Origin of the sequence: Papillibacter cinnamivorans DSM 12816 (genome assembly GCF_900176335.1) — a bacterium.
Lineage (GTDB): Bacteria > Bacillota > Clostridia > Oscillospirales > Oscillospiraceae > Papillibacter > Papillibacter cinnamivorans.
This window is the reverse complement of record NZ_FWXW01000004.1, coordinates 1-115343: the sequence shown is the minus strand read 5'-3', so window position 1 is coordinate 115343 and position 115343 is coordinate 1. Positions and strand designations below refer to the sequence as shown.

Here is a 115343-nt window from a genome sequence, read left to right as displayed (position 1 = left end):
TGGGAGAATTGAGTATTTGGTGAAGAGGACAACCATTTTTTTGTATGAGGAGTGTCCAATGTATAACGAGAATTTAAGTGTATGGCGTGGTGATGTTTACTACGCTGACTTAGGCGAGAACAAAGGCTCGGTTCAAAGCGGTATTCGGCCGGTTGTAATTATTCAAAATAATATCGGCAATCATGAAGGACCGACACTTATAGTTGTTCCCATTTCAAGTCAAATCAAAAAGCTGTGGCTGCCGGTTCATGTGTGGTTATCGAAGCATGACGGACTGGCGGAAGACTCTATGGCCTTATGCGAGCAAATTCAGACAATAGACAAGTCCCAGCTTATGTCGTACATCTGCCGGCTCAAGGGGGGCGCTCTGGTAAAAGTAAATGTAGGATCACTGATCAGCTTGGGCTTCATGCCGGCCAAACGCGAAAACAATTATTTGCAGCGCAGCAACGAGATGATACTTTGCTTATGCGGTGAACACTTGAGACCCTATCTTGAAGACAAAGAATACAAGGTCGAACGGCTGAACCATTTCCAAAATAAAGACCAATGTACCTGTTGTGAAAAGATGGGCTATGACTACAGAGTTACACATTTAGCTCTCACGAGGAGAGATTTTTCATCTTCTGTGAAAACCAGAAAAGGGTGAGCAACCTTCAGACAGTCTTAATAGTTCGTGCAGCGCGGGCTGCTTACGATGATACTCGAGCGCCTGCAATGATTTATCACGAAAAGGATGGGGAGAACAGCGGTTCTACCCATCCTTTTGCCATAAAATGAAATGCCAAGAAAAAACGATAGGAAGGAGATCGTGCCAATGACAAAAACAGAGGAAGCGTACCGCCTCATGCTGACGGAATACCCCGATCTGCTCACCGCGGAGCAGGCCGCGAAGATTCTGGGAATCGACCGCCATCAGGTCTACAGGATGGTCGACCGCGGGGAGCTTTTCGGCATAAAGCTTGCCGGGCAATATAAGATCGCCAAACTTCGGCTGGTCGAATTTATACTCGGCCAGGTGGCCTGATCCTTGAAAAAATGTATCGTGCGGCTGATCGGCACATTCGCAAAGCCATGTTTTCTTTGCTACACTGGTTTTATCGGCAGACAGCAAAGAGCTGCAATCCAGGAAACAGGAAAGGAGTATACTAATGAAAGTAATAAAGCCCGTCACCGGCAGTCTGGTGGAGCGCGGCGGCTACTACCATACGCTCATCAACGCCTATGTGAACGGGAAACGAAGAATAATCAGCCGCACCACCGGATTGCCAGTGAAAAACAATTACCGCAGGGCGCTGAAGGTTCTGGAGGAGCGCAAGAAGGAATACGACGAAAGCGGCCTGTCCGGGATGCTGACCATGGAGGAGCGGAGGCTTAATACCTCCTTGCTGCTCAGCGAGTACATGACAAAATTTGTAGAGCGCAAGAAGGACAGAATATCTCCCGTGACTTACGAAGGCTATACCAACATGATTAAAGGCCGCATCCGGCGTTTCTTCGACCCGCTGGGCGTGACCATCGGCTCGCTGACGCCTCAGCTCATAGAGGACTTTCTGGACAGCGTAGCCGACGACGGCTGCAACAGCTCCACGCAGCAGCGCTACTACCAGATCATCGGCTGCTGCCTGAAAAACGCCGTAAGGAAGGACCATATTGACAGGAACCCCATCGAGAAGGTGGACAGGCCCAGACGGGCCAAGTTCACCGCGGCCTATTACTCCAAGGATGAGGCGCTGCAGCTGCTGAGGTGCGCTAAAGACGAGCTGTGCTACATACCCGTCCTGCTGGGCGTCTTCTACGGAATGCGCCGCAGCGAGGCAACCGGCCTGCAGTGGAGCAGTGTGGACTTTGAGAACAATCAGATCCACATCGACCACAAGGCTTATGAGCAGAGCATCAAGGGTAAGACCCAGGTCATTATAACCGATGTGATGAAAACCGACGCCAGCAAACGCACTCTGCCTTTGATCCCACAGGTGCGGGAAGAGCTGCTGAAGCACAAAATCCGGCAGGAGGAGTATCGGCGGTCCTTCGGAAGATCCTACAAAAAGGAATGGACAGACTGTGTTTGCGTGGACCCCACCGGTAACATTCTGTCCCCGGATTTTGTCACCAAGCACTTCGGTCTGCTGCTTGCGGAACACGGACTGCGTCATATCCGGTTTCACGATCTGCGGCATACCTGTGCCAGCTTTCTGGTGGCGCAGGGCGTTCCCATGAAGCAGATACAGCTGTGGCTGGGCCATTCCACGTTCTCGACCACGGCGGATATCTATGCCCATTTGAGTACCGCCGCCATGGGCGAACCGGCGAGCTGCATAGCAGATCTCCTAACCGGGCCGGAAAATGGTTCAGAGGAGCAGCCCGACATAGAAAAAAGCCTCTGAGAGTTGCAGCTCTCAGAGGCGTGTGGCGGAGAGGAAGAGATTCGAACTCTTGCCCGGCGCAAACCGGCTACCGCATTTCGAGTCGTTTGTCTTATGCACACTATGGTGGAAATTAGAAGAAGATAAAAGCACATGGAAGTATCTACAAACCCACTAATTTCAGCGTTTTCTGGACCCGAATACCGAAAGGCCTTGACAAATCAATAGTTCGAATGAACCCCGATTTTGGCGCTTTTTTTGGAAAAAGGAGAGAATTTGGAGAGAACAAGAGAGATTTAGGAGAGAACAAAGGGCTTTTCTAACTGTTTAATATAGAGCTTCAGCATCACCTGCCGTTGACAATCCAATTAAGGAAAAGGTGATTCAATGAAGAAAATAAACAGTAAATACGATTATCTGCTCAAGGAATATCCGGCTGTTATTACCAAGGACCAATTCTACCGGATCTGCAACATCAGTAAAAAGACTGCAAAGCATCTTCTGGATAATGGCTTGGTCCCCTGTGTCAACAACGGAAAGAAAACCAGAAAGTACAAACTCAAGATGACCGACGTAATCGAGTATCTTGAAGGCCGGGATATATCTCCTGAGAGCTATATGGCTCCAATTGGATGGTATAAACGAGGACCTACGTACAAGGGATACAATCGGGAACTAAAAGTGTTAACGGAAGAAGAAAGAGCTAAGTTGGCAACGGTCTATTCTCATAGGATGGCCTATTACCCCGACGTTCTTTCCGTCATCGAAGCATCCGAGATCACTGGCTATCATCGAAATTCGGTTGCTAAATGGTGTACCAAGGATCTGATGCAATGTTTCAATATGGGAAACAGGTATCTGATCCCAAAGCCATCTCTCCTGGAATTTATGTTGAGTCCCTACTTTCAAGGCTTGAAATCTAAAATCGACTAGGAAACAAGGAATTGAATAGCAAACCAAGAAAAGGCCGTCACAAAACGTGGCGGTTTTATTTTGCCAAAATTTAAGGAGGTCGCCATGAAAGAAACCTTTAATCAACGTTACAATCAAGTCTACCAATTGGCTGAGCAGCAAGGTGAAGCTTTTGCCGAGGCGGTATCTGAATCCTTTGATGATCTTGATAGCCTCGGCAAATTCGTCGATACCCTGTTCTACATGCATTCCATCACGGGTGATGAGCAATTTGCTGTGTTTCTCGGGATGATGTACGAAATCATGGGGAGCCAGATGCCTGAAGAAATCGACTGCCATATTGTCATGGAGCAGAGGCCCAGCATTTTTTACAGCTGCTTTCTGACCTCATTCCTGACAGGCGTTTTGAATCGGGTCAGTTTATCTCACTAAATGGTGTATTCATAAGGCACTTTATGATGATAACTAAAAAATCACGAACGCATAAACCAACATATTCCCCCTATTGTTAGAGCAATTATGACGGTCAATGTAATGTAAACGAATGTCACTAAACCTGTTCTATTATTTTTTAGGTATTCCTGGTCTTCGTCCGAAATCATCAACTTGTCTGAATTAATATTTCTTAGCTTCTTTATATAAGAGTTATGACTGATGAACTTGGCAATTGAAGAAATTAAAACGAAGATTTCAGCTACCAACATTAGGATTAAAAGTATTCCAACTGACTTATTGGGGCTGAAAACATCAAAAACTTCTCCCTGCGCAAACAAGACTCCATACATGCCAGCAACTAAAGCCACTATCAAAGCCAAAATTGCATTTATAACGTTGGAGAAGGACTCAAAGTTTTTTGAGTAAATATCAATATACTCAGCCTTAAGAGTCTTTTGTGTCTCGAAATATTCTGTAGTTCTCCCTGAAACAATCAACCTAAGAATATTATCGAAAATTTGAATTAACTCTGATTTGCTTTCTTCGTTAAAAGATTTAACGCTATCCTCGGAATAGTGTTTGGCTATCGCTTCTCTTACAATATTACGCTTTAATTTTGCATCAACGGATTTTTGCCCATCTGATGTGATCCATTTGTAGCACGAATACCAAAAATTATTATTCATAGACTCGACATCTTGCCAAGTAAATCTAAATTTTTTTACATTGTCTTTTGTGAATATTTGAAACTCAAATTTATTTAGGTTTTCGTCTGATGCAATCACTCTGTCTGAAATCGCCATTAAACTTAGAAATTCTGAAAGAAATCTGCAAAAGGGATTACTATTACCATTATGATTTGACAGGTAATAAAAAATATCTGGGGGTGTTGTTACTGCAGTTTTTTTTAAAGACCCAACATCAAGAATCACTGTATCCAATAATTCTTGATAGGTATGCCCTAAATCATCTGAGTATGTCACAGGCTCAATATCAAGAATATCATCCCGCTTGCCTATGGTAATAGGAATTTTCCCATTGCCGATTTTTTTCTCGTAATACTTGAACAGTGCAACTGGATGTGTACAACTTTTAATGAATTGCTCATCACAAATAAATAAATTACTTGCTGATGGATATATCGAAAAAGCATCGCCTCTATCTATATGGGTTCTTAAGGCTGTTATATTTTCCCCATTGCAAAATGGATTGCATCCATTTAAATGCATAATAAGATCATCAGACACTTGCTCATCCAGTTGTAAATTAAGTTCGGAAGTTGACCATGAACATTTCAATTTATCACCTCATTTATTTAAACAGCTGACGAATATTTGCCCTGTATTCTTCAGGCACTTGTATTTGTATGTAACCATCATCAAATGATATCTTTTGAGCCCTGATTGCAACTTCTATATTTATCGCTTCTATTTTTAAATCCGGACTTATCTCTATTACAGTTTTGAATTGTTGTCGGGCGAATTTTTTGTCAATTTCAAAAGATTCATCTAGAAAATCCAAAGCCTCCGTAGAAAATATGTCTTCAATTTTCTTGAAAGATAGATCTTCCGATTTGATCGAATTATTAATCTCCTCCAACCATTCATCTGGCTCGAAACGTGATTCTGTTAAGATTTTCTCACGCATCAAATCGGATATTGTTTTTCGTAAAGTGCTATCAGTGATCTCCCTGGCCACTAACTCATCTGATTTAATTTTAGCAACTAGATATTTTGTATTTTCCTTGTCATCCCTTTCTCTTTCCAAATGCAAGAAGTCATATGCCCAGTAATTTGCTACTTTTCGATTTTTGTCTATAACATTAATCGTTTTGTTTAAAATTATGGCAGCCTTATAGTATCGTCTATCGGTCATAAATGCACTTTTCAGTTCGTATGTGAGCTTATCAATGCTGCTTGTCTCTTCAAGTTTTAGTAAAGTTAGCTTTCCTTTTTCATGTTTTATTATCAGAATCCCTGGAGTGATTCTTTTGTGCCTTCTTTTAGAACCATCTTTCTCTTCAACTAACTCTGCTTTTAATAAGTCATTTGCGAGACCGCTTATAAATGTTTCATATGAGGAGTCCACTTTATGTAAGTCTAAATATTTGTCTCTAAGAAGTTTTATTTTATTGGATTCATCATCGTCAGATATTTTGAAGTGTTGAATTTCTCCTGGAAGCCCGTTTCCGCTGTGACCAAGAATTGAATCAATTATCTTATCCAGGTTTGAGATTTTCTTATCATTAATTGTTGTATCACGTTCACAGCTTTCAGTTATGTTAAATACAAAATAATTCATAAATATCCCTCCCAAAATGTTAAATCCTCATTATTTAATGGACTTACTGATCAGACCTCGTAATAGTAGGCCTAAATCAGGTATTTAACTAAACACAAATAATAAGTTGGTTTACACATAAATCTTACCAAAATATGTAGATAATTCATACATATTTCTGGGAGATATGGATTTTATGTCAAACGTAAATTCGGAAAATTTGAAAAGAAGGAGGTAAAAATATTTGAGTACCAATGTAATAGCCATCGCCAATCAGAAGGGCGGAGTCGGCAAGACCACCACCTGCACCAATCTGGGCATCGGATTGGCCACCGAAGGCAAGAAGGTGGATCGTCTACAGAAAGTTAGACAGTTTTCTTAAGGTCAGACAGTCTGTATTCCACCGGGGTCCGGTATTCCAGAGAGGAATGGATCCGGATATGGTTGTACCAGTGGACGTAGTCCGCCAGTCCCAGTTTCAGTTCTTCCAGGGTTCGAAAGGTGTTCTGGTAAACAAACTCGGTTTTGAATATTTTGAAGGCCGCCTCCGCCACTGCATTATCATAGGGGCAGCCTTTGTGGCTCAGTGACCGCTGGATCCCGAAGGTTTCCAGCAGACCATCCATGGCGTTGTTCTTAAACTCATTTCCCCGGTCTGTATGGAAAATCCGGATCTTTTGAAGTCCCGGCCGGATGCTGGCAAAAGCCTGATACACCAGCCTGGGATCTTTGTTGGGACCAGCACTATAGCCAATGAATTCCCGGTTATGCAGATCTGTAATCAGACAGACGTAGTTCCATCTGCCGGCCACCCGTACGTAAGTCAGGTCACTGACGACGACCTCCAGGTACTCCCGGTTGTTGAATTGCCGGGCCACCTGATTGCTGACCCTCTCTTCATTGGTTGGCTTTTTGGGGACTTTGTATTGAGCCACTGTATAATTGGAAACCAGTCCCAGTTCCTTCATAATCCGGCCGATCCGCCGGCGGGAGATCTGCTTGCCTTCTTTTTTCAGTACCGCTTTGATTTTCCGGGTTCCATAGTTCCGTCTGCTGGCCAGGAAGATCTCTTTGATGGTGTTCCGTAAGGGCGACTCATCTTCCTTACATTTGGCCTCGTAATAAAATGTACTGCGTGGGAATTGCAGGACGCTACACATTGCTGATACCGAGTATTTGTCTTTGTTGGCCAGGATGACATCTACTTTCGTCCTATTATCAGCGCTGCCTGCTTTAAAATGTCATTCTCCATCCGCAGCTGCTGGAGTTCTTTCCGGAGGCAGATCAGTTCCTGTTCCTGTTCAGTGCGGTTATCCTTCTCCCGGAAGGATCCGCTGTTCTGATGCTGCTGGATCCACCGGTTGAGAGTGGAGCGAGTCAGTTCATACTCCCGGACGAGATCCGCTTTGGGTTTCCCGTTCTGGTAGAGTTTTACCATTTGTTCTTTAAATTCATCGGTATATTCTCTTCGTTCTCTTCTGGTCATGTTCGGGCTCCTTTTCATTTGCTCTATTCTATATGACCTTAGAAAACTTGTCCAAATTAGTGTAGCCTATCCAAGGTTTTGCTTGTGGATTGCGATCCCCAGGGCAGCCTGACGATCAGCTTGGGTCATTCTCAGCCGGATCAACTGCCCGTGACACTATCCTCTGTTCTAGGTAAGACCATGAATGAAACCGCGCTTTCTCCCCAGGAAGGCATCCTGCATCATCCTGAAGGTGTGGATCTGATGCCAGCTAACATTGAATTGTCTGGACTTGAGGTCTCGCTGGTCAATGTGATGAGCCGGGAAAAGATCCTAAAAGATTATCTTGACGGTATCAAATCTGGCTACGACTTCATCCTGCTTGACTGTATGCCTTCCCTTGGCATGCTGACGGTCAATACTCTGGCTGCAGCAGACAGTGTCCTGATTCCTGTCCAAGCCCAGTATTTGTCCGCTAAAGGTCTGGAGCAGCTGCTTCAAACCGTCAACAAAGTCCGCAAGCAAATCAATCCCAAATTGAAGATTGATGGCATCCTGCTGACTATGGTAGATAACCGGACGAATGACGCCAGGGAAATAAGTACCCTTTTGCGGGAAACCTATGGAACCAAGCTGAAGGTGTTCGACTCGTCCATCCCCCACTCCGTGAGGGCGGCAGAAACTGCTTCCTATGGGAAAAGCATCTTTGCCCATGATCCCAAGGGTAAAGTAGCAGAAGCCTACAGAAATCTGACGAAGGAGGTGATGAAGCTTGAAACCCAGCGGCAGAAATCTAAATCTGACCTCTTACGATGAGATCTTTCAGACTGAAGAAACAAGGATCGAAGCCTCACAGGAAAAGGTCATCGACATTCCTCTTACACAGCTTCATCCATTCAAGAATCACCCCTTCAAGGTGACAGATGATGAATCAATGCTGGAGACCGCTGAGAGCATCACCAAGCACGGCGTCCTGGTACCGGTCATCGCCCGTCCCCGTGAAGAAGGTGGATATGAGTTGATCTCCGGCCACCGTCGCAAGCGTGCCAGTGAGTTGGCCGGTAAGGAAACTCTTCCTTGCATCGTCCGCAATCTCGACGATGACGCTGCCACCATCATCATGGTTGACAGCAATATTCAGCGTGAGAATATCCTGCCTAGTGAACGCGCCTTCGCTTATAAATTGAAGCTGGAAGCTCTTGAGAGGCAGCTTGGTCGACCGCCAAAAGAAAATGTGGGACAAGTTGTCCCTACTTATTCAGGCAAGCGTTCCACTGAAATTATTGGTGATCAAACCGGCGAAAGCTATAAGCAAGTCCAACGCTTTATCCGCCTGACAGAACTAGTCCCTGAGCTGCTCGATATGGTCGATGCTAAAAAAATCGCCTTCAATCCAGCGGTTGAACTTTCCTATCTCATGCCCCATGAACAGGTCCAGCTGATGGAAGCCATGGACATGGAGCAGGCTACACCTTCCCTGTCACAGGCTCAGCGTTTGAAAAAGTACAGCCAAGACGGCAAGCTGACCTTTGATGTTATGACCGCAATCATGTCGGAGGACAAAAAAGGTGAACTGGACAAGGTGACGCTCACCGGTGAGAAGCTCAAAAAGTATTTTCCAAAATCCTATACACCCCAGCAGATGGAGGAAACCATCATCAAACTGCTGGAAGGCTGGTCGCGGAAGCGTCAGCAATCACAGGAACGGTAATTCCCCTCCGAAGTGCTTCAATACGAAGCGCTTTTTTTATTCAACCGGTCGAAGGGAGGGATGCAGATGGCTGTATTTCGAGTTGAGAAAACAAGGGATTACACCGTTATGGCGAATCATCATCTGAAAAACAAGGATCTGTCGCTTAAGTCCAAAGGTCTTCTATCTCAGATGCTGTCACTCCCGGAAGACTGGGATTACACCCTCAAGGGGCTTTCCATGATCAACCGGGAGAGCATCGATGCCATTCGGGAAGCGGTCCGTGAACTGGAACGAGCAGGATACATCGTTAGGACAAGGGAAAGAAATGAGTTTGGTCACCTTAAGGGTACGGACTACACGATTTATGAAAAGCCTCATCTGGTAGTAGATCCTTCAGAGATCAAAGAACCACTGTTGGGTAATCCTGTATTGGATAAACCTATGTTGGAAAATCCAATCTTGGATAATCCAGTGTTGGAGAAACCTACGTTGGGAAATCCAACGCAATTAAATACTAAGAAAACAAATACAGATTCATTAATGACTAAGGGATTAAGTAAACATCCATCAATCCCTGATCCATCAAGAGAAGCCAAGATCGAGAAGGATGAGATGAGATTGGATGCTCATTCCATCAAGGAGGCCATCCAGGAGAAAATCGAATACAAGTTTATTGTTCAGCGTTATGACAAGGATCGTCTGGATGAAATCGTGGACCTGATGGTGGAGACCCTCTGTTCCAAGCGAGAATACATCACCGTTGCCGGGGATGATTATCCGGCATCACTGGTCAAAGAACGGCTGCAGCGCATCGACAGCACCCACATCGAATATGTCTTTGAGTGCCTCGATAAAAACACCACCTTCATCCGGAACATCAAGAAATATCTGCTCACAACACTTTTCAATGCCCCATCTACCATCGACAGCTATTACACCGCACTGGTGAAACATGATCTTTACGGGGCAGGTTCCCGCTTTTATGAGGATCTTGGGAGCCTTATTAAGCCCAGCAAGTAAGAAGGTTTGATTCCCATGCAAGTTTTGTAAATCAAATTAGCACGATAATCAAATCCCAAAGTTTCATCCGGCCATAAGAACCTGAATCAAATGTTCATCTTTTCTGAAAGGAGTTACTCAAAATGAAAAGACCTCTCGCCTATATCACGGCTTCCTGGGGCGTTGATCCAACTGAAAATATGGAGATCGCCGCCAAATACAGCCGGAAAGTATACGACGCTGGTTACAATCCCATCTGTCCGATTCTAATGCTTTCAACCTTCATTGATGACGGCATCCCCCAGGAGCATAAGGACAGACAGGATATCGAGCTTGATTACCTCAGACGCTCCAACGTCCTCGTAGTTTGCGGCTCTCGGATCGACGAAGCTGTTAAGAATGACATTGCCATTGCTGAACGTTATCGCATCCCGGCAACAACCTTAAGCGGCATCCTGACCGTTAAGAGCCATGGTCAGAAAAACCCTGCCAGATAACAGAAAAATACATTCCTGATTTTGCGCGTAACATTGGGAAAAAGGAATGTTTCGTGCAATTTCAAAAACAGAAAAGGAGAAGAAATCTATGGACGTATTGATTGTTGAACCTGAAAAGGCGCCGCGAATGGCCAATATCACCGGTGACTTGAACTCTCTGCAGCAGGTTGTCGGCGGTTACATCGAAGCCGTCTATCCCTATGATGACCCGGTTGCCATTGTCTGTCATGAAGAAGGCAAGCTCATCGGCCTCCCCCTTAACCGAAAGCTTGAGGACTACGACATCATCGCAGGAACCTTTATCGTCTGCGGTCTGGGCGAAGAGGATTTCGATTCCCTCACACCAGAGCTGGCAGAAAAGTATCGGGAGAAATTTGCAGATCCTGAGATCTTCATGAAGATGGGCAGCCGCATCGTCGCTATCCCCATCAAACCCAAGAACGAGCTGCATATGGCCAAACCGAAACAGAAATCTATCGAGCCTGAGCTTTAAGCTCATTATTCCATTGGTTTATTCCAGATTGTGAAGCTTCAAGGACTGGTTGTAAGGAGGTATAAGTTCTATTTGGACTATCAAGTGTTGAACGTTTATGTAGAAATAGTCACGATATCGTGATACAATTTTACCAGTAAAGTTAGTTGGAGGAATGAAATGCCTGTAATTTACAACAAATTGTTCAAACTGCTTATCGATCGGAGAATGTCTAGTTCTGAGCTAATGAACAAAGCTGGATTCAGCGCAAATATCATCACCAGACTTAAGAAGAACGAGTATGTTTCTATGGAGAGTATCGAAAAAATATGCAATGCACTCCAAGTTGGTGTTGACGAAATTCTTGATTTTGTCTCAGTTGAATCAGGCGGTCCAAATGAACGTCTTTAGATGATATTCGTTTGTTTGGATGTCGAATCATAAATTAATATAAATGAGGTGGCGGTCATCATGGCGGAAAACATTAAGGTTTTTATTTCATATTCTTGGGATAGTGAAGAGCATAAGCAATGGGTAAAATCATTAACTGATAAACTCATTCAGGATGGAGTTGATGCTTCACTAGATCAGTATGACTTGACTTTAGGTGACCGCCTTCCTCACTTTATGGAGCAGCGTATTGCGGAATCCAACCATGTATTAATTATCTGTACGCCAAAATATAAAATAAAATCAGATCAACGAGCTGGTGGCGTAGGCTATGAAGGTCATATTATCTCAGGCGAATTACTCTCATCTAGAAATGAGAGTAAATTTATTCCAGTAATACGTGAAGGTACTCCTTTTACATCTATGCCAAAATGCCTCGAAGGAAAGTTGGCAATTGATTTAACTGGAGATCGAAATTTCAACGATGATCATAATTATAAGGACTTGATTACGACACTTTATGGAAATCGCTCAAAGCCTCCAATGGGAACTAAACCAGCATATATTCCTAATAGTAGCAAACCCGTTTCCCAAGGGTTTGACAGTTCTGAGGATATAAAAATCCTCGGAATCATTACAGATGAGGTTACAGTTCCAAAAAATGATGGAACCAGAGGTTCTGCACTCTATAAAATTCCATTTAAGTTATCAAAGAAACCAAGCGACATATGGAAGAAAATTTTCGTTGCTACTTGGAACATGCCTCCCAGCTTCACTTCGATGCATAGACCCAAAATCGCATCTGTGTTTGGAGATACTGTTTATTTAGATGGCACCACAATTGAAGAGGTAAGAGATTATCATCGAAAAACTCTATTGCTTTGTGTCGAAGAAGCAAATAAAAAGGAAAAACTAATTTTAGCTGAGGAAGAGCGCCGCCGTAAGAGACAAGAAGAATTTGAAAAAACTCAAAGCCAAAAAATAAATGATGTAATTAAAGACATCGAATTTTGATAACATGCAGTTGATTTAAATACTAAATTTCCAAATGCAGTTTTGAAAAGTATTGATTCTTGGACCGATTGAAAAATCGGTCTTTTTTCTTTTTAATCATCGCAACAAAATTTTTTGAAGGAGGAATTTTTCATGCAGGAAGAAGTGGAAAACAGGACCGTCGCCCTGGCCGTCAGTACCACCCGAATGACCGGTCGTGTTCTGAAGGCCGCACTCATCAAGCTCTTGGCTGAAATGAAGAAGAGCCGGGACAGTCCGCCGCAGATCCCCCACGGCAAGCAGTCTGTAAAAGAGCTCATCGGTCAGAATGCCGGAGTCTCAAATATTGAGATCACAGATAAAAACATCAAATCCTTTGAGCAAGTCGCCAGAAAATACGGCGTAGACTATGCCCTCAAAAAGGACACCACCGGGGAGAAGCCCAAGTATCTGGTGTTTTTCAAGGCTCGGGATGCCGATGCCCTAACTGCCGCCTTCACGGAGTATACGGCCAAGGTTCTCAAGAAGGACAAGCAGCCTTCCATCCTGGAGCAACTGGCCAAGTTCAAGGCTCTAGTCCAGGCCAAGGTCATGGACCGGGTGAAAAACAAAGACAAGGAGCTGACGCGATGAATGTAAAAATCAAGCGGATGCTCCTTTTAAATCTCCCCTATGTTCTGATTGCTCTACTTGCCACAAAGCTCGGTGAGGCCTGGCGATATTCTCCAGGACTGGATATCTCCCAAAAAGTGTTGCATCTCATGGACGGCTTTGCTTTAGCTTTCATGTCTCCCTGGCCGAGCCTGCTCCCGCAGGACCTGATTCTGGGCATTGTGATCGCTGTCGGTATCAAGCTGGCAGTTTATGTGAAAGGCAGGAACGCCAAAAAATACCGAAAAAACATAGAATACGGTTCAGCCCGCTGGGGTAGACCTGAGGACATTAAACCCTTTATCGATCCCACCTTTCGCAACAACGTCATCCTCACGGAGACGGAGCGCCTGACCATGAACAACCGGCCCAAGGACCCAAGGCTGGCACGCAACAAAAACGTCATGGTGGTGGGTGGTTCCGGATCTGGTAAAACACGGTTTTGGCTCAAGCCAAATCTCATGCAGTGCCATTCCAGCTATGTGGTGACCGATCCCAAGGGCAGCGTCGTGGTGGAATGCGGACAGCTTCTCCTGAGGGAAGGCTACAAGATCAAGATCCTTAATACCATAAACTTCAACAAATCCATGCACTACAACCCCTTTGCCTACATCAAGAGCGAAAAAGACATCCTCAAGCTGGTGACGGCCCTCATTGCCAACACCAAGGGTGAAGGCAAAGCCGGAGATGATTTCTGGGTCAAGGCGGAGACCCTTCTTTATACCGCGCTCATGGGCTACATCCACTATGAAGCGCCGGAAAGCGAGCGGAATTTTACGACCCTCATCGAGCTCATCAATGCCTCAGAAGTCCGGGAGGACGACGAGGACTTCCAGAACCCGGTGGATCTGATGTTCGCCGCTCTGGAGGAACGAGACTCGGAGCATTTTGCAGTCCGGCAGTACAAGAAATACAAGCTGGCTGCCGGTAAGACCGCCAAATCCATCCTCATCAGCTGCGGAGCCCGTCTGGCACCCTTTGACATCAAAGAGCTCAGAGACCTGACGGCCTACGACGAAATGGAACTGGATGCACTGGGTGACCGGAAAACGGCGCTGTTTATCATCATCAGCGACACCGACGACACCTTCAACTTCCTGGTTTCCATGGCCTACACGCAGCTCTTCAATCTGCTATGCGACAAGGCAGATGACGTCTACGGCGGACGTCTGCCTGTGCATGTGCGCTGTCTCATTGATGAGGCGGCGAATATCGGTCAAATTCCCAAGCTGGAAAAGCTGGTAGCCACCATCCGGAGCCGGGAGATCTCGGCCTGCCTGGTGCTGCAGGCTCAATCCCAGCTGAAGGCTCTTTATAAAGATCACTGCGACACCATCATCGGCAACATGGACAGCACGATCTTTCTGGGCGGTAAGGAGCGCACCACATTAAAGGAGCTTTCAGAAACCCTTGGGAAGGAGACCATCGACACCTTCAACACCGGGGAAAGCCGAGGCCGTGAGGTTTCCCACAGTCTGAATTACCAGAAACTCGGAAAGGAGCTTATGAGCATCGATGAACTGGCCGTGCTGGATGGCGGAAAATGCATTTTGCAGCTGCGCGGGGTACGGCCTTTTCTCTCCAACAAGTACGACATCACCAAACACCCCAACTACAAGTACCTCTCCGATGCGGACCCGCAAAACGCCTTCAACATCGAGAAGTACCTGTCCACCCGTCTCAAGCCCAAGCCGGATGAAATCTATGAGGTCTACCACATGGATCTGTCCGCCGAACCTGAAGCCGCCGAATGAGCGGCTTTTTTCATCTCAAAAATTAAAATAATGGAGGTCAATCAATGGAATTCTTTAACAGTGCAGTAGATGTACTTCAAACCCTCGTCGTCGCTCTCGGTGCAGGCCTTGCCATCTGGGGCGTCATCAACCTTCTCGAAGGCTACGGTAACGACAACCCCGGTGCCAAATCCCAGGGCATGAAGCAGCTCATGGCGGGCGGCGGTGTCGCGCTCATCGGCATCGTACTGGTGCCGCTGCTTTCCGGTCTGTTCGGTTAATCGGGTAGAAAGCGATGGAAAGCATACTCGACAAAATCACCGAATGGCTGAAGACGATGCTTGTAGAAGGCATCATCACAAATTTGTCGGGGATGTTTGATAACGTCAACCAGCAGGTTGGCGAAATCGCAGGTCAAGTGGGATTGACGCCGGCGGCATGGAATGCCGGCGTCTTTTCCATGATCCGCAGCCTCTCCGAAAGCGTCATCATCCCCATCGCGGGTGTGATCCTTGCCTTTGTGATGACCTACGAGCTCATCCAAATGGTCATCGACCGGAATAATCTTCATGACATCGACACCTGGATCTTTTTCAAATGGATCTTTAAGACTTTTGTGGCCGTCCTTCTGGTCACCCATACCTTTGATATCGTCATGGGCATCTTCGATATGGCGCAGTCAGTAGTCAACAGCGCTTCCGGCGTCATATCAGCGGACGCTTCAGTGGATCTTGCCACTACAGTGGCAGACCTTCAGACAAGGCTGAGCGCCATGGAACTGGGTCCGCTCTTCGGACTCTGGTTTCAGAGCCTGTTTATCGGATTTACCATACAAGCCCTGAGTATCTGTATCTTCCTGGTCATCTATGGCCGAATGATCGAGATCTATCTGGTCACGTCGGTAGGGCCCATCCCCATGGCCACCATGGTCAACCGGGAATGGGGCGGTATGGGACAGAATTATCTTCGCTCTCTTTTGGCCCTGGCCTTCCAGGCCTTCCTCATCATGGTCTGCGTCGGCATTTATGCCGTACTGGTGCAGAACATCGCTACGGAAACCGACATCATCAAGGCCGTATGGACCACCCTCGGCTATACTGTTCTACTCTGTTTCACCCTGTTCAAGACCGGAAGTCTTGCCAAATCCATCTTCAATGCCCACTAAACGAAAGGAGGAAAGCCTGTGGCCTATGTCCCTGTACCCAAGGATCTGACCAAGATCAAAACCAAGGTGATGCTCAATCTCACCAAGCGACAACTGATTTCATTTGGCAGCGGAGCTCTTCTGGGCGTCCCGCTGTTTTTTCTTGCTAAGCCCCACATGAGTGTCAGCACAGCAGCGCTGCTCATGGTGCTGTCCATGCTGCCGTTTTTCCTGCTGGCCATGTACGAACGTAATGGTCAGCCCCTGGAAAAAATCCTCTATCAGCTCCTTCAGAGCCGATTCATCCGACCGAAGAAGCGGCCCTACCGGACCGACAACTTCTATGCCGCCGTAGAGCGGCAAACCAATCTGGACAAGGAGGTAAAAGCGATTGTCCAACCAGAAAACCATCCAAAGAAAACTCAGCCGCGAGGAAAGAAATCGCATTGAAAGCGCCATCGCCAGAGCCAAGCGTGACAGCAAGGTTCCGGCAACGGCCCAGCAGACGATCCCTTACCTGCGCATGCATCCCGACGGCATCTGCCAGGCAACAGATGCCTTATATACCAAGACCATTCAGTTTCAGGACATTAACTACCAGCTGGCGCAGAACGAGGACAAGACGGCCATCTTTGACGGCTGGTGTGATTTCCTCAACTACTTTGACAGCTCCATCCGCTTTCAGTTCTCTTTCCTGAATCTGAGCGCCAGCATCGAGGAATTCGAGCAGTCCATCCTGATTCCTAACCAGAACGATGATTTTGATGACATCCGTGAAGAATATGCCAATATGCTCCGAGGCCAGCTGGCCAAGGGCAACAACGGCCTGTCCAAGACCAAGTTCATCACCTTTGGCATCGAAGCGGAGAATCTTCGCACGGCTAAGCCCCGGCTGGAACGTATCGAGAATGATCTCCTGAACAGCTTCAAGCGCCTCGGCGTCGCAGCAGATCCTTTGAGTGGAAAAGATCGACTGAAGCTTTTGCACAGTATTTACCATCTGGACGGTCAGGAGCGCTTTCTCTTTGACTGGGACTGGCTGCCCCTATCGGGCCTTTCCACCAAGGATTACATTGCACCCTCATCCTTTGATTTTTCTGAGAGCAGGAACTTTCGGATGGGCAGAAAGCATTGCTCCGTTTCCTTCCTGCAGATCCTCGCCCCCGAGCTCAACGACCGCATGCTGGCGGATTTTCTGTCCATGGACAACAGCCTGGTGGTGACCCTCCATATCCAGTCCATCGACCAGACCTCGGCCATCAAAACCATCAAGCGCAAGATCACCGATTTGGACCGGATGAAGATCGAAGAGCAGAAGAAGGCCGTCCGTTCCGGCTACGACATGGACATTATCCCGTCGGATCTAGCTACCTACGGCGGCGAAGCCAAGAAGCTGCTACAGGATCTGCAGAGCCACAATGAGCGCATGTTCCTCGTGACCTTTCTAATCATGAATACCGCCGACGGCAAACAGCAGCTGGACAACAATATCTTTCAGGCTCAGGGCATCGCCCAGAAATACAACTGTCAGCTGGTCCGGCTGGACTTCCAGCAGGAATCCGGCCTCAATTCATCCCTTCCCCTCGGCCACAATCAAATCGAGATCCAGCGTGGCCTGACCACCTCCAGCACCGCCATCTTTGTACCTTTCACCACCCAGGAGCTGTTCCAGCGCGAAGGCGAACCGCTCTATTACGGGCTCAATGCACTCTCCAACAACCTGATCATGGTGGACCGGAAGGCCCTGAAGAATCCTAATGGCCTGATCCTGGGCACCCCTGGCAGCGGCAAGTCCTTCTCCGCCAAGCGCGAGATCGCCAATGCCTTTCTCATCACCCAGGACGACATCACCATCTGCGATCCTGAGGGCGAGTATTACCCTCTGGTGGAGCGTCTGCAGGGCCAGGTCATCAAGATCTCGCCTACCAGCGGTCACTACATTAATCCCATGGACATCAATCTGAACTACTCCGAGGACGAAAGTCCGCTGTCCCTGAAATCCGACTTCATTCTCTCCCTGTGTGAGCTCATCGTCGGCGGTAGAGAGGGCCTCCAGCCCATTGAAAAGACCGTCATCGACCGGTGCGTGCGCATGGTTTATCAGGCCTATCTCAATGAGCCCAAGCCGGAGAATGTTCCCATCCTGGGAGATCTGCACCGAATCCTTCTGGAGCAGCCGGAAAAGGAAGCCCGGCTCATCGCGACGGCATTGGAGATTTACGTCAGTGGCTCCCTCAACGTCTTCAACCATCGGACCAACGTGAATATCCAGAACCGCCTGGTCTGCTTTGACATCAAGGAACTGGGCAAACAGCTGAAGAAGCTGGGCATGCTCATCGTCCAGGACCAGGTCTGGGGCCGCGTGACCGCCAACCGGGCGGAAGGCCGAAGCACCCGCTACTACATTGATGAATTCCATCTGCTGCTCAAGGAGGAACAGACCGCCGCCTACTCCGTGGAGATCTGGAAGCGATTCAGGAAGTGGGGCGGCATCCCGACGGGCATCACCCAGAACGTGAAGGATCTGCTATCCTCCCGGGAAATCGAGAACATCTTCGAAAACAGCGACTTCGTCTACATGCTGAACCAGGCAGGCGGAGACCGACAGATCCTGGCCAAGCAGCTCAACATCTCTCCCCACCAGCTGTCCTATGTTACTCATTCCGGTGAAGGTGAAGGCCTGTTGTTCTACGGAAATGTGATCCTGCCCTTTGCAGACCGTTTCCCAAAGGATACCGAGCTCTACCGCATCATGACGACGAAGCCAGCTGAGGTCAAGGGGGTGTGAGATGAGCGCAAAGAAAGCCAAACGCACCGTCACACGGCTTCAGTTCACCGAGGAGGAGCACAGCAGCCCTGAGCTTCAAAAAGCCACGCAGAAGGTGGACAAGGCTGCGAATAAGCTGGAGAAAGCAGCAAAAAAGGGCAAGGCGGAATCGCTGGGAACCCACGAGGCGAGCATTTCCTTTGGTCCCATGAAAAAGCCTGTAAAGCTGCAGTTTGAAGAGCTTCAGGTGAAGAAAACACCCTCAACTTTGAAGTCCGCTGCGGCAGCCTTGCCTGCTGCGGAGGTCCACAGACAGATTGCCAGATCCGAAGATGACAATGTCGGCGTGGAAGCTGCCCACCGCCTGGAAGGAACCGCTGAAGGCACCGTCCGGGCTGCGCAGAATGCGCACCGTTCTCATGCACTGAAAGCGGAGCGAAAATCCCTGAAGGCGGAGAAGAAGCTGGACCAGGCCAACATCAGCCTGCTTCAAAAACAGGCAGCCAGGGAGCAGCCCCTTTTCTCGACCAATCCCATATCCCGCTGGCAGCAAAAACAAGCCATCAAGAAGGAATACGCTGCAGCCAAAGCAGGAAAAGGTGTGGATACTGTTCAGAAGACGGCCCAAACCATCGTGAAGACCGCGAAGAAAGCGAAGGAAGCGCTGGAGAAGGCTGCTGCTTTCGTCGCCAGGCACAGCAAGGTTTTTCTGGGCATTATCGGCATCTTCTTTGTTGTCATGCTGATCCTGAATACCTTTGCCAGCTGCTCCCAGATGGCCGTGGGCGGACTCAACGCCTTTCTCACGACTTCCTACACCGCATCCGACGAGGACATCACTGCCGCTGATCTGGAGTACACCAGGCTGGAGGCAGAGCTGCAGTATGACCTGCTCAACATCGAACGGGATTATCCCGGCTTTGATGAATACCGCTACACCATTGATCCCATCGGCCATGATCCTCATGAGCTGATCGCCTACCTGACGGCAAGATTCGAAGATTTTACCTATGCAGAGGTCGAGGCTGAGCTGCGATCTCTCTTTTCCTCCATGTACAACTTAAGCATCACAGAGACCGTCGAAGTGCGTTACCGCACAGAAACCCGTTACCGGACCTACACTGTGACTGATCCGGAAACCGGTGAGATCCGGACCATTCGCGAAAGCTATGAAGTGGAGGTCCCCTATAACTTTTACATCCTGAACATCAACCTGAGCAGCCAGTCCCTGTACTCCGTGGTCTATCCCCGTATGAACGCCGATCAGCGGGAAATGTATCTCGTGTACATGGATACAAAAGGCAACAAACAGTATTTCGGCAATCCCTTTACCTTCAATTGGCCAAGCCATGTCACCAGCCTTTACGGCTGGCGGGTCCATCCCATCACAGATCGGCTGCAGATCCACCGTGGATTGGATTTGGGCGTAGCATTGGGCACACCGATCCAGTCCATCCATGACGGCGAAGTGGTCCGGGTCGGTTACGATGCCAGCGGCTATGGCAACTATGTGGTCATTGCGGACAAGGACGGCTACCGCAGCACCTATGCCCACTGCTCCAGCATTCTGGTAACAGAAGGACAGAGCGTTCTGCGGGGACAGGCCATCGCCAAGGCCGGAAGCACCGGTGCCAGCACCGGCAGCCATCTGCACCTGGAACTGACGTTAAACGGCCAGTATCTTAATCCCTATTTCTTCATCGAGGGGACTGACCCCTACACCCCGCCAGCCGTCGGCGCCACCAACGGCGCTTATACCGACTACGACATCCCGCCGGAAGCGTTGTCAGATCCCACCTTCGCGGCCCTGATCAAGGAAGCGGAAAAGTATCTGGGTTATCCCTATGTTTGGGGAGGCTCCACGCCATCGACGTCCTTTGACTGCTCAGGCTTTGTCTGCTGGGTCTTCAATAATTCGGGCGTCTATCCTCTATCAAGGACCACTGCCCAGGGGATCTTTGATCAGTGCGCCATCATCCCACCCTCGGAGGCCAAGCCAGGCGACATTGTGTTTTTCACCGGCACTTACGACAGTATCGGTCCGGTTTCCCATGTGGCCATCTACGTGGGCGACGGCATGATGATCCACGCCGGAAACCCCATCCAGTACGCCTCCATGAACACCTCATATTTCCAATCCCATTTTTACGCCTTCGGGCGTTTGCCAAGGAGGTAACCATGAATCCAAAGATCCTAAAACTGACGGAGGAGATCGACAAGATCACCCATCGAATCAAAAGCCTTGAGGCCAGACTCATTGAGCTTAAGGCACAAAAAGACGAGTTGGAGAAGACCGAGATCGTGGAAATGGTCCGCAGTGTCTCAGCAACTCCGGAAGAGCTGGCCGCATTCATCAGGGCGTTTCGCGAAACAGGCGGAGCGCCTGATCATTTCAAAACACAGGAGGATAACGTCAATGAAAATGAGTAAGAAATGGCCTCGTGCTTCAACTCTACTGCTGGTCATGCTGATTTGCCTTTCCGTCTTCTCGGTCCCGGCCTATGCCAAGACCGATGAATCCAAGGCGATCACGGCAAGCTCTGATCCGATAGAGGAAGCTGTGGTGCCGACTGCCGAGCCCGCACCCTCGGAGCCCGTCAAAGAAACTGAACCGGAAGCTGCTGTGCCCCTGACTCCGGAAGGAAATCTGACCATTGTGGATGACCTGGAAGGTCAACAGACCGAGGACAAGCAGTTCATTACGGTTAAAACCAAGGCGGGCAACACCTTCTATCTGATCATCGACCGGGCGGGCAAGGAAAATAACGTCTACTTCCTGAACCTGGTGGATGAAGCAGACCTCAGAGCCCTGATGGAGGAAGACGGCACCCTGGAGCCACTGCCGGGTGAAGGTGCCGTTCCAACCGTTCCCGAGCCGGAACCCGAACCTACACCGGAGCCAGAAACGGAGGTCGAGGAACCCGTACCTGCAAAAATCATGAATCCTGTACCGATCCTCATGGTCCTCCTGGTCATTCTGGGCGGTGGCGGACTGTGGTACTTCAAGCTGAGAAAACCCAAGTCCAGCGTCAAGGGACACACCAATCTGGATGAATACAGCTTTGATGACGATGACGACTATGAAGAAAAACTGATGGTTGAAGAGGACCAGGAAGCTTTCGAATCGGAGTGTGATGACGAATGACGCATTTTACGGACAGTCCCTTTGAACGGCTGATGAAGCAAAAGCCCAGGCAGCGGCAGGAGAAGCTCTCTCCTGTCCTGCCCAAGACCCATCCCTGCCATGGCTGCAGCTATCTTCAAGGCAATTGCTGCACCGGTGTCTGCTACCGTGAGCTGATCCTCCCCCACAAGAAAAAGAAGGTGGACAAATGAGACTAGTGGTCGCAGAAAAACCAAGTGTAGCCCAGTCCATTGCAACAGTGCTGGGGGCAAACAGCCGAAAGGACGGCTATCTGGAAGGAACGGATGTCCTGGTTTCCTGGTGTGTCGGACATCTTGTGGAGCTCTCTCCGGCAGATGTCTACGACGAGCGTTATGGCAAATGGCGCTTCGAGGATCTGCCGATCCTTCCGGAGCCATGGAAATACCAGGTGCCAAAGGACAAACAAAAGCAATTCAAGATCCTGAAAAGCCTGATGGGTGAAACTCGAGTGACGGAGATTGTCTGCGCCACGGATGCCGGACGCGAAGGGGAACTGATCTTCCGTCTGGTCTATCGCCAGGCGGGATGTCAGAAACCGGTGAGGCGCCTATGGATCAGTTCCATGGAGGACCAGGCCATCAGCGAAGGCTTCAGGAAACTAAGGCCCAGCCAGGAATATGATCTGCTCTATCAATCTGCCCTCTGTCGGGCACAGGCGGATTGGCTGATTGGAATCAACGCAACGAGACTATTTTCCGTTTTGTATCGTCAGACCCTCAACGTCGGTCGCGTTATGTCTCCTACGCTGTCCATGATCGTGGATCGCTGGTCCGCGATTCAGGATTTCAGGTCCGAGCCTTTCTACACCGTTGTACTGAAACTCCCCGGCTTTGAAGCAGCCAGTGAAAAGCTGAAGATCAAGGCCGAGGCTGAAAAGCTCCTGATAGAGTGCCAGGGAAAATCCGCCGCAGTCACTGAAGTAAGGACCCAGGAGAAGGCGGAAAAACCGCCGAAGCTTTATGACCTGACCACCCTGCAGCGGGAAGCCAACCGGCTTCTTGGCTACACAGCCCAGCAAACGCTGGATTATGCCCAAAGCCTATATGAAAAAAAGCTCATCACCTATCCCCGAACCGACAGCCGCTACCTGACGGCTGACATGGCGAAGTCCACTGCAGACGTCATTCAGTCAGCACTTTTCCTTTTGCCAGAGAATGTGGCGAAGGGATATTCGACGGATCTTAAGCAGCTGCTGGATGATTCCAAGGTCAGTGACCACCATGCCATCATCCCGACCCATGCTCTGAAGGAAAATATCCTGGAGAGTCTGCCCAAGGGCGAGCAGGAGCTCTTAAAGCTACTGGCCATACGCCTCATCACAGCCGCCGGAGAAGTTCATCGGTATTTGGAAACGACGGTCGCACTGGACTGCTCCGGCCAACGTTACACTGCCAAGGGAAAGACGATCCTGCAGTCCGGCTGGAAGTCTGTGGAGGAGGATTATCGCAGCACACTTGCGACTCGAAAATCGGAGAAGAAGACGGAAGTTCCACTGCCCAGATTGGAAAAAGACCAGCGTTTTGATTCGGTCTCAGTTCGGCTGGATGAGGGTAAAACCACTCCACCCAAGCCATTTACCGAGGATACGCTGCTTTCTGCCATGGAAAATGCTGGCCTGGAGGATCTCCCAGAGGATGCTGAGCGAAAAGGTCTGGGGACTCCGGCCACACGGGCAGGCATCCTGGAAAAACTGATCAAGACTGAGCTGGTGGAACGCCGAGGCGATAAAAAGCTCAAGACCCTGCAGCCCACCCATATGGGAGTTGCTCTGGCCACGATCCTGCCGGAGCAGATCAAATCCCCACAGATGACGGCGGAATGGGAGGAAAAGCTGAAGCGCATTGAAAAGGGTCAGCTCTCACCTGAGATCTTCATGGCGGAGATCTCTCAGCACCTGAAGGATCTGGTCAGAACCTATCGGGCGGTCTCTGAAGCCCCCGGCGAGCTGGCCTTAAATCCGGAAAGCATCGGACTCTGCCCGCGCTGCGGAGATCAGGTGCTGGAAGGGGAACGTCGCTTTTTCTGCCAGAACAAAACCTGTACATTCGCTCTGTGGAAAGAGAATCGTTTCTTCAAGGACAAGAAAAAAGTCCTGACTCGCGAGGTAGCTGCTGCTCTTCTTCAGGAAGGCAGCATCCTGATGAAAAACCTGTATTCGCCCAAGACGCAAAAGACCTATGATGCCCGAATCATCATGGAGGATACCGGCGGCAAGTACGTCAATTTCAGGCTGGAATTCTCGCCCGGTGAAACCAAGGATAAGCACAAAACATCGACAAAATCCAAGGAAAGGATGGAAAAATCATGAATGTCAAAGAACGGATCAGGGCTCTCCTCGGCATTGAGGTGAGCACGGATAATCTGCTGGAGATCTGGGAGAATCCGGAAGAATATGTTTCAACGCCGGAAGATGCTGACAAACTGGGAGATTTGTTTCTTTTAGTTGAGATGATGGCTGAGCTGGAGGTGGAAAGCGATGAATAACACGGATGAACTTCGTTATGTCCAGGCCTTTGCCAGGATCATCGGCGTCAAGGAGAATGACGCGCTGGAATACGCCCAGAGAAAAGGCATCGGCGCTTTGGTGGAGAATGCCACACAGCTTTTAAGCACGCCAGCTCAGCGGGAAAAGCATCAGGCCTTTCTGGATCTTTACCGGATGAGCAGCGGCATTAACAAGAAAAACCCGGTCATCAATTCACCGGATACGGCAGCGGACTTTTTTCGCTCGGTGATGGATCAGGTCCATGACAAGGAAGCCTTTGTTGTGGCCTTCCTCAATACCAAGAACCGTGTCATCGATCATGAGGTCGTATCCCTTGGGACCATCAATAGCTCCATCGTCCACCCCAGGGAAGTCTTCCGAAATGCCATCGTCAATAAGGCTAATGCGGTAATCCTTTGTCATAACCACCCATCCGGTGATCTGACGCCAAGCGCCGAAGACCTCACCGTGACGAAAAGACTGAAGGAAACGGGCAATCTTTTGGGCATCCAGGTGCTGGACCACCTGATCATCAATGGGATCAATCAGCAGGATCACTACTCCTTCCAGGCCCACGGCGTGCTGGAAGCACCCGCAGCTTACGGCCAAAAGGAAGCGGTCAGGGAATCCTCAGCTCAGGCGACATCCGGGAAAAACATCAAGGATGGCCTTAAGGAAATCACGGACAAGCTGGAACAAGGCATCCGTGATTTTTTCAGCGGCGACAAGTACCAGGACTACCTGCGTACCATGTCGAGGTTCCATCATTATTCCCTGAACAACACGATCCTAATCGCCATGCAAAAGCCGGATGCCACACTGGTGGCTGGATACAACCGCTGGCAGCATCAGTTCCAGCGCAATGTACTGAAGGGTGAAAAAGGCATACGCATCATTGCCCCAGCCCCTGTCAAAACAAAAAAGGAAGTTGAAAAACTTGACCCTGTAACGCAGAAACCCCTGCGGGATGTAACTGGCAAGACACTGACGGAGGAAGTGGAGATCAAGATCCCCCGGTTTCGGGTCGTCTCAGTCTTTGATGTCTCCCAGACGGACGGGAAGCCTCTTCCCCAGCTGGCAGGCACACTGACCGGTGACGTCAAGCAATATGATATTTTCATGGAGGCTCTGAAGCGATCCTCCCCGGTTCCCATCTCCTTCGAAGCCATGCCCTCCAACACCGACGGCTATTTCAGCCAGGGTAGACAAAGGATCGCCATTCGGGATGACATGAGCGAAATCCAGACGGTCTCTGCGGCCATCCATGAGATCGTCCACGCCAAGCTTCATAATCTGCAGCCTGACCAGGAAAAGGATCACGGAGAAAATGACAAAGCACCGGAAAACCCCAAGGATCGGAGAACTGAAGAAGTGGAGGCAGAAAGTGTCTCCTTTGCGGTATGTGCCTATTATGGCATTGCAACCGACGAGAACAGCTTTGGTTACATCGCTGCCTGGAGCAAGGACAAGGATCTGCCTGAGCTGAAGGCTTCCCTGGAGACTATCAGCAAGACCTCATCCGAGCTCATCGATGACATCGACCGCCATTACGCGGAAATCGCTAAGGAACGCGGAATCATTGCAGCAGACATCGGTCAGCAGAGCGAAAAAACGGGGACTGATGAGAATCCTTCTCCGCGGCTGCAGGAGATCGAATTTCTCACCGGCCCGGATGACACCTACGCCATCTACCAACTGAAAAACGACGATAATCTGCGCAACCATCAATTCGAGAGCCTGCATCACCTGCATAAGCTCGGTCTGACTGTGGACTATAAGAATTATGATCTGACCTATACCGGTCATTTTGAGGCGGCTGCAAGCACCAATGAGACGCTGAACGGCATCTATGAAAAATTCAATGAGGACAGGCCCACGGACTTCATTGGACATAGCTTATCTATGAGCGATGTCATCGTCCTGAAGCAAAATGGCGAGAATACGGCCCATTATGTGGATGCCATCGGCTTTAAGGAAGTTCCGGAGTTCCTCAAACCCATCAATCCATTGCGGAGCATTGAGGATACGGTGGAGCAGAATGACAATCAATTTGATGGACTGATCAATAATGTTCCTACCAAAGATGTGGATAAGACCAGAGAGACTGTTGAAGATCGTGAAGAGAAAAAGCCACAGAAGGAATCCGTAAAGCAGCGGCTGAAAAAGCCTGCCGGGAAACCAGAGATCAGCAAAACGCTGACTCACAAAACTTCTGAAATGGAGAGATGAAGATGGATAGATTCAGTATTGAAGAGCTTAACCTCATGTGTATTTACGATACCGGCACCAGGTCCGGACTGATGGCAGGACTTGAAAAAATCGCCCTGGAGCTTGCTCCTGAAGAAGCAGAGCTTGCCGAGCTTATCCAAAGTGCTTTGAAGAAGCTGACGGCCATGAGTGATCAGGAATATGGAGAGTTAATCCTGGTTCCCGACTATAAGGAAGAAGTCGACTAAGCGGAGCATCTGTTGCAGAAGGGTGGTGAGCACTTGAGGAGGTGATGATTTGGCAAACAGGAAGCGTCAGATCCCCATTATTATCATGGTCAGCGAGCGTGAAAAAGCGCTGATCGAAGAAAAGATGCGCCAGCTGGGGACAAAAAACATGGGGGCCTACATCAGAAAGATGGCTATTGACGGCTATGTGGTCCGGCTGGACCTCTCCGATATTTCTGAACTGGTATCGCTCCTTCGAAGAAGCAGCAACAACCTGAATCAATATGCCAAGCGGGCTCATGAGACCGGACGCATCTATGAGGCTGATATTGAGGATATCCAGAGCAGCCTAAAGAGTGTATGGGAAAAGGCGGATCAGATCATGACCCGCCTTTCCACCATAGACTAAAATTTTTTATCGACAACATGGACGACATTTGGATTCCTTGCTACGATCAGAGTAGAAGATAATTTGGTTGAATGGAGGTGTGCAGCATGAGATTTCTCATCAAGCTGTTCTTATTCCCGTTAACACTGGCTTTGACGATCCTTGTTGCAGCCTGCCGTTTGCTGTGTCAGCTGTCCACCATGGTGCTGGGGATCGTGGCATTCGTCTGTTTCGGCATTGCGCTGGGAACCATGGTCCTGCTGCAGGATTTCCCGGAAGGTCTGAGATTGATGGGCCTCGCCTGGTTGATCAGTCCCTTCGGACTGCCGCTGATCGCAGCATTCCTGGTAGAACTGCTTGGCGTATTTAATGATTCCCTGAAAGCTATTTAAGAAGATAAAGTATAATCCTGTGAAGGGCGCGGTGGAGCAATCTGCTGCGCCTTTTTCTTTTGGAAGGAGGTGTCCGCTGTGGCAACCACGAGATTAATCCCCATGCACGTTATCAAAGGTCAGACCGTGGCCCATACGGTGCATGAGCGCCTTTCCTATGCCATCAATCCAGAAAAAACCAACAGCGGACAGCTCGTCAAAGCCTATGGCTGTGAACCGGAAACCGCTGCTGGAGAGATGCTGCTTTGCAAAAAAGAATATGAGACCTACATTGGACGCAGTGAAGAGAAGAAGAGCGACATCGTGCTCTATCAGATCCGGCAGTCCTTCAAGCCAGGTGAGATCACCCCAGAGAGGGCACAGGAGATCGGCTATGAGCTGGCCATGAGCTTTACCAAAGGCAAGTATCAATTTATTGTCGCCACACATACCGATCATGCCCATATCCACAATCACATCATTTTCAATTCTACATCCATCGACCATACGCAAAAATTCAGAAATTTCCTTGGCTCCAGTGAAGTGATCCGGAAAATCAGCGACAAACTCTGCCTTGAGAACGGGCTCTCTATCATTGAAGCGCCAAAGCAAGGACCATCCCATTACGGCAAGTGGCTGGGCGATAAGAAACCACTATCCTGGCAGGAGAAGCTGAGACAAACCATCGATGCTGTCATGGTTCAAAAGCCAGCTGATTTTGACACCTTCCTGAAGCTGATGGTGGTGAATGGTTATGAAGTGAAACAGGGGCAGCATCTCGCTTTTAAAGCTATTGGTCAGCAGAAATTCACAAGATTGCGATCCCTCGGAGAAGGATATTCTGAGGAAGAGTTGAGATCAGCGATACTCGGAAAGACCGTCCACACTCCAAAAGTCAAAAGACCTTATCGAAAAAATCCAGACAAGATTAATCTTCTGGTGGATATCCAGGCCAGACTTCAAGCTGGTAAAGGTCCTGGCTACGAGCGCTGGGCAAAAGTTTTCAATCTGAAACAGATGGCTCAGACCATCAATTTTCTGACGGAGAATAACATCACCGACTATGAAAAACTCGTTGAAAAAACAAAAGCTGCGACGGATCGTTATCACGAGCTGTCACAGCAGATCAAGGATCTTGAAAAACGAATGGCGGAGATTACTGAGTTGAAGAAGCATATCATTAACTATGCGAAAACGAAGGAGATATATACAGCATATCGAGAGTCCGGATTTTCAGGAAGGTTTTATGAAGCAAACACAGAGGATATTTTGCTTCATCAATCTGCGAAACAAGCATTCAGTTTGCTCTCAGCAAAGCAAATACCTGCCATGAAAAATCTTCAATTAGAATACCGGAAGTGCTCGAGTGCGAAAAAATCGCTATCAGCAGACTATAGGTCTATGAAGAGCATTATGAAACAATCTGTAATCATAAAAAACAACGTCGATCTTATTATGGGAGCCTCATGCCCAGAAGATAAAAAAATAGAGCGGGTTCTATAGAATATGAATAACCAATAAAATCGATAATATAGCCAACTAGCCAAATCGGGTGTCCAAGCAACTTGTTGATCTGGATAACAATCTAAAAGAATATAGACATGTTTCCATGTTCTGGATGGCTCGAGAGGACAGCATTGATGTCATTTGTACCGTACGTTCGCGGGAATTTATCAATGGCTTTTTTGTTGTTTTTCTCGAAACCGACGTTCAAGGGAAGATATCAACCTGTTGAAGCCCTCTTAAAATGGTTATATTAAGCCAAAGACTGCAATTCCAAGTGATAAACAGTTGGGAATGCAGTCTTTTTGCTATTAGATAATGTTTTATTAGATATAGTTAACTAAATTCTAAAGTCCAAGATACGGTGCTGGATTTACCAAGTTGCCATTTAGCCTGAATTCAAGGTGTAAATGCGGCCCTGTGCTCATACCAGTAGATCCTACATATCCAATAATCTGACCTTGAGATACTTTTGATCCATAACTAGTGTTAAGTGCACTCATATGCGCATATAGGGTTGTGACCCCATTACCATGATCTATGATAACATTATTACCATAAGTGGAGTTATAAGATGCCCGAATGACGGTGCCTGCCCTAGTTGCTTTTATTGGTGTTCCGGAGGTAGCTGCAAAGTCAATACCGGTATGGAGTTTTCTATATCCTAAAATTGGGTGTATTCTGTATCCATACGAGGAAGTAACTCTTCCTGATACAGGCTTAATATAACCTGCATTCGTGTTGTTTTGTTGTGAATTGGTATTCCCCTGAGATATCGTATTCTTATTTGCTTCAGCTCTAATCAAAGCCGATATTTCATCCTGAAGTTCCTTATTCTCTTCAATGATATCCCCTATATCAGAAGCTATTTCCTTCTCTTCTTTTGTTAGGGAATTTATAGCGGAAGACTTTTTTGTCTCCAATTTCTTTATTTCTGCCAATTTTGATGTATAGGCCAGATTTTCAGTTTCAAGCTTTTCCTTTTGCTCAATGAGCTTGGCCCGTTCATCTTGAATAACAGCTTTTGAAGATAATAAATCTTTTTTGGATACTTCAAGTTCAGCTTTTTTTAACGTCAATTCTTCCATGATGGAATTCACTTGCCGAATAATCTCTTTATCCATTTCTACCACTTTATGGATGAGCATCAACTTATCTGTAAAGTCAGCCAGACTCTCAGATTCAATTAATGTGTACAGAATACTGCCTACAGAGTTATTCATGTATGCAGTTCTCACTCTGGAATCGAGTATTGTTTTTTTCTCTTCAAGCTCAACTTCTTTCTGAATAATTTCAATTTGTCTGGTATTGATCTCATTTTCAAGCAAACTGATTTTAGAATTAGTTGCATTTATCAAACTCTCTCTTGCCTGTATTTCTGATTCTTTTTGTGTGATAGCAGTGTTTAAAATTTCTGCTTCCCTTGCAACGGAAGTAAATTGATCAATAACACTTTGCAATTCACTACTGAGTTGTTTTTTTTCAGCATTCAATTCTTGTTTTTCCTTTTCTAAGTTTTGAATGGTTTCTTGATTTTCTTTAATTTGATTTTCTTTATTATTTACCGTACTAGCAAAAACAGTAATATTAGAAGCAATAAGCATTGTAACTGTCATAAATATAATTTTTTTCTTCATTGCACTCTCCTCTCTAACTGGTAATATTTTACTATAAATTTGAATTAAAAAAACAACTACAGATAATTTCACAATTCGCGAGACAGGACTTTCCGAAAGAACGATCCGACGATACATTTCGGATTACAGGACCAAAGGATTCACCGGTTTGATTCCAAGAACCAGATCCAGTGAATCAGTGAGAGCCATCCCACCCCATGTCCTTGAGGAAGCCATAAGGCTCCGTAAGGAGGTACCCAGCAGAAGCGTCGCCGAGATCATCAGGATCCTCGAGTGGGACGGTCTGGTTTCCAAAGGGGCCATCAAGAGAAGCACACTCCAGGAGAACCTGCAGGAAAAGGGGTTCAGCGGAAAACATATGGCCATCTACAGTTCCGGCGGCCTAGCCACCAGACGGTTCCAGAAGCGGAACCGTAACAAGCTCTGGCACTCCGATATCAAATACGGATGCTATCTGCCCATATGTTTCCGCCCACGCCGGCTGGCCGCTGTGAGTTTGGTTGCCTGACCGCCAGCTGCTCAGTATAATTGACCATGCGACAATTAGGAAAGGACAGAAAAATCCCCCAGTGCCTCTTTGTTTGAGATTGGCGTCCGAACAAAGCACCGAGGGACCTGCATTAAGCATGGTTAGTATATCAAATTTTACACTCATAAGACAGTCCGATATTTTTCGTCAGGAGCAGGGAGAACGTCTCCTGCCCGATTTGTGGTGGCCAACTGCTGCATAGGGACCGGGTCATCCGGACCTTCCGGGAGTCGGATGGCGAGCGCAAACGCCTGAGTATCAGACGTTTGGTGTGTGCCGAGTGTCGACGCCTGCATCGGGAACTGCCGGATTTCATCGTTCCTTTCAAGCATTACGTCTGTGACGTTATCGAGGCGGCCATCGAGGCAATTGTGTCAGATATTTCAGCTGACGACTGCACTATTCAACGCTGGCGACACTGGTTTCGGCGATCACAGGTCCATTTCTGGGGTGTACTTTGCGCCGCTGCTGCGACGGTCGGCAAGCCGCCCCCTCAGCCGCCAGACAGATCGGGATCCCTGCTCCGCAGTATCCAGGGGCATTTGCAAGTAACGCGCAACTGGCTTCACCGGCTGGTCCGCATCACCGTCAACTCCCAGAACTGGGTTTGCACCGAGTTTGCGTGGGTGACCGGCGAATAGAGGAATAAGATCATGGCATCCACTCACGACAAGGAGGAATTGCCATGAAACAATCATTACCTGCGACCAGCATGCAGGCCGCCAAGCGCATGCAGATCATCGCGCCGCTGCTCGCCGAGGGCCTGGACGAAGGCCAGCGATCTTTGCTGCGCCAGCAGATCTGCCGTCAGCACCAGATCTCGGAACGGACGCTGCGGCGATATGTCGCCGCGTATCGGGACAGCGGCTATGAGGGGCTGTCTCCCAAACCGTCGGTACCGCAAGTCAGCAGCCGGATCGACCCCGAGCTGCTGGAGCAGGCGATCATCCTGCGCCGCGAGGCCCCGACCCGCAGCATCCGGCAGATCATTCGCATCCTGGAGATGGAAGACCTGGTGCGTGTCGGCGAGATCAAACGCAGCACCCTGCAGCGGGCTTTGGCCGATCGCGGATTCAGCAGTGCCCAGATGCGGATCTATACGGGCAAAGGCCTGGCCGCCAGACGGTTTGAGAAGCGCCACCGCTGCGAGCTCTGGCAGGCAGACATCAAATTTGGCCCTTATCTGCCGATTGGTCGGGGTGGCAAAAAACAGCAGGTGTTTCTCGTCGCCATCATCGACGACGCGACCCGATTCATTGTCCACGCCCGTTTCTACCCGGACCAGAAGCTGCCCATTCTCGAAGACAGCCTGCGCCAGGCGGTCACCCGGTGGGGCAAAGCGGATGCGCTCTATGTCGACAACGGCAAGCAGTTCCGGTCCGACTGGCTTCAGAACGCCTGTGAACGGCTGAATATCAAACTCAAGTTCACCAGACCCTATTCGCCAGAGTCAAAAGGCAAAATCGAGCGGTTCAACCGCACCGTCGACGAATTCCTGACCGAGGCGGCCCTGAAACGGCCGGAAACGCTGAATCAGCTCAATGACCAGCTTCAGGTGTGGGTCGAGGAATGGTACCACAAGCGCCCGCATGACAGCCTCAAAGGATTGACTCCAGAAACCGCGTTCAAGAGCGACAAGCGGCCCCTGCAATATGCCGATCCCAAGCTCATCAAGGACGCTTTCCGGTATTCCAAATCGGCCAAGGTCGACAAGGTCGGCTGCCTGAAGTTTAGTGGCCAGGTCTACGAAGCGGGTACCGCTTTCATTGGCCGGACCGTGGAAATCCTTTACAGCCCGGAGTCACTGGACGAGATCGAGGTGCTCTGCAAAGGGATCGCTCCGGTCTGGGCGAAGAAACTGGAGATCGGGACATCCTGTCAGCCACGGCAGACCATGCCGGACAAGATGGCGCTTCCTGCCCAATCATCCCGCTTGCTGGACGCCGCCGCCCGAAAGCACCGGGACCGGGTCCAAGCCCGACATACGGCGATCTCGTTCAAGAATCTGGTGGTAGGAGGTCAGGACGATGTACCATGAGTTTTTCGAGTTCAAGCATGTCCCGTTCACCCGCGACATCCCGACAAAATCCCTCTTCCGCTCCCGCGATATCGACGAAGTTGTTGGCCGGCTGACCTTTGCCGCTGAGCAGCAGTTGTTTGCCGTCGTCACCGGCAATCCCGGTTCCGGCAAGACGACCCTCATCCGCAAATTCACCAACGAACTGTCGCCCGCTAAGTTCCTGACCTTGTACCTTTCCGACTCCAAGCTGACACCGCGCCATTTCTACAAGGGTTTGCTGGAGCAGCTTGGCAGTGATTCCAAATTCTACCGCGGTGACGCCAAGCGTCAGCTGCACAAGGAGATTGAACTGCTGCGGCTGGTGCACAAGAAACTGGCGGTCGTCATCGTTGACGAAGCACACCTGCTCGACCGGGAAATGCTGGAAGAGGTGCGGTTTCTGCTCAATTACCGCATGGATTCCTTCAGCCCGATGGCCCTGATTCTGGCTGGACAATCTGAACTTTGGGATCGGCTCAAGCTCAACGCGTTCGCCGCCATCCGCCAGCGTATTGACATCAAGTGTGAACTTCAGGCCTACGACCGGGCGGCTGCCGAGCAGTATATCCGAACACACCTGGCTTACGCCGGTACCGTCAATGACATTTTTACCGAGAAGGCATACGATGAAATCTACAGTTATTCATTCGGTTCGGCCAGGCTGATCAACAAGGCGTGCACGCATTGCCTGATGCTCGCCGCCCAGCAAGGCCGAAAGATCGTGGATGACTATCTGGTCCGGGACGTGATCGAAGGGGAGCTGCCATAGCTTCCCTTTTTTTACGATCAGGCGGTCAAGAGTGCTTGGCAATCGACGGACAGAAGGGTGGTCAGACGGCGGTCAGAAAGCGTGAGCAGGTACACCCATAGGACCCGGCAAGAAGCTGCAGCAGGTCTATCTAGTGGACATCATCTATGATCCGAGCAATACTGAGATTCTCACCGTTGAATATCAGGAAGATCATCCCATCAGCGCAAAGAAGCTCAACATCGGTGAGAAAGTCGGAGAAAAGCCTGTTCTTCCGGAATACCTGACTGCCCTAAAGCCTACGGCTTCAAGACTGCTGGATGCTGCAGAAAAAGAGAATGAGAAGAGAAAAGAGAAGACCTCTGCCACAGCCATATCCTTCCGACACATGAGAAAGGAGGGTGGCGGCAATGTATGAAGAGTTCTACGGGTTCGCAAGAACCCCGTTTTCACGGGATATCCCGCCGAAGGACCTCTATCAGTCCAGCACACTCTCGGAGACGCTGGGCAGGCTCTTCTATGTTGCCGAGCGGCAACTGTTCTGTGTCCTCACAGGGGAATGCGGTACGGGTAAGACCACCGCTGTCAGGCGGTTCAAAGAGGAACTTGATGGTAGCAAGTATACACTGATGTATATTGCAGACTCGAAACTCACTCCCAGAAACTTCTACAAGGGAATCCTGGATCAGCTGGGTGCAGAGTCGAAGTTCTACCGTGGTGATGCCAAGAGGCAGCTGCATAAGGAAGTCGAACTTATGAAGGGACTCCACAAGAAGCAACCTGTAGTTGTTGTCGATGAAGCGCATCTGCTGGATCGGGAAATGCTGGAGGAAGTCCGCTTCCTGCTGAACTTCAAGATGGATGCCGTGAGTCCCCTCGCTCTGATTCTGGTGGGTCAGACAGAGCTCTGGGACAAGCTGCAGATGCAGTCCTACACGGCCATACGACAGAGAATCGATATCCAGTGCAAGATTCATCCCATGGATCATTCCCAAGTACGTGAGTACTTGAGCAGCCACCTGAGCTATGCCGGGACAGACCGCGACATCTTCACGGACGAAGCAATCGAAATGATCTACAGATTCTCCGGCGGATCTGCGAGGCTGGTCAATAAAGTCTGTACCAGCTCTCTGATCTATGGATCCCAGAATGGGAAGAGAATTATTGATGACCACATGATCAAGCTGGTCATTAATGGAGAATTGACTTAATGAAAATGGCAAGCCTAAAAAGCTTGCCATTCTCTCCAGCAGTTTGCGGACACTGGACACCGTCAGTTTTCAGACATTTAAATTCAGCATTAACAATAAGTGTTTGCATAATTTTCTCCTTATACTATAGATTTTTAACATTCAGTTGAAATTATTCCATTTTTAAGCCTTTATCGATTGCCTCCTGAATAATTTTATGGCAACAAGTCCCTAGAGGGTTTTTTTCCTTGCAGTTGGAATTTTTCATAGCACCAGTTATGGCATTCACTTCTTTTACACTTTTCGCTCCATGTTTTAATACTGCATCAATAACCTGATCCTCTGTAACTTTGCTACAATAGCATGCGTACTTTGGATTTGCATCTTTCTTAAACCAGATAGGTACCCTAACCTGGTCTTTTAAGAATTTCTTTTCGTTATCAACACTATAGTAGACTACATTACAGTACTCATTCATGCAAATCTTATATTGCTCTCCTTCGACTGACTTGTGATAATCGTCTGTTACTAAGTGCTCAACGGTCACTTTACTAACAGAAATTCCTCCTTTATTGCATACCGGGCAATTATCCTTAGTTTGATCTATTTTCTGTGTATTGCACTCATGGCAACATTCATTAACATTGTTCATTATATATCCTCCTCGTCTTTGCTTCGCATTAAAAGAAGATGCACACTGCCTGCTATCAAAATTCGCCGATTAAGATGAATTCAACTCCCAATCGGCGATAAAAAAACTATATTTTCGTAATACTACAGATTTTTAACATTCAAGGCTCTAAAAGCATTTAAAACTGCAATGATAGTTACACCTACATCTGCAAATATAGCTGCCCACATAGTAGTTATTCCAAAAGCACTTAAAATAAGAACAATTATTTTTATTCCAATAGCAAATACTGTGTTTTGAGATGCAATTTTTAGTGTTTTTTTAGAAATTTTAATTGCGGTAGCTATTTTTGATGGTTCATCGGTCATAATTACAATATCAGCAGCTTCAATGGCAGCGTCAGAACCTAAACCACCCATTGCTATTCCGATATCTGCACGGGCTAATACAGGTGCATCATTGATTCCGTCACCAACGAAAGCAAGTTTACCCTTTTTAGATTTTTGCAAAAATAATTCTTCTAGTTTCTCAACTTTGTCTGCTGGCAATAGTTCTGCGTAAACTTTATCAAGACCAAGTTCTTTTGCAACTTTTGAACCAACATTTTTATTATCACCTGTCAACATAACAGTTTGTTTAATATTTGCTGCCTTAAGTTCCATTATTGCCTGTGCTGAATCTGGCTTTACTTCATCAGCAATAACAATGTAACCAGCATATTGGTTATCAACTGCAACATGTACGACAGTTCCAATCAACTCTCCATCGAAGTATGCAATGTTCTTCTTTTTCATGAGTTTAATATTGCCTGCCATAACCTTTTTTCCATCCACTGTTGCAATAACTCCATGCCCTGATATCTCTTCTACATCTGAAATACGTCCATTGTCAATTTCCTTACCATAGGCTTGTTTTAAAGAACTGGAAATTGGATGGTTTGAGTAACTTTCTGCGTATGCAGTTAACTCTAATAACTCTTCTCTAGAAACTCCTTTTGGATGAACCTCCTGTACATTAAATACACCTTTCGTTAATGTTCCAGTTTTATCAAAAACAATAATTTCAGTTTCTGCTAATGCCTCTAAATAATTACTACCTTTGACTAAAATACCCTTTCTAGATGCTCCACCTATTCCACCGAAGAAACTTAAAGGAATAGAGACTACAAGAGCGCATGGGCAAGAAACTACTAAGAATGCTAATGCTCTATATATCCAGTCGCTAAAGGTTGCTCCCTCTATAACAAGAGGTGGAATAATAGCAATGAAAACTGCAAGAATTACAACAATTGGAGTATAGTATCTTGCAAATTTCGTAATGAATTGTTCTGATTGGGACTTTTTACTACTTGCATTTTCAACTAAATCAAGAATCTTACTTACAGTAGATTCTCCATATTCTTTAGTAACTTCTGCAGTAATAACTCCATTAATATTAATGCATCCACTTAAAATTTCATGTCCCACTTCTACCTCACGTGGAACAGACTCACCTGTAAGTGCTGATGTATCAACCATTGAATTTCCCTCAATTACCTTACCATCAAGCGGAACTCTCTCCCCTGGTTTAATTACAATAATATCACCAATTTGTACTTCATCAGGGTCAATTTTTATAACTTCATCGCCCCTTTTAACATTTGCATAATCTGGTCGTATGTCCATAGCATCTGCAATTGACCTTCTTGACTTATCAACTGCGTAACTTTGGAATAGCTCTCCAACTTGATAAAACAGCATAACTGCAATACCTTCTGGATACTCACCTATTAAAAATGCTCCAATTGTGGCGACGCTCATTAAAAAATTCTCATCAAAAACTTTACCTCTAAGAATATTTGTAACAGCTCTTTTTACAATATCTCCACCTGCAATAATATAACTGATTACAAACATAGCAATCTGCAACCATTCAATATTATTAATTAGCAGTGCTACAATAAATACTAATGCAGCAATAATTATTCTCCATAAACGTTTTTTCATGCTACTTCAACTCCTTTAAGCCTTTTTCATAGTTGTATCAGGTTCAATTTTTTAACTATTCTTTCTGCTTCTTGTATAATTGTAGGCATTCTTTCATCTTTGCCTTCAATAACAAGCTTTTGCGTCATATTAATTTATTGGAAGACGCTCCTTCGTTTGACGGTTATCTTAACCCTGTCTACTGGAAAAATTATGGTTCCTTCTTAAACAAGAAATAATAAGGCTCTCTATCTTCTTATGTTGGGCTTAGGTAGAACGCAGCAAACGGAGTCCGTTTAATATTACAACGAGTGTACTTCCTTCATGTATAATGACACTGATTGCAATATCCGACAGTCCCAAGAAACTAACGACTACTAAAAAGGCAACAACAGCCATGGAAAAAATTATATTCTGCCAAATGACACGATCCATTTTAGATGAAATCTTATGTGCTTGGATTAGAGTTGATAAGTTGTTCTGCATTAATACTAAATCAGATACCTCTACCGCAACATCAGTGCCATCTCCCATAGCGATTCCTACATCAGCATTCACAAGAGCCGGTGCATCGTTTACACCATCTCCTACCATTGCTGTTAAACCGTATTTTCTTTTTTGCTCATCTATAATTCGAGACTTGTCTTCTGGCATGACATTCGCAATTACTTCATCTATTCCTAGCTGTTCAGCAACCGCTTTTCCCGTCATTTCTGAGTCACCAGTGATTAAAGTAGTGTGTATACCTAGTTTCTTAAAATAATCAATAGTCTCTCTCGCATGTTCACTTGGAATATCCATTAACCCAATCAGACCAATGACTTCTTCATCTTCTGCTACATATACGACTGTCTTGCCTTCTGATGCCCATTCATTATTTAGACGAATATATTTATCTGAAACGCCGTCAAAAGAAGTTGGCTTTCCTATTCGATAATTTTTACCTTTATAATCTCCTGTCAACCCTCTACCAATTTGATTTTCTACTTCAATAGTTAGTTTGTTTTTTGGTGCAAATTTTCTTAGAATGGCATCTGCGAGGGGGTGGTTGGATTCTTTTTCAAGAGCTACAACGATATCAATAATATTCTCTTCATCGACAGAATCAGCAATATAATAATTTGTCACTTCAGGTTTTCCTTTTGTTAAGGTTCCTGTTTTATCAAAAGCAATGGCTTGAATATTGGCCAATTGAGATAAATAGGAACTTCCTTTTGAAATCATGCCTCTTTTGGCTAGATTCGAAGTGGCTGACAAAGTTACAGATACGGTAGCAGCAGCCAGAGCACACGGAGAAGCTGCTACTAAAAGAACTATTCCTCTATAAATACTTTGGGACCAAGACCAATCTAAAATCATGGGTGCGAGTAAAATGAAAAGTGGAATTGCAATTAAAACAACTGTCACATATTTCGGTTCAAACTTTTGGATAATACTTGCCGCTTTGGTTTGATTATTTTGATTTTGATTGACTAATTGCAAAATCTTAGAAAAGACAGTATCTTTATTTTCTTTTGTGACTTCCATTGTGAAAGTACCAGTTCCATTAATCGTACTACCAAAAACCACGTCTCCTTGAGATTTTTCTTTAGGGATACTTTCTCCATTGATAGATGATTCATCAATGGAGGTATTTCCTGATAAAATGACCCCGTCAATAGGTACTTGATCTCCATTCAATACTTGGAGACGGTCTCCCACTTTTAATTCATTAACATCAACAATTTTTGTATTGCCATCAGACATGATTAATCTGGCAGTCGATGGATTCATTTCAAGTAGTTTTGTGATTTCTCTTTTGCTTCTACCTTCAGCGTACTCTTCTAAAAAATGTGCACCACAGAAAATGAGAATCAGCAGCGTTCCTTCCCAGAAATTCCCTATTAGTGAGGCGCCAAGCGCAGCTAGACCCATTAAAATGTGGGAATTAGGTGTAAATTTCTTTTTGGCTTTTGTATTCTCAACTGTTTCCCCAACTCCTTCGAGAAGAATAACATGATAACCCGCGCTAATTGATGCAATTGAAAATAAAATATTCTTAATGACTACATACTCTTCATTTAGAAATAATGCAATGAGCGCTAATACTAAACCAATAATATACAAAATTATGGGCATCTTTCCGTGATCATGGTCGTGGTTGTGGTTGTGATTATGATTATGTGTTTCATGAGATTGTTGCTCTTTTACAGTATTCATTTCTATCACCTTTCAAAATATTTCTTCTCCATAATCGTTTTGTCATATTAAATTATCTACTTTAAGCCTTTTTCATAATTGTATCAGGTTCAATATTTTTAACTATTTTTTCTGCTTCTTGTATAATTGTAGGCATTTTTTCATCTTCGCCTTCAATAACAAGTTTTTGCGTCATAAAGTTTACAGTGGCTTCTTTCACTCCATCAAGATCATTAATAGCCTTTTCTATTTTTGCAGCACAATTAGCACAATCTAAACCTTCAAGTATAAATTTCTTTTTCATTTTAAGTCCTCCCAAATATTATTTGTAATTTTATTTTATATACTCCAAGTCTTTTTCAAATTACTTTGAAGTAATTATTCACTCAACATGAATACTTGAATACTTGAATATGTATTCAAGTATTTTACGAAATTTTTTTCATTATATACATTACTACTTCTCATTGATGTGAATAAAACCTTGATCAAATATATGCTTTATGTGATCATCATCTAAAGAATAATATACTACTTTGCCTTCTTTCCTATTTTTCACTAGAGTAGCTTGCCTTAAGACTCTCAATTGATGCGAAATTGCTGATTGTGTCATGTTCAATAAGACAGCAATATCACAAACACACATTTCAGCTTCATTTAAAGCCCATAGTATTTTAACACGAGTTGAATCTCCAAATACCTTAAATAATTCTGCTAAATCACAAAGGTTTTCTTCTTGAGGCATTTTTTCTCTAACTTGATTTACAACATCCTCATGAATTACATTGCAATCACATCCTTCAATTGAATTAATTTTTTTAGCCATAATGTCACCTCTTTTCAAAGTATTTCATTTGAACATCTGAGCAATCATTCATATATTATATAATAATTATAATATCATTTTTCTCGTATGTCAATAGTTATATGAGCATTTATTCAAGTGTTTTTTATAAGCAAGAGAAAAGCCCACAACTCTACTCCTGAGTCATGGGCCATCTAAGTTCCTTTTTTCATACTTCAACTTCAATGCCAGATTTAAAGCATATTACAAAGTGGTCATCGTAAACAGTAACATTCTGTATTAACTTTCTTACAAGTGCACCATCATATCTTTGGGTACGGTATTTATTGTTGCGGATAAATTCTATCAGCTCGTTGATCCTCTCATTCTCACCACTTAATGATGCATCTTCCACAAGAAGGGTCTGACGTTTTCCACGCAGGTTATCAATCTCATCTGCAAGAGGTTCATAGTCTTTCCCTTTATTCGCAAGGTTAATTAATTCTTTCTGCTTTTCTTCAAGCAAGGTGTTTATCTCTGAGATCTTGTACTCTGTGGTGTCCCCAATTACTGCATGGATGTTTTCTTCCAAGGTTCTTATCATGTTGTCCCCACCGGCAAGGAGCTTATTTATTGTCGTCATAACGGCATTATATAAATCTCCTTCTTTTACCGTGCGGTTCTTACACGTTTCTGGACCTTGCTCTATTCTCGTAACGCATCGCCATACAAACTCTTTTCTACCGCGTATATTCCAATACACCCGTCTGTAAATGTCCCCGCAATCCCCGCAGAAGGTTATGGTGCTCAAAGCGTATTTACTGCTATAGAGTCTTTTGTTTTTATCTGCCCCTGTGTAAATATTATTCCTGCGATGAAGTTCTTCCTGAGCCTGTAAAAAAAGTTCCTTTGGTATGATTGCCTCATGGCTGTTTTCAACATAGTATTGCGGTACATGGCCTTCATTCTTAACCCTTTTCTTTGTAAGAAAATCCACCGTAAAGGTCTTCTGTAAAAGGGCATCCCCGATATACTTTTCATTCAAGAGAATCTTCTTTATGGTCTCAGGTCGCCATCTTGGTTTTCCTGCAGCTGTTAAAATATCGTCCTTCTCAAGATCCCTACCAATGCCTGCTAGGCTTTTACCCTCAAGGTACTCTCTGTAAATACGCTTAATGATTTCAGCCTCCTCAGGAACAATTATTAGGTTTCCGTCTTCATCTTTTGAGTACCCCATAAATCGATTGTGGTTGACCTGGACTTTCCCCTGTTGGTATCGGTATTGAAGTCCAAGTTTAACATTCTGAGAAAGGCTCTGACTTTCTTGCTGCGCGAGGGATGCCATAATGGTCAGAAGCACCTCCCCCTTGGCATCCATTGTATTGATGTTCTCTTTCTCGAAAAATACGGCTATGTTCTTATCCTTGAGTTGCCTAATATATTTTAGGCAATCCAGAGTGTTACGGGCAAATCGACTGATGGACTTTGTAATAACTAGATCGATGTTCCCCTCCATGCACTCATCAATCATGCGGTTGAACTCTTCTCGTTTTTTCGTGTTCGTGCCTGAAATGCCGTCATCTGCAAATATGCCTGCGAACTCCCATTCAGCATTTTTCTTTATAAACTCGGTGTAATGAGCTACCTGCACCTCATAGCTGGAGTTCTGCTCTTCAGTTTCTGTAGAAACACGGCAATAAGCAGCAACACGCAGTTTCTTTACTTTTTCTTTTGCGGCTGTACTTCCGACCCTTTTTCGTGCTGGAATTACAGTTATGTTTTTCTCTGCCACTTTACACCTCGCTTTCTATCAGACTATACAGGTACTCCGCTCGCGCTACTGGATCATCTGGAAGCTTACCTTCTGATTTTCTCATCTTGAATCGTTCTATAGGTGAAGGAGATGTGAATGCTGCAAGCTCTGCAATCCTTCCTAAGTCCTTTGCACGTTTATTTCTGACTTCTTCAGCTTTATCGAATGTTTCTCTATCGATGATTGCAGGATACACATCATTACCAAGATAGCTGATATTTTTCAAAATAAGCCCCATGGATGAATGTGTCTTCTGAATACCAGCTTGTTCACCGGCCACAGCAAGGGAAAGTCCTGAAATGTATTTTTCAAAGAACATCCTCACCTGCTCTGCTTCCTTCTCATCGACAGCAACAAGACCTTCCGTAATTGTATATCCGTATGGAACATAGGCCATTTACCTCACCACCCTCTCTTTAAGGGAAAGCCCACATTTTAATTTAAATATCAGTTCATCCCTTGAATTTACAATGATGTTTTCTACATACTTTTCAAATGCAACATAATTACCATCATTCATTTCCTGTAAGAACTCTCAAAACAGGGTTGCCGCCTATACTGGATTATGGTGTTCCGGGTAAGTAATAATCCAATTGTGGTTCCTCCCGTCATGCACCAGACAAATCAATTTTATCCGTATTAATAACTAATAGCAGCTCAATTGACCCTTCCATGAATAATTATACTGGTTTGTCTTTAATTATCTTCGTTAGGCTTTTTCAAAAATCCAATTCAACCTTTGCTCGACTTACTGATGAAAATTGGTTTGTTGAGCAAGCCCTAAATACTGTGTTATCTGACAAAGTGCCAGCGTTGCCACCAAGTATTTCCCTTTTAAAATCATTTGTGTCAGATGTTTCAAGTATTTTAATCGTGCAAAAACAAAGTCACATTAACTGTATCTCCGCCGCTTTTACCGATTGCCTCTCTAATCTTTCTATTGATCGAGATTATCTTGTCTTCATTTTTCCTTGGAGCCAAATTAATGCTTTTTACTTCATAACCGTCAATTGTCCCGGATACCTTTAGAAAACCCCAATTCCCCTCAATATCTGCAGTCCCTGGAATTCTAAGGTGGTATGTCCACGCTCCAAATCCTCTCTTATATTCCAATTTGAGTTCTTGATTATCAACAATCTTTATCATTACGAGTTCAGCTCCTTTCTTTAAAATTTTTCAAATAGATATATAATTTTACTAAAAGCCACGAAATTGTTACTTGATGAATGATTCATTCAACTTGTAGTAATGGGTCTGGGATTCTCCCAGGATAAAAAATCAAATGTGATTTTGGCAAGTGTATAAACACTTGCATTGCTTGCCAACAATTGTAAACTCAATTTTGCTCAACACAAATTCGTGCGGCATCTGACAATAAGGTACAGTTTTCGACCCTGACAATTCCTTGTTTTAGTTTCCACACAGAATAACCTTTAGGATCAATAAGGTGTCCACGGTCGTCATACTTTCCTTCAGTTATAAATTTAACAGAAATATTTACACCTTCATCCCCAAGGTTTTCAATGAAAAATAATTTTCTCCGACTTTCGTCCATTACCAAGTGTTTTCCTTTTGTATCCAGTGCGAAAATAGTCTTTGTATCCCATACAATAAAATCTGGATTAAAATTTTCTGTGCCTTTGCCGTCAAGTAGTGGTATTTTTAAAAACCCATTTGCTGGATTTCTCATCCACATCAACCCTAACGCATCTAACTCTGTAGCAAATCTCAATTCGAAGTCATTAAATCCTGAATATTTATGATGTAATCCATTTGTGAAGTCCTTTGAGTCCTTACCGTCAAAGACACTCCCAACCGGCTGTGTATCCCAAGGTACCTGCACTATTTTTGAACGATTTCTATAAATTCCTACAATTTGATCTGCTAAATTTCGAACATAATTTGCTGCATTACTGTTGTATTCTATCAACGCATCAAATTTAGGATCTGCTAAATCACAAAGGGTTATCGCTTTTTTAGCATGTTTGTCTATCTGTCGTTTAAATATCCATCGTGCTGTTACTTTATTGCTGTGAGAGGATGCTACTGTATGGGAATCTAAATTAGAATCACTGCCGATTGATGCTTTTACTGTAATTTTTTCACCTTCTCCTATCGTATTTACTGCATCATTTCTATAGTCATTCATTTGATTAATGATTGTATCGATTTCCTTTTTTGCGTCACTTGAATCAATAGAAATAGCTGGCAAATCCATAACATTTTTCGGATATATTGCAATTTTTCTGGATGTATTACTTTTTGATAGATGATATGAAAAATTAACAGCTGGCATTTCCGCCACCAAAGTTTTTTGAATGTCATCAATGATTTCTCTGAATAATTCTCTTTCATCTGTCTTTATATAAAAGTTTGCAGTGTTTAATAACTCATCTGGAAAATGCTGCGCGTTCGGTTGTCTTAGAACTCGACCGATTATCTGGGTTACTTGAGTTGTCGATCCCATATCTTTATCAATATAGGCAAAACAGCAACTGGGATCATCCCATCCTTCTTGTAGTGTTTGATTAAATATAATATGTCGATATTGACCTTGAGAAAATAATTCGTAGTCGTTATCTCCACCAGAGAACAAGTGGAAATTATTAGGGGCTGGATAACTGGAATCGAATTTCAGATTACAATATACAGCTATTTCTTCCGGATCGATACCTGATTTCACAAGTTGTTTCCATATTTGGATTGGGCGCGCTTGTCTTTGATCAAAAGGCAAATTAACATCATCTACCATTGAACGATTCATTATCATATTTGTATCACTTACATAGATGGCTTTAGGCAAAAAAGGTGTGCCGATTTTTACTGAGACATCTTCGCTTTCTTTGAAGTCATCTAGCAGTGATTTGATGGCATCTTCCATCGGTGTAAGATACCCAGAAATTGATATATTCTTTTTAATTAAGCCACTCTCAACAACATCTTTGTTATTTATTACTGTAACTAAATCTTCTTTTTTTAAGGCTTTATCATATTCTAATCTCGTAACAATATACTCAAGAGCATTTGGTACTTTTGTAGTCGCACTCGCAGCTACAATTGCCAATGGATTTAGCTCCAATAAGAGTTCAACTTGCTGATCTGATAAATTGTGCCCTTCATCGTATACTATTATTAATTCTCTTTTGTTTTCACCGGCAGACCTTTGTTTGAGTAAATCCCACAATGATGAATCAGCTTTATCCAGATTTGTTTGGAAAATTCTTCTATCTCCTTGATCTTTATCCTTTTGATTAAACTTTCCAACGGTAGCTATTAACAATAAAGATTCATTAGATTTAATATCAGATTCTGTACAATCTAGAAGCGGAATCACTTTATAATTTGGTATATTTTGTGAATACTTGCCACCATCACTGAAATTTTCCAATGTTTGGCCGACTACAACCTTACCTTTAGAAACCCATAATATTATTGGCTGATGGTCACTTTGTGCTCGAAATTGCTCTAGCATTTCTGCTAAAATGATTGTTTTTCCAGAACCAGTAATTGATTGAAGAACCGTATATAGCGGAATGCTCTTTTCTTTGCTGACTAACAACGGGTCCATTTGATAAGAAATCATTCTATTAGATAATACTTCAGCTGCTTCTTGCTGAAATTGAAAAAGTTCTATCATGTTATTCCTCCTCTTCGTTGTTGTACCTATCGCTATTTTCATTTAATCCAAGGTGTGCAAGTATCTTATCAGGAATTTGATAAAACATTACATTTGGACTTTGATATAGTTGATATCGTGCGTAAACATGATATGGTGGCTTAACACTACCTAATTTTGCTTCATTAGCGATCGTTTTTAGAACATTAATATCAAGTTGTCCGACTGATTTTTCGCCATCCCAGATGATAAAAAACCCTTCATTTCTTAAATTCTTGCCCACGAGATATTTAAAATCATTGTCTTGGAATCGCTCTAAATTATAGGCGCTTTTCTTAGTATCCTCTTCCCAATGAGACGTTAAAATTACGTCAATAATTTCTTCTCTTCGCATTTTCAATATAGTACTTGCATCAACCTCACGTTTTAAAAACCAATAATCAAACCCTTCACTCATAGGCGACTCAAGTACTCTTATTTTTCCATCTTTATCTACACGTTCTCCAGATATTGCTCTAGCTAGCCTAACTTGTGTTAATGATCTAGTGTAATCATCCGATTCTTCACCCTTTTCAATCAATATAAAAGCTCGCTCTGAACCAGTTAGTGCATTAAGTTCCATTACGGCATGACCCGTTGTCCCTGAACCTGCAAACGGATCCAATACGATCCCATCATTAGGACACCAAAGTTGGATAATTTTCTCAAATAGCTTTAAGGGCTTCACAGTCGTAAACCCGTGACCTTTACCAACGACGTAATCTAATTCTCTTATCCCAGTTTGGCTGTGACCACTTTCCTCATACGGCCATGATTGACAACCTAATATAAATTCTTCTTCATAATCTTCATCCGCCCAATATGTTAAAGGAACTCTTCCCTTCTTAACTTGGCTTAAGTAACGCTTATAACGTGGCCTTCCTTTTCCCTCTTTTAGAAAGAATATTTTAGGATAAACTCCATTTATACGTATTTTTTCTGCTACTGCAAACCCTTTTTTCATTATGCTGTTTGCTTCACCATGAAATTCGATGGTAGTTTGATCGTCTAGATTTTGATTTACAGGAATTTCTGGGATGATCCCATTTTTAATTACAAGTGCCTTTGCCCTTCCATCATTTAATGATTTTTCAACATACTTTATTCCCCAGGATTCTAATTCTGCCTTTATATCAGTTTTCTTGAAGCGCCAGGATCCTGTGCCTGGATAATGTAAATCTCCTGTGAATGGGGATTGAATTGCATATCTATCTTTGGAATTTGGTGTTCTTGCACATGGATCGCCACTCGTCCAATCTCCATTTGGATCTTTATCTGGATTTGTGTATATGCTATTCATTTTATCTGTTCTTGATAAAAGAGAAGTGTTTGCATACTCAAGATTTTTTGCGTAAACAAGAACATATTCCGTTGCTGTTGAAATATGAGTATTATCATTTCTTGGTGAATAAGATTTTTGCCAGTTAATAATCCCAATCCTATTGTCTTCACCAAATATTTCATCAAGTAGCATCCCTAAATGATACAATTCTCTGTCATCAATACATATTGCCAGTACTCCGGATTTTTTAAGCATAGCTTTCATCATTTGAAGCCTTGGCAACATGAATTTCATCCACTTCGTATGACGTGATCCATCTTCCAATTTTACAAGTTCACCTAAATAAGGATCATTAGGATCCTCATCCCATTTATCGTTATACCTAAAATCTTTTCCTGTGTTGTAAGGAGGATCGGTTAGAATCAAATCCACTGAATTTCTGTATTTATAAAGTGTCACCATAGCTTGGAGGTTTTCACCTTCAATTAATTTATTACGGTTTGCGGTTTTTGAACAAGACAAATCTTGAATTACTTCAACTTGTCGTGGTTTAACTTTCTTTTCAATATATTGAGCATTCTTTTTTCCAAAAAAGCTGAGTGAAACACCTCGTTCAACCATCTTATTTATTATTGCAATTAATTCCTGATTGGATAATATTTCTAAGTTCGTAATGTTATCTTTGTTTATCATTATCTAACCTCCGTTTGTCGTCGATGTATTCTATAATCTGTCCAAAATCACATTGAAGTACATGGCAAATTCTTTCAAGCACCTCAAGACTCACACGCTGATTTTTCCCCATTTTGGCCAATGTAGAACGATTTATTTGTGCCTCATCTCTTAACTCAACTCGACTCATATTTTTATCAATCAATAGTTTCCATAGTCTATTATAAGTAATAGCCATATACACCATCCTTTGGTTGGAGTTTATAAGCATAATGCTTTTAAAAGCATACCATATTGATTAGATTTAAGCCATAAAAAACTACTTATCCAGTACTGCACATCCTGCAAAGTTGATTTATCAACAGTGACCAATTTTTACTTTCTCTCTACGAACCATCTCCCCAAGTTTGTTCCGCTGATATTTGGACTCCGTTCAAAGAATAAATAGCTCGGGTGACCGTTGATCTGGACTGTATAGCGATCACCTTGCCCACCGGCCTTCAGGGCGGCAGCCGGACGGACATCCAGCACCTTATCAATCAAATATTCCCGGCCATCTTCCCAACGGAGCTTCCTCGGGAAAAGATTTCCTTCTTCAGTAAAGGAAGCAATGACGGCTACATAGACTTTTGCCTCCGAATTCATGTGTCCTCACCTCGGTCCGATATATGCTTCAAAAAATCGCTATTGGAATGAATGGGTGACTCAATCAGCCAACCCTTTCGCTTGAGGATTCGAAATTTGAAGTCCAGAAGTTCGGGCGGCACTTCCAGTTCCTTGGCAACGGAAAAGAAGAAGGTATCCTCACTGAGGCGATCCGCAACCACATCATCATCCAGCAGATATTCTGCAGCAAAAAGATTGGCTTCGTACTCCATCTGGGATGACGTATCATAAAGCGCAAAATCATGGAAAGTCTTCATCTTAGCTGCTTTATGGTGCAGAACAGCATGGCCGATTTCATGAGCCAAGATAATGCGTTGAACTGTCTCGGGCAGATCGCTGTTGATGGTTATATGCTTTTTTCTTGATTGATACAGGAAGAAACCCTTGCAGGAGTTTTGCGTCTTCCCGAGGGGCAGCACGTCAATGATGATCCCCATGGCATTAGCCAGCCTCCAGGGATCAGGCTCATCATATTTTTGCATTAACCGGGAGACTTCCCGACAAATAATTTCAATCGACATGTAATCACCTTCAAATGAACTGAATTCATATCCTCACCCAGGAAAGATTCCTTTAAGACTATTAAAGCAAATTGTCCGTCCAAAAATACGGACAGCAACTCCATAGATCGAAATGGTATAGCTGTCTGAGTGAATCAGTATGAAGTTCTAATCTTCTTTTTTCTTTCTGCCATAGGTTTTTCTGGCATCATCCTTACATTTCAGGTATGCCTTCATGACGGCTTCGAAAAACGCGTCTTTCGCCTCTTGGTCAAGTTCGCCACCAGCAAATAATGCAACGTTCTGCTCCAGCAGGGTATCCATCTCCCGGGCTGCCTTCGGCCCTAATCGCTCCCGCGCTTCTTCGACGTAGGGAGCTTTTTCTATGCCGTATTTTGGATCAGTGATCTCATCATTCAATAGATAGTCCACTGATACCTGGAGTGCGCCAGCCAGCTTGCTGGCAATATTACCACGGGGCTTGGTGTCTGTTGTCTCATAAGCCGCAATGGAGCGCTTAGAAACACCGACGAGCTCACCCAGTTGCTGCTGATTGAGCTTCAATCCCTCTCGAGCTTCCTTAATCTTCTCTGAGAAAGTTTTCATTCTTGTTGCCTCCCGTATGAATATAACTTCAACAACTTCATTTTTGTATTGACTATTCTTCATTAGCCTGTTAATATTGAGCTTAGAGATGAAGTTATCTTCATTATAACCGCCTGAACTTCATCTGTCAACGAAGAAGTTATAAAAACACGGGAAGGAGAGGGTTTTATGGCACATGATCGAGCAATCCTCCATAGCGATTTGAACAGCTTTTATGCCTCTGTAGAAACCATGCTGAATCCAACACTGCGAGATAAAGCCATTGCAGTCTGCGGATCAACAGAGGACCGCCATGGCATCGTCCTGGCCAAATCCGAAAAAGCCAAGAAAGCAGGCATCAAGACAGGCATGGTCAACTGGGAAGCCAGACAGAAATGCCCTGGTCTCATCATGGTTCCACCGCAATATGAGCAGTATCTGAAATACTCAAAGCTTACCCGGGAGATCTATCAACGCTATACGGATCAGGTTGAGCCCTATGGCATGGATGAGTGCTGGCTGGACGTGACCGGCAGTCTAGGCGTCTGTGGAAGTGCTCTCTCTATTGCGGAGGAGATCCGGCGCACAACCCGAGAGGAGTTAGGTCTTACCGTCAGTATCGGCGTGTCCTACAACAAGATTTTCGCTAAGCTTGGCAGCGACATGAAAAAACCGGACGCCATCACCGTCATTAATCGAGATGACTTTCAAGAGAAAGTATGGCCGCTTCCGGTCTCAGATCTCTTCTATGTAGGACGTGCGACCGACAAGAAGCTTAGTCGCTACGGCATCAAGACCATTGGAGAGCTGGCCAGGGCTCAGCGAGACTTTTTGAAAAGCACCTTGGGCAAGAACGGAGAGATGCTCTGGTTCTTTGCCAACGGCGATGATCAGTCGCGTGTGATGAAAAACGACTTCCATTCACCGGTGAAATCCATTGGACATGGCACGACCTGCATCTCAGACCTGGAAACCAATGATGAGGTTTGGAAAGTAATGCTCCACCTGACCCAGGACATCAGCCATCGGCTGCGAGTCCATGACATGAAAACCAATGGCGTCCAAATCACAGTGAAGGACAATACCCTATCCTATCGTCAATATCAGATGCAGCTGCCCATGGCGACCCAAAGCCCCATGGAGATTGCCTCAGCAGCACGGTATCTGTTTGAAAATAACTACGACTGGCATACATTTGTACGGGCAGTAACTGTTCGCGCCATCAACCTCGAACCCAAATTCATGCCACAGCAGCTGATGCTCTTTGATGATGCTGCCAGACGGGCAAGGCTGGAAAAACTGGATGATACCATCGAGATCATACGAGGTCGCTTTGGGAAATGGTCGATCTATTCAGCCTCCCTGTTAGGCAGTATGAAAGCATCTGGAGACAGCAGTCATGAGGTCATCATGCCCGGCATCATGTACGCCTAGTACAGGAGGGATACCCAATGAGAACCGTCAAGATCAAATGTAATCGAGAAAGAAGACTCTTTGACACCATAGAAGGCTCAAAACTGAAGATTCTGATCAAGTGCAGCAATAAAAAGGTCTGCCCCTACAAGTCAGACTGTCTGAGGACCACCGAGATCGTCCTTGGAGCAGAGAAAGAAGCCTTTGACGAACTCTACAAAGCCATCAATTGTCCCCACTGCGGGAAACGGCTTTTCGACGTCACCACCGACAGCGTAAGCATTGTCACCATTAAATGTGAGATGTGCGGAAAAGTCGCAACCATTCCAGTCGTCGCAGACCAGGGATGAACTCATTATCTGATTATGGAGCACCGGCGCACTTATTGAAGTAGCGACCACCGCACAAACAGGCAATGAACAACTGAATATCAATCGATACCGAGCACCGGAGCCGATTCACTGAGCTACCACCGCCGGATGATTACTCAATTGAGAGGATCATCCGGCCTTTTTTATTCAGTAATCAGCTTTTTTGGCAGTGTTTCACCAATGACAAGCTCCCTGCCAAAAGGAGCCTGTCATGTTTATTTACAGCCAAGTGAATAGAGCTGGCTGTCTTGCCTCACCGAGATGCCGCAGCCCGCCGCCTCCTTCTTGTTCGCCGCTAACAAGCCAACAACGAGAAGGAGAATGAAAATGAAAAAGATTAATCTGCGGGACGTATACCCGTTTTATGAGAATGACTGTTTTGTCATGGTCGATGATGAGATCGCTGAGATCTTCGAAGAATCCAAACGCAAAGAGCTGAATTATCAGAGAAAAGTTTATTGGAACAAGTCCCAATATTCACTGGATCGGGATGACGGGATCGAGCATGAAGCAATTTTTGTCTCCCTGTCACCCTATGAGATCTATGAGCGGAAGATGACGAAGCAGGAGCTGCATTCTGCCATCGCAAAGCTGCCGGATATCCAAGCCAAACGAATCTATGCTTACTACTTTCTGGAGATGAGCAAGACTGAGATTGCCCAAGCAGAAGGCGTCAGTGTTATGGCTGTCTGTAAGTCCATTAGCCAAGGATTGAAGTCTTTAGAAAAAGAATTGAAAAATTTTGAGGAATAGGGTTTAAAAATGACCTTCAAATCTCATGGCTTATGAGAGGGACTTTTATCTTCTCATAAAATCGATCTTTGACAACTTCATATAAGAGAACCGGATACCTTTGGTGCATGAGCCGCAAGGACAAGCCAGGCAGCAGGTACGCTATGACCTTCGTTTCACGAAGAGAGCGACAAATACCCTTGCTGCTGGTCGATCTTGGCAGATCGGCTGGCCATGACCTTGTGCATCAGATAATGATACTTCCGTATAGTCACAGTCCGAGCGTGATCAAACCGTCGCAGGCAATGAGTACGGCCCGCCATCAGAATGGAGGGAGGTGAAAGTCCTATGAGAGCGTATGCCAGCGCTTGTCCGGTCCATCCAAAGAACAAGAATCAAATACAGCAGCCGCACCCTGAAAGATCCCGCATAAAATTAGCGGAAAGATTGATTCAGGTGCGGCTGTTCTCTATTAAGTGAAGGGAGGTTTTTGCATGAGCACCACTTTATCCAGTAAGGACGCCTACAGCCTCATGCTCAAAGATTATCCCGACGTGATGAATATTGATCAAATGTGTGAAATTCTTGGTGTCAGCACCAAGACAGGTTATAAGCTCCTGAAAAACGGTGACGTGACCTATATCAAAATTGGGCGGACCTATCGCATCCCCAAAGCGCACATCATATCGTATCTCAGAGTCGGAAATGAACAGCCATCCATTTGAACCTCCACAACATTGCATGGAGCAACTTGCCCATGATACGCTCAAAGTGTCAACGGCAGGTAATCGGAGCTACAAACAAAGGAGGTTTTTATAATGGTAGCAGGACACCTGCAAGAAAAGAAAGGCTATTTCTACATGGTGCTTACTTACAAGGACCATGAAGGAAAGCGCAAGAACAAATGGATTTCTACGAAGTTGCCCGTAAAAGGGAATAAGAAACGGGCTCAGGAATTACTGCGGGAAGCGAGAAAGACCTTCGAACCGGACATCCCAGTTCCGACGGAAGATATGCTCTTCAGTGACTTTCTCAAACAATGGCTGGAGATAGCCAAAAGCACAATCCAATTAACCACCTATTCAAGCTATATAGGTATGTCAAATTCAGCCATATTACCATATTTCGAAGAGAAAAAAATCAAGCTAACTGACTTGAAGCCTAAGGATATCCAGGACTTCTATACATTGCAACTAAAGCGAGTGAAGGCTAGCACAGTCATACACTATCATGCAATCATTCACAAAGCGCTGAAGTATGCAGTTAAGATTGAGCTGATCCCAACGAATCCAGCCAGTAAAATTGAACGACCCAGGCAGGAACGGTTTGTGGGGAGCTTCTACGATACCAAAGAAGTCAATCAGCTATTTGAAGCAGCTAAAGGAACGAACCTGGAGATCCCGATCCTACTTGGTGCCTTCTACGGACTTAGAAGAAGCGAAGTGGTCGGTCTAAAATGGAGCGCAATTGACTTTGAAAATAACTCATTAGTAATCAAACACACTGTTACAGCTTTTAATCTTGATGGCAAACATATCATTCAAGCAAAAGATTCAACCAAGAATAAATCCAGCATGAGAACTTTGCCTCTAGTCCCAGCTTTCAAAGAAAAACTTTTAGCTATGAAGGAAAAACAGGAATTTAACAGAAAGTTATGCGGAAGATCCTATAGCAAAGACTACCTGGATTACGTGTGTGTCAATGAGCTAGGTGTTAGACTTCGTCCTGGGTATATCACCACAGCCTTTCCTAAGCTGCTAGAAGATCATGGCTTAAGAAGAATTCGCTTCCATGATTTGAGACACAGCTGCGCTAGCTTGCTGCTTGCAAACAATGTTCCGATGAAGCAGATACAAGATTGGCTTGGACACAGTGATTTCTCGACAACGGCCAATATCTATGCACATCTGGACTATAACTCAAAAATCTCATCAGCTCAGGCTATGGTCGATGGATTGAATTTCGTCATTGAAACACCGAAGGAGGTTGAACAGAATAATGGCTCTATCCAACCAAAATAATGACAAAAAACAAGTCTTCTCTGAAAGCAAAGAAAAAAGCGGCTTCCCTCAAACTGAGGAAAACCGCGGGTTTTTGGCGGAGGGTTAGGGATTCGAACCCTAGGTCCCTTTCGGAACACGACTTTTCGAGAGTCGCACCATCGACCACTCGGACAACCCTCCAATATATCTCCAAACATCAGGTCTCAGAAATCCCTCGGAAAAAGGAGAGAACTGATGGAGAGAACAATGGGTATTCAATTGTCAAACCGACTCATAAAAACGAGTCATATCAACGCTTTCGGAGTTTAGGTTACCACATATCGCTTTCGGTTTCGAGTGCGGACCCTTCGACCACTTGGGTACCTCTCCATATTGAGTTTTTTCAGCCCTGAAAATGCTTCGAAAAACAGGGCATTGCTAGCAATTGAATGCAGTATTTTCGGAATAGCGGTTTAAAAAAAGCCCGGAAAGCCTTGAAAACAAAGGATTTCTGATTTCACAGCTCACCAACGCGGCGGACATTTTCGAGTCAGGGCCGTTATGACCACTTCGATACCGCTCCATGTAATTTCCATCTGTGGTGCCGGAAGGTTTCACCGATACTCTGCCCGGCCGAAAACCGCGCTGCTGGCCGCGGACTGATTCGGTTTTCCTGCTGGGCGTTTTAATCATGGCGCATTACTTAAAATACATCATTCCGAACTTTTTGTCAATTGTCATTCGTTTTTATTGTGATTGCCTGCCCAATCTGCTATAATAAGTAAATAAACTGCTCATGCGGTCCGGACGGCTCCGATTTCTTTTCCGCATTACACATACGGGGCCGAAAACGGCATATTTATGTAGTGGACAGTCTGCACGGCATGCTGAGCATACATCGCTTATCATATTTCTGCCGCAGGCGGCAATACATTCCGATCGAGTGTGAGGTTTTTATGGCTGACGGCTATCTGCGGGAAGTGAATCTGGAGCTGGGAATGCCCCAGGCGGATGCGGCCATCAAACGCCTCACCTTTGAGCTCAGAAACAGCGTCTCCCTGGGAGCCGCAGCGGTCAAGATTATACATGGATACGGTTCCTCCGGTACGGGCGGGAAAATCCGGATCGAGACACGGCGTTATCTGGAATCGCTCAAACAAAGACGGCATATCAAGAACTATATTACCGGAGAGCAGTTTTCCATCTTTGACGAAAACACCCGGGCAGCTTTTCTCCTCTGTCAGGATTTAAGGCGCGACCGGGATCTGGAGCGCCACAACAACGGGATCACGATAGTCATTTTATAGCCGGGTACAGGAAAGGAATGTAAAATGAGCGATATCATAAAGCGGATTCTGAGCGACGCCGTTGTCGGAGAAGACGGCATCATCCATGTGGATACTTTTCTCAACCATCAGCTGGACACCGTTTTTTTGGAGGATGCAGGCGAGGAACTGGCGAAGCGCTTCAAGGGGGCCGGGATCACCAAGGTGCTGACGGTGGAGAGCTCCGGCATAGCGATTGCGTGTTTTACGGCGCGGGCTCTCGGCGTTCCCGCTTTGTACGCCAAAAAGTTTCAGACCGGATATATGAGCCCCCAGGTTTATGAATCCGAGATCCATTCTTTTTCCCTCAGCAAGGGGTATACCCTTCGGGTCTCCAAGCAGTGCCTGGACGAAAACGACGTGGTACTGATTGCGGACGATATCCTGGCCAATGGGCAGGCTATTCTGGGGCTTCTGGAAATTGTGGCGAAGGCCAAGGCGGAGGTTGCCGGCGTGGGCGTTGTAATCGAGAAGGGCGGCAAGGACGGCGGAAGGATCCTTCGGCAGATCGGGATCCGGCTGGAGTCCCTGGCCGTTGTCGACAAGGTGGAAAACGGCAAACTTGTTCTAAGAGATTGATTAACATTTAGCGAACCGGATATTTCCGGTTCGCTTTTTCATGCTGCTCTGAGCCTGCGGCTGCCGAAAAACAGGGGTCATCCCCTTGCCCCCTTTGGGACTTTGTGCTAAAATATATGGAAGCGTATACACAGGGAGGTACTTCTATGGGAATCAGGCATTTGATTGACTTTTGCGACATGTCCCTGGAAGAATGGAACGATCTCTATACCGATTGCTGCAGCATTATCGACCGTCCGGAAAAATTCATCGACGCTTGCCGCGGAAAGGTGATGGCCAACCTTTTTTACGAGCCCAGTACACGGACAAGTTTTTCTTTTCAAACCGCCATGCTTCGTCTCGGCGGTAGTATTTTTGGCTTTTCCGATCCCAAGCAGTCCTCCATCGCCAAGGGAGAAACCCTCAAGGACACCGTCAAGATGTGCTCCGGCTATGCGGATGTACTGGTGATGCGGCATCCCCGCGAAGGCGCGGCCCGGGCGGCCTCTTTATACTCGGACGTACCGGTCATCAACGCCGGAGACGGCGGGCATCTGCATCCCACTCAGACCATGACGGATCTTACCACCATCACCCGCCTGCGGGGCGAGGTGGGCGGAATGAACATCGGCCTGTGCGGTGATCTGAAAAACGGACGGACGGTGCACTCCCTCATCAAAGCCCTTTCCCAGTTCCGGAACATCCGCTTTTTCCTGATCTCCCCGCGGGAGCTTTCGATTCCGGATTACATCCGGGCCTACATGCAGGAGCACAACCAGTGGTGGATCGAGGTCACGGGCCTGGACGCCACCATGCCTCAGCTGGACGTTCTCTATATGACAAGGGTACAGCGGGAGCGATTCACCGATCCCCTGGAATACGAGCGGAACAAGGGCGTATATGTGCTCAACCGGCGCAAGCTCAGAAACGCCAAACCGAATCTTCTTATCATGCATCCCCTCCCCCGGGTGGATGAAATCGACATTGAGGTGGACGAGGATCCCAGAGCCGTTTATTTCGCCCAGGCCCGGTTCGGTATGTTCGCCCGGATGGCACTTCTTCGCAAGATGACATCACTTCCCCGCCTTGTGCCGGAGCCCGCCGCCATCGGCAGAGAGCCCCTCTGCCGGAACCCCAACTGCATCACTCAGACGGAACCCTACCTGCCTCCTCTGGTAAGCAGCGTGGGGGGCATGGAGTGCTGCGGATACTGCGATAAAAGGCTTTAGCCGAGTGCGAACACGCCGGTATCGGAGAAATTTCATGTTGACAATTCATAGCCGACTATGCTATTATTCTAAGGCTGGTAATCGGCAGAGCGCGATTTTGCGGGTGTAGTTCAATGGTAGAATTCCAGCCTTCCAAGCTGGCCGCGTGGGTTCGATTCCCATCACCCGCTCCAATATGCGCCTGTAGCTCAGGTGGATAGAGCAACTGCCTTCTAAGCAGTAGGCCGGGGGTTCGAATCCCTTCAGGCGTACCATTTCGCGCATGGCTTGCTGTTCACGGCGAATGCAGTTACCGGCAAGGCCTTCCTATGGTGGGTATAGTTCAGTTGGTTAGAGCGCCAGATTGTGGATCTGGAAGTCGTCGGTTCAAGTCCGATTACCCACCCCAATAGTTTTTAGATGTGGATATAGGGAGCGAGCCGGCTTTCCCTGCTGCGCTTTCTATATCCACCCCTAATTTCTGTGATGGGATGTAGCCAAGTCGGTAAGGCACCAGACTTTGACTCTGGCATTCGCAGGTTCGAGTCCTGCCATCCCAGCCATGACCCATTAGCTCAGTCGGCAGAGCACCTGCCTTTTAAGCAGGGTGTCCGCAGTTCGAATCTGCGATGGGTCACCACCGGAATATAAGGGAAACCGCCGGAGCGCAACGCTTTGGCGGTTTCTTGCTTTTTTGGGCGCATTTTAATCTCTGCGGCGAGCATCCGCCGGATACCCAAACCCAGCCGGTATATATAAGCATAACGGAATTTGTAAAGGAGGAACATCATGACGCTTCCACTGAAACTATGGCTCTGGCTTTCCGTCATTACGGCCGTTCTTGGCGCAGTTTTGTTGTTTCCCATCGGCACGGTTCCATTAAACATTTTGTTTCTTGTCGTCAAAGCGGGCATGATAACCGGGCTCATGCTTCTGATTTTCAAGCGAAGACGGATCGGCTTTTCTTTGTGGTCCATCTTCTGCGCAGGCGCCGTCCTTATGACAATTCTCAAATGGAACCTATCCGGGCAGGTTTCTTTTCTGATTATCATCAGCATCATCGTGGATATCGTCATGCCTGCCGTCGCCTATAGTTTAATGAAGAAAAGTACAAGTGAATTCAGATAACAGAGCCAATCCGAAAAGCCGCCCTAAAGGGGCGGCTTGAACTTGTCAAAAAAGGCGTTCCGCCTTTTTCGACAAAAGGGCTTGCAGTCTGCCGTGCGCCTCGCCGTCCGCCTATGGCGGACGGTTTGACGCTTGCAGCCTGAAAAGTTTTTCGGGCACGTACACGCCGCGCCCGAAAATGATCCGATTTTTTTTCGTCGCTCCGGCGGCGAAACTCTGCGAGGCTTTTTCGACAGTCTGAAGCCGCCCTAAAGGGCGGCTTTTCGGCAATCAGCATCTCAAGCGGTCGTCTTCATATTATTGGAGATGCACCTGATTTTTTCAAGCAAATCATTTAGTTTTATGGGCTTAATGCTCATATAGGAAATATCCACGTTGGGATTATCTTTGTAGATATTATTCGTTACCGCAGCGGACAGGATAATAAATTTCGTCCGCCGAACCGTATCGGAATTAAAATATTGCTTCACCACTTCCAAGCCGTTCATAACAGGCATGAGCAGGTCGAGAATGACAACGTCGGGGTTTGTTTTTTTTATCATATCAAACGCGCTTTTCCCGTTGTAAGCTATTCCCGCCACTTCCATGTCGGTCTGCATGCTGATTGCGTCATTCAATATATCACAAAATTCCACGCAATCGTCCGCTATCAGTATTCTTGATTTTTTAGTCTTCATACATACCACCATTACTCAATTCATCTGTTAGCTTTGTTTTCAGTTTTTTGTTTTTCATCGCAGCATATAGTATGGAAATCGCAGACAACAGCTGCGTTACGCTGATCGCCGATGCGGTGACGGACAGGGCGGGGTTGAATATCTCAATCGCCAGGACGACCGCGCACTGCATCACAACGATCGTCCGGGCTATTTTCCTCATTCTGCGCGCCTTTTCATCGCTCATCGGGTAATTCTTATGCTGAATCGGCGCAAGCAGAAACACCATAATCAGACTTGCGGCAGAAAAAACGATATGCAGGATGAGGAAGGGCTCGATAAGGGGAACGGATACCACTGCAATTACCCAGCAGGCCATCGTCATCAAAAAGCATCGCAAATGCGTCATGGCATGATATCCGCCCGCAAAGCTTTGAAGAAGCGAAAAACAAACTAGAAAAAGCAGGGACTCGATAAACAGATTCAAAAACAGACTGATAATCAGTATCGTACAAATATTCAGTATAAATATCAGGGTAATTTCCAGGCCGTATTGATAAATATCGCGGTCTTCTTCCTTCACATTCCCGTATTTGAAAATGAAGTGCATTGTTTTTTCAATTATTTTTTCATACATTATCATCCATCCTTTGCCTTCAGCTAACCAAAGGAATCATGATCTGGGATTCAAATAAACACAGCTCATGCTTTCTGTTGACATACCCGCCGTACTTTTCAGCGATTTCGTCGATATGCTTCAGACCGATTCCGTGAAAACTCCCAGCCTTGTCCGAAATATATGTGGACCCCGACATTTTTACTACGCCGTTTGTGGAATTGCGAACATGAATATAAAGCTGGTTTTTCAGCACCTTCATTTCTACCGAGATAAACTGCTCCTGATCGGGATTTTCTATTTTGTCGCAGGCTTCAATTGCATTATCCAACAGATTCCCCAGAAGGATACACAGATCCGTGTCTTTGCAGGTCAGACAGGACGGGACCTCAATATCGGTGGAAAACGCTATCTTATGATTGCGTGCTATTATCATTTTGGTCCCAAGGATCGCGTCAATCGTCGTATTCCCGCTGCATGCGCTCAGGAGCACATCCGAACTGTCTTTCATATCATTGAGATAGTTTTCAAGCTTGTCGTATTTCCCCAGCTGAAGATACCCGTGCAATACCTGCAGGTGGTTGTGAAAATCATGGCGCCAGCCCCGGATTTCCTCATACAGGCTGGATATTTCCTGATTGTGTTTTTGCAGCATATCGCTTTGCTGCAGTTTCGCCTGCATGAGCAGATTGTTTTCCACCTGTGCTGAGAGGCTGTCATAAAAAGCAAATATGATAAAGTTAATCAACAGTATACCAAGGGAAGCGCCTAATAACAGGAACTGACTGCTCACCGTGTTGACCGGCCCCAAACCATACTCAAACAATAAGAACATAATCAAAAAACTTGTAAGCGGAGCGAAAATAAACAGGAACTTAATAAACCCGTTTGTGAGATTGTCCATGCTCCTTTTCTTGGCCAGGAAGTAAAACACAATAAACTGAACAAATTTGCAGAAAATCAGCAATTGAAAACGCGTTGCCGATTGTTGATAAGATATTATTTCTAATGTAACGCCAGGCAATTGCAGCCCAATGGCTATACCCAGAATTGCAATGGCTGCTATGATGGCCGTTCCAATTAGCGTCCAAAATATTTTCCCGAAGAGTTTTCCCTTTCGGAACAGTATGACGTAAATCAAAACGATCGCGGGCTCGAAGATAAGATCCGGAATCCATGTGAGTAGCCCTAAGCTGATTAGCGTCATTCCAGCAGTATTTATGATAAGTGCAACCACAAACGGAATTTTGCTGTCCGTCTTTGGGGGAAACTTGCAATTGATTAAGTACAGGAACAGATATACCTCAATCAAATTTACGATTGTCTCTATTCCTATCCATATAATATTCATACCCCTATTCCCCTCGCATAGTACTTCAAAAATGCATCATTTAACGCATTCCAGCGGCTTTTACTAACAGGAATACGGGTCCCGTCATCCAGAACGGCTTCCATTCTGCTCACGGTATTGACAAAATGCAGGTTAATGATAAAGGATCGGTGGCAGCGGAAAAACTGACTGGCGGGGAGTTCCTTTTCGAGGTCTTCAATTTTTTTCTTAAAGCTGAACGTTCCTTTTGTGGATCTGACAATTATGTAATGGGAACGTATTTCGAAGTCGTAGATTTCATTGTACAACAGCCGCACGCTCTGTCCTTCCGACGGAATGACATAGGTCTCCTCTCCCCGAAGTATCATCAGCTCCTTCGCCCTGTCCAGGCAAGCGTATAATTCTTTTTTGCTGACGGGCTTGAGCAGGTAACGGAGCGCTTCTATCTCATACCCCTGTAAAACGTAATCCTTCATTCCTGTAATGAGGATGATGATCAGCTTCTCGTCCGTCCTGCGCATAATCCGGGCCAGTTCAATACCGGATAGAACCTTCATCTTGATGTCCAACACAGCAAGATCGAATTTTTTCCCCTCGGACCAATGAAAAAGCAATTCCGGCGAATTGGTATATGTAAAAAGTTCCAATTCTATGCCTCTCTGCTCTCCCCAGCTCCGTACGAAGTCAACGACCACTTCAATCTGCTCTATCTCGTCGTCACAAATAGCAATACGCATAGCGAGCCTCCCCGGACAGATTCCACTTACCTATGCATAAATTATACCATCCTGACGCAATTTATCAAAATATGTTATTTAAATTTTTGCAGTAAAAAAGGCCCGATACCCATCTGCATCGGGCCTTTTCGTTATTGAATCTCTCTCTCTACTTCAATAACTTCGAGGGAACCTTGGGTTGATACATGGTAAAAATACTGCATGTGCCGGCGCTTGCAAAAGATACGAGTACAAAGAGGGCCGCTGCGCTACTTGCAATATAGCTTAATATCTTTTTCATCATATCAACTCCTTTATGTTTGGTGGTTATATGTATGATGACATACTGAAATTAATTTTTGGAAATTATTCGTAAAACATCATTTTTAGTGCGTATATATCAATATTCGTTCATTCGCGCACCGTATCGGCAAGATAATTCCATATTATTCCTCCCTTTGCGAGAAAAAACCGCATGGTACCTTTTTTAAAGAAATATACGCAATTTGTAACCATGCTGCAGTTGAATGTAATATTTTACCGGTATATGATGGCTTTAAAGCGGTTCCACCGGCGCGTGCCCATCGGCCGGAACGCATTGGGATAAGAGGGGATAACATGAACGAAACAAAAAACCGGCTGTTTGCGAATATCATATTCGCGTGCATCATCGTGGCGGGAATTATTGCGTCATCTTTTATCGTTACAAACGCGGTGGTTAGGATCAAAAGCCAAAGCAACACCATCACTGTGACCGGTTCCGCCAAGCAGCAGATCACTTCCGACCTTATCATCTGGTCCGGCAGCTTTACCGCGCAGTCTCCGAATCTGCAGGACGCCTATACCCAACTGAAGACCAACAAGGACAAGGTGTTAAGCTATCTTACGGATCAGGGCGTTTCCGAAAACGAGCTTGTCTTCTCCTCCATCAACACGAACATCTATTATGTGATTTCCACCTACGGCATGTACACCAACGACGTGGATTATTATCAGCTGAGCCAGACCGTCACCATCACCTCCGGCGAGATTGATAAGATCACGGAGCTCTCCCGCAGCTCCACCGATCTCATCAACGACGGCATCCCCTTCCAGTCCAACGCACCGCAGTACCAGTACACCAAGATCGCCGATCTCAAGGTGGCCATGCTGGCCGAGGCAGCCAAGGACGCGACAAAGCGGGCCCAGATGATCGCAGAAAACGCCGGCAGCAAGCTTGGAAATCTGACCTACGCCGATATGGGCGTCATCCAGATCACTCCCCTGTATTCCAACGAGGTATCCGATTACGGGATGAACGACACCTCTTCTCTGGAAAAAGAGATCACCGCGGTCGTCCACTGCAAATTCAGCATCGGTTGACAAAAAACTCACAAACTCAATAAAAGTTAAAAGGCTGCCCGATGCTTTGCATCGGGCAGCCTTTTCGGGTTCGCAGGTTCCATGCTTCATCGGTTCAAAAAGCGAAACACCATTTCTGCACCGTACTCCGGAACTGTCCCGCCGGCGCCTGACGCGATCACCTTAAACCGGGTCACGCACTGAAAAGAATCCATGTGTTCCAGGATTTCCTGCGCCAGCTCCCGCTGTATACTGCCGATCTGAATACCGTTTACGTAAACACCCAGCTCCGGGGCTCCGTCCCGCTCCGTTTTGACGACGTTGACCATATAGTTTCCCTGAAAGGGCGCTTCTTTCTCCTTGATTTTCCGCAGGATTTCCTGTCTGGACGTCCCGTCCTCATTGAGGAGGGAAGCGTCTTCCAGCCGGGTTTTCACCAGCCGGAACCTCGGTTTTCCTGACAGCGCCAGCAAAACGAAACCCGCCAGGAGAAGCCCCAGCCCCATGGGTATGCTGCGGGAGAAGACGGAAATGGAAACGGCAAAGGCCAGTATGCCGAAAGCCCTGAATATCCATCTTGCTGCCATGAGCCATCGCTCCTTTCTTCCGAATACCGCCGGGCGGCTTCCTTCGCGGTGTGTTTCCGGAAAACGATCTCTCTGCACAGAGGCAATCCGCTTCCCGGAATTAAATTTCGTTCAGAGCCAGCGGAAATTGGGCGCTGTCTCTGATGCTCATGTTACAGGCCCCTGATGGCCTGCAGAACCTCCTGAATATCCGGAAGCTGGGAAATGGGATACACCTTGACCCAGCGCACCGTTCCCTCGCCGTCCACTATGATATTGGCTCTTTCGGAAAAACCCAGCTTTTCGTTGAATATCCCATACTCTTCCGCAACCTTCCCGTGGGGCCAGAAGTCGCATAGAAGACTCACCTTCTGGATCGCGATCGCCTCCGCCCAGATTTTCTTGCTGGGGACCGTATCCACGCTGGCCCCAAAGGGTACGGTGCCTAACTCCTGAAAGCGCTCCCAGTTTGTCTCCAGCGAGCGCATCTGATCCAGGCAAACGCTGGTCCAGGCCAGAGGATGCCAGGAGAGAAGAACGGTCTTTCCTCTGTAATCCGACAACTTTATGCTCTGGCTTTTCTGATCCTTCAATGAAAATTCCGGCGCCTTCATTCCGGCTTTCATGAGTTCCATCTGTTTCCCGTCCTTTCCATACGTGAATGAGATTTATTTTTTCTATAGTCCTAGTTCTATTGTATCACAAATCCGCGGAAAACCATCCTGTTTTTCCGTGGGTGTGCGCCGGATCATTCTATGCCAAAAATAAAGAGACGGGCCGGAAGGCTCGTCTCCTTTTGGCGATCTACGGCTTTACGCCCGCTCGGGCACTTCCGTGAATTTGCTGAAGTCCAGCGGCTTGCTGAACAAAATGGTAATTCCGCCGGCTGCGCACACTATACTGAGGGTCACAAAAACAGGAATATAGCTTCCGGTGACTGTCGCGGCTATTCCGGAGGCGATGGGGCCCAGAGCGCCCGCGAAATAGTTTATCGGGCTGGATATGCCCATCACCCTTGGGAAATTGGTGTTTCCCATATACTCCACAATGGTGAGGGTGGTTGCGATATATCCAACTCCCTGCCCCAGGCCCACTAGTGCCCCTCCTATGTAGATCAGGGGAAGGTTTCCCGTCATGGCGGTGATCATCAGAAGGCCGGCCGCCAGGAAGAGGCTTCCGAAGGAAAGACCATGCTTAGGTTTAATCGTTTTTCCGCAGATGAATCCGAAGGCAAATCTTCCCAGCAGGCTCACCACCGTGACGATGGAAATGACCACGACCGCCTGATCGCGGGGAATCCCGCCGTAGACCAGATACAGCACAATCTGGCCGATGCACGCATAGTAGAGCATGCTGCGGCCCAGGGTATTGAAGAGGATATGGTACAGCGAAGGCTGACTGAAAATCTGCTGCATGGTGAGCCGGGGAGCGCTGGGAGAAGCTTCAGCGGCTCCGGGATGCCTTCTGTGGTATTCCTTGCCGTCGGAACATTCTCCGATGGAGGACGGCCGGTCGACAATCACGAAGACGGAAATCGCAATGGAAACGGCGGCAGCTCCCGCAATAAAAATCCAGCCCTGGGTCCAGCTTCCCGCATCCACAATCCTGTTGAGCAGAATGGGAGAGATAAATCCGCCGATGCCACCGGCGGAAAGCAAAACGGCAAGCGCCATGTTTTTTCGCTGTGAAAACCATTCGTTCACCGCACTCTGGGTGGTCAGGATTCCCGCAAATCCCATGCCGGCACCCATCACCAGCCCGTAAGCGCCTATAAAGGGGATTTCGCCAAGGCCGAGATACGCTATGGCGAGGGACCCGGTTATAATGAGGATGCTCCCGAGAATAAAAGGGAGCCGCACCCCCTTTTTATCGATGAGGTTGCCCACAAAAGGGCCCGTGAGACCCTGCATCAACGTACACAGGCCTACGGCAAAGCCGATGGCGGCCGCATCAAAGCCCCGTTCCTCGGCCATCACCGCGTTGAGCGCCGCCGTCCCGTAAATCGTAAGACCCAGGTTGCTGAAATAGATAATCCATACGGCTGCCAGTATGATATACCCATAAAAGAATTTACCGCTCCGTCGGGCTTTCAACATGATGTACCCAGTCGCTTCCTTCCCTGCCGATAGGCTGGTGTCCGTTATTCCAGAAGAATAACTGAACTTGTTCATTTGTATTTATTTATACCCCCAAACGGTGCCTGTTTGCAACAGGAAATTTTCAATTTCACATACTTTTTTATAACAGCCGACTCGCTTCCGCCTCCCGCGGCTGTCCGCTCTTCTTTTCCGCCGTACGCATTCGGGATTCCATTCTTCCGGCAAAGTCGAAAACTTATCCGAACAGTTCAACTTCTGAAACCCCCGCAGACAGAAAGCGCGCCGCTGCTCCGGTCTGCCACAAACGGAGCGGCGGCGTCTTTTCGCCTCTGTTCATGCTCCCGATACAGAAGCAGTCTATCTTACACGGCAAGAGCGCGTGTAAAACTATAAAAATACCCAATTAAGGCCATAGCCGGAACGGGAGCCTAAGTTGATTCTGTCGGCGTTTTCTTCAGCCGTCCCGGTTTCCCGCCTCTTCCCGGATCTCGCCCAAGATCCGATATCCGTTCATTGCCGCGGGAAACCCCGCGTAAACGGCGATGTGGATCAGCATCTCCTCTATTTCCGTTTCCGTCATCCCGACATTCAGAGCAATCTTCATATGGATCTTCATCTGCGGCAGCCACCCCAGAGCGCCCAGGACCGCCAGAGTGGCGATCTGCCTCTCTTTCCAGGTGAGCGTTCCTCTGGCATAGATTTCTCCGCACACGAACTCCATGATCAGGTCGGAGAAATCTCCCATGCCGGCAAACAGGTTCTCCTCTTTCCCGGTGAGCCTCCGGTATACCTCATATCCCTTTTTCCAGCGTGCTTCGTCCATATCCCTTCCTCCCGGCGGACGGCCGGCGGACGGAAGACAGGAGGGTAGCGTCCTCCGTCCGACAGCGCCCTGATTTGTGCCCTGTAATTGTTACCGGCCGGGTTTTCAGCTATTTCGTTTCCGCCAGAATATCGCCGATCAGCTCCCGCACCCGGAATTCGCTCAGCAGGCTCTTGGTCAGGAGAGCTTCTTCCTTGATGGCGACGGTAATCTTCTGAACCTGCTCCTTTGTCGCCGAAATGCCCATCCTGCGGAGAAGATCGGACACCATGTTGGTTCCCGCCCCCTTGCCGTATACGATCCTGTAGGGAGGCTGGCCCACCAGGGCCGGATCGAAGGGCATCATGCCGTATTCCGCATGCTTTTCCGCCAGCTGCAGGAGCATATCCACCACGATACCGGAGCCCATGACGAAAGTCTCGTCCCCCAGAATGGGCTTTTTCCTTCCGACGGGGATCTTGGTGATGGCTTCTATCCTCTTGCTTACGGGGTAGAGCTTTTTCAAGTTGATGTCCGTTTTTACGCCCATGTTGAGAGCCAGGTTTACCGCCACCTCGTCCAGCGCTGCGTTGCCCGCCCGTTCTCCCAGGTTGTTCATGGCCACCTGGACCCGGGTTGCTCCGCCGGCTACTGCCGCGAGGGTCCCCGCGGTGGCCATACCATAGTCGTTGTGGAAATGGCAGGAAATCGTCACATCGGGGCCCGCCCACTGGCGGTATTTTCGTACCATGGCAATCGTCGTCCACGGCATGGTGTAACCGAAGGTGTCGCCGTAGGCGATATCCTCCACACCCGCGGCCGCCAGCTCTTTCACCCATCTCTCCAGAAGGGGAAGGTTGGCCTTGCCGCAGTCCCAGGGGCAGGAGGTGATGCCCATGCCGTACTCCCGGGCCCTTTTTGCCGTGTCTACAAAGGACTGGATCAGCTCTGACTCGGAGGCATACCCCATGAGCCCCGCGGAAGCCAAATGGGAGGGCCCTTCCAGGAAGATGTGTTTCGCTCCGCACTTGGCCGCAAGATCCAGGTCAATGGTTCTGGGCCGAACCAGGGCGCTCACTTTCGCGTGCTTAAGCACGCCCGTTTTCATGAGCTCGGTCACCACTTCCTCGTCGTCCTTGGAGACAGCAGGGAAAAACTCCAGGAAGTTGACACCGAGATCGTCCAGATCCTTGGCCAGAGCGAACTGCTCCTCTTTCCGCATGATGCATCCGGGCGTCTGATTTCCCTCCCGCAGCGTCACATCGTAGATTTCCACTCTTTCGGGGATATCGAGCGTCTCCGTGACTTCGTCCAGATAATTAAATTCCGTTACCCAATATTCGTTTGTTTTGCAGCTCATGTCTCTCTCACGCCTTTCTTTTCTGGAAATATGCTTTACACCTTGCTCAGCATATCTTCACCCTTGGGATTCATCTCAATGATACGCTTCAGGAAGCCGGATTCGCTCAGGTAACCCCGCCGAAGCAGTTTCACCACGGAGCCGGCAAAGTCGACCTGATCGGCCTTGTTCTGGATGGTGTCGACAATCAGCTGCGTGGCACGGGACTTGCCTTTTTGCTTTACGACCTTCAGCATGTCGATGTCCCGTTTGCAAAGGCCGAATTCCCGCAGCGCCTCATCTTCCGGCGACAGGGGCGGAAGAGCGGCGTTGCCCTTATCCGTCATCCTGAAGCTCCAAAAACCCAGTCCCTGGAGCGCCAGCCGCTCGATATACCGGCTTTCGTCCAGTTTTTCCACCACTTTTCCCAGTTTTTCACCCGGCCAGCCGGTCATGTCGAAGAGCTCGCTCATTACGTCATGGCCCTCCTGAATATATCTCAGGACCTTTTTATCCTCATCGGTGAGTTGAATCTGTCCCATAAAACAGCCTCCTTCTTAATAGTTCGGCGGCGGTCACTGCCGTATCGCCGTCTGGCCTGCGGAGGGATCCTTCAGCGCCCAGTCCGGCCTGCCGTAATATTTCGGCTTTGTAAGCAGACTTACTATAACAGCCGGGATGATGGCCGTGACCAATCCCACGATTCCCATATGGAAATAGAAACCTATGACGTGGCCTCCCACCGGAACCTTGAACAAATCCAGGAGAGCCCAGGCGCTTTCGCAGATCAGCGCGATAATCGCTCCCACAAAAGCTCCCGTGGGAGTACATCTGCGCCACCAAAGGCCAAGTGCGAACATCAGCCCGGCCGGCGCCATCCAGGCGGTGGCAAAGGCAAAGAGGAAGGTGGTTCCGCCGGGGTAGTAGGCCAGGCCCCACGCGATCAGGCTGATGACGACGGTAGCCACCCGACCTGCCCGTGCAAGCTGCTTATCTGAAGGATTTTTATGTATAAAGTGGGGATAAATGTCCTTTACCGCTATGGAAACCGAACCGATCAGCGTGGAGGCCGCGGTGGAAAGGGAGGCCGCCAGGGCGAAAACCAGCAGGAACACGCCAACCAGCGGGGGGAAGTAAGAAATAACATATCCATAAGCGGATGTGGGCGGAATGGTTCCTCCGGTGAGGGTAAACATGTCACCGTAATGCGCACCGGCATACAGACCCACCATGCCGATGACCAGCGTTACGAAGAACAAGATCACACCGGCCACCACATAGCCGAACTGGGCCTGCTTTTCGCTCCGGGCACTGGCCATGCGGATCCAGTAGTGCTGCCCGCCCCAAACCAAAAAGACGCCGAAGTTGAGCGCGATCGTGATGCCGCTGGGGTAGGCAAGGCCCCACATTTTCAGGCTGGTTCCGCCGATTCCGGCGGTAAAGTAATCGGCAAAGGTGCCGTTCCAGGCCCGGAAAGTCACGTCCAGGCCGCCGAAGGTCTTGAAGCAGAAGATAATCAGCAGCGGTGCTCCCACACAGCCGATAAGCGCCTGGGCAAAGTCGGTGAGGGAGACGCCCCACATGCCGCTGAAATAGGTGAAGCCCATAAAGGTGAGAACCCCGATGGCTATGGAAATATACAGGCTCCATCCGAAATACCCGGTGAGCACATTTGCCAGGGCCAGCACGTTGTTGGCCGTCACTGCGATCATGCCGATAAAGCCGGTGATGGCCAGCACGCGCCGGACCCGGTAATCATAGCGCATCTCCAGCCATTCCGGGAGCGTATAGGCGCCGCTTCTCCGGATCACCTTGGCAAAGAGAAGGCCGTACACGCATACCCCGCAGATGGCATAGCAGAAGGCCATGGCAAAGGTGCCCCAAAAGCCATAAATGACGCCCCAGCCGGGAGCCAGGGCAATGGTGGTTCCCGCGAAGCCGCTGGCCACCACGCCCATCATATTGATGCCGTAACTCATCTCGCGACCCGCCAGCAGATAGTCGGAGGAATTGGCTACAAATTTCTTTGTCCAAACACCGATGCCGAACAGAAAGATCAGGAAGATTACCACGGCCACTGCTGCATATACATACATACTGTCGTCCCCTTTTCTTATTAATTTGTCCTTGTTTCTTACTCCGCGTCAGCGCCGTTCGAGCATCACCCTTCCGCCGGCATAGACCTGCTCGCCGGGTCAAGGTCTCGTATTCGTGAAAGCAGGCAATGCCGGCGTATTAGAGCAGCATTTTACCAAATCGGCTGACTTTTCTACCTGGGAATAGCAGTAATATTCTTTGCCTATGGAAGACATTTCCCCAGGAAAACCCGGCAGCGAAGCGTCCGGCTAGAAGGCCACATTTTCGATTCCTTTCAGCCCTATTATCTCACGAGCCTCCGCTGGCGTGGCAATTTCCTTCCCGATTTCTTTTGCGATGCGGACCACTTTTTCCACCAGTTCGGCGTTGCTCTTGGCTAAAACTCCTTTTTCCAGATAGAGCGCGTCTTCCAGGCCGACCCGTACGTTCCCGCCGAAGGTCATGGTTGTTGCCATCATGGCCATTTGCTGTTTGCCCGCGGAAGAAACGGACCAGGTGAAATCGTTTCCGAGAAGCCGCTTGCTCTCCGAGAGCAGAATATAAATGCTCTCGGGGTCCGCCGGCATACCGCCCAGGGTACCCAGAACATACTGAAGCTGGATTTCTTTGCTTAACTGTCCCATCTTAATAGCGGTGGCAAGATTGTTCAGCATGCCGATGTCGAATATTTCATACTCCGGCCGGGTATTTGCCGCGGTAAAAATCTCCCCGTATTCCCGGATCACCTTGAAGGTATTGTAGAAGACCCGATCCTCCGATCCGGCACAGTGTTCCTGTTCCCAATCATATTTCCACTGTCTGGGCTTAGCTGCCAAACCGGAAAAGTTAAAGTTCATGGATCCCGGTGTGAAGCTTGCCATTTCAGGCTTCAGTTTTGCTACTACATTGGCCCGCTCCGCGGTGGTCATGGTAAGAGAGCCCCCGGTCGTGGGAATCATGATGACATCGGGAGCTTCCCTTTTAATGCCTTCCATTACGATCCGGAAATCCTCCAGCAGCGCGCTGGGCCGTCCGTCCTGCTGATTTCTTCCGTGAATATGGATCATGGCCGCACCGGCTTTATAAGCCGCTACACCCTGCGCAATGAGGTCCTGGTGTTTCCATGGCAGATACGGAGACAATGACGGAGTGTGAACCGCTCCCGTGAGAGCCGCTGTGATTACAACTTTTGTGTTTGAGTTTGCCAAGATATTTTCTCCTTTCTTACATTAAGCTAAACGGTTGTTATCCTCCGGACATGCGCTGTGCGGCACCGGGGCAAAACCGCCGCGAGTCCGCATACCGGTTCTTTTTCGTGCTTACTGTCCGCCAATCAGGCTATAAACCGCTTCCCCCTTTTCATTCGTACCACACAGCCAGACCGGCTGCCCGACCCGGATAACCCTCCCCTCCTCGTATCCCTCCAGAAAGGCGGGAAAACGCTCGCCGTTTCCGCTTTCCAGGATCGCTGTGACATATGGCGTCTTGTCTCTGAACTGTTCGGAGGCGGAATATACGACGGAATAGGTATAAATCGTCGCCTGTTCCATTTCAGTCCCTCCCCCGGAAAATGTTGATGACGCAGGTCGCCGCGGTGCCCCCCAAATTCTGGGTCAGTGCCACATCCGCTTTTTTCACCTGCCTCGGCCCCGCCTCTCCCCGGATCTGGGTCACCGCCTCGAAGATCTGGCTCAGGCCGGTGGCGCCGATGGGGTGCCCCTTGGCCTTGAGCCCCCCGCTGGGGTTGACGGGCTTTTTCCCATCCAGGGCGGTGATCCCCTCCGCCACCGCGTCCGCTCCTTTTCCCGGCGGGAAAAAGCCGAGATCCTCGGTATTTATGATCTGGGTGATAGTAAAGCAGTCATGGACCTCGGCAAAGTCGATGTCCCCCGGCCCCAGCCTCGCCTGCCCATAGGCCTGGCGGGCCGCCTCCCGGGAGGCGGCAAAGCTGGTAATGGATTTTTTCCCGTACAGGGTCAGGGCGTCCCCCGCGTGTCCGGTACCCACCACATCCACAACTCTCTTTTTGCACAGCCGTCCGGCGATCTCGCCGGAGGCCAGCACCGCGAAAGCCGCCCCGTCGGTCACCAGCGAGCAGTCGAATATGCTCAGGGGGGAGGCAATGGGAGAAGCCTCCAGTACCTTTTCCAATTCCAGCTCTTTGGGCATCTGGGCGTCGGGGTTAAGGCAGGCATTTCTATGGGCGTTCACCGCGCACAGGGCCATTTCCCGCTTGACATTCCGGTATTCTTGAAAATACCGGTTGGCGATCATGGCGAAATTGGCCGGGAATGTCATGCCCTTCATTGCCTCCAGCTCGAAGTCCATGGCGGAGGCCACCGCCGTGGTGACCGTCTCCGTGGGCCGGTGGGTCATTTTTTCCACACCGCCCACCAGAACAATGTCGTACAGGCCCGAGAGAATTCCCAGATACCCCATTCGAAAGGCAAGGCCCCCCGAGGCACAAGCCCCTTCGGTATGCACCGTGGGGATGCTTCCCAGGTTCAGAACCTCCGACGCCATGGCGCCGTAATGGTTTTGCCGGCAGAGGTAGCCCCCCACGAAATTGCCTATGTAAAGGGCCTGGATTTCCCTTTTGTCTATTCCGGCGTCCGCAATCGCCCGCTCTCCCGCTTCCCGGATCAGGTCGTGGTTGGAGCGGTCCGCCAGCCTCCCCATTCTTGTTTCCCCCACGCCGATTACCGAAACCGTCCTCATACTGCACTCCTCCTTCTGCAAAACCCGGTTACTCCGCCCAGGAGGACATGGGATCCCAGGACTGTACGCCGTATTTCTGATCCTGGAACTCTTTCAGTTTCGCCATTTCCTCCGCGAAATAGTTCCAGTCGGGCTTTGTGGGGACTCCGCGGCGGTCGTTTGTCAGAGCAAGGATGTTGATGAAGAGGCGATAGGGCTCCAAAAGGTGCAGAAATCTTGAAATGTCGCAGCGCTTGGCGATCTCCAGCGCGGAGCTTTCCTCGTCGTAATGCTTCTCGAACTCCGACATCACGGTTTCAAAATAGTCCTTGCACTCCTTCACAAAATCCAGGCCGCAAATGGCGCCGTGGCCGGGTATAACTACCTCGGGCTTCAGCTCGTTGATGATGAAGTCCAAGGCTCCGGTCCAGAGCTTTATGCCCTTGGCGGAATACGCAATGGCTCCGCCGAAGACCACGTCGCCGCAGAAAACCACCTTTTCCTTGGGCAGCCACAGCAGCAGGTCGCTGTCGGAATGGGAGGGAGCCACGCTGATGACGTCCACTTCCATGTCGTTCAGCATGATTTTCGTGTTCGCCTCGATGAGAATGTCGGGATCCTGCCACCGGACTCCGGTAAGGTCGAAGCCCTTGAGTTCATTGTGAATCCACTGCTCTCCGGGGCCCCCGTTCTGCCCTTCCCGGATGATGGAGTCCCAGGCCTTCGGATCCTCGGAGAAATGCTCCCTGACTGCGTTTTTATGCATAATAATGACGGAGTCGGAAAACTCCTGGTTGCCCCAGGTGTGGTCCGCGTTGTAGTGGGAGCAGACCACGTATGTAGGTGCTCTTCCTCCCATTTCCACACAAAAGCGTTTCAGCTCTCTTGCGTGAGGGAGATCAAAGAAGGTGTCGTAAACCAGGCCCTTCCCCTTGTTGATAAACCCCGCGTTGGCCCAGCTCAGGCCCCGGTTGGGAGAGATGGCCGCAAAGACGTTATCCGCCACCTCATAATACTTTAGCCGCTCTTTCGTAATGATCCTGCCGTACTTCATCTGCTCTTCTCCTTTCCTTTTCAGGCTGTGTCCCGGATTAAGGCCAATACAGCCTTTCCTTTTACACAAACGCAATTTCCATGCCAGAAAGTATCATTCGACAAATCCATTGCGCCACAACGCTTTCCCACCTTATATCCGGTTTTATTTTTTTCGGTCAGTGTAAACCCTTCATCCGCGTTTATTCGGCAGCCGCCCAAATCCTTTCTGCCGCAGGGATTTTTGGCGATATCGGAACGAGTGACAGTTTACATGTAAACATGACGGTGAATTCGGTGTTTACATGCTCTTCTGCTGTGCACTTCATACAATTTTCTTGCAAATATTTTTTCCATGTATTATGATTCATTTATGTCAACGGTTTTTGCGGAAATGAGGAGGGCAAACTATGAAGGATTTAATTGAACAAGGGATGAAATTCCTTCTGGATGGGCTCGACGCGGTTTCCATTCTGGATGAAAAGGGGAATTACCTTTACGCCAACGCAAAATGGATGGAACAGCTGAATATGACTCTTCCCAACATCTTAAACCGCAAGGCGTGGGAAATCTTCCCTGATACCCGGGCCCATGAAGTGATCCAGACCCATGAGCCGATCATCGCGCACCCCGTGACCGCCAACGGTAACAAGCTTTTTGCGTCGTATTACCCCATAATGGACAATCAGAAGTTCTGCGGTGTATTGGTCCTCACCATGATCACCGGTATGGAAAACGCCATCAATTTTTCCCGGATGGTGACATCCATGCAGAAGGAGCTCACCAGCTACAAATCCCGGGTGGACTCTCTGTACAACGCCAGCTACAGCATCAACAACATTATCGGGGAGAGCGCGGCCATCAAGCAAGTCCGGGAGCAGATCGTCGCCGCAGCGCGGACGAAATCCACCGTTTTGATCGAAGGGGAGACGGGCACCGGCAAGGAACTGGTGGCCCATTCCATCCATGCGCTCAGTCCCAGGAACGCTGCCCGCCTGGTTCGCATCAACTGCTCGGCCATCCCGGAGGAGCTGATGGAGTCGGAGCTCTTCGGCTATGAGGCGGGTGCCTTTACCGGAGCAAAAAAGACCGGGAAGAAGGGAAAATTCGAGCTGGCCGACGGCGGGTCCATCTTCTTCGACGAGATCAACCAGCTTCCCCTCACCATGCAGCCCAAGCTTCTCCGGGTCCTCCAGGAGCGGGAGGTGGAACGGGTGGGCGGAAGCCTGCCCATGCCAGTGGACGTCCGGGTCATCTCCGCCACAAATGTCCCGCTGGAAAGGCTGGTTCAGGAGCGCAGGCTGCGGCAGGATTTGTTCTACCGCCTTAATATTTTCAAAATCAAAATACCCCCCCTGCGCGAGCGCAGGGAGGATATCCCGCTTCTGACAAAGAGTTTGATCTTTAAACTGAATTACCAGCTGGACATGAACATCAGCAAAATCGAGGACGACGCACTGGAGCTCTTCTGCCGGTATGACTGGCCCGGCAATATCCGGGAGCTGCAGAACGTTCTGGAGTGCGCCATGAACAACGCCGTGGAGGACACCCTGGAACTCCGGCATTTCAGGGCATTTACCGATCTTGCCGCAAGCAGCGGCCGGCATCTCGAACCAGCCGAGATGAAAGCGCAGAGGCATTCCGCCCTTCAAGGTCTGGACGAAGAGAAGGCAAAGGCGCTCATCGTCCGGACGCTGGATAAACACGGCGGCAACAAGCGGGCCGCCGCCCAGGAGCTGCAGATTTCCCGGACGATTCTTTACAAAAAGCTGAACCGCTATCAGATCGTATAAAAACAGAACCGAGTCCGTTTCAGGAGGGCCGTTTCAGGGCGCCCTCCGTTTTATTTTATTTCATCGGCAGCTTACAATCATCGTCTTCGGCCGGAAATTATATCACAGGCTTACGGATATCAGTATCCCTGTGATAATTCCCAGCACGCTTCCCAGAGATCCAAATCTGCCCTCGTACATGCGCTTCGACTCCGGGATCATGTCGGCGAACACGATATAGAGCATCGCGCCTCCGGCCAAGGACAGGCAAATCGCGATCCAGAAAACCGATATGTGTCCCGCGAGGGCCCCGATGAAAGCGCCCAGCCCCATGGGCAGGCCCGTGAGCAAAGTAAGCATCAGAGCCCGTACGCGGCCCATTCCTCCGGCCCGGAGCGGCACGGCTATGGAAATCCCCTCCGGGATGTCATGAAGCATGATGGCAGCGGCAAGAGAGATCCCCAGGCTCCGCTCCGCTTCAAAGCCGGAGCCCACGGCAAGTCCCTCGGGAAAGTTGTGCAGCGCGATCCCCAGGGCGATGGCCATCCCCGTACTCAAAACGCCCCGGTTCGTCCTTTTTCGGTCCATGCCGCTTTCCGCGGCAATCATTACCCCCGCGCCCGCCAGCATTCCCAGCAGCACCGCATAGAGAGGAGCAAAGGAAAAGGCGCCGGGCATCAGATCGAAGCATACGATGGCCGTCATGAGCCCCGCGGAATACTCGAGGATTATTCCGATCACGCGCTTGTTTTTTTTCGGCACGAAGCACGCCAAAAATCCCCCCGCTCCGGTCCCTCCCATGCCCGCTATGGTACCGTAAAGGGCCGCGGTCCACAGATCGTTCATTTCCATCCCACCCAAAATGGTATATGGTATCCATACCGGATACCACTATATGCAGACAAGCGTTCCCATATGTCCCCGCAGAGGGCCTGCAAAGCCGAAGACGAAAATTTCCCACCCGGGCCGCATAACGGCCGGCAGTTGGAAAATACTATACGCGAAACCAAATTTTCCGACAAAGGAGACGTCAGCATGGCAACCGAGGAAAAAAGCGACGGCAGGATCCGTCCGGCAAAAAGCAGCCCCATGACCGGCAGCCAGCCGAAATCCGAGAAGGACGCGAAAACCCCGAATTCCAAAAAACCCGGCGTCCACAGCGACTCCGCGCCCATTGGCGGAGCCTGAGCCGCGCAGCGGCGAACCGCTTTATACCAAAAAAGGAACCCGCGGAATGTGATATTCCGCGGGTTCCTGAGACCGTCGAAAAACTCCGTTTTCCGACGGAAGCGGGAAAAGGATCGCGCCTTTGCAAAGGCGCGCAATGTATGCCTTGCGAGAAGTGAATTCCCGCAAGGCATTGAGATTTTATCTTTTGCGGATTTCGGTCACGGAACGCAACACGAAATCCGCAAAAGCTTTTTGCCGGTGGCGAAAAGGACGGGGACTTTTTGGGCAGACTGAGGAACCCGCGGAATGTGATATTCCGCGGGTTCCTTTTTATAATACTTCAAGATTCCAGGGCGGAGCCGTTTATTTTTCCTTTTCCTGCTCCCGGCGCTGCCGGAGAATACTTCGGGCCATGTTCAGAAGCTCGGGGTCGGTCTCCGTGACCAGTACGACCCGCTCCACCCAGGGCAGGGCTTCCCTCAGCTCCGCCTCGATGAGCTGTTCGTTGGTGAGGGCCGCCGCCGGACAGGAGGAACACTGGCCCAGCATCCTGGCTTTTACCACGCCGTTTTCTATCTCAACGATCCGGACCCCTCCTCCGTGGGTCAGCAGGGCAGGGCGCACCCGTTCGTCCAGCACGGCTTCGATCTGGGAAAGAAGTTCGTTATCCAAATGTATTCCTCCCTATCCAAAAGGTTTATTCCTTGATGTGGGCAATGGCCTTGGCCAGCTCCTTTTTCATGGCGAGATTGCCCTGACGGGCGATCATGATCCGCTGAGCCTGAGGCGAGCCCGCCCCGTGAAGGGACTCGGTACGATAGCCCACGGCAGCGGTGCCCAGAGAAAGGTTTTCAATCAGCCGAAGAATTCTCAGGCGGTTTTCCGTGGAGACCGCATGAACGCCTCTTAAGTATTTGTCCACATAGGGTCCCAGGTGGGGATCCCGCAGGTCCTTTTCCGAGGGGGCTGTGACCATGAGGCCGCCGGCGATATCCTCGGCCAGGCGGACGATCTCATAGGGGAAGCGGGTCACATTCTGTTTGCAGATGTTGGCCAGGAGCAGGTCGATCATATAGTTGCCCGACTGGGTGGGACGGCCTTCGGCGGAGCAGGCGATTCCGCAGCAGTAAAGGGTCTCGTTGAGATGGGTCATCTCAATGAGTTTGTCCTTCACATGGGAGGCCTTGGCCGCGCCGTTATAGTCGGCCGCCACCGCGGCGGCGCCGATGAGTACGTCGCCCACGCCCACCTTGCATCCGCCGTAGCTCTGGCGGTGGTAACCGGCGAAACGCTCCACCAGCATGCCGGCAAACTCGGTCTCGCCGTTTAGGAAGATCCTATCGTTGGGAACGAAGACATTGTCGAATATCGTGAGGGCTTCCACGCCGCCGAACTCGGAGTTGCCCACGTCCATCTCGGTGCCTTCCAGCTTCCGGGTATCGCAGCTCTGGCGGCCGATGATCATGAACAGGCCCTTGGAATCCATGGGGACGGCGAAGGAAACGGCGTAGTCCTTATCCTCGGGGCCCATGGAGATGGTGGGCATCACAATGACCTCGTGAGAATTGAGGACCCCCGTCTGATGTGCCTTGGCGCCCCGGACCACGATGCCGTCCGGTCGGCGCTCCACCACCCGGAGGAAGAGGTCCGGATCCGCCTGCTGGTGCGGCGCGAGGGACCGGTCGCCCTTGGGGTCGGTCATGGCGCCGTCCACCGTGAGATCGTTTTTCTGGACATAGAACATGAACTTCTTGAAGTTTTCAAAGTAGGAGGTGCCGTACTTTTTGTCGATTTCAAAGGCGGTGGAGTATACCGCGTTGAAGGCGTCCATGCCCACGCAGCGCTGGAAGCAGGCGGCGGTTTTCTGCCCCAGGAGCCGCTGCATCTTGACTTTTTTAATGAGATCGTCCGTGCCCCGGTGGATATGGGTGAAACGGTTGATGCGCTCGCCGGTTTCCGGGGAGACGGCCGTCATGACGTCCTCATGCTCCGGCATCTGGGCCAGATCGTAGGTCATGCGCACCGAGTTGAGGGAGGGGCGCAGGATGGGATCGTCCACCGGGTGCTCGATCCTCTTCCCGAACATGTAGACCTCCATTTTCATCTTCCGGATACTTTCGATATACCGCTCGCCCGTCATAAGTCCCATAACAATCATCCTTTCTTTCTTCTAAGTTGGTCCATCGCGCCGGTTTACGTGCGTTTTTGCAACAGAATCCTCTGTTTTAATAATAAGCAATGGATGTGCCAAATACAAGAAAGAGATCAAAAGAGGCAAATCCAACGCCGTGTTCAAATAACATCCGGCTCCGGGAATACAAATCCCCGTTTCTCACCGGAGTGAGAAACGGGGATTTGTATCATTATTGAAATAACCGTTCAATTCTGCATCATTCTTTTTCTGAATATTTCCTGCGCTTCCTGGAGAAGGTGGCGGGGTCCATACCCAGGCTTTTCGCAGCTTTCCGAACATTGCCGTAAGTCCTGTACGCCCGGTCGATGCAGTCCTTCTCCACCTGTTCCACCAGGCGTTTTAAATTCAGGTCCCTGTCCTGTAAAATTCCGGTGCCCGGTTCGATTCGCACGCCCTGGATGGGAAGGTCCGCGGCGGTGATTTCCCCCTCCCCGCTCATGATGAAGGCTCGTTCCACCACGTTTCTCAGCTCCCGGACGTTGCCGGGCCATTTATACTCCGTAAGGCCCGCCAGGGCCGTCTGTGTAAAGCTCTTTTCGGTGCCGTATTTTCGATTCAGCTGTTCCAGCATATGCCGGGCCAGGGCGGCAATATCCGCCTGCCGCTCCCGCAGGGGCGGGATCACCACCGGAAACACATTCAGGCGGTAATAGAGGTCCTCCCGGAAGAGCTTTTTAGAAACCATCTCCTCCAGGTTCCGGTTGGTGGCAGCCAGAAGACGCACATTCACCCGGACGGGCTTCTCTCCCCCGACGCGCAGCAGCTCCTGCTCCTGGAGGACCCGCAGGAGCTTAGCCTGGATGTCGTAGGGCAGCTCCGCCACCTCGTCCAAAAAGATCGTCCCGTTGTCGGCCACCTCGAAGAGGCCCATCTTGCCGGCCCTGCTGGCTCCGGTGAAGGAACCGGGTTCATACCCGAAGAGCTCGGACTCCACCAGGCTCGGAGTGATGGCGCCGCAGTTGACCTTGATAAAATGGGCTTTGCTTCGGGCGCTGTTCTTGTGAATATGGGTGGCCACCAGTTCTTTTCCCACCCCGGTCTCCCCCAGGAGAAGCACCGTGGTGTCCAGCCCCGCCACCCGATTCACCACTCGGAGCAGCTCCAGCATTTTGGGGTCTTCCGCGATGAAATCCTCGCTGCCGATCATCTGCTGCCGGATCACTTCGATTTCGGAGCGGTACCGCCGGTTCATCTCGGAATTGATGGCCAGCTGTTCCTTCAGCTCCCGCAGCTCCGAGACATCCCGGACGTTGGTCACCACGATCACGGCGCTCCCATCCTCATTATATAAAGGAGTGCTGGTAACGATGGCCCGCTTCCTCGTTTTGAATTCCTGCTCGATGGTCACCGCTTCCCGGCGGGCAAGGGCGAGCAGGGTGGAGGAACGGGAAACGACGCCGGATTCCTCCAGCTCCCGCATGGTTTTTCCCATGACCTCGCTGCGGTTCAGGCCGGAAATGATCTCATAGGAGCGGTTGATATAAATCGTCCTGGCGGAACCGTCGGTGATATAAATCCCGTCGTAGGAGCATTCCAGTATGGCGGTCAGCCGGTTCCGGGCGTCCCCCAGATCGCCGATGACCGACTGATTTTCCCTGTTTGGCAGATAGACAGGCTCCCGTTTCATCCGCTGCCCTCCCCGGCTGTTTTCCGTATTCTTTTTATGCCCCCAGAATACAGTATTCCACCATCATCATGGACTATTTCAGCCCGCTTGTCAACCTGACGAGGCCGCTGTGCTTAATGAGACATTTATTGTAATATTTAAATATAAAACGCTCCGGAGCAAAATTGCTCCGGAGCGTTCAGCTTATTGCAAATAATTGAGAACAGTTATTCTTTGCCTTTTTACGCCACCACCGTCTTCCGCTCTTCCGGGCTTTTTTGGCGGTATCCGGCGAGGAAGTTGCCCAGCTTTTGAGCGGCGCGCTCCAGGTCCTTGGCATGGGGCAGGTATACAATACGGAAGTGATCCGGCTCGATCCAGTTAAAGCCCTTTCCGCGGACTACCAGGATATGCTCCTCGTGGAGGAAATCGAGCACGAACCGCTCGTCGTCGGTGATATTGAAGCGTTTTACATCCAACTTCGGGAAGATATAGAGGCCGGCCTTTGGCTTGACGGCGGAAACCCCGGGAATGTCGTTAAGGGCTTGGTATATCGTCTCCCTCTGCTCGTAGAGCCTTCCGCCGGGCAGAAGCTGCCGGTCGGTTTCCTCGGTGGCCGCCAGGGCCGGTTCAATCACCAGCTGGGCCGGTACGTTGGAGCAAAGGCGCATGGAGGAGAGGATGTTAATGCCTTCGATGAAACCCGACGCGTGGGATTTGTCTCCGCTCAGGCTCATCCATCCGCAGCGGAAACCGCAGATAAAATGGGATTTGGAAAGGCCGTTGAAGGTAATCACCAGGAGATCTGGAGCCAAAGACGCGATGGAGGTGTGTTTCCGTCCGTCCATCAGCAGCCGGTCGTAAATCTCGTCTGCAAAGATCACCAGATCGTGCTGCCGGGCGAGATCCACAATCTGCTGAAGGATCTCGTCGGGGTACAGGGCGCCGGTGGGATTGTTGGGGTTGATCACCACGATGCCCTTCGTCCTGCCGGTGATCTTCCGCTTCATATCCTCCATATCGGGGTTCCATTCCGACTGCTCGTCGCAGATGTAGTGCACCGCCTTGCCGCCGGCCACGGTGACGGCCGCGGTCCACAGGGGATAATCCGGCGCGGGTACCAGGATCTCGTCCCCGGAGTTCACAAAGCCCTGCATGCACATGGAAGTGAGCTCAGAAACGCCGTTACCCGTGTACACATCCCCCACGCCCACATTGGGGATCCCTTTTTTCTTACAATACCGGACGACCGCCTCCCTGGCGGAGAGGAGCCCCTTGGAATCAGAATACCCCTCGGCGCGCATGAGATGGTCCGTTATTTCCCTGCGGATTGCCTCGGGTGTGGTGAACCCAAAGGCCGCGGGGTTTCCGATATTCAGCCGCAGGATGTCTTCTCCCCGGGCAATCATGCGCTCCGCCTCTTCCAGCACCGGTCCCCGCACCTCATAGCTGACTGAATTGAGTTTATCCGCCTTTGATATCGTTCTCATGTCGCTCCACCTTTCTGAAATAAAACGCCCTAAACCAAGATCTTGGTTTAGGGCGAATGTCAATCCGTGTTACCACCTAAATTCAGAGTTTCCTCTGCTCTTTGCCGGTACGAGACGAAATTCATTCATCTGATACCGCTTCCGATGGTAACGGCCGGAACCCCGTCGAAGTCTACTGAGCGCAATGCGCCGTTCGGTTCAAAGCTCGGAAACTGCTTCTCTGCTCCCTACGTGAAGATTTACACCGGCCATCTTCTCTCTGCGCCTTCAGGAACAGGTACTCTTTTTCGTCATCGCCATTTTCCTATTTGATTGTAACCCAATATAACACAACAGGAAAGAAACGTCAATAGCCTTTTTGTATTCCGTCAGAGGACAGGCAAATCTCTGCCGGAAGCGCAAATTTTTCTCTCCGAAAGCCGGACATACGGCTTCTACCGAATTTTTTCGGTTTGCTCCAGAAGCTCCCTGGCTTTTCTGGCCACCACGATTTCCTCGTTGGTCCCCACGATGAAGACCCGCACCCGGGATCCGGCCGCGCCGATCTCGTCGCCGATCTTCGCCGTTTCGTTCTTTTCCCGGTCCAGCTTCAGGCCAAGGAAATCCAGCCCCTCGCAGACTCTCCGGCGCACTCCGGCGCTGTTTTCCCCGATCCCGCCGGCAAAAGCGACGGCGTCCAGGCCCTCCATGGCGGCGGCGTATGCGCCGATGAGCTTTTTGATCTGATAACAGTAGGACCCGATGGCGTTTTTCGCGTCTCCGTCCCCGGCCGCGGCCGCCTCCTCGATATCCCGCAGGTCGTTGGACACGCCCCCGGACATGCCGAAAAAGCCGCTCTTCTTCTCGTAAATCTCCCGGATCTGGGGCAGGGTCATCCCCAGTTCCTCGGTGAGATAAAAGGTGATGTAGGGATCGATGTCGCCGCAGCGGTTGTTGTGCATGATGCCGCTCTGGAGGGAAAAGCCCAGGGTGGTGTCCACGCTCTTCCCGTTTTTCACCGCGCAGAGGGAGCCGCTTCCCCCCAGATGGCAGGACACCAGTTTCAAATCCTTGCGTCCCATGGCGCGGCTGACATACCCGGAGACATACTCGTGGGAAGCGCCGTGAAAGCCGTATCTCCGGATGCCGTATTTCTTTGTCAGTTCAATGGGGATGGAGTAGAGATATGCCTCGGGAGGCATGGAGGCGTGAAAGCCCGTCTCGAAGGAACCGATAAGAGGCGTCTCGGGCAAAAGCGCCCGGAATTGCCGGATGGCCGCGATGTAAGGGGGATTGTGGGCCGGGGCGATGGAGTTGAAAGCCGCCATGGCGGCCAGGACCCTCTCGTCCAGATACTGGACCCCCGTGACCGACTGGGCATGGACCACCTTGAAACCCACGCAGGAGATCTCCTCCAGTGAGGATACCGCAGTCTCCTTGAGGCGCAGCAGCATATGCTCAATGGCCTCCCTGTGGGTGGGGAAGCAAAGTTCCTCCGGCCTGGCGGGGCCTTTTCCGGCTTTGTGGGAAAAGCTGCTCACGGCCCCGCCCACCCGCTCGGCTTTCCCCGAGGCCAAGACCCGCTCCCCGTTATCCATGTCGAAAAGCTGGTACTTGAGGGAAGTGCTTCCCACGTTGCAGATCAGTATTTTCACGTCTATGCTCCTTTCGGTTTTCAGGGGCAAATCATTTTCATGTCAGTACTCATAGTATAGCGGAAAACGGTCTGCCGTAAAAGGGGGGTCTTAAAAGATCCGGGATTATGCGTGGTTACAGCATAAACAGCAGCCCCGTCTTTTCTCCCGCCTTCCGGAAGCCGTATTTCAAATACATCTCTTTGGGCGTATCGTCTTCATCCGTGACAAGGTATGCCTCCCGGGCCCCTCCGGCAGCCGCCGCTTCCATGACGGCGCTTAATAGTGCCGTGCCGCAGCCTCTGCGCTGCCTACGGGGAAGAACCATAAAATCCTCTATTTTCGCAAGAGCCCCGCTTATGAAGAGATCGCATCTTCCCACCGCCTGCTTCCCGACATAGCAGAGGTAGGAGTCCACGCCCCCCTCGGAAAGATACGCCAGGGCGCGGCGGGCCGCCCGCTTGGAATAAAAGGCGTTTCCGGGTTCCACCTCGTCCTGCTCCAGCTCCAGCAGCAGGATTTCCCCCGCCGCGGACGGACTTAGCACCTTCTCAACTCCGCAGTCCCCGTTTCCCCCAAGGCCTGAAAAGTCTTTCAGAGACTGTATATAGAACCCGTACCGGGTCACCCTGGGAACCACCGGCAGCCAAGACGAAAGAGAATCTTCCAAAAAACCGTCCAGCATAATATGGCAAAACCGCAGCCCATCACTCCGGCTGATCCCGATTTCCCGGCGGATCCGCTCCGGCAGAGTTTCCCCGTCCTCCGAGGTTTTCAGATACGTATAGTTGTGGTCGTACATTTCCGGCAGCAGCGGATCCCGGAACCGCACGGCGTCCTTTTCCTCCGAGCAGGAGGAAAAACACTTCATGTATTCCCATTCGCATTTAACCAGTTCTTTAAATTCGGCCATGAAGCGATCTCCCGTTCCCTTTCCGTGATTCCGGCGAAATCTTCTGTTTCCCGGTTTCAGTATACCCCACAGGACCGATCCAGTCCAGGGTCTTTCTTTCCGGCCCGGATTCCGCAACAAAAGTGGGGCGCCTCCGGCGCCCCACTTTTTACTCTGCTTAGACTCCCATTTTGCGGAATTTGTCATAGCGTCTGTCCAGAAGTTCCCCAACCGGGGTCTGGCAGGCCTCCAGCAGAAAGCGCTCCATCTGTTTCCGGATGAGGGCGCCGGTTTTGGAAAAGCCGCCGGATTCGGGAATGATCCCGTCGATCACGCCCAGGGAGAAAAGCTCCCTCGCCGTCAGATGCAGACACTCCGAGGCTTCCCGGACCCGGGATGCGTCCTTCCACAGAATGCTGGCGCAGCCCTCCGGGGAGATGACGGAATATACAGAGTTCTCCAGCATCCATACCTCGTCGGCCACGGACAGGGCCAAAGCCCCTCCGCTGCCGCCCTCTCCGATGAGAACGGTGAAAATCGGGACCTTCAGGGTCATCATCTCCATGAGGTTCTCCGCGATGGCCTGCCCCTGGCCCCGCTCCTCCGCTCCCACGCCGCAGAAGGCGCCGGCCGTGTCCACAAAGCAGAGTACCGGGCGGCGGAATTTTTCCGCAAGCTTCATCTGGCGCAGGGCCTTCCGATACCCCTCGGGGTGGGCGCAGCCGAAGTTTCTCTGTAGTCTCTCCTTGGTGTTATGGCCCTTTTCGATCCCGATCACGGTGACGGGCATGGGACCCAGAAGGGCGATGCCGGCGGCTACCGCCTTATCGTCCCCGTACCTGCGGTCTCCGTGGAGCTCCGTGAACTGTCCGAATATGCCGCCGATATAGTCCAGAGCCGTAGGCCGGTCTTTTGCCCGGGCGGCCCTTACGGTTTCAAAGGCATCCATCGCAGGGCCTCCTTTCATGGAGAAGCAGCAGCCTTTCCAGCAGCGCCTTCAGTTTCCGCCGGTCCGTCACGGAATCCACGAAGCCCCGTTCCAGAAGAAACTCCGACCGCTGAAACCCCTGGGGCAGCTTCTGGCGCAGGGTCTGCTCGATTACCCTGGGGCCTGCGAAGCCGATAAGAGCCCCCGGCTCGGCCAGGATGACGTCCCCCTCCATGGCAAAGCTGGCGGTGACGCCCCCCGTGGTGGGGTTGGTCAGCACCGCAATGTACAAAAGCCCCGCGTCGCCGTGCCGTTTTACCGCCCCGCTGGTTTTGGCCATCTGCATCAGGGCCAAAACTCCCTCCTGCATCCGGGCTCCTCCCGACACCGTAAAGCCTATCACCGGAAGCTTTTTCTCCAGGGCGTGCTCAAACAGCCGGGTGATTTTTTCCCCCGCCGTCACCCCCAGGCTTCCCATCATGAAATACGGCTCCATTACGAACAGGCAGCACTCGCGGCCTCCGATGCGGCATTCTCCGCAGACGACAGACTCTTTTTCCGCGCTTTCCAGACCGGCCTGCTCCAACTTTTGGGGATACCCCGGAAAGGAAAGAGTGTCCCGGGAGACCAGATTCCCGTCCCGCTCCGCAAAGGTGCCCGGGTCGGCAAAGAGATGAATCCGCTGCCGGGCGTTGAGGCGGAAATGGTAGCCGCAGTGGGGGCACACGTGGCAGGAGTCCGGCAGCCGCCCGGTAAAGAGCACTTTTTTACAGTCCGGGCAGGTGAGGCACATCTCGTCGGGGATATTGGGAGCCGGCCGTTTCTCCAGTTTCTCGTCCCCCTCCAGTTCGTTCTTGGGTTTTCTGAACAAGCCTCTTTTAATCATTCAAACCTCCGCTTTTTATAAAACCGGTGGTGTAATTTCCCGATTGAAACGCGTCGCTCTGCAGCAGCTCCAGCTGAAAATCCCGATTGCAGTCCACCCCTTCTATGGTGAGCTCGCACAGGGCCGCGCGCATCTTCCGGAGGGCTTCCTGCCGGGTCCCGGCGTGGACGATCAGCTTCCCTATCATGGAGTCGTAATACGGGGGCACCATATAGTCCTGATACAGCGCCGTGTCGAACCGGACCCAGGGCCCCCCCGGGACGTGCAGGAGGCTGACCCTTCCACCGCCCGGGCGAAAGCCAGCCGCGGGATTTTCCGCGTTGATCCTGCACTCGATGCTGTGGCCCCGCAGCGAGACGTCCGACTGGGTAAAATCCAGCGGCAGGCCGGAGGCGATGCGGATCTGCCACTTGACGATATCGATCCCCGTCACCATCTCGGTCACCGGGTGTTCCACCTGAAGGCGCGTGTTCATCTCCATGAAGTAAAAGGCGCCCTCCCCGTCCACCAGGAATTCCACGGTGCCGGCGCCCGTATAACCCACCGCCCGGGCGGCTTTTACGGACGCCTCCGTAAGACGCTCCCGCATATCCCCGCAGATCGCCGGGGAAGGGCTTTCCTCCAGCAGCTTCTGATTTTTCCGCTGCAAAGAGCACTCCCGCTCTCCCAGGCAGACCACATTTCCGAAGTTGTCGCAGAGAAGCTGCACCTCGATATGCTTGACGTGGTCGAGATATTTCTCCAGATACACCCCGCCGTCTCCGAAGGCGCTCCTGGCCTCCTCCGAGGCGGAGAGAAACGCCCCTTTCAGTTCCCCGCCGGTTTTCACCAGGCGGATGCCGCGCCCGCCTCCTCCGGCCCGGGCCTTGACAAGAAGGGGATATCCGATCTCAAGTGCGCGGATTTCCGCTTCTTCCAGGTCCGCCACCAGACCGCAGCCGGGGATCACGGGGACGCAGGCGCCTTGCATCGTCCGCTTTGCCTCTTCCTTGTCCCCCATTTTCGCGATAACCTCCGGCGCGGGCCCGATGAAGGCGATGCCGCACTGCCGGCACAGGTCCGCGAATTCCGCGTTTTCCGAAAGAAGCCCGTAGCCGGGATGGATGGCCTCGGCTCCCGCCGCGGCGGCCACCGTAAGAATAGCGCTCTGGTTTAAGTAGCTGTCGGCCGCGGCCGGGGGACCTATGCAGTAGCCCTCGTCCGCCAAAGACACATGGAGGGCGTCTCTGTCCACTTCGGAATAGACTGCGACGGTATTGATCCCCATTTCCCGGCAGGCACGCAGAATCCGAACGGCGATTTCGCCGCGGTTTGCAATGAGTATTTTGGAAAACACCGTTTTTCCTCCTATCCCGCGGGCTGCAGAGTGACGGTCATCTCTCCGGACACGCAGAGCCGGCCTTTCACGTATCCCGCGCCGGAGAGAAAATAAAACGGATGCTTCCGCTTTTCAAGGCCGCATACAAACTCGATGGTATCCCCCGGAAGGACCTGTCCTCTGAAGCGGACTTTATCCATTCCGGCAAAGAGGGGCCTTCCCCCCGGGAGCATGTCGGCAAGGAGAACGCAGCAGGCCTGCGCCATCATTTCGCACTGGATCACCCCCGGGACGACGGGATACCCCGGAAAGTGCCCCATGAGGAACCATTCGTCGCCGCGCACCGTGTACCGGCCGCGGGCTTTCCCGTCCTCCCCCAGCTCCGCCTCGTCTATGAGAAGCATCGGCTCCCTGTGGGGAAGGATGCTTTTGATTTCATTTCGATTCACTCTAACTCCTGTCTCCGGCCTTTCAACCGGCCAGCCCGGCGCGGGGCCCCGTCATACGAGTTTAAACAGCGTCTGGCCGTATTCCACCAGCTGACCGTTTTCCGCGCAGACCTCCGAGATTGTGCCTTCGGTTTCCGCCAAAATCTCGTTCATCAGCTTCATGGCCTCGATCACGCAGAGGATATCCCCTTTTTTCACTTTGCTCCCCGCGGACACAAAGGGCTCCGCGCCGGGGGAGGGAGCGGAATAGTAGATGCCCACCATGGGGGATTTCAGCTCCTGCGCGCCGGGAGTGCCGTCTTTTCTTGTCACCGGATCCCGGCTTTCCGGGGATTTCCGGTTTTCGTCGGAGCTCAAAGCTTCCGCCGAAGCGCTTTGATCGTTTTGTCTTTCAAGGCGCACCCTGTCCTGCCCGCAGGTCACCTCCAGGGCGCTGAGCCCGGAGCTTTCCAGAATCTTCGCCAGGGCGCGGATCTGTTTTACATTCATCTTTTATTCCTCATGCTTTTTAAACGCCAGGCACGCGTTGTGCCCTCCGAAGCCCAGAGAGACGGACAGGGCGCTTTGCACTTTCGCTTCCACCGGCTCGTTGGGAACATAATTCAGGTCGCAGTCGGGATCGGCTTCCCGGTACCCGATGGTGGGAGGAAGGATTCCTGTTTTCATAGCCAGAATGGAGGCCACGGCCTCCACCGCTCCCGCCGCTCCCAGCATGTGCCCCGTCATGGACTTGGTGGAGCTGATAAAAATCCGGTACGCGCTTTCTCCCATGGCCTTTTTGATGGCCGCCGTTTCGATCCTGTCGTTGAGGGGCGTACCCGTGCCGTGGGCGTTCAGGTACAGATGTTCATCCCCGGTGATCCCCGCTTCCGCCATGGCAAGGCGGATGGCCTCCGCGCTCCCCAGTGCCTCGGGATGGGGCTGCGTGATGTGGTACGCGTCGCAGGTGTTTCCGTATCCGGTCACTTCCGCATAAATCTTCGCCCCCCGGGACACCGCGTGCCCGTACTCCTCCAGGATCAGGATCCCCGCGCCCTCGCCCATGACAAAGCCGTCCCGCCTCTTGTCGAAGGGAATGGAGCTGCTCTGCGGGTCGTTTTTCGTCGACAGGGCCATCATGTTTGCAAACCCCGCCAGGGCCATGGACACGACGGACGCCTCCGCGCCCCCCGCGATAATTGCGTCGGCATAACCGTGGCGGATCGCCCGGTAGGCCTCCCCTATGGCGTGGGAGGAGGTGGCGCAGGCGGTAACCACGGGAAGAGACGGTCCCATCGCGCGGTACCGCATGGCGATGCTGCCGGTGGCCATATTGGCGATCATCATGGGGATAAAGAAGGGAGACACCCGGGAAGGGCCTCTGGTGAGAAGCTTTTCCGTTTCGGTGACCATGGTGCCGAACCCTCCGACCCCGGAGCCCACATAAACGCCCAGCCTTCCGGGTTCCACCCCGGTAAGCCCGCTGTCGTTCATGGCCTCCTGCGCCGCAGCCATGGCGTACTGCACGAAGAGATCGCTTCTACGAACTTCGCTCTTATCCATACAGCAGGAGGGGTCGAACCCCTTCACCTCCGCCGCGATTTTCACTTTGTAATCGGCGGTGTCAAAGCGGGTGATAAAACCGATCCCGCATGTGCCCGAAATGAGACTGTTCCAGTATTCCGACACGCTGTTTCCCACCGGGGTTATCGCGCCCATCCCTGTAACCGCCACTCGTTTTGTTTCCATATACGCTCCGTATCCCGCGGGGCTGCAAGCGAGATTTATCCTGCGAAAGGTCTGCTGTCGTCACACCCCGCGGCTGCCGCTGTTCCGGCGAGCGGCACGCCGAATTGATATCCGTAACTTAAAAGGGTCGAATACGTTTGCTCTGTCAGCGCTGTACAGAAAACCGGCATAAAGCGATCCCAAAAAGAATTATGCGATTTTCCGTACAGGCCCAGACAGCCGCTTCTTAAGGCGTGCAGAACGCCTCCGACGGTTCCTGTTTCTCCATTTGCAGCGCTTCCCGATACTGGCTGCATAATTCGCTCATCAACCGCGGTACCGTGGTTATTTCCGAGATTTTATAACCATTTGCCCCGATAAAGGCAAAACCTTCGCTCAGTCTTCCCTGACAGGCATTGACCAGTGCCGCGGATATGCAATAGGAGCCCTGCTCCCGGCTGCAGGACGATATGCAGTGATGTCTGCAAGGGTGGGAACTTTTCTCTTCCCCAGCGATCCGTTTCAGAAACTCGTTTCCGATCGCCCGACCCGGCAGGCCCACAGGACTTCCGATGATTTGAATATCCTCTTCCCTGCAGTCTACATACGCTTTCTTAAAATTCGGGTGGGCATCGCATTCTTCGGTGGCAACGAAACGTGTGGCCATCTGAACCGCCGAAGCTCCGAGGCGTAAAAAACGCAGTATGTCTTTTCCGGTAAAGATACCGCCCGCGGCAACAACAGGAATCTTCTTGCCCGTTTTGGCTTCCAGGTCCCGGGTCACGGCAAGCGTTTCGGGTATAAGCCGTTCCAACCGGAAAGCGGGATCGTCGATCTGCTCCGGACGAAATCCCAAGTGGCCTCCGGCCATGGGGCCTTCCACCACAAACGCGTCTGGGGTATACCCGAATTTTTCCCGCCACCACTTTGATATGATTCCAGCAGCCTTGGCGGAGGAAACAATGGGAACCAATTTCGTTCTGCCGCCTAGTTTGAGGCATTCGGGAAGGCTCAGGGGAAGCCCCGCTCCCGCAAATATAATATCGATACCCGTCTCAACGGCCGTTCTTGCCAGTTCATTGAAACCGGATAAGGCGACCATAATGTTGACGCCCAGGATCCCATTGGTTTTTCTTCGAGTATCCTCGATTTCCCGTTTCAGTTCCCGGCAGTTTGCCTCGGTTGTCTTCCCAGGTTCGCAGCCACGAAGAATCCCAATCCCCGCTGCCGATATGACGCCGACTCCGCCCTCGTTTGACACCGCCGCGGCCAGAGAGCCGAGGGATATCCCAATCCCCATTCCCCCCTGCACGATGGGAGCTTTCACTTTCAGCTCTCCGATCTCAAATGACGTTTCTGACCAATCCTCCATGATTTCTCCTTCCGGGATGCTTTTATACCATGCACATTCCGCCGTCCACGCAGATCACCTGTCCGGTGACGTATTCGGCCAGTTCCGATGCCAGAAACACCGCCATGTGCGCGATGTTCTCCGGCCTTCCCATCCGCTTCATGGGCACCGACTCCAGTGCCTGCCGGACGGTTTCGGGCGGCAGCGCTTCCGTCATGGCCGTGTCGATGAAGCCGGGAGCGATGGCGTTGCACGTCACATTCCTGCCGGCCAGCTCTCTGGCCACGGTCTTCGTCAGCCCCAGCATGCCGGCCTTGGCCGCAGCGTAGTTTGCCTGGCCGGGGTTTCCCATGATCCCGGCCACCGAGGATATGTTGATGATCCGGCCGCCGCGCTTTTTGGCAAAGCCCATATAGGTGTGGCGGATCATATTAAAGGCACCTTTCAGATTCACGTCCAGAACCCGGTCAAAGTCTTCCTCCTTCATCTGGGGCACCAGCTTATCCCGGGTGATCCCGGCGTTGTTCACCAGAATATCGATCCCGCCGAAGGTCCCCTCGATCTGCCGCACGGTCTCTTTGGCCGCGCTGAAATCAGACACGTCGCACCGGTAGTGCTCCGCTTTTACGCCCATGGCCCGGGCCTCTTCACAGACCTGTTCCGCCGCTGCCGGGTCCCCGGAATACAGAATCGCAACTTGGGCCCCTTCCCGGGCCAGGCCCAGGGCCACGGCTCTGCCGATCCCCCTGGAGCCGCCGGTGATCACGGCTGTTTTTCCTTTAAGCACGGCGCACCTCCGCAAGCAGGCGCAGCGCCCCCTGAAAGGCCTCCGCGCCGTCCGTTCCCGCCGTCCGGGAGGCGGGCGATATCCTGCCGATAAACCCGGAGAGCGTCTTGCCGGGGCCGGCCTCGACGAAGGCGTCGTATCCGTCGGCTGCCATGTTTTCCACCGTCTTCTGCCACAGCACCGGCAGCTTTACCTGCTTCACGATCAGATTTGACAGGTCTCCGGCATAGGGAAGCGCCGTAACGTTGGAGTACAGCGGGATTTGAGGCTCGCTTAAACGGAGGCCTTCCAGCACCGCCGCCAGCTTCTCCGCCGCGGGAGCCATCAGGGGCGTGTGAAAGGCGCCGCTCACCGGAAGGCGCATGGATCTGCCTCCGGCGGCCTTTACCAGCTGCTCCAGTCTCCGGGCTCCCTCTTCGGTGCCGGAAGCCACCAGCTGGCCCTCACAGTTGTAATTTGAAGGGTACACGTCTTCCGCCTTCCGGCAAAGCTCCTCCACCTCTTCGTTTTTCAGCTTTAAAACCGCCAGCATGGCGCCCTTCTCCCTCTGGGCGCACTCATCCATCCATTCCGCCCGCCGGATGACAAGGCGAAAGGCATCCTCATAAGAAAGGACTTTGCAGAAAGCGAGAGCCGCGATTTCCCCCAAGGAGTAGCCGGCGGCACCGTCCGGGACCGCGCCCGCCTCCCCGAGGACGGCGGCCGCCGCCAGATCGGTGACAAAGAGGCAGGGCTGCGTGTTCAGCGTCCGGGAGAGCTCCTCTTTGGTGCCTTCGAAGCACTGCCGGGAAGTCCCCGGCCGGATGCCGTCGGCCATGTCATAGATTTTTCTCGCCGCGGGCGAAAGATCATAAAGCTCTTTTCCCATACCGGGATACTGAGCTCCCTGCCCGGAAAAAACAAAGGCTAGCTTACCCATCTGGTTCCTCCCCGGAGCAAAAGCTCCGCCTGGGATGCCATTTCCTCTATGATCTCGGCCGCGGGCTGCTCCGCCTTCACCATCGCCGCCGCCTGACCGGCCATAAAGCATCCGTTTATTTCATCGCCTTCCTTCGCCGCCAGGCGCAGCGCGCCGGCTCCGAAGGCCTCCAGTTCCTCTTTGCCGACGCCGGCATCGTTTTCCATGGCCAGATACCTGCGGGAAAAGGGGGTCTTCAGGCACCGGACGGGATGGCCCAGTTTTTTCCCCGTCGTAATCGTGCCGATATCCTTTGCCCTGAGGATCCGGTCCTTATAGTTCTGATGCACCGTGCATTCATTCGCCGCGAGAAACCGGGTCCCTACCTGGACTCCAACGGCCCCCAGCATGAAGGCCGCCGCCATGCCCCTGCCGTCGGCGATTCCCCCCGCCGCGATCACCGGGATGTCCACGCAGTCGCAGACCTGGGGAACCAAAACCATGGTGGTGAGATCCCCCACGTGGCCTCCGGATTCCCCACCCTCGGCGATCACCGCGGAGGCCCCCGCTCTTCTCACCAGCTTTGCAACGGCGGTGGAGGCCACCACCGGGATCACACGGATGCCGGCGGCCAGCCAGGATTTCATATACCGGGAGGGATCTCCCGCGCCGGTAGTGACCACCGGGATGCGCTCTTCCGCCACCACCTTCGCCACCTCGTCGGCAAAGGGACTCATGAGCATGATGTTGACCCCGAAAGGTTTCTCCGTCATGGTCCGGGTTTTCCGGATCTCCTCCCGAAGCCAGCCGGCATCCGCGTTCATGGCGGATACAATCCCGAGGCCTCCCGCATTGGAGACCGCCGATGCCAGATGCGCATCCGCAATCCACGCCATGCCGCCCTGAAGGATAGGATAGCGAATCCCCAGAAGCGTACAAAGGGGGCTTACCAGCATGATTTATTCACACTCCCCGATGAGCTTCACCACGTCGCCCACCGTCTTGAGTTTTTCGTTCACCTCGATGGCAACTCCGGTCTCCTCTTCAAACTCCATGATGATCTCCACGACCTCCAGGGAATCCAGGCCCAAAGATTCCAGGGTTGTTTCCAGGGTGATCCCCGCGGGGTCGACGTCCTTATGCTCCGCAATCAGCTTAGAGAGTTTTTCCAGTACCATTTTAATTTCCTCCGTTTGTTTCAATGTTTTTTAAATTATTTGTTCCACTTCAGCAGGCATGTGCCGGTGGTGAGCCCCCCGCCGAAGGCGCTCATGAGCAGAATGTCGCCGTTTTTCAGGCGGTTTGCCGTGTTGAGGCTGTCTAAAAGCAAAGGGATGCTGGCAGAAGAGGTATTGCCGCACTCCTCGTAATTGGTGGGAAATTTCTCTTTGGGCTGCTTCATCCGGTTCCGGGCCGATTCGATGATCCTGCCGTTAGCCTGGTGCAGAAGGAAATAGTCCACCTCTTCGGGCGTGATCCCCGTCTCCGCCGTGACGGTCCGGATTTCCCTCTGGATGGCGGACACCGCAAATTTGAAGATTTCCTGCCCGTTCATGTGAATGTAGCTTGCAGGTCTCTTGAAATCCGAGAAGGGGCCGGGCGAACTGGACCCGGGTATATTGAGACTCTCCATTTGTCCGTAGGAGCCGAGCCGAATGGACAAAAGGCCCTCCCCCTCCGTGAGCACCACCGCTCCCGCGCCGTCGCCGAAAAGGACACAGGTGTTCCGGTCGCTCCAGTCGAGAAATTTGGACAGCTGCTCCGCACCCACGACCAGAATGGTCTTTGCCTTTTTCGCGGCAAACTGCGCCGCGGCCGCATCCAGAGCGTACAAAAACCCGGAACAGGCGGCATTGATGTCCATCGCCGGACAGTTGGCCCCCAGGTCCGCCTGGAGCAGGCAGGCCAAAGAAGGGGTAATGTAATCCCCCTGGATGGTGGAGCACAGGATATAGTCCAGCTCCGAGGCTTTGCATCCGGCGTCCTCCAGGGCGCGGGATGCGGCTGTATAAACCAGATCCCGCATGGTTTCCTCTTTCACAAAATGGCGGCGGCGCATGCCCGTGCGCGAGACGATCCATTCGTCGCTGGTGTCCACGAAACCGCAAAAGGCTTCATTTTCCACTACCTGCTCCGGCAGGCAGCTTCCTGTTCCCGCAATACGAAAACTCATTTATTTCTCCATTTCCAAACTTTTTCGTTTAAAGAACTGATTGAGCTTGACAATGCCCATGGTGAGGATCCGCTTTTCCTCCTCCTCCATTTCCGAGCTGATGTTGCGCACCATCTGCTCATGGAAGTACCGGTGCACGCGGTCCATCTTCTGCCCCAGCCTTGTGAGGGTCACAAATACCATGCGCCCGTCGGCTCCGCTTTTTACTTTCTGCACATACCCCTTTTTCTCCAGTTTATTGATCGCCACCGTGACGGTGGGAAGCGTGACCGACAGCTCCTGGGCGATATCGCTGATGGTGCGCCCTTCGGGGCCGCTTTTTCCCACCGATTCCAAAAGGTGCATCTCACTGATGGACAGATTGGTCACGCCGGTACTTTTCAACGCGTCTTCATCCACGCGCAGGATCGTCCGGAAGGTGTCGACCAGAATGTCGTTGAGTTCCTTCTCAAAAGCGTTCAGCACGTCTTTCATCTTCTTCCTAATCCCATTCCCCAAAATTAAATAGTTAGTTTATCTAATTATATATGCCTGATTTGCCGATTTGTCAAGATGCTTTTTTAAACGGCCTGTATGTATCTGTCCCAAATCCGCTCTCCCGCATGTCCCTTTTTTTATTGCTGAAAACAGCCGGTCCCCTGCTTATCTCTGTCCTCCTTCACCATCCTGTTCGGCTGGTGGGATTGTTGATGACGCCGATGAGGGTCAGGATCTCCAGTATGGCCGTGGCGATCCCCTGGAACACGTCGCTGGTGATGCCGATCCTGTCCCACAAGCCAAGAAGGCCGAAGAGCGTCACCACCTGGGCGATGATTGCCGCCCACATCACATAAGATCTCCAGCGAGGCTGCGTATTCATATCATTCCCTCCCACACTGATTTTCCGCCGCTTATATCAAATACAGCATCCAGCCAAAATGCAGACCAAGCACCGCCAGCTTCACTGCCGCAATCCCCGATAAGGCGCCGCCGATCCAGGATACGCGGCCTCTGGATGCATACAGCAGGGCAAGGAGCGCGGCGGTTCCCAAAAAGGCCGCCAGACCCGCAGGCCCGGGACTTAAGGATATCCAGCCGGAAAACAGCGGATTTGCCTCCTCAATGGTTCCCAGGCGGATGCCCGACGCGGTGCAAAAGGCGTCCGCCGCCGTCAGCGCGGCGCAGGCAGCAGCCGCTTTTTTTATTCTGTCTTTTAATTGCTTTCCCTGTTTGCTCCTCTTTCCCACCGGGCGATCCCTCCATGAGGGTAGTCTTCTCCGGGGAAGGTGAAAATCTGCACATCCCGTGCGGTTTTCTTAACGTGGAAGCACGCTACTCACCTCCGGCAGCCTCTTTCCGGCAGATCTCGCCCGCCGTCCTTTCGATGTTTTCCTGGATCAAGCGCAGTTCTTCCGCGCTTTTTCCAAGATAAGCAGCGGAAGAAATCCGGCACACCCCGCCGCCGGGGCTGCGGATTTCCGCTATCATATCCTTTTCCTTGTCTGCCGGTTCCCGCATACCGCCGCCCCCTCTGCCGCCATGGTATGCGTCCCTTTGCTTGTCTTATGTGCGCTTTTTCATTTTTCATCACCCTCCGGATAAAACGTCCATCCGAAAACGGACTGCGGTCTTCTTTCTTTTACACCGGGAAATGCTCTTGAATTGCCTCTTGCGCATCTGTTCGGATGATGGTTAAATGAAATTGGGGGATATTTCTGTCGAAAGCCCGGAGGAGACGCACATGAAGAAGTTCTGGTATCTGATTCTCACCGTCGTTCCCAATATCGTCATCCGAATCCTGATCTCCAACACGGACACCAACCATCTGACCATGAGCGTGGCCCTGTCCACCATCATCGTGATGGGCATCTCCCAGCTTATCGGCATCCTGCTCATGAAATGGATAAAGCCGGCCAAACCGGCCGTCCTGGACCTTGTGAGCATTCTGCTGGCCTATGCCATATATTACGCCCTGGTGGCGGCCACCGGGAGCTATTGAGCGCGGTATCCCGCAGTACGGGGCAAACCCCGCTGTTATCCGGAATCCAGGCGATGAAAATAAGGAGGTGTTCTCAATGATCCAATTCGATTTCAACGCCGACACCGCATTTGAAACCATCCGGCATATTTCCGGGGACGGCACGGAATTCTGGTATGCCCGGGAGCTTCAGGGCGTACTGGAATACAAGCGGTGGAGCAGCTTCCAAAAGGTTGTGGAACGGGCGATGGTCTCCTGCGAAAACAGCGGGCACGCGGCGGGCGATCATTTTCAGCGCCTCCAAAGAGAGGAGCCCGGCGGCAAACCGGGTCCGGAGGACTTCCTGCTTTCCCGCTACGCGTGCTATCTGATCGTCCTCAACGGCGATCCCCGGAAAAAGACGGTGGCTTTGGGACAGACCTATTTCGCCGTCAAAACCCGGCAAAGGGAGCTGATTGAAAACTACGATCGGCTTTCAGAAGAGCAAAAGCGTCTGGCGATCCGCAGGCAGATGATTGTACACAACAAATCTCTCGCCAAAGCCGCCTATGCCGCCGGTGTCCTTACGGACAGAGAATATTCCGCCTTTCAGAACAGCGGCTATAAGGGCCTTTACGGCGGCCTTGGGGCAAAGGAGATTCACGCGCGGAAAGGCCTTAAAAGCGGGCAAAAGATTCTGGACCACATGAACAGCGCGGAACTGGCCGCCAACCTGTTCCGCGCCACTCAAACGGAAGAAAAGCTCCGCCGGGAAAACATTCACGGGAAGAATCAGGCAATGGATGCCCACTATCAGGTGGGAACCGCCGTGCGGCACACCATCGAGGGCCTGGGAGGGACTCTGCCGGAAAATCTGCCCGTTCCCGAAAAGAGCATTCGGGAGATTGAGCAGGATAAAGAGAAGAAAAGGCTGAAATAGAATCTTTAAGGCCGCCGGAAACAAGGTTTTCCGGCGGCCTTAAATCATAAAACGTCCCGCTCTTCACAGCACTTTTTTGATATTATACATGGAACTGAGCACCAGCCAGTTCTGGGGGAAGTAGCGGTTGATCGTCCAGTAGCTGACTCCGCCCAAATTGTATTGGGATACCAAAGAAAGCCTCGCCCGGGTACTCCTGGCGTCGTCAAACCAGACCACATGGCGGCGTCTTTCCTCGTCATAGTAGTAAAAGAAGGGCGCCTGGGCCGTGGCGTCGAACTGGATGGCGGCATTTTCTTTTGCCGCCAGAGTCACGGCGCCCGTATTGGAAAGAGTGTGGGCGGCGGTGCCCCGGGCGTAGGGCAGCGTCCAGTCGTATCCGTAATTGGGCATCCCCATGAGGATTTTCTCGCTGGGGATGGCGGTGACGGCGTAATCCAGTACACGCTGCACCTCATTGAGCGGAGCCACCGCCATGGGCTCGCCGTACAGGTATCCCCATTCGTAGGTCATCAGAATCACATAATCCATGATCCGGCCGTGGACGGGATAATCATGAGCCTCGTATAAAAGTCCGGGCTGATCGGCGCTGATTTTGGGAGCAAGGGCGGATAGGAGAATATATCCCAGGGCCCGGAGCCGCGGCGCCGCCTTTTCAATAAACCGGTTGTAGTTTTCCCGGTCCCCCCGGGGTATGTACTCAAAATCGATATTGAGGCCGGCGTAGTTTTTATCCTTCAGTTCGTCAATCACGTTGTTTATCAGCGTTTCCTGGACTGCATCGTTTGTCAGGATGGTGTGCGCCAGCTCGCCGCTGAAGCCCCCCTCCTCCTCGAGGTTGGTGATCACCATGATGGGAGCTACTCCGGCCTGCCGGGACGCGCGGATCAGGGGCTCGTCGCTGACGGAGGACAGGCTCCCGTCGGGGCGCACCTCATGGCTGAAAATGCTCAGATAGGTCAGAAACGGCAGGGTATCCTTCAGCGCATCCATGGATATGTTGGGTAAGGCATACCCGTTGACCGCGATGGTCCCCAGTTTCTGCGGAGGAACGGGGATCAGAACCACCTGTCCGGGCATGATCGCGGCGGGGTTTGTAATCTGAGGATTCGCGTTTCTGAGCTCCTCCAGGGTAACGCCGTATTTTCGGGCAATGGAATACATAGACTCGCCCGGCAAAACGGTATGTTCCGTCACGTCCTTCATAATAACCAGCGTCTGCCCCACTACCAGACGGTTCGGGTCGGCAAGACGGTTGTCCCGGATGATGTCGGCGGGGGGAACCGCATATCGCTTCGCAATGGTATAAATCGAGTCGCCGGGTTTTACCACATGCAGTATCAAATCATACACTCCTTCCATCCAAAGGCCTGGGGATACGCCGCACCAAAGCGGCGGAGTCCGGGCTTTGCGCGCGTTTGGCCGGACTTTTTATTCCGCTGCGCCCACAGGCAAACACAGGGAACCGATTTTCAGGGCCGGAACTTAAATAAAATCGCCGGGACAATGAATCTTATCCCAGTATATGAGGCCTTTTCGTGTATGTTTCCCCGGTATTTCCCCTCCCGCGGAACAATTACCGCATTCCCCCGCTCGGATGTCCCACGGGGAATCTCCGTAACCCATCTCGTCTTCCATTCCGTTTGTTATTTTTTCTACAAATTCACCGGCCGTATTTTGATTTTCTTGTTTATTCTTCCATATTTTTTCATTCGACTGTTTCTCTTTTTTTTCGCTCTTGCAACTTCTTCCTCTGCATTTTAGAATAACAACGGCGAAAAAAATACTGACAAGAAGGAAAGGTACCAATGAACAGCGCAATCGTATACATACCCGCCCTGCTGGAAAAGCTGCAGGAAATGACGGCAGACCAGAAGTCCTTTATCCGAATCACCTTTTGCGAGGAGAGCGTGGACGAGCTCCGCTATTTTCCGGGTTTTCTTCACTTTGAAGCAATCGGAAAGGACGGGCTGAGCACGGATTACGAATCCATCGACTCGGTCTCCCCTCCCAATCTGGATCTGCTGCGCGCCCTCAAGGTCCGCCGGGACAGGCTCGCGGTATAGACCGGGCCGTACCGGCTCCAACCCGGGGCCGGCGCAACGCATGAATCCGGAACACGCACAACCGGGCAGGAAAACCTGCCCGGTTTTTTTACTTCCGGGCTGCGCTTTTTCGGCCCTCCGCGGCAAGGGATTTTTTCTCGCCTCGAACACCGGCTACTGCCGAAAGATCCCCGGTTTCAACGGGTTTGACAAGGCCGGTCCTGCGGTAGTATGATAAATAATAGGCGTTTCTTTCTGTTTGAAATACCATGCCCCAGCCAGAATCCGGCGCGCCGGCCGCCGATAAAAGCCGGCAGCTGCGGCAGCGGGGCCCCGGGGTGTCCGCCGCGGTACGGAGGCAGCGTATGGGCGGTTCAAAAGGACTCGTCGCCTGGATTTCTGTAGTATTTTTGTTTGTCTGTGCGGTTATGTTTTTCCAGCACGGGATGCTGGAATACGGCCTCGTGGCCGCGGCCATCGGCGCCTTTCTTCTCCTGGGCCGCATCCTGAAAATTCTGGGCAAATAGGCCGGCGAATCCATGGGATCATCACCCGGAGGACATTCTTGTCCTCCGGGTGATTTTATTGCCGCGCCGGGTATTATCGGTCTTTTAAAATACAGGGCGAAACGAAAAGGCCCCCCGCGCTCTCGCGCGGGGGGCCTCTCAGACGGCTTGCCGTCTTATGGGTTCAGGTCTGCTTGGAAATTACGCCTGGGTGGTGATGTAAGCAGCCACGATCTCCTTGTAGCCGGTCGTGCTGTTTGTGCTGTACACGATGGTAACAACCTGGTCGGCCGCAAGGGTAGAAGCGCTGCCGGCGCCGGCGGTGGTCACATCGTACACCACGGAGGTGGAGGTGAAGTAGTAGGTATTTCCGCCGGCAACCACGAAGGCGGGATCAACGTAGGTAACCGTCGCGCCGGTTGCGATGCTGGAGCTGACAGGCGTCAGGGTGGACACGCCGCTGGCGTTGGTGGTATAAGTGTACGTGCCAACGGCAATCGCGCCTGTGCCGGTGTCGGGCTGGGTGGTCTTCAGGTCAACGGTAGCGCCGCCCACAGCCGCTTTGTAGGTGTAGTAGTAGACGCTGCTCTCAACGGTGACCACGGGGGTCGCGCTGGTCACATAAGCATACTTCGCAGAGCTGACCGCGCTGGAGGAAGCGGAGCCGACGAAGACGTACTTGATGACAGGCGTTCCGGTGGTTGTGGGAACAACGGCAGAACCATAGACATCAGGAGCGGTTCCGTCGGTATCGATTTCGAAGGCGCCTGCATTGTTCACGCCTGTGATAACACCGATGGTGCTGCTGCCGTAGAAGATGTAAACGGTGGTGCTGTTGGCATAGGCGGTCTTTTCGCCCAGGTTGGTGTAGTAGTCGCCATCAAAGAGGGCGTAGCCGTATCCAGCCTGCTTAGCCGCGATGGAAGTGTTATCATCCAGGGCGTAAGCTTCAGCGGGATCGGTCAGCTTGACGGTGCCGTCGGACTGGAGGGCATAGACGACAACCTTGTTGTTCAGGTTATTCTCATACTGCAGGGTGCTGTTGGCGTTGACATAGTAGGTGGCAACCGTTCCGTCGGTCATGACCAGCTGGACTCTGTCAAGGTCAAGAGTGGATCCATTAGCGGAAGCCTTGACCACCGCATAGTTCTTGGCTACCTCAACGGCGGTAGTGGCAACGACGTTTCCGAAGGGATCGAAGTAGAACACGCCGGAAGCGCCCAGGTTGGAGTTCACATCATAGTCAATGGCCTTTGTTACGCCCGTAATGGTGGCAACAGGGGCCTTGGAGATCTTGTAAGCAACGCCGCCCACGGTGAGGGTGGTGTCAGTCACATAGGAGCTAAGGGTTCCGGTCACGGAGGTGGGAGCTTCAACGTAGTACAGATTGTCGATATGTGCGACGTTGATGTAGTCGCCCTTGGCAAGGGTGCTGTCGCCGACAATGGCCGAGGTGTAGAAGCTCAGGCCGCCGGTGGTAGCAATCGTGGTCAGACCGGTGGTGGAGCTGTAGGTAACGGCGGAAACCTTATCAAAGGAGTAGGTCTCGGCAATGGCAAAATCATAGGTCTTGTCATTGTTGTTGTCGATAAGGGTGAGCTTGGTTCCGATGGTGTTGGAGGTCGGTGCAGTAGCGCCGGTTCCATTGTAGTTTTCATACAGGACGTTGCCGGTCAGGGTGTAGCCGGTGCCAACAAAGCTGGTCCAAGCGGAGCTGCCGGCAGCCAGGGCGCTGGTGGTGGTCTTCACAACGTTCTTGGAAGTGGCGACCGCCGTGCCGTAGACCTTGGTCACGGTCAGGGTGTTGTAAGCATCGTTCCAGGAGCCCTTGATGAAGAGGGAGATTTCCTGGCCCAGGAGATCCTTGGACGTGGAAACCTTGATGAGCTTGTTGCGGTTTGTTCCGGTGACGGTAGATGCGTAGTCGTTGAGCGCGACAACGGAGTATCCGGCATCGGCGGTAGCGGTATCCTGCAGGGAAGCGTACTCGTTCTCCAGCAGGATGCCCTTCACGGTGATGAGGCCGAAGCGCTCTTCCGCAAAGGTGGAGTCGTTGACGACCAGGGCGCCGGTCACTACGCTGTAGCCAACGGTGTTGGCAAACAGAGCGTTATAAACCAGCTGAGCCGCGTCGTCACGGTTGAAAGTGGCGGTGGGCAGGGTGTCAATGTCCTCATAGAAGCCCAGGGTGGAGCCCAGAACGGTGGCCTTGAGCTGCCAGTCGGGACCCACAAGTCCCGCCTTGGTCGCGTCGTAGCCAAGAGCCGTCAGCAGCATCTTGGTGGCCTGTGCTCCGGTCACGGTGGCGTCGGGATTGAATTTGCCAGTTCCGTCGCCGGCGATGATGCCCAGGGAAGCGCAGTACTCGATGTAGCCCTCGGCCCAGTGGCCGTCTGTGTCGGAGAAGCTGGCTTTCGCGCCTACGAAGGCGGCGCCGTTATCGACGCCCTTGTTCAGCGCGACGCAGACCATCTTCGCCATGGCTGCACGGGTGACCGCTCCGGTGGGATTGAAAGCGCCGGTGTCGGTTCCCTTGATGACTCCCAGTTCGGAGAGCATGGCAACCGCGTCTTTGTGCGTCACGGAATCTTTGTCGGTGTAGTCATTGAAGCTGACCGCACCGGCAGCGATCGTCATGATGCCGATGATCATCGCGAGCGCCATTGCCAGAGAGAGAACCTTTTTGAGATTTCTCATAGGAATGATTTCCTCCTTTTAAAATTTGGCGGAGAGCATACTTCTCCTGCCTTCACATACAGGATACCCTTTCCAATCCGCTCGGTCAAGATTTCAGGGCCATTTGTAACATAACTGTAATATGACACCAGTATAAACTTTTGTCTTTCCATCGCGGACGCTTCTATTGCCGTTTTATGTAAGGTAAAATTCCTTTACTCCTATGCCGATTCCCCTGTGAAAACATATACATACAGGGCCGAACGATCTTCCTCCGGGTCGGGAATGATCCATATTTTATCCGCACACTCCCCGTCCGTGCGGATCTCTTCAAGGGAAATTTCCTTCAGCGTCCCTGTCTCCGGGTCAACGGCATATACGCGGGCTTCATCCCCGCAGAGATAAACCTTCTCCGCCGTGCCCACGATTCCGAATCCCGCGACCGCAGCAGGAACCGGCGCGATATGTCCGCCGGAAGAAACCACTTGCCCTCCCGCCCAGACAGGCGCCCGGTAAAGGCCCGTTTCCCCGAAGCACTCGCCGGAAGCGGCAATTTCGGTGACCTCTCCGTTCAGGGCCGCTCTATACATATAGACAACCGAGCCGTCCTTGTCCAGAGTCACCCGGGGAGAAGCATCCAGGATGATTATATCCTCTCCCGTCCGTTCGGCCGGGGACCCGCCGGTGACGAACAGGAACTCTGCGACGCCGCATTCGCTCTTCACGCCGCATACCACAGCGCCCGTGAGATCGGGGGCCTGCAAAAAACCCCTGTGCAGATGCGCTTCCCCGCCGGCGTATACCAGGAATACCGTATCGGAGCCGGCGTAAACCGGGTCCTCCCCGTCCGCCAGCGCGATCCTTCCCGCCCGCAGCTCGGTTATGTTCCCGGCGGTCACGGAGCCCTCCCCGGAACTCAACCGAGTAAGGCTGTAGGCGCTGGCTTCGTCCACCGTATAGCGGTAGACGGCGGTTTTTCCCGTCAGCGCTTTATTCTCTTCCCCCGCCGGCATGCCGCCGATGCCGGAAATCTCCGCAATCAATACCGTCCCGTCGCCGAGGAGAAGCCGGGCCCGGAGGGGATTGAACACGGTAATGGTCTCCCCGCCGTTGGAATCCAGCACAACCAGATATTGCTCCGGAAGCTCGGCGGGCTCCGCCGCCACCACGTATCCCGCTCTGTCCAGGTACAGGATCCACCGGTCGTTTAGCGTCACCGCCTGCGTCAGAGTGTCTGTCCCGTCCACGGCGGACACCAAAGAGGACTGCTCGTACTCGTTTCCGCCCACGCAAACGGCCTGCCCCCTCCGGTATTCCGCCGTATCTTCCACAGATGCGCAGGGTTCTACAAATACTCTTTGTCCGACCGTATAATATAAAATGTAGTCTCCTTTTTTCACCGTGTCGAATCCGGCGACCCGCCAGGCGTCCGCTTCGGAAAGAGACGGCCCCAGCGTACCCAGCGAGGTGACGGAAATGACCCCGCGTGACGCGCTGTAGCCGGTCACGACTCCCACATACCGGTGCATCCGAAGAACATAGTCCACAGTTCCGTCCCCGTCGTTGTCAACGAAGGAGGTCTCCTCCCCCGCGGCATTGGAAAAGAAATCCGGATCCGATACCTCCGTCACGGCCTCCCCGCCGCAGTTGACAATCAGCGGCATCCCGCTGTTAAGTATTAATCCTTTACTCCGTAATTGAGCCATGACCTCCGTTCCCGTCATAGCGGAGGTCATGGTCACCTCCGTGTTTTCGGATGAAAGCTCCGGTTCTCCGTACAGGCTTCCGCCGTCGCCGTTTTCGGTATAGGCGGTTATTTTTCTTCCGAGGTATTCCGGGCCGGTGGAAGCGAACAGGGTGAACAGATTCCCCGCGTCCGTCATAAGAACGGTTTTCCCTTCCGGTGATGTGGCGTCCTGCTCCGTAACGCTTCCGTACTCGTTTTCCACCACTGTTCCGGTTACAGCGGCGAGTCCGAAATGCGCCCGGCCCAAAGTCTCTTGGGTTTCCTGCCTTCCCGTGTCCCCATAAGCAACGGTTTTAGCGTTCATCAGGGTATTATAGATCATCTGAGCCGCCTCGTCCCTGGTAAAGACCAAAGAGGGGATTTTATCGATCCCGTCGAATACCCCGGCGGAATATGCCGCTATCAGGGTGTAAAGCTGCCATCTTGTCCCCGTCAGTCCTTCCCGGGCAGGGGCATAGCCCAAGGCGACAAGCAGCATCTTTGCCGCCTGAGTTCCCGTGATTGCCTCGTCGGGCCGAAACCGCCCCGTCCCGTCCCCCGCCACGATACCCAGTGCGGCGCAGAATTCGATATAGCCTTCCGCCCAATGGCCTTTGATATCGGAAAACGAGGGTACGCTGCGCACATAAGCGGAGGGGACATCCGAGCCTCCGGACAAAATGACGCAGACCATTTTTGCCATGGTCGCCCGGGTAACCGGCGCCGAAGGGTCAAAATTGCCTCCGCCGGTGCCTTTGACAATCCCCAGAGCGGTGAGCAGAGAAACCGCCTGGGTATATCCGATCTCCTCAGAATCGGTGTACCCGGTCAAGCCGGAGGCCTGCGCCGGCAGACCGAGCGTCCCGGCAAGTACAAAACAGGCCAGAAACAGGCAAAGAGTTTTCCTCCAATTCATTTTTCCGGCCTCCCTCCGTCCCCGGCGCGCAGGCGCAGGTGTTTTACACTTCAGGATATGTCCTCGTCTCCCCCGGGTCAAGAAAGCGCCGGCATCTGTAACACAGATGTAATCCCCCCGTAACACGGCGGAAATAAAGGGACCAGCAGGAAGGAAAAACGGCATAATTCTGGCAGAGGCCGCTGGAAGCCCTGCTTTCCGTAAAAAACGGGATCCTCTTTTCTTACTGCCCGCTCTTTTCCGTATGCTGAAAAAGCCGTTTTTCAGATGAAATATCGCGGGATCCGAGGAACCTTTTTCCTGCTGCTGCGTCTTATATGCACTGGTGCTCTTTTTCTGGATTTTTCCAGCTTTCCAAACCGAAAGCAGAAATCTCCGTACCGTCCTGTCGGCATTTTTCATAAAATCTAAATAGGTTTGTAATGCTTCTGTAATGATTCAGCCTGTACCGATTGTTATAATATGCCATAGCAAGATTTAGGAGGGAAACGCATGTCTGAGAATATCGGCCAGATCGCCGAACAGCCGGCGGCGGACGCGGGTCAAAAGTCGGTCCCCGTTCCCGCAAAGCCCGGGAACGGCGTAAAAAAGCCGGGTCAAAAAAAGAAGAAAACCAAGCGGATTATCGCCATAGTGATTGCCGCCGTGATCGTGGCGGCAGTCGTTTTCGGCTTTTACAAGCTCTTTTTCTCCAAGGAGAAAAAGGACATCCTGACGGAAGTCGTCTACCGGGGTTCCATCCAGAGCACCGTGGAGGGCAGCGGAGTCACAACCCCAAAGGACAGCGAGGCCATCGTCCTGGGCGGCAGCGGCGAGGTTCAGGAAGTCTACGTAACGGAAGGCCAGTATGTTACGGCCGGCACGCCTCTTTATAAAATCGACAGTGCCGACGCGGAAACCGAGGTTGCCGACGCGCAGAAGGCCCTTTCCTCCCTCCAGAAAGAGCTTTCCACCCTGCAGGAATCCTACAATAACCTGACGGTCCGGGCCCCCTTTGCCGGAAAGCTTCTGGAAACGGGAGATTTCTCGGCGGAGGATTCCGTGAACGCCGGAACAAAGGTCGCCCTGCTGGTGGACGACAGCAAAATGCTCCTGAAGCAGTATTACAGTTATGCCTATAAAGACAGCATATCCGCAGGCCAGACGGCCCAGATTTCCATTCCCTCCTCCATGGCCGTGGTCACCGGCACCGTACAGGAGATTGAAATGGTCCGCAGAGTTTCCAGCGAAGGCTCTCTGCTCTTCGAAGTGACCTTCGCCATGGATAATCCCGGTACTCTCACCGAGGGCATGGAGGCCGCCGCTACCCTCACCGGAAAAAACGGCGAGTCCATCTATCCCTACGAACCCGGTTCCCTTACATATAATCGGAAATCGGAAATCCTGGCCAAGAGCGCCGGCACTGTACTGAAGGTCAACCTCCACGACTACGCCGGTGTGGCTGCGGGAGAGGTTCTCCTGGCCCTGGATTCCGACGTGTACGACACGCAGATGTCCGATCTTCAGAAGCGCATTGAGTCCGCCGAGGAGACCCTGGCTGAAAAAACCAAAACCCTGAACGCTTTCCAAGCCGTCGCTCCTATAGACGGGACGGTGCTCTCCTGCGCCCTGGTTCCGGGAGAAACCGCCGCCTCCGGCACCACCGCCGTCACCATCGCCGATACCCGTACCATGACCGTCGCCGCCCAGATCGACGAGCTGAGCGTCAACACCGTCAAGGTGGGTATGGACGTTATGATCACCCAGCAGGGAATGGACAGCACCATGACCTTTATCGGGCAGGTTTCCTCGGTGAGCCTGGAGGGCAAATATGAAAACGGCGTGTCCTATTTCCCGGCCGTCATCACGGTGGACAATCCGGACGGAGCACTCATGTCCGGCATGTATGTATCCTATTCCATGGTCACCAGCTCCAAGGACGACTGCCTTCTGGTTTCCTCCCAGGCCATCAAATACACGGAAAGCGGCACGTGTCTTTTCATCAAGGCCGACAGCCGCCCGGACAACGCCGTGGATCTGGGCGAAAACGTGGAGATTCCCGACGGATTTTACGCCGTTCCCGTGGAAACGGGGCTGTCAGACGACACCAATGTAGAGATCGTAAGCGGCGTGGAGGAAGGAACCGAGGTCTTCACCCAGTTCATGGTGGATCAGGGCAGCTCGTATATGGGATATTGACGGGGAAATCCGGTAGTTTCCGCAAGACTTCAGTTCAATCGCAGAACAGAATGGGGACAATGCCTATGGAACATTTTATCCTGTTGGAAGACGTCTATAAAATATACAACGAGGGGCTGGAAAGCGAAGTCCGCGCCCTCTCAGGCGTGAATCTCACCATCGAACGGGGAGAATTCGTTGCCATCATCGGAAGCTCCGGTTCCGGAAAATCCACTCTCATGAACATCCTGGGCTGCCTGGACATCCCCACCTACGGGGAGTATATCATGGACGGGCACAGGGTGAGCGAGCTGAGCGACAGGGAGCTCTCCCGCATCCGGAACCGGGAAATCGGCTTCATTTTTCAGGGATTCAATCTGATCCCGGCCCTTAACGCCTTGGAAAATGTGGAGCTTCCCCTCATCTACCAGGGCATGGGCGGGGAGACCCGCCGGGAGAGGGCCATGGAGGCCCTCGACCGGGTAGGACTTGGAAACCGCGCGGGGCACAAGCCCTCCGAAATGTCTGGCGGACAGCAGCAGCGCGTGGCCATCGCCCGGGCCATCGCAACCCGCCCCGCCATCATCATGGCCGACGAGCCCACAGGAAACTTGGATTCCCGGACCGGGGAGCACGTCCTGGAGATCCTCCACGGGCTGCACCGGGAAGGCGCGACGGTGATCCTCATCACCCACGACAACACTGTCGCCTCCACCGCCGCGCGGAGAATCCGCATCATGGACGGGCGTATCGTGGAAGACACACGGCAGGAGGTGGCGGTATGAACACTAACCAAGCCTTCAAAATGTCGGTCAAATCGATACTTGCCAACAAGGTCCGCTCCTTCCTCACCATGCTGGGCATCATCATCGGCGTGGCCGCCGTCATCGTCCTGGTCTCTCTGGTAAGCGGCATGCAGCGGCAGATGCAGGAATACTACGCGAGCCTCGGCACCAATAAAATCAACGTCTCGGTTTACACCTGGGGCTCCCCGGACATCACCAGCGATCTGTACGACTACTGCCTGAGCCTTGACAATCTGGTTACGGGCGTGACGCCTAACTCCACCTACTGGGGTACGGTGAAATATCTTACCAAGACCGTCACGGATGCTCAGGTCTACCTGGGCAGCGACCAGTATTCCGTCTGCAGCAATTATCAGCTGGCATCCGGCCGGGATCTGTCCTATATGGATGTGCTTAAGTATAAAAAGGTCTGCGTCATCGGCTCCAAGGTTAAGGAAAGCCTCTTCAACTACGCCGATCCCGTTGGGAAAACCATCGTCATCGGAGGCAATTCCTTCAAGGTGGTGGGGGTCTACGCATCCAAGGGGACTTCCTGGGGCGACTGGATGGACAACATGATCGTGGTGCCCTACACCCTGAATCGTCTTCTGAACAAGACCACCCAGATGACGGAATTCGTGGTGAAGGCCAAAAGCGCGGACGCCACCACGGAGGCCATCACCCGGCTCAACGGATTTCTCTCCACCCGGGTGGACTCCAATACCGGATATTATAATGTATACAGCGAGAACACCTGGCAGGAGCAGGGGAATCAGCAGACCATGATGCTGAGCCTTGTCCTGGGGGGAATCGCCGGCATATCGCTTCTGGTGGGCGGTATCGGCATCATGAACATCATGCTGGTCACCGTCACTGAGCGGACCCGTGAAATCGGCATCCGCAAGGCCATCGGCGCGGAACGCCGGGCCATTATCACCCAGTTTCTCATCGAATCCTCTGTGATCAGCGCTATGGGCGGGGTAATCGGAATCGTCGTCGGCACCCTGCTGACTTTGGTACTGGGCAAGGTGCTGATGCAGATCGTCCTGTTCCCCAGCCTCGCCATGACCATCGGCGCGTTCTTATTCTCCGTGGTCATCGGCGTCGGTTTCGGCCTGTATCCCGCGGTGAAGGCCTCCGCCCTTCAGCCAGTGGAAGCGCTGCGGGCAGAGTAATCCGGATTCCGGTCAGATCGAATGATAAACCGGCACAACGGCCGAAATACGTATCGGCAGACTCTATCCCGCGCAAAGTAATGATGAGGTGAAAGTACCTATGAAGAAACTGATTGCCGCGCTGCTGGCCGCAGCCCTGTTCTGCTCTCTGGCCGTTTTTCCAGCCGGCGCGTCCTTCCCGGATATCACGGATGAAAAAACGGCCCAGGCGGTGGGCACCCTTCAGATGCTGGGGGTCGTCAACGGCCTTCCGGGGGGCACCTTCAACCCGGAGGGGATTCTGACCCGGTCCCAATTCTGCAAAATGACCATTGTGGCCATGGGAAAGGAATCCAGCGTTGCGCTTTATAAAACCAGGACCATTTTCCCGGACGCCCCGGGTACCTACTGGGCCTCCGGCTATATCAACCTGGCCGCTTCCACCTCCGTGGACAGCGGCTCCACCCGGATCATCCGGGGTTATCCCGACGGGACTTTCCGTCCCGAGGCCAGCATCCAGTTTGACATGGCGGTCACCATCCTCATGCGGGTGCTGGGATACGGGGACTCCGACGTGGGTATGATCTGGCCGGACGGATATCTGAACACCGCGGCCGAAATCGGGCTCACCGACGGACTCGCCCTCTCTCCCACTTCGGAGCTCACCCGAGCCCAGGCGGCGCTCCTGTTTTCCAATCTTCTGAAAACCGGCACGAAAAGCGGCGCCTCCTCTTACCTTTCCACCATCTCCAGCACTCTCGTGGAGGATGTGATCCTCATTTCCAACAGCGCCACCGCGGCGGACGGAACCACCGGCGCCATCCAGGTAGTGGGAGGCTCCGAGGGGATCTATAAAACGGTAAACCCCGCTCCCGACAGCCTTATCGGGCTTCGCGGGACGCTGGCGCTGGACAATAAGGGCCGGGCCCTCACCTTTCTGCCCTCTTCTGCCTCCACTCAAAAGAACTTTGTCCTCAACGCCGCGGCGGGTACTTATCTCACCTGTTCCGACGGTACTCGACTTGCGGTTTCGGGATCCACCCCCGTATATGTAGACGGAGAAGCCGGTACCTATTCCGGCGTCTGGATCAACCTTTCCGCCGGCACTTCCGGCACCGCCTATTATTCCGCCGCAGGAACCCTGGAGTATCTGGTTTTCACCACCGCCTCATCGGATTTGAACGCCGCCGTAATTCTCCGGGGCACTTCCTTTTCGGGTAATCCCTTTGTTTCTCTTTTCGCTCTTCCCACAGGAACTTACCGGATACTGAAAAACAGTTCCGAAGTAACGGCGTCCGAGCTGCGTCAATACGACGTGGCGACCTATAACCCCGATACTAAAACCTTCAGCGTCTCCGATCTGCGCATTACCGGCATTTACGAAAATGCCTACCCCAATGTTGACTCTCCCAGTAAGGTCACCGTAATGGGCTGCGAGTTGGCGGTACTTCCCGGCGCTACGGATGGACTTTCGGGTTTTAAAATCGGAGATACCGTTACCCTTCTTTTAACCTCCTCCCACAAGGTGGCGGGGGCCCTGAGCCCCGATGTCCTCCGAGCCACCAGTGTAGGGCTTGTAAAATCGGTTTCCACCTCCGGAGCCGAGGTCCAACTTCTGTCCGGAATCACCGCATCCGGAAAGGCGGACATGCAGGAATACGCCGCCTCCCAGCTCACTGGGCAGCTGGTGACGGTGGGCTCCCTCAGAGTGGGATATCTGACTTTGAGCAGACTTTCCGAACAGACCACCGAATCGTCTCTCGATCTGAATACGAGACGCTTGGGTTCCATTTCCCTGGCAGAAAACGTCCGCCTGCTTGAAAAGGTGGGGAACGGAGCTGTCTCAGAGATTTCCTTTGACGATCTGGTGCAAACCTCCATTCCCGCCTCCAAGATTCTCTCCGCAGGATATGACTCCACCGGACGCGTGAATTATGTTCTTTTAAACGATGTGACAGGCGACCGGTACACCTACGGATTTTTCCTGTATACTCCCAATAAAACCGAAACCGAAGTGGATAAGGACTACAACTCCACTATTGCAGTGCAAACCTTGGGAGGCACCTCCGAAGCTCTTGCCACCGGCGCTATGTTCACCGACGGCGAGCCGGGGGGCATCGCCGGCACCATAGACGGGAAGCTGGCGGCCTATGTCTCCCTCACCCCGATCACCGGGATCCGGCGGAGCGCTTTCTCCACCGATTCGTCCGGAACCGTCACGGTTTTGGCGGGAGGGTATCTCTTTCGGGTGGCCAGCGACGTGCCCTGCTATCTCAAATCCACCGACAGCTGGGGGAACCTCACCCGGGCCCGAGGATTCTCCGACAACCTCACCGTCTATTACGACAAGCTCCCCTCTGCGGGAGGCAAGATCCGGCTGATTGTGGCAAACTGACGGCGGCAGCGCATACGGGCAAAAATAAACGGCGGCCTCCGGCATCTCGGGACCGTTATACTGTCAGCACCTATTTTTACACCCCGCCGCCGGCGGGGTGTAAAAAATAATTCCATCACTATTCCGATCAGAGAAGAGTATGATTGCGCATGTCCGCGGAAGCATAGTATAATGGACGTATGATCAAGGCATACAGGTACGCGAAACTCCGAATCTGAATTCACTTTAAAAAGGAGGAGCCAACCATGTATTACGTCGCAACCCTTGAAAATTCCCCCTGGGTCAAAACGCCGCCTCCCAACGAAAGAATCCTGCGGTGCCTCATTTCGCCGGAGCTTGACCCCACCAATCACGACATCGCCTGCGGAATGACCGAGCTGCAGCCCGGCTGTACTTCCGACTTCCGGGCCCACGACGAGGGCGAGATGTTCATCTGCATCGCAGGAAAGGGGCATGTCCGCGTGGGGGACGATATGGTGGAGATGCATCCCATCAGCGTCGTTTATGTCCCTAAAAACACCCTTCACCAGATTTACAGCGACATGGACGATACCTTTACCCTCCTCTGGGTGCTGACGCCCCCCTTCGGCGGCGACAGGATGGTCCTGGAGATGGCAAAGCAGAAGGATCAATAAACTATACTTATCAACAGAAGGCGCGGCCGGCTTAACCGGCCGCGCCTTCTTGTGGTTTTTACCGGATCCGGTAGGACAGCCTTGCCGCCCAGCGGCCCAGGGCGCCCATGGATACAAGCCATGCCAATATGGCGGTCAGTCTTCCGAACTTCCGGTACAGGAGATTAAAGAGCAAATAGGACATTCGCTGCTTTTTCATTTGAGGCATGCGGCGCAGGATGCTGCGAAAGGCATAAAACCGCCGGTACATCCACAGATACCCATTGTACAGTTCCTCAGCCGTCATATCACGGGGGGCAAACACCACATGGGCGGTATTGTATTGGGACAGATCCCGCTGTGTGATGCGCCCCTCGGCTTCCATTCGCCGGTACAACTCCGTACCGGGATACGGCGTGAGGATATGGGCGGTCATGGTTTCAATCCGGTTTTTCACCAGCCAGTCCAACGTCCGTGGAAACACTTCCGGCCCGTCACCGTCCAAGCCGAATACCAAACTTGCGTTGATCATAATTCCGCGATCGTGGATTGCCTTAATCAGGGCCTCGTATCTCTCAAACCGGTTGTCCTTGTGCACGCCCTGCAGCGCTGAATTATTGAGAGTCTCAAAACCGATGAAAAGGCTCTGGCAGCCGGTTTTCTCCATGAGATCCAGCAATTCCGGGAAGTCAAGAATCTTTGTCGTCACCGCTGCGCTCCATTTCAGGTTCATGCCCCGGAGCTCCTGAAGAAGTAGTCTCGTATAAGAGGCGTCTCCGATAAAATTGTCGTCTATAAACAGGATATGCCGTGTTTTAAGGTCTTTGATATCGGAGAGCACATCCGGAATCGGCCTGCGCACATACAGCCGATTTTTGCAGCTGTTATAGCAGAAATCGCACCGGTTGGGGCAGCCATGGCTTGTAGTAATCACGTTGGAGTATAGATATGGGCTCGTATCGATTCCGCCGTACAGGGGGGAGGCAAGTTCCTCCCCGCGAAAATTCTCCATGTCGCGGTAAATCCGATTGAGCTGTTTGCCGGCGGCATCTTGAACCATCCGCGCCCAAACGCGTTCGGCAGGCCCCACGCAGACTGCGTCAAAATGCGGCAGGCATTCTTCCGGGCAAGCGGTAATGTGGATTCCTCCCGCGACAACGGGAATCCCCCGCCTTTGAAACTCTTCGGCGATCCGGCAGGCCCGTGGCATCACATCCAGCGTTACCGTGATGCCCACAAGATCGGCCGGATTATCGAAATCCAGAGGCTGCAGGTTCTCGTTAATCAAAATGACCTCGTTGCCCTCCGGTGTCAGGCGCAGGAGGGTAAGCAGCGCCAGGGAGGGCGACATCCGGGTTTTCAGGCGTGTGTCCATGGGGCGCATGTTCATCATTGGCTGTATGAGCAGGATTCTCATGGGTTTACCTGCTCCAAAGGACGTATGCCAGATCCGCCATCACCACGGTGGACCAGTGGATGGAAACGAAAAGGGTGAACTTTTCCACAATCCCGTTTGCATCGCTGAGTATCATTAGGTAGAAAACGGCGATGGCTATCAGCGTGAGGGCCAGCGCCACGGTGAAGCACCGGGCCAGCACGGCGGCGTGATATTCGTCGTATTTTTTGCGGTGGCTTATCAGCAGCAGAATTACAAGGACGGTAAGTCCTATCATGGCATACGCAATCCCCATATGACGCCCCGCTGCGAGGAAGGCGCTCCATTCGCTCCAAAAAGGCACCGCCTGCTTGCTCACCGCGCTGTAGTAGAGGGTACGGCTGAATTCTACATTGCCCGCTGTTACGAAAAACACCAGGCTGTAAAAGGCGGTAAAGAGACCGATACACCCCGCATTGACAGCCGGATTTCTGATCAGTTCCTTCATTTTCTATCCTCCTCCCTGAATAAAAACAAAGCCTCGACAGACACGTCGAAATATCGCGCCAGATCATGTGCCAGCCAGATGGAGGGATCGAATTTCCCCGTTTCCACCGCGTTGATGGCCTGGCGGGAAACCCCGACGATTTCACCCAGTTCCTTCTGGGTCAGCCCGCGCTCCTCCCGAAGCTTCCGGACGTGATTTTTCATATGGGCACCCCTCCCGCATGTCATGTTTACCTTACATGCAGTATAACAGAAAGGAGGCTGCGTGTCAAGTTTACTTGACGCGCAGCCTCCTGCTGTGCATTTTATATCCCAGTTTCCGGCCCGGACAAACCCTTTCCCGGAATAGAAA

At 50.8% G+C, this 115343-nt stretch carries 118 protein-coding genes, 6 tRNA genes, 4 pseudogenes and 1 other annotated feature; of the genes and pseudogenes, 64 read left to right on the top strand and 64 right to left on the bottom strand.

All coding sequences use genetic code 11. From position 1 onward, the window contains the following. The first annotated feature begins 58 nt into the window (after positions 1–58). From B9A13_RS07415 to B9A13_RS07395, 5 genes are all read left to right on the top strand, one after another. Positions 59–649: a type II toxin-antitoxin system PemK/MazF family toxin gene (locus tag B9A13_RS07415; protein WP_143806910.1), complete on the top strand. Its 591-nt coding sequence runs from the start codon at positions 59–61 to the stop codon at positions 647–649. A 168-nt stretch (positions 650–817) separates the two neighbouring features. Continuing rightward, positions 818–1027 carry a helix-turn-helix domain-containing protein gene (locus B9A13_RS07410; RefSeq protein ID WP_159448065.1) on the top strand — a complete coding sequence of 70 codons (210 nt, stop codon included), beginning with the start codon at positions 818–820 and terminating at the stop codon, positions 1025–1027. Positions 1028–1151: 124 nt separating this feature from the next. Beyond that, entirely contained in the window at positions 1152–2387 is a 1236-nt protein-coding gene (locus B9A13_RS07405; protein ID WP_084234510.1) for a tyrosine-type recombinase/integrase, read from the top strand. A gap of 366 nt (positions 2388–2753) precedes the next feature. After that, positions 2754–3299: a helix-turn-helix domain-containing protein gene (locus tag B9A13_RS07400; protein ID WP_084234509.1), complete on the top strand. Its 546-nt coding sequence runs from the start codon at positions 2754–2756 to the stop codon at positions 3297–3299. Positions 3300–3383: 84 nt separating this feature from the next. After that, entirely contained in the window at positions 3384–3710 is a 327-nt protein-coding gene (locus B9A13_RS07395; RefSeq protein WP_084234508.1) for a hypothetical protein, read from the top strand. A 41-nt stretch (positions 3711–3751) separates the two neighbouring features. Here the strand turns inward: B9A13_RS07395 and B9A13_RS13895 are convergent, their stop codons facing one another. After that, the gene (locus tag B9A13_RS13895; protein WP_143806909.1) at positions 3752–5011 is read right to left on the bottom strand and encodes a hypothetical protein; all 1260 of its coding nucleotides are present in this window, start codon (positions 5009–5011) and stop codon (positions 3752–3754) included. Between the two features lie 13 nt (positions 5012–5024). Then, on the bottom strand, positions 5025–6014 hold the full coding sequence (locus tag B9A13_RS07385) for a nucleoid-associated protein (RefSeq protein WP_084234506.1): 990 nt from the start codon (positions 6012–6014) through the stop codon (positions 5025–5027). A gap of 223 nt (positions 6015–6237) precedes the next feature. On the opposite strand from B9A13_RS07385, the pseudogene B9A13_RS07380 reads away from it, so the two are divergent. Beyond that, a pseudogene (locus B9A13_RS07380) lies at positions 6238–6342 on the top strand (ParA family protein); the annotation flags it as partial. Between the two features lie 16 nt (positions 6343–6358). Here B9A13_RS07380 and B9A13_RS07375 read toward each other — a convergent pair. Continuing rightward, a protein-coding gene (locus B9A13_RS07375; protein ID WP_423241262.1) for an IS3 family transposase occupies positions 6359–7479 on the bottom strand; the annotation gives its coding sequence in 2 pieces (ribosomal slippage) (positions 6359–7230 and positions 7230–7479; 1122 coding nt in all). 72 nt (positions 7480–7551) lie between these two features. On the opposite strand from B9A13_RS07375, the pseudogene B9A13_RS07370 reads away from it, so the two are divergent. From B9A13_RS07370 to B9A13_RS07255, 26 genes and pseudogenes are all read left to right on the top strand, one after another. Then, positions 7552–8274: pseudogene (locus B9A13_RS07370) on the top strand (ParA family protein); the annotation flags it as partial. Continuing rightward, entirely contained in the window at positions 8231–9169 is a 939-nt protein-coding gene (locus tag B9A13_RS07365) for a ParB/RepB/Spo0J family partition protein (RefSeq protein WP_084234504.1), read from the top strand. The pseudogene B9A13_RS07370 and the gene B9A13_RS07365, both read left to right, overlap by 44 nt. Before the next feature lie 66 nt (positions 9170–9235). After that, the gene (locus B9A13_RS14445; RefSeq protein WP_084234503.1) at positions 9236–10171 is read left to right on the top strand and encodes a DUF6017 domain-containing protein; all 936 of its coding nucleotides are present in this window, start codon (positions 9236–9238) and stop codon (positions 10169–10171) included. Positions 10172–10293: 122 nt separating this feature from the next. Further along, positions 10294–10647, top strand: coding sequence for a DUF7768 domain-containing protein (locus B9A13_RS07355; RefSeq protein WP_084234502.1), 354 nt, complete (start codon positions 10294–10296; stop codon positions 10645–10647). An 88-nt stretch (positions 10648–10735) separates the two neighbouring features. After that, the gene (locus B9A13_RS07350; RefSeq protein WP_084234501.1) at positions 10736–11140 is read left to right on the top strand and encodes a DUF3846 domain-containing protein; all 405 of its coding nucleotides are present in this window, start codon (positions 10736–10738) and stop codon (positions 11138–11140) included. A 159-nt stretch (positions 11141–11299) separates the two neighbouring features. Then, positions 11300–11530 (top strand): helix-turn-helix domain-containing protein, encoded by a 231-nt coding sequence (locus B9A13_RS07345; protein ID WP_084234500.1) that lies wholly within the window; start codon positions 11300–11302, stop codon positions 11528–11530. A 60-nt stretch (positions 11531–11590) separates the two neighbouring features. After that, positions 11591–12523: a toll/interleukin-1 receptor domain-containing protein gene (locus B9A13_RS07340; RefSeq protein ID WP_084234499.1), complete on the top strand. Its 933-nt coding sequence runs from the start codon at positions 11591–11593 to the stop codon at positions 12521–12523. 132 nt (positions 12524–12655) lie between these two features. Next, positions 12656–13135 (top strand): PcfB family protein, encoded by a 480-nt coding sequence (locus B9A13_RS07335; protein ID WP_084234498.1) that lies wholly within the window; start codon positions 12656–12658, stop codon positions 13133–13135. Next, positions 13132–14907 carry a VirD4-like conjugal transfer protein, CD1115 family gene (locus B9A13_RS07330; RefSeq protein WP_084234497.1) on the top strand — a complete coding sequence of 592 codons (1776 nt, stop codon included), beginning with the start codon at positions 13132–13134 and terminating at the stop codon, positions 14905–14907. The genes B9A13_RS07335 and B9A13_RS07330 overlap by 4 nt, the downstream gene beginning before the upstream one ends. Positions 14908–14951: 44 nt before the next feature. Further along, the gene (locus tag B9A13_RS07325; protein WP_084234496.1) at positions 14952–15167 is read left to right on the top strand and encodes a Maff2 family mobile element protein; all 216 of its coding nucleotides are present in this window, start codon (positions 14952–14954) and stop codon (positions 15165–15167) included. A 14-nt stretch (positions 15168–15181) separates the two neighbouring features. After that, positions 15182–16051: a VirB6/TrbL-like conjugal transfer protein, CD1112 family gene (locus tag B9A13_RS07320; RefSeq protein WP_084234495.1), complete on the top strand. Its 870-nt coding sequence runs from the start codon at positions 15182–15184 to the stop codon at positions 16049–16051. 18 nt (positions 16052–16069) lie between these two features. Beyond that, the gene (locus B9A13_RS07315; RefSeq protein ID WP_084234494.1) at positions 16070–16480 is read left to right on the top strand and encodes a PrgI family protein; all 411 of its coding nucleotides are present in this window, start codon (positions 16070–16072) and stop codon (positions 16478–16480) included. Continuing rightward, positions 16422–18818 carry a VirB4-like conjugal transfer ATPase, CD1110 family gene (locus B9A13_RS07310; protein ID WP_084234493.1) on the top strand — a complete coding sequence of 799 codons (2397 nt, stop codon included), beginning with the start codon at positions 16422–16424 and terminating at the stop codon, positions 18816–18818. The genes B9A13_RS07315 and B9A13_RS07310 overlap by 59 nt, the downstream gene beginning before the upstream one ends. 1 nt (position 18819) lies before the next feature. Further along, positions 18820–20973 carry a CD1108 family mobile element protein gene (locus B9A13_RS07305; RefSeq protein WP_084234492.1) on the top strand — a complete coding sequence of 718 codons (2154 nt, stop codon included), beginning with the start codon at positions 18820–18822 and terminating at the stop codon, positions 20971–20973. 2 nt (positions 20974–20975) lie between these two features. Continuing rightward, positions 20976–21227 (top strand): DUF4315 family protein, encoded by a 252-nt coding sequence (locus B9A13_RS07300; RefSeq protein WP_084234491.1) that lies wholly within the window; start codon positions 20976–20978, stop codon positions 21225–21227. After that, complete coding sequence (locus B9A13_RS07295; RefSeq protein ID WP_084234490.1) at positions 21214–21942, top strand: DUF4366 domain-containing protein; 729 nt, start codon at positions 21214–21216, stop codon at positions 21940–21942. The genes B9A13_RS07300 and B9A13_RS07295 overlap by 14 nt, the downstream gene beginning before the upstream one ends. Continuing rightward, entirely contained in the window at positions 21939–22133 is a 195-nt protein-coding gene (locus tag B9A13_RS07290) for a hypothetical protein (protein ID WP_084234489.1), read from the top strand. The genes B9A13_RS07295 and B9A13_RS07290 overlap by 4 nt, the downstream gene beginning before the upstream one ends. Next, positions 22130–24271, top strand: coding sequence for a DNA topoisomerase 3 (locus tag B9A13_RS07285; protein ID WP_084234488.1), 2142 nt, complete (start codon positions 22130–22132; stop codon positions 24269–24271). Before B9A13_RS07290 ends, B9A13_RS07285 begins: the two co-directional genes overlap by 4 nt. Next, the gene (locus B9A13_RS07280; RefSeq protein WP_084234487.1) at positions 24268–24447 is read left to right on the top strand and encodes a hypothetical protein; all 180 of its coding nucleotides are present in this window, start codon (positions 24268–24270) and stop codon (positions 24445–24447) included. Before B9A13_RS07285 ends, B9A13_RS07280 begins: the two co-directional genes overlap by 4 nt. Then, a pseudogene (radC, locus tag B9A13_RS14680) lies at positions 24440–25021 on the top strand (RadC family protein); the annotation flags it as partial. The gene B9A13_RS07280 and the pseudogene radC, both read left to right, overlap by 8 nt. A gap of 84 nt (positions 25022–25105) precedes the next feature. After that, a pseudogene (locus tag B9A13_RS14675) lies at positions 25106–25990 on the top strand (ArdC-like ssDNA-binding domain-containing protein); the annotation flags it as partial. Continuing rightward, positions 25976–26677 carry a YodL domain-containing protein gene (locus B9A13_RS14670; RefSeq protein WP_423241264.1) on the top strand — a complete coding sequence of 234 codons (702 nt, stop codon included), beginning with the start codon at positions 25976–25978 and terminating at the stop codon, positions 26675–26677. The pseudogene B9A13_RS14675 and the gene B9A13_RS14670, both read left to right, overlap by 15 nt. 2 nt (positions 26678–26679) lie before the next feature. Beyond that, positions 26680–26904, top strand: a complete 225-nt coding sequence (locus B9A13_RS07270) for a transposon-transfer assisting family protein (protein WP_084234485.1) — start codon at positions 26680–26682, stop codon at positions 26902–26904. A gap of 49 nt (positions 26905–26953) precedes the next feature. Next, the gene (locus B9A13_RS07265; protein WP_084234484.1) at positions 26954–27292 is read left to right on the top strand and encodes a plasmid mobilization protein; all 339 of its coding nucleotides are present in this window, start codon (positions 26954–26956) and stop codon (positions 27290–27292) included. A gap of 86 nt (positions 27293–27378) precedes the next feature. Next, positions 27379–27663 carry a CD1845 family protein gene (locus B9A13_RS07260; protein WP_084234483.1) on the top strand — a complete coding sequence of 95 codons (285 nt, stop codon included), beginning with the start codon at positions 27379–27381 and terminating at the stop codon, positions 27661–27663. A gap of 78 nt (positions 27664–27741) precedes the next feature. After that, positions 27742–29145 (top strand): relaxase/mobilization nuclease domain-containing protein, encoded by a 1404-nt coding sequence (locus B9A13_RS07255; protein ID WP_084234482.1) that lies wholly within the window; start codon positions 27742–27744, stop codon positions 29143–29145. Positions 29146–29492: 347 nt separating this feature from the next. Here B9A13_RS07255 and B9A13_RS07250 read toward each other — a convergent pair whose 3' ends face one another. After that, complete coding sequence (locus B9A13_RS07250) at positions 29493–30782, bottom strand: murein hydrolase activator EnvC family protein (protein ID WP_159448062.1); 1290 nt, start codon at positions 30780–30782, stop codon at positions 29493–29495. Positions 30783–30960: 178 nt separating this feature from the next. Between B9A13_RS07250 and B9A13_RS07245 the strand changes: the two genes are divergently transcribed. The 6 genes from B9A13_RS07245 (at position 30961) to B9A13_RS07225 (ending at position 35329) form a co-directional block, all read left to right on the top strand. Next, a complete protein-coding gene (locus B9A13_RS07245; protein ID WP_143806906.1) occupies positions 30961–31290 on the top strand; it encodes a hypothetical protein in 330 nt (109 codons plus the stop codon). A gap of 158 nt (positions 31291–31448) precedes the next feature. After that, positions 31449–31952: a DUF6431 domain-containing protein gene (locus B9A13_RS14665; protein ID WP_423241263.1), complete on the top strand. Its 504-nt coding sequence runs from the start codon at positions 31449–31451 to the stop codon at positions 31950–31952. A 44-nt stretch (positions 31953–31996) separates the two neighbouring features. Continuing rightward, on the top strand, positions 31997–33349 hold the full coding sequence (locus B9A13_RS07240; RefSeq protein WP_143806905.1) for an integrase core domain-containing protein: 1353 nt from the start codon (positions 31997–31999) through the stop codon (positions 33347–33349). Further along, the gene (locus B9A13_RS07235) at positions 33339–34139 is read left to right on the top strand and encodes an ExeA family protein (RefSeq protein WP_084234478.1); all 801 of its coding nucleotides are present in this window, start codon (positions 33339–33341) and stop codon (positions 34137–34139) included. Before B9A13_RS07240 ends, B9A13_RS07235 begins: the two co-directional genes overlap by 11 nt. Before the next feature lie 133 nt (positions 34140–34272). Continuing rightward, on the top strand, positions 34273–34536 hold the full coding sequence (locus B9A13_RS07230; protein WP_084234477.1) for a hypothetical protein: 264 nt from the start codon (positions 34273–34275) through the stop codon (positions 34534–34536). Beyond that, positions 34529–35329, top strand: a complete 801-nt coding sequence (locus B9A13_RS07225; protein ID WP_084234476.1) for an ExeA family protein — start codon at positions 34529–34531, stop codon at positions 35327–35329. Before B9A13_RS07230 ends, B9A13_RS07225 begins: the two co-directional genes overlap by 8 nt. Positions 35330–35480: 151 nt before the next feature. On the opposite strand, the gene B9A13_RS07220 is transcribed toward B9A13_RS07225, so the two are convergent. From B9A13_RS07220 to B9A13_RS07155, 14 genes are all read right to left on the bottom strand, one after another. After that, positions 35481–35960, bottom strand: coding sequence for a Csac_0668 family 2Fe-2S cluster-binding (seleno)protein (locus B9A13_RS07220; RefSeq protein WP_075728433.1), 480 nt, complete (start codon positions 35958–35960; stop codon positions 35481–35483). Positions 35961–36082: 122 nt separating this feature from the next. Then, a complete protein-coding gene (locus B9A13_RS07215; protein WP_047389426.1) occupies positions 36083–37924 on the bottom strand; it encodes a heavy metal translocating P-type ATPase in 1842 nt (613 codons plus the stop codon). A gap of 246 nt (positions 37925–38170) precedes the next feature. Next, positions 38171–40102 (bottom strand): heavy metal translocating P-type ATPase, encoded by a 1932-nt coding sequence (locus B9A13_RS07210; protein WP_077316324.1) that lies wholly within the window; start codon positions 40100–40102, stop codon positions 38171–38173. Between the two features lie 61 nt (positions 40103–40163). After that, positions 40164–40385, bottom strand: coding sequence for a cation transporter (locus B9A13_RS07205; RefSeq protein WP_084234475.1), 222 nt, complete (start codon positions 40383–40385; stop codon positions 40164–40166). A gap of 153 nt (positions 40386–40538) precedes the next feature. Continuing rightward, positions 40539–40907, bottom strand: a complete 369-nt coding sequence (locus tag B9A13_RS07200; RefSeq protein ID WP_084234474.1) for an ArsR/SmtB family transcription factor — start codon at positions 40905–40907, stop codon at positions 40539–40541. Positions 40908–41094: 187 nt separating this feature from the next. Continuing rightward, on the bottom strand, positions 41095–42657 hold the full coding sequence (locus B9A13_RS07195) for a recombinase family protein (RefSeq protein WP_084234473.1): 1563 nt from the start codon (positions 42655–42657) through the stop codon (positions 41095–41097). Position 42658: 1 nt separating this feature from the next. Continuing rightward, positions 42659–43075, bottom strand: coding sequence for a recombinase (locus B9A13_RS07190; RefSeq protein WP_084234472.1), 417 nt, complete (start codon positions 43073–43075; stop codon positions 42659–42661). A 470-nt stretch (positions 43076–43545) separates the two neighbouring features. Continuing rightward, positions 43546–43824: a DUF1905 domain-containing protein gene (locus B9A13_RS07185; protein ID WP_084234471.1), complete on the bottom strand. Its 279-nt coding sequence runs from the start codon at positions 43822–43824 to the stop codon at positions 43546–43548. 190 nt (positions 43825–44014) lie between these two features. Beyond that, entirely contained in the window at positions 44015–46315 is a 2301-nt protein-coding gene (locus B9A13_RS07180; RefSeq protein WP_159448061.1) for a DEAD/DEAH box helicase family protein, read from the bottom strand. 1 nt (position 46316) lies between these two features. Beyond that, positions 46317–48308, bottom strand: a complete 1992-nt coding sequence (locus tag B9A13_RS07175; protein WP_084234469.1) for a site-specific DNA-methyltransferase — start codon at positions 48306–48308, stop codon at positions 46317–46319. Further along, positions 48292–48525 carry a helix-turn-helix domain-containing protein gene (locus B9A13_RS07170; RefSeq protein ID WP_084234468.1) on the bottom strand — a complete coding sequence of 78 codons (234 nt, stop codon included), beginning with the start codon at positions 48523–48525 and terminating at the stop codon, positions 48292–48294. The genes B9A13_RS07175 and B9A13_RS07170 overlap by 17 nt, the downstream gene beginning before the upstream one ends. Before the next feature lie 137 nt (positions 48526–48662). Beyond that, a complete protein-coding gene (locus B9A13_RS07165) occupies positions 48663–48932 on the bottom strand; it encodes a hypothetical protein (protein WP_084234467.1) in 270 nt (89 codons plus the stop codon). After that, entirely contained in the window at positions 48929–49474 is a 546-nt protein-coding gene (locus B9A13_RS07160; RefSeq protein ID WP_084234466.1) for an ImmA/IrrE family metallo-endopeptidase, read from the bottom strand. The genes B9A13_RS07165 and B9A13_RS07160 overlap by 4 nt, the downstream gene beginning before the upstream one ends. A 147-nt stretch (positions 49475–49621) precedes the next feature. Further along, the gene (locus tag B9A13_RS07155) at positions 49622–50059 is read right to left on the bottom strand and encodes a helix-turn-helix domain-containing protein (protein WP_084234465.1); all 438 of its coding nucleotides are present in this window, start codon (positions 50057–50059) and stop codon (positions 49622–49624) included. Positions 50060–50227: 168 nt separating this feature from the next. Between B9A13_RS07155 and dinB the strand changes: the two genes are divergently transcribed. The 5 genes from dinB to B9A13_RS07130 all read left to right on the top strand — a co-directional run bounded on the left by dinB (position 50228) and on the right by B9A13_RS07130 (position 54575). Continuing rightward, positions 50228–51472, top strand: a complete 1245-nt coding sequence (gene dinB / locus B9A13_RS07150) for a DNA polymerase IV (RefSeq protein ID WP_084234464.1) — start codon at positions 50228–50230, stop codon at positions 51470–51472. Between the two features lie 17 nt (positions 51473–51489). Continuing rightward, positions 51490–51801 carry a hypothetical protein gene (locus B9A13_RS07145; protein WP_084234463.1) on the top strand — a complete coding sequence of 104 codons (312 nt, stop codon included), beginning with the start codon at positions 51490–51492 and terminating at the stop codon, positions 51799–51801. Between the two features lie 348 nt (positions 51802–52149). Further along, positions 52150–52575, top strand: coding sequence for a sigma-70 family RNA polymerase sigma factor (locus B9A13_RS07140; protein WP_084234462.1), 426 nt, complete (start codon positions 52150–52152; stop codon positions 52573–52575). Positions 52576–53048: 473 nt separating this feature from the next. After that, a complete protein-coding gene (locus B9A13_RS07135; RefSeq protein ID WP_084234461.1) occupies positions 53049–53279 on the top strand; it encodes a helix-turn-helix domain-containing protein in 231 nt (76 codons plus the stop codon). 93 nt (positions 53280–53372) lie between these two features. After that, positions 53373–54575 carry a tyrosine-type recombinase/integrase gene (locus B9A13_RS07130; protein ID WP_084234460.1) on the top strand — a complete coding sequence of 401 codons (1203 nt, stop codon included), beginning with the start codon at positions 53373–53375 and terminating at the stop codon, positions 54573–54575. Positions 54576–54649: 74 nt separating this feature from the next. On the opposite strand, the gene B9A13_RS07125 is transcribed toward B9A13_RS07130, so the two are convergent. Continuing rightward, positions 54650–54737, bottom strand: a tRNA-Ser gene (locus B9A13_RS07125). Between the two features lie 755 nt (positions 54738–55492). Here B9A13_RS07125 and B9A13_RS07120 point away from each other — a divergent pair. From B9A13_RS07120 to B9A13_RS07080, 9 genes are all read left to right on the top strand, one after another. After that, entirely contained in the window at positions 55493–55843 is a 351-nt protein-coding gene (locus tag B9A13_RS07120; protein ID WP_084234459.1) for a Smr/MutS family protein, read from the top strand. A 24-nt stretch (positions 55844–55867) separates the two neighbouring features. After that, the gene (locus B9A13_RS07115) at positions 55868–56440 is read left to right on the top strand and encodes a xanthine phosphoribosyltransferase (RefSeq protein ID WP_084234458.1); all 573 of its coding nucleotides are present in this window, start codon (positions 55868–55870) and stop codon (positions 56438–56440) included. Between the two features lie 146 nt (positions 56441–56586). Then, the gene (pyrB, locus tag B9A13_RS07110; protein ID WP_242942814.1) at positions 56587–57648 is read left to right on the top strand and encodes an aspartate carbamoyltransferase; all 1062 of its coding nucleotides are present in this window, start codon (positions 56587–56589) and stop codon (positions 57646–57648) included. A 99-nt stretch (positions 57649–57747) separates the two neighbouring features. Beyond that, positions 57748–57821 (top strand) — tRNA-Gly (locus B9A13_RS07105). Positions 57822–57825: 4 nt separating this feature from the next. Then, positions 57826–57902: transfer RNA gene (locus tag B9A13_RS07100), tRNA-Arg, on the top strand. Between the two features lie 57 nt (positions 57903–57959). Beyond that, positions 57960–58036 (top strand) — tRNA-His (locus B9A13_RS07095). Between the two features lie 78 nt (positions 58037–58114). Continuing rightward, a tRNA-Gln gene (locus B9A13_RS07090) sits at positions 58115–58190 on the top strand. Position 58191: 1 nt separating this feature from the next. Continuing rightward, positions 58192–58267: transfer RNA gene (locus tag B9A13_RS07085), tRNA-Lys, on the top strand. A 149-nt stretch (positions 58268–58416) separates the two neighbouring features. Next, a complete protein-coding gene (locus B9A13_RS07080) occupies positions 58417–58755 on the top strand; it encodes a hypothetical protein (protein WP_084234457.1) in 339 nt (112 codons plus the stop codon). A 278-nt stretch (positions 58756–59033) separates the two neighbouring features. Here the strand turns inward: B9A13_RS07080 and B9A13_RS07075 are convergent, their stop codons facing one another. The 5 genes from B9A13_RS07075 to B9A13_RS14660 form a co-directional block, all read right to left on the bottom strand. Further along, a complete protein-coding gene (locus B9A13_RS07075) occupies positions 59034–59432 on the bottom strand; it encodes a response regulator (protein WP_159448060.1) in 399 nt (132 codons plus the stop codon). After that, a complete protein-coding gene (locus B9A13_RS07070) occupies positions 59422–60048 on the bottom strand; it encodes an accessory gene regulator ArgB-like protein (RefSeq protein ID WP_159448059.1) in 627 nt (208 codons plus the stop codon). The genes B9A13_RS07075 and B9A13_RS07070 overlap by 11 nt, the downstream gene beginning before the upstream one ends. Before the next feature lie 19 nt (positions 60049–60067). After that, entirely contained in the window at positions 60068–61378 is a 1311-nt protein-coding gene (locus B9A13_RS07065) for a sensor histidine kinase (protein ID WP_084234454.1), read from the bottom strand. Next, positions 61375–62094 (bottom strand): LytR/AlgR family response regulator transcription factor, encoded by a 720-nt coding sequence (locus B9A13_RS07060; RefSeq protein ID WP_084234453.1) that lies wholly within the window; start codon positions 62092–62094, stop codon positions 61375–61377. The genes B9A13_RS07065 and B9A13_RS07060 overlap by 4 nt, the downstream gene beginning before the upstream one ends. A 148-nt stretch (positions 62095–62242) precedes the next feature. Further along, complete coding sequence (locus tag B9A13_RS14660; RefSeq protein ID WP_159448058.1) at positions 62243–62374, bottom strand: cyclic lactone autoinducer peptide; 132 nt, start codon at positions 62372–62374, stop codon at positions 62243–62245. Between the two features lie 317 nt (positions 62375–62691). Here B9A13_RS14660 and B9A13_RS07050 point away from each other — a divergent pair, with 317 nt between their 5' ends. Then, on the top strand, positions 62692–63435 hold the full coding sequence (locus tag B9A13_RS07050) for an SIMPL domain-containing protein (RefSeq protein WP_084234451.1): 744 nt from the start codon (positions 62692–62694) through the stop codon (positions 63433–63435). Positions 63436–63521: 86 nt separating this feature from the next. On the opposite strand, the gene B9A13_RS07045 is transcribed toward B9A13_RS07050, so the two are convergent. The 11 genes from B9A13_RS07045 to B9A13_RS06995 form a co-directional block, all read right to left on the bottom strand. Next, complete coding sequence (locus tag B9A13_RS07045) at positions 63522–64001, bottom strand: hypothetical protein (RefSeq protein ID WP_084234450.1); 480 nt, start codon at positions 63999–64001, stop codon at positions 63522–63524. A gap of 152 nt (positions 64002–64153) precedes the next feature. Then, on the bottom strand, positions 64154–64615 hold the full coding sequence (locus tag B9A13_RS07040; protein WP_084234449.1) for a redoxin domain-containing protein: 462 nt from the start codon (positions 64613–64615) through the stop codon (positions 64154–64156). 177 nt (positions 64616–64792) lie between these two features. Beyond that, a complete protein-coding gene (locus B9A13_RS07035; RefSeq protein WP_159448057.1) occupies positions 64793–66076 on the bottom strand; it encodes an MFS transporter in 1284 nt (427 codons plus the stop codon). A 457-nt stretch (positions 66077–66533) separates the two neighbouring features. Further along, positions 66534–66902, bottom strand: coding sequence for a carboxymuconolactone decarboxylase family protein (locus B9A13_RS07030; RefSeq protein ID WP_084234447.1), 369 nt, complete (start codon positions 66900–66902; stop codon positions 66534–66536). A gap of 109 nt (positions 66903–67011) precedes the next feature. Further along, on the bottom strand, positions 67012–68241 hold the full coding sequence (locus B9A13_RS07025; RefSeq protein ID WP_084234446.1) for a LeuA family protein: 1230 nt from the start codon (positions 68239–68241) through the stop codon (positions 67012–67014). Positions 68242–68276: 35 nt separating this feature from the next. Further along, positions 68277–68762, bottom strand: a complete 486-nt coding sequence (locus tag B9A13_RS07020; protein ID WP_084234445.1) for a hypothetical protein — start codon at positions 68760–68762, stop codon at positions 68277–68279. A gap of 33 nt (positions 68763–68795) precedes the next feature. Beyond that, positions 68796–70316 (bottom strand): sodium:solute symporter family protein, encoded by a 1521-nt coding sequence (locus tag B9A13_RS07015; protein WP_084234444.1) that lies wholly within the window; start codon positions 70314–70316, stop codon positions 68796–68798. A 249-nt stretch (positions 70317–70565) separates the two neighbouring features. After that, positions 70566–71504: a beta-keto acid cleavage family enzyme gene (locus tag B9A13_RS07010; RefSeq protein WP_159448056.1), complete on the bottom strand. Its 939-nt coding sequence runs from the start codon at positions 71502–71504 to the stop codon at positions 70566–70568. Positions 71505–71615: 111 nt separating this feature from the next. Beyond that, positions 71616–71846, bottom strand: coding sequence for an OB-fold domain-containing protein (locus tag B9A13_RS07005; RefSeq protein WP_084234442.1), 231 nt, complete (start codon positions 71844–71846; stop codon positions 71616–71618). Position 71847: 1 nt separating this feature from the next. After that, a complete protein-coding gene (locus tag B9A13_RS07000; RefSeq protein WP_084234441.1) occupies positions 71848–73014 on the bottom strand; it encodes a thiolase domain-containing protein in 1167 nt (388 codons plus the stop codon). Between the two features lie 28 nt (positions 73015–73042). Further along, a complete protein-coding gene (locus tag B9A13_RS06995) occupies positions 73043–74047 on the bottom strand; it encodes an MBL fold metallo-hydrolase (protein WP_084234440.1) in 1005 nt (334 codons plus the stop codon). 388 nt (positions 74048–74435) lie between these two features. On the opposite strand from B9A13_RS06995, the gene B9A13_RS06990 reads away from it, so the two are divergent. Then, complete coding sequence (locus B9A13_RS06990; RefSeq protein WP_242942813.1) at positions 74436–75818, top strand: sigma-54 interaction domain-containing protein; 1383 nt, start codon at positions 74436–74438, stop codon at positions 75816–75818. A 102-nt stretch (positions 75819–75920) separates the two neighbouring features. Here B9A13_RS06990 and B9A13_RS06985 read toward each other — a convergent pair whose 3' ends face one another. Further along, positions 75921–76643 carry a ZIP family metal transporter gene (locus B9A13_RS06985; protein WP_084234439.1) on the bottom strand — a complete coding sequence of 241 codons (723 nt, stop codon included), beginning with the start codon at positions 76641–76643 and terminating at the stop codon, positions 75921–75923. Between the two features lie 189 nt (positions 76644–76832). Here B9A13_RS06985 and B9A13_RS14090 point away from each other — a divergent pair, with 189 nt between their 5' ends. Continuing rightward, positions 76833–76985: a hypothetical protein gene (locus B9A13_RS14090; RefSeq protein ID WP_159448055.1), complete on the top strand. Its 153-nt coding sequence runs from the start codon at positions 76833–76835 to the stop codon at positions 76983–76985. 345 nt (positions 76986–77330) lie between these two features. Here the strand turns inward: B9A13_RS14090 and B9A13_RS06975 are convergent, their stop codons facing one another. The 22 genes from B9A13_RS06975 to B9A13_RS06875 form a co-directional block, all read right to left on the bottom strand. Beyond that, on the bottom strand, positions 77331–77639 hold the full coding sequence (locus B9A13_RS06975; RefSeq protein ID WP_084234437.1) for a NifU family protein: 309 nt from the start codon (positions 77637–77639) through the stop codon (positions 77331–77333). Positions 77640–77664: 25 nt separating this feature from the next. After that, positions 77665–79116: a 4-hydroxyphenylacetate 3-hydroxylase family protein gene (locus tag B9A13_RS06970; RefSeq protein WP_084234436.1), complete on the bottom strand. Its 1452-nt coding sequence runs from the start codon at positions 79114–79116 to the stop codon at positions 77665–77667. Between the two features lie 241 nt (positions 79117–79357). Beyond that, entirely contained in the window at positions 79358–80788 is a 1431-nt protein-coding gene (locus B9A13_RS06965) for a sigma-54 interaction domain-containing protein (RefSeq protein ID WP_084234435.1), read from the bottom strand. Between the two features lie 221 nt (positions 80789–81009). After that, positions 81010–82257 carry a pyridoxal phosphate-dependent aminotransferase gene (locus B9A13_RS06960; protein ID WP_084234434.1) on the bottom strand — a complete coding sequence of 416 codons (1248 nt, stop codon included), beginning with the start codon at positions 82255–82257 and terminating at the stop codon, positions 81010–81012. A 45-nt stretch (positions 82258–82302) separates the two neighbouring features. Next, positions 82303–82560, bottom strand: a binding site (T-box leader). A 131-nt stretch (positions 82561–82691) separates the two neighbouring features. Beyond that, positions 82692–83891 carry an acetate/propionate family kinase gene (locus B9A13_RS06955; RefSeq protein WP_159448054.1) on the bottom strand — a complete coding sequence of 400 codons (1200 nt, stop codon included), beginning with the start codon at positions 83889–83891 and terminating at the stop codon, positions 82692–82694. Between the two features lie 115 nt (positions 83892–84006). Then, positions 84007–84783 carry a GNAT family N-acetyltransferase gene (locus tag B9A13_RS06950; protein WP_159448053.1) on the bottom strand — a complete coding sequence of 259 codons (777 nt, stop codon included), beginning with the start codon at positions 84781–84783 and terminating at the stop codon, positions 84007–84009. 157 nt (positions 84784–84940) lie between these two features. Further along, entirely contained in the window at positions 84941–85711 is a 771-nt protein-coding gene (accA, locus tag B9A13_RS06945; RefSeq protein WP_084234431.1) for an acetyl-CoA carboxylase carboxyl transferase subunit alpha, read from the bottom strand. Next, positions 85698–86576, bottom strand: a complete 879-nt coding sequence (accD, locus tag B9A13_RS06940) for an acetyl-CoA carboxylase, carboxyltransferase subunit beta (protein ID WP_084234430.1) — start codon at positions 86574–86576, stop codon at positions 85698–85700. Before accD ends, accA begins: the two co-directional genes overlap by 14 nt. Next, entirely contained in the window at positions 86569–87912 is a 1344-nt protein-coding gene (gene accC / locus B9A13_RS06935; RefSeq protein ID WP_084234429.1) for an acetyl-CoA carboxylase biotin carboxylase subunit, read from the bottom strand. Before accC ends, accD begins: the two co-directional genes overlap by 8 nt. A gap of 11 nt (positions 87913–87923) precedes the next feature. Beyond that, entirely contained in the window at positions 87924–88343 is a 420-nt protein-coding gene (locus B9A13_RS06930; protein WP_084234428.1) for a 3-hydroxyacyl-ACP dehydratase FabZ family protein, read from the bottom strand. A gap of 51 nt (positions 88344–88394) precedes the next feature. Next, positions 88395–88832, bottom strand: a complete 438-nt coding sequence (accB, locus tag B9A13_RS06925; protein ID WP_084234427.1) for an acetyl-CoA carboxylase biotin carboxyl carrier protein — start codon at positions 88830–88832, stop codon at positions 88395–88397. A 3-nt stretch (positions 88833–88835) separates the two neighbouring features. Next, entirely contained in the window at positions 88836–90071 is a 1236-nt protein-coding gene (fabF, locus tag B9A13_RS06920; protein ID WP_084234426.1) for a beta-ketoacyl-ACP synthase II, read from the bottom strand. A 226-nt stretch (positions 90072–90297) separates the two neighbouring features. Continuing rightward, positions 90298–91422, bottom strand: a complete 1125-nt coding sequence (locus B9A13_RS06915; RefSeq protein WP_084234425.1) for an NAD(P)H-dependent flavin oxidoreductase — start codon at positions 91420–91422, stop codon at positions 90298–90300. Positions 91423–91444: 22 nt separating this feature from the next. Continuing rightward, positions 91445–92188: a 3-oxoacyl-[acyl-carrier-protein] reductase gene (gene fabG / locus B9A13_RS06910; RefSeq protein ID WP_084234424.1), complete on the bottom strand. Its 744-nt coding sequence runs from the start codon at positions 92186–92188 to the stop codon at positions 91445–91447. Next, positions 92181–93107, bottom strand: coding sequence for an ACP S-malonyltransferase (locus B9A13_RS06905; protein ID WP_084234423.1), 927 nt, complete (start codon positions 93105–93107; stop codon positions 92181–92183). Before B9A13_RS06905 ends, fabG begins: the two co-directional genes overlap by 8 nt. Then, positions 93095–94042: a nitronate monooxygenase gene (locus B9A13_RS06900; RefSeq protein ID WP_084234422.1), complete on the bottom strand. Its 948-nt coding sequence runs from the start codon at positions 94040–94042 to the stop codon at positions 93095–93097. Before B9A13_RS06900 ends, B9A13_RS06905 begins: the two co-directional genes overlap by 13 nt. 3 nt (positions 94043–94045) lie before the next feature. Then, positions 94046–94264, bottom strand: coding sequence for an acyl carrier protein (locus B9A13_RS06895; protein WP_084234421.1), 219 nt, complete (start codon positions 94262–94264; stop codon positions 94046–94048). Positions 94265–94299: 35 nt separating this feature from the next. After that, on the bottom strand, positions 94300–95259 hold the full coding sequence (locus B9A13_RS06890; RefSeq protein WP_084234420.1) for a beta-ketoacyl-ACP synthase III: 960 nt from the start codon (positions 95257–95259) through the stop codon (positions 94300–94302). Continuing rightward, complete coding sequence (locus B9A13_RS06885; protein ID WP_084234419.1) at positions 95260–95733, bottom strand: MarR family winged helix-turn-helix transcriptional regulator; 474 nt, start codon at positions 95731–95733, stop codon at positions 95260–95262. Positions 95734–95917: 184 nt separating this feature from the next. Then, a complete protein-coding gene (locus tag B9A13_RS13885; protein WP_143806904.1) occupies positions 95918–96118 on the bottom strand; it encodes a phage holin in 201 nt (66 codons plus the stop codon). A 31-nt stretch (positions 96119–96149) separates the two neighbouring features. Beyond that, positions 96150–96485 (bottom strand): DUF5658 family protein, encoded by a 336-nt coding sequence (locus B9A13_RS06880; RefSeq protein WP_084234418.1) that lies wholly within the window; start codon positions 96483–96485, stop codon positions 96150–96152. An 85-nt stretch (positions 96486–96570) separates the two neighbouring features. Next, a complete protein-coding gene (locus tag B9A13_RS06875) occupies positions 96571–96756 on the bottom strand; it encodes a hypothetical protein (RefSeq protein ID WP_084234417.1) in 186 nt (61 codons plus the stop codon). 223 nt (positions 96757–96979) lie between these two features. Between B9A13_RS06875 and B9A13_RS06870 the strand changes: the two genes are divergently transcribed. Together B9A13_RS06870 and dinD are read left to right on the top strand one after the other, a co-directional pair. After that, a complete protein-coding gene (locus tag B9A13_RS06870) occupies positions 96980–97237 on the top strand; it encodes a hypothetical protein (RefSeq protein ID WP_143806903.1) in 258 nt (85 codons plus the stop codon). Between the two features lie 76 nt (positions 97238–97313). Continuing rightward, positions 97314–98135, top strand: a complete 822-nt coding sequence (gene dinD, locus B9A13_RS06865; protein WP_084234415.1) for a DNA damage-inducible protein D — start codon at positions 97314–97316, stop codon at positions 98133–98135. 63 nt (positions 98136–98198) lie between these two features. Here the strand turns inward: dinD and B9A13_RS06860 are convergent, their stop codons facing one another. Then, the gene (locus B9A13_RS06860; RefSeq protein WP_084234414.1) at positions 98199–99479 is read right to left on the bottom strand and encodes a LysM peptidoglycan-binding domain-containing protein; all 1281 of its coding nucleotides are present in this window, start codon (positions 99477–99479) and stop codon (positions 98199–98201) included. Between the two features lie 464 nt (positions 99480–99943). On the opposite strand from B9A13_RS06860, the gene B9A13_RS06850 reads away from it, so the two are divergent. Both B9A13_RS06850 and B9A13_RS14085 read left to right on the top strand, forming a co-directional pair. Then, positions 99944–100201: a hypothetical protein gene (locus B9A13_RS06850; protein WP_084234412.1), complete on the top strand. Its 258-nt coding sequence runs from the start codon at positions 99944–99946 to the stop codon at positions 100199–100201. A gap of 344 nt (positions 100202–100545) precedes the next feature. Further along, positions 100546–100707: a hypothetical protein gene (locus tag B9A13_RS14085; RefSeq protein WP_159448052.1), complete on the top strand. Its 162-nt coding sequence runs from the start codon at positions 100546–100548 to the stop codon at positions 100705–100707. Between the two features lie 180 nt (positions 100708–100887). On the opposite strand, the gene B9A13_RS06840 is transcribed toward B9A13_RS14085, so the two are convergent. Further along, positions 100888–103383 carry an S-layer homology domain-containing protein gene (locus tag B9A13_RS06840; protein ID WP_084234410.1) on the bottom strand — a complete coding sequence of 832 codons (2496 nt, stop codon included), beginning with the start codon at positions 103381–103383 and terminating at the stop codon, positions 100888–100890. A gap of 200 nt (positions 103384–103583) precedes the next feature. Further along, a complete protein-coding gene (locus B9A13_RS06835; protein ID WP_159448051.1) occupies positions 103584–106004 on the bottom strand; it encodes an S-layer homology domain-containing protein in 2421 nt (806 codons plus the stop codon). Between the two features lie 492 nt (positions 106005–106496). On the opposite strand from B9A13_RS06835, the gene B9A13_RS06830 reads away from it, so the two are divergent. The 5 genes from B9A13_RS06830 (at position 106497) to B9A13_RS06810 (ending at position 113130) form a co-directional block, all read left to right on the top strand. Beyond that, positions 106497–108182 (top strand): RND family efflux transporter, encoded by a 1686-nt coding sequence (locus B9A13_RS06830; RefSeq protein ID WP_084234408.1) that lies wholly within the window; start codon positions 106497–106499, stop codon positions 108180–108182. Positions 108183–108247: 65 nt separating this feature from the next. After that, positions 108248–108946, top strand: coding sequence for an ABC transporter ATP-binding protein (locus tag B9A13_RS06825; RefSeq protein ID WP_084234407.1), 699 nt, complete (start codon positions 108248–108250; stop codon positions 108944–108946). Beyond that, complete coding sequence (locus B9A13_RS06820; RefSeq protein WP_084234406.1) at positions 108943–110121, top strand: ABC transporter permease; 1179 nt, start codon at positions 108943–108945, stop codon at positions 110119–110121. The genes B9A13_RS06825 and B9A13_RS06820 overlap by 4 nt, the downstream gene beginning before the upstream one ends. A 100-nt stretch (positions 110122–110221) precedes the next feature. Continuing rightward, positions 110222–112495: an S-layer homology domain-containing protein gene (locus tag B9A13_RS06815; RefSeq protein ID WP_084234405.1), complete on the top strand. Its 2274-nt coding sequence runs from the start codon at positions 110222–110224 to the stop codon at positions 112493–112495. A gap of 245 nt (positions 112496–112740) precedes the next feature. Then, complete coding sequence (locus B9A13_RS06810) at positions 112741–113130, top strand: cupin domain-containing protein (protein ID WP_084234404.1); 390 nt, start codon at positions 112741–112743, stop codon at positions 113128–113130. 58 nt (positions 113131–113188) lie between these two features. On the opposite strand, the gene B9A13_RS06805 is transcribed toward B9A13_RS06810, so the two are convergent. The 3 genes from B9A13_RS06805 to B9A13_RS06795 are packed head-to-tail and all read right to left on the bottom strand — an operon-like array spanning position 113189 to position 115195. Then, entirely contained in the window at positions 113189–114526 is a 1338-nt protein-coding gene (locus tag B9A13_RS06805) for a B12-binding domain-containing radical SAM protein (RefSeq protein ID WP_084234403.1), read from the bottom strand. A gap of 4 nt (positions 114527–114530) precedes the next feature. Continuing rightward, complete coding sequence (locus tag B9A13_RS06800) at positions 114531–114992, bottom strand: hypothetical protein (RefSeq protein ID WP_084234402.1); 462 nt, start codon at positions 114990–114992, stop codon at positions 114531–114533. After that, positions 114989–115195 (bottom strand): helix-turn-helix transcriptional regulator, encoded by a 207-nt coding sequence (locus B9A13_RS06795; protein ID WP_084234401.1) that lies wholly within the window; start codon positions 115193–115195, stop codon positions 114989–114991. Before B9A13_RS06795 ends, B9A13_RS06800 begins: the two co-directional genes overlap by 4 nt. Positions 115196–115343 lie beyond the last annotated feature (148 nt).

Coding starts and splice junctions, on each gene's coding strand:
- B9A13_RS07415 (WP_143806910.1), top strand. CDS start 59: ATGTATAACGAGAATTTAAGTGTATGGCGTGGTGATGTTTACTACGCT.
- B9A13_RS07410 (WP_159448065.1), top strand. CDS start 818: ATGACAAAAACAGAGGAAGCGTACCGCCTCATGCTGACGGAATACCCC.
- B9A13_RS07405 (WP_084234510.1), top strand. CDS start 1,152: ATGAAAGTAATAAAGCCCGTCACCGGCAGTCTGGTGGAGCGCGGCGGC.
- B9A13_RS07400 (WP_084234509.1), top strand. CDS start 2,754: ATGAAGAAAATAAACAGTAAATACGATTATCTGCTCAAGGAATATCCG.
- B9A13_RS07395 (WP_084234508.1), top strand. CDS start 3,384: ATGAAAGAAACCTTTAATCAACGTTACAATCAAGTCTACCAATTGGCT.
- B9A13_RS07385 (WP_084234506.1), bottom strand. CDS start 6,014: ATGAATTATTTTGTATTTAACATAACTGAAAGCTGTGAACGTGATACA.
- B9A13_RS14445 (WP_084234503.1), top strand. CDS start 9,236: ATGGCTGTATTTCGAGTTGAGAAAACAAGGGATTACACCGTTATGGCG.
- B9A13_RS07355 (WP_084234502.1), top strand. CDS start 10,294: ATGAAAAGACCTCTCGCCTATATCACGGCTTCCTGGGGCGTTGATCCA.
- B9A13_RS07350 (WP_084234501.1), top strand. CDS start 10,736: ATGGACGTATTGATTGTTGAACCTGAAAAGGCGCCGCGAATGGCCAAT.
- B9A13_RS07345 (WP_084234500.1), top strand. CDS start 11,300: ATGCCTGTAATTTACAACAAATTGTTCAAACTGCTTATCGATCGGAGA.
- B9A13_RS07340 (WP_084234499.1), top strand. CDS start 11,591: ATGGCGGAAAACATTAAGGTTTTTATTTCATATTCTTGGGATAGTGAA.
- B9A13_RS07335 (WP_084234498.1), top strand. CDS start 12,656: ATGCAGGAAGAAGTGGAAAACAGGACCGTCGCCCTGGCCGTCAGTACC.
- B9A13_RS07330 (WP_084234497.1), top strand. CDS start 13,132: ATGAATGTAAAAATCAAGCGGATGCTCCTTTTAAATCTCCCCTATGTT.
- B9A13_RS07325 (WP_084234496.1), top strand. CDS start 14,952: ATGGAATTCTTTAACAGTGCAGTAGATGTACTTCAAACCCTCGTCGTC.
- B9A13_RS07320 (WP_084234495.1), top strand. CDS start 15,182: ATGGAAAGCATACTCGACAAAATCACCGAATGGCTGAAGACGATGCTT.
- B9A13_RS07305 (WP_084234492.1), top strand. CDS start 18,820: ATGAGCGCAAAGAAAGCCAAACGCACCGTCACACGGCTTCAGTTCACC.
- B9A13_RS07300 (WP_084234491.1), top strand. CDS start 20,976: ATGAATCCAAAGATCCTAAAACTGACGGAGGAGATCGACAAGATCACC.
- B9A13_RS07295 (WP_084234490.1), top strand. CDS start 21,214: ATGAAAATGAGTAAGAAATGGCCTCGTGCTTCAACTCTACTGCTGGTC.
- B9A13_RS07290 (WP_084234489.1), top strand. CDS start 21,939: ATGACGCATTTTACGGACAGTCCCTTTGAACGGCTGATGAAGCAAAAG.
- B9A13_RS07285 (WP_084234488.1), top strand. CDS start 22,130: ATGAGACTAGTGGTCGCAGAAAAACCAAGTGTAGCCCAGTCCATTGCA.
- B9A13_RS07280 (WP_084234487.1), top strand. CDS start 24,268: ATGAATGTCAAAGAACGGATCAGGGCTCTCCTCGGCATTGAGGTGAGC.
- B9A13_RS07270 (WP_084234485.1), top strand. CDS start 26,680: ATGGATAGATTCAGTATTGAAGAGCTTAACCTCATGTGTATTTACGAT.
- B9A13_RS07260 (WP_084234483.1), top strand. CDS start 27,379: ATGAGATTTCTCATCAAGCTGTTCTTATTCCCGTTAACACTGGCTTTG.
- B9A13_RS07250 (WP_159448062.1), bottom strand. CDS start 30,782: ATGAAGAAAAAAATTATATTTATGACAGTTACAATGCTTATTGCTTCT.
- B9A13_RS07240 (WP_143806905.1), top strand. CDS start 31,997: ATGAAACAATCATTACCTGCGACCAGCATGCAGGCCGCCAAGCGCATG.
- B9A13_RS07235 (WP_084234478.1), top strand. CDS start 33,339: ATGTACCATGAGTTTTTCGAGTTCAAGCATGTCCCGTTCACCCGCGAC.
- B9A13_RS07225 (WP_084234476.1), top strand. CDS start 34,529: ATGTATGAAGAGTTCTACGGGTTCGCAAGAACCCCGTTTTCACGGGAT.
- B9A13_RS07220 (WP_075728433.1), bottom strand. CDS start 35,960: ATGAACAATGTTAATGAATGTTGCCATGAGTGCAATACACAGAAAATA.
- B9A13_RS07215 (WP_047389426.1), bottom strand. CDS start 37,924: ATGAAAAAACGTTTATGGAGAATAATTATTGCTGCATTAGTATTTATT.
- B9A13_RS07210 (WP_077316324.1), bottom strand. CDS start 40,102: ATGAATACTGTAAAAGAGCAACAATCTCATGAAACACATAATCATAAT.
- B9A13_RS07205 (WP_084234475.1), bottom strand. CDS start 40,385: ATGAAAAAGAAATTTATACTTGAAGGTTTAGATTGTGCTAATTGTGCT.
- B9A13_RS07200 (WP_084234474.1), bottom strand. CDS start 40,907: ATGGCTAAAAAAATTAATTCAATTGAAGGATGTGATTGCAATGTAATT.
- B9A13_RS07190 (WP_084234472.1), bottom strand. CDS start 43,075: ATGGCCTATGTTCCATACGGATATACAATTACGGAAGGTCTTGTTGCT.
- B9A13_RS07185 (WP_084234471.1), bottom strand. CDS start 43,824: ATGATAAAGATTGTTGATAATCAAGAACTCAAATTGGAATATAAGAGA.
- B9A13_RS07180 (WP_159448061.1), bottom strand. CDS start 46,315: ATGATAGAACTTTTTCAATTTCAGCAAGAAGCAGCTGAAGTATTATCT.
- B9A13_RS07175 (WP_084234469.1), bottom strand. CDS start 48,308: ATGATAAACAAAGATAACATTACGAACTTAGAAATATTATCCAATCAG.
- B9A13_RS07170 (WP_084234468.1), bottom strand. CDS start 48,525: ATGGCTATTACTTATAATAGACTATGGAAACTATTGATTGATAAAAAT.
- B9A13_RS07165 (WP_084234467.1), bottom strand. CDS start 48,932: ATGAATTCGGAGGCAAAAGTCTATGTAGCCGTCATTGCTTCCTTTACT.
- B9A13_RS07160 (WP_084234466.1), bottom strand. CDS start 49,474: ATGTCGATTGAAATTATTTGTCGGGAAGTCTCCCGGTTAATGCAAAAA.
- B9A13_RS07155 (WP_084234465.1), bottom strand. CDS start 50,059: ATGAAAACTTTCTCAGAGAAGATTAAGGAAGCTCGAGAGGGATTGAAG.
- dinB (WP_084234464.1), top strand. CDS start 50,228: ATGGCACATGATCGAGCAATCCTCCATAGCGATTTGAACAGCTTTTAT.
- B9A13_RS07145 (WP_084234463.1), top strand. CDS start 51,490: ATGAGAACCGTCAAGATCAAATGTAATCGAGAAAGAAGACTCTTTGAC.
- B9A13_RS07140 (WP_084234462.1), top strand. CDS start 52,150: ATGAAAAAGATTAATCTGCGGGACGTATACCCGTTTTATGAGAATGAC.
- B9A13_RS07135 (WP_084234461.1), top strand. CDS start 53,049: ATGAGCACCACTTTATCCAGTAAGGACGCCTACAGCCTCATGCTCAAA.
- B9A13_RS07130 (WP_084234460.1), top strand. CDS start 53,373: ATGGTAGCAGGACACCTGCAAGAAAAGAAAGGCTATTTCTACATGGTG.
- B9A13_RS07120 (WP_084234459.1), top strand. CDS start 55,493: ATGGCTGACGGCTATCTGCGGGAAGTGAATCTGGAGCTGGGAATGCCC.
- B9A13_RS07115 (WP_084234458.1), top strand. CDS start 55,868: ATGAGCGATATCATAAAGCGGATTCTGAGCGACGCCGTTGTCGGAGAA.
- pyrB (WP_242942814.1), top strand. CDS start 56,587: ATGGGAATCAGGCATTTGATTGACTTTTGCGACATGTCCCTGGAAGAA.
- B9A13_RS07080 (WP_084234457.1), top strand. CDS start 58,417: ATGACGCTTCCACTGAAACTATGGCTCTGGCTTTCCGTCATTACGGCC.
- B9A13_RS07075 (WP_159448060.1), bottom strand. CDS start 59,432: ATGAAGACTAAAAAATCAAGAATACTGATAGCGGACGATTGCGTGGAA.
- B9A13_RS07070 (WP_159448059.1), bottom strand. CDS start 60,048: ATGTATGAAAAAATAATTGAAAAAACAATGCACTTCATTTTCAAATAC.
- B9A13_RS07065 (WP_084234454.1), bottom strand. CDS start 61,378: ATGAATATTATATGGATAGGAATAGAGACAATCGTAAATTTGATTGAG.
- B9A13_RS07060 (WP_084234453.1), bottom strand. CDS start 62,094: ATGCGTATTGCTATTTGTGACGACGAGATAGAGCAGATTGAAGTGGTC.
- B9A13_RS14660 (WP_159448058.1), bottom strand. CDS start 62,374: ATGAAAAAGATATTAAGCTATATTGCAAGTAGCGCAGCGGCCCTCTTT.
- B9A13_RS07050 (WP_084234451.1), top strand. CDS start 62,692: ATGAACGAAACAAAAAACCGGCTGTTTGCGAATATCATATTCGCGTGC.
- B9A13_RS07045 (WP_084234450.1), bottom strand. CDS start 64,001: ATGGCAGCAAGATGGATATTCAGGGCTTTCGGCATACTGGCCTTTGCC.
- B9A13_RS07040 (WP_084234449.1), bottom strand. CDS start 64,615: ATGGAACTCATGAAAGCCGGAATGAAGGCGCCGGAATTTTCATTGAAG.
- B9A13_RS07035 (WP_159448057.1), bottom strand. CDS start 66,076: ATGTTGAAAGCCCGACGGAGCGGTAAATTCTTTTATGGGTATATCATA.
- B9A13_RS07030 (WP_084234447.1), bottom strand. CDS start 66,902: ATGGACGAAGCACGCTGGAAAAAGGGATATGAGGTATACCGGAGGCTC.
- B9A13_RS07025 (WP_084234446.1), bottom strand. CDS start 68,241: ATGAGCTGCAAAACAAACGAATATTGGGTAACGGAATTTAATTATCTG.
- B9A13_RS07020 (WP_084234445.1), bottom strand. CDS start 68,762: ATGGGACAGATTCAACTCACCGATGAGGATAAAAAGGTCCTGAGATAT.
- B9A13_RS07015 (WP_084234444.1), bottom strand. CDS start 70,316: ATGTATGTATATGCAGCAGTGGCCGTGGTAATCTTCCTGATCTTTCTG.
- B9A13_RS07005 (WP_084234442.1), bottom strand. CDS start 71,846: ATGGAACAGGCGACGATTTATACCTATTCCGTCGTATATTCCGCCTCC.
- B9A13_RS07000 (WP_084234441.1), bottom strand. CDS start 73,014: ATGAGGACGGTTTCGGTAATCGGCGTGGGGGAAACAAGAATGGGGAGG.
- B9A13_RS06995 (WP_084234440.1), bottom strand. CDS start 74,047: ATGAAGTACGGCAGGATCATTACGAAAGAGCGGCTAAAGTATTATGAG.
- B9A13_RS06990 (WP_242942813.1), top strand. CDS start 74,436: ATGAAGGATTTAATTGAACAAGGGATGAAATTCCTTCTGGATGGGCTC.
- B9A13_RS06985 (WP_084234439.1), bottom strand. CDS start 76,643: ATGAACGATCTGTGGACCGCGGCCCTTTACGGTACCATAGCGGGCATG.
- B9A13_RS14090 (WP_159448055.1), top strand. CDS start 76,833: ATGGCAACCGAGGAAAAAAGCGACGGCAGGATCCGTCCGGCAAAAAGC.
- B9A13_RS06970 (WP_084234436.1), bottom strand. CDS start 79,116: ATGGGACTTATGACGGGCGAGCGGTATATCGAAAGTATCCGGAAGATG.
- B9A13_RS06965 (WP_084234435.1), bottom strand. CDS start 80,788: ATGAAACGGGAGCCTGTCTATCTGCCAAACAGGGAAAATCAGTCGGTC.
- B9A13_RS06960 (WP_084234434.1), bottom strand. CDS start 82,257: ATGAGAACGATATCAAAGGCGGATAAACTCAATTCAGTCAGCTATGAG.
- B9A13_RS06950 (WP_159448053.1), bottom strand. CDS start 84,783: ATGGCCGAATTTAAAGAACTGGTTAAATGCGAATGGGAATACATGAAG.
- accA (WP_084234431.1), bottom strand. CDS start 85,711: ATGGATGCCTTTGAAACCGTAAGGGCCGCCCGGGCAAAAGACCGGCCT.
- accD (WP_084234430.1), bottom strand. CDS start 86,576: ATGATTAAAAGAGGCTTGTTCAGAAAACCCAAGAACGAACTGGAGGGG.
- accB (WP_084234427.1), bottom strand. CDS start 88,832: ATGAATGTAAAACAGATCCGCGCCCTGGCGAAGATTCTGGAAAGCTCC.
- fabF (WP_084234426.1), bottom strand. CDS start 90,071: ATGGAAACAAAACGAGTGGCGGTTACAGGGATGGGCGCGATAACCCCG.
- B9A13_RS06915 (WP_084234425.1), bottom strand. CDS start 91,422: ATGGAGGATTGGTCAGAAACGTCATTTGAGATCGGAGAGCTGAAAGTG.
- B9A13_RS06905 (WP_084234423.1), bottom strand. CDS start 93,107: ATGGGTAAGCTAGCCTTTGTTTTTTCCGGGCAGGGAGCTCAGTATCCC.
- B9A13_RS06900 (WP_084234422.1), bottom strand. CDS start 94,042: ATGCTGGTAAGCCCCCTTTGTACGCTTCTGGGGATTCGCTATCCTATC.
- B9A13_RS06895 (WP_084234421.1), bottom strand. CDS start 94,264: ATGGTACTGGAAAAACTCTCTAAGCTGATTGCGGAGCATAAGGACGTC.
- B9A13_RS06890 (WP_084234420.1), bottom strand. CDS start 95,259: ATGAGTTTTCGTATTGCGGGAACAGGAAGCTGCCTGCCGGAGCAGGTA.
- B9A13_RS06885 (WP_084234419.1), bottom strand. CDS start 95,733: ATGAAAGACGTGCTGAACGCTTTTGAGAAGGAACTCAACGACATTCTG.
- B9A13_RS13885 (WP_143806904.1), bottom strand. CDS start 96,118: ATGAATACGCAGCCTCGCTGGAGATCTTATGTGATGTGGGCGGCAATC.
- B9A13_RS06875 (WP_084234417.1), bottom strand. CDS start 96,756: ATGCGGGAACCGGCAGACAAGGAAAAGGATATGATAGCGGAAATCCGC.
- B9A13_RS06870 (WP_143806903.1), top strand. CDS start 96,980: ATGAAGAAGTTCTGGTATCTGATTCTCACCGTCGTTCCCAATATCGTC.
- dinD (WP_084234415.1), top strand. CDS start 97,314: ATGATCCAATTCGATTTCAACGCCGACACCGCATTTGAAACCATCCGG.
- B9A13_RS06850 (WP_084234412.1), top strand. CDS start 99,944: ATGAACAGCGCAATCGTATACATACCCGCCCTGCTGGAAAAGCTGCAG.
- B9A13_RS14085 (WP_159448052.1), top strand. CDS start 100,546: ATGGGCGGTTCAAAAGGACTCGTCGCCTGGATTTCTGTAGTATTTTTG.
- B9A13_RS06840 (WP_084234410.1), bottom strand. CDS start 103,383: ATGAGAAATCTCAAAAAGGTTCTCTCTCTGGCAATGGCGCTCGCGATG.
- B9A13_RS06835 (WP_159448051.1), bottom strand. CDS start 106,004: ATGAATTGGAGGAAAACTCTTTGCCTGTTTCTGGCCTGTTTTGTACTT.
- B9A13_RS06830 (WP_084234408.1), top strand. CDS start 106,497: ATGTCTGAGAATATCGGCCAGATCGCCGAACAGCCGGCGGCGGACGCG.
- B9A13_RS06825 (WP_084234407.1), top strand. CDS start 108,248: ATGGAACATTTTATCCTGTTGGAAGACGTCTATAAAATATACAACGAG.
- B9A13_RS06820 (WP_084234406.1), top strand. CDS start 108,943: ATGAACACTAACCAAGCCTTCAAAATGTCGGTCAAATCGATACTTGCC.
- B9A13_RS06815 (WP_084234405.1), top strand. CDS start 110,222: ATGAAGAAACTGATTGCCGCGCTGCTGGCCGCAGCCCTGTTCTGCTCT.
- B9A13_RS06810 (WP_084234404.1), top strand. CDS start 112,741: ATGTATTACGTCGCAACCCTTGAAAATTCCCCCTGGGTCAAAACGCCG.
- B9A13_RS06805 (WP_084234403.1), bottom strand. CDS start 114,526: ATGAGAATCCTGCTCATACAGCCAATGATGAACATGCGCCCCATGGAC.
- B9A13_RS06800 (WP_084234402.1), bottom strand. CDS start 114,992: ATGAAGGAACTGATCAGAAATCCGGCTGTCAATGCGGGGTGTATCGGT.
- B9A13_RS06795 (WP_084234401.1), bottom strand. CDS start 115,195: ATGAAAAATCACGTCCGGAAGCTTCGGGAGGAGCGCGGGCTGACCCAG.